The 113,001-nt window shown below is 70.1% G+C and carries 109 protein-coding genes and 2 riboswitches (2 of these 111 cut by a window edge); of the genes, 47 read left to right on the plus strand and 62 right to left on the minus strand.

The annotated features are described in order from the left end of the window. Positions 1-41, plus strand: the end of a protein-coding gene (locus AB0J16_RS13940) for a helix-turn-helix domain-containing protein (protein ID WP_358538376.1). The gene continues 562 nt to the left of window position 1, outside the view; the window shows 41 of its 603 coding nt (coding positions 563-603); its start codon lies beyond the left edge, outside the window; its stop codon occupies positions 39-41. Positions 42-84: 43 nt separating this feature from the next. Here AB0J16_RS13940 and AB0J16_RS13945 read toward each other — a convergent pair whose 3' ends face one another. Beyond that, entirely contained in the window at positions 85-2,145 is a 2,061-nt protein-coding gene (locus tag AB0J16_RS13945; protein ID WP_358538379.1) for an alpha-galactosidase, read from the minus strand. 72 nt (positions 2,146-2,217) lie between these two features. Between AB0J16_RS13945 and AB0J16_RS13950 the strand changes: the two genes are divergently transcribed. Next, entirely contained in the window at positions 2,218-3,384 is a 1,167-nt protein-coding gene (locus tag AB0J16_RS13950; RefSeq protein ID WP_358538382.1) for an ROK family transcriptional regulator, read from the plus strand. Positions 3,385-3,397: 13 nt separating this feature from the next. Next, on the plus strand, positions 3,398-5,227 hold the full coding sequence (locus AB0J16_RS13955; protein ID WP_358538385.1) for a glycoside hydrolase family 36 protein: 1,830 nt from the start codon (positions 3,398-3,400) through the stop codon (positions 5,225-5,227). 499 nt (positions 5,228-5,726) lie between these two features. Here AB0J16_RS13955 and AB0J16_RS13960 read toward each other — a convergent pair whose 3' ends face one another. From AB0J16_RS13960 to AB0J16_RS13970, 3 genes are read right to left on the minus strand one after another with little or no spacing between them, the layout of a single operon-like run. Beyond that, the gene (locus AB0J16_RS13960) at positions 5,727-6,968 is read right to left on the minus strand and encodes a hypothetical protein (protein WP_358538388.1); all 1,242 of its coding nucleotides are present in this window, start codon (positions 6,966-6,968) and stop codon (positions 5,727-5,729) included. After that, entirely contained in the window at positions 6,965-7,783 is an 819-nt protein-coding gene (locus AB0J16_RS13965) for a hypothetical protein (RefSeq protein ID WP_358538391.1), read from the minus strand. The genes AB0J16_RS13960 and AB0J16_RS13965 overlap by 4 nt, the downstream gene beginning before the upstream one ends. Then, positions 7,780-9,525, minus strand: a complete 1,746-nt coding sequence (locus AB0J16_RS13970) for a glycoside hydrolase family 97 catalytic domain-containing protein (protein ID WP_358538393.1) — start codon at positions 9,523-9,525, stop codon at positions 7,780-7,782. The genes AB0J16_RS13965 and AB0J16_RS13970 overlap by 4 nt, the downstream gene beginning before the upstream one ends. 307 nt (positions 9,526-9,832) lie before the next feature. Between AB0J16_RS13970 and AB0J16_RS13975 the strand changes: the two genes are divergently transcribed. Genes AB0J16_RS13975 through AB0J16_RS13995 form a run of 5 tightly spaced genes read left to right on the plus strand, consistent with a single transcriptional unit; the run spans position 9,833 to position 14,972 of the window. Next, complete coding sequence (locus AB0J16_RS13975; RefSeq protein WP_358538395.1) at positions 9,833-11,260, plus strand: sugar ABC transporter substrate-binding protein; 1,428 nt, start codon at positions 9,833-9,835, stop codon at positions 11,258-11,260. Beyond that, positions 11,257-12,156 (plus strand): sugar ABC transporter permease, encoded by a 900-nt coding sequence (locus AB0J16_RS13980; protein WP_358538397.1) that lies wholly within the window; start codon positions 11,257-11,259, stop codon positions 12,154-12,156. The genes AB0J16_RS13975 and AB0J16_RS13980 overlap by 4 nt, the downstream gene beginning before the upstream one ends. 9 nt (positions 12,157-12,165) lie before the next feature. Beyond that, positions 12,166-13,077 carry a carbohydrate ABC transporter permease gene (locus AB0J16_RS13985; protein WP_358538400.1) on the plus strand — a complete coding sequence of 304 codons (912 nt, stop codon included), beginning with the start codon at positions 12,166-12,168 and terminating at the stop codon, positions 13,075-13,077. Between the two features lie 5 nt (positions 13,078-13,082). Next, positions 13,083-14,066 (plus strand): aldo/keto reductase, encoded by a 984-nt coding sequence (locus AB0J16_RS13990; RefSeq protein ID WP_358538402.1) that lies wholly within the window; start codon positions 13,083-13,085, stop codon positions 14,064-14,066. A 21-nt stretch (positions 14,067-14,087) separates the two neighbouring features. Then, positions 14,088-14,972, plus strand: coding sequence for an aldo/keto reductase (locus tag AB0J16_RS13995; RefSeq protein ID WP_358538405.1), 885 nt, complete (start codon positions 14,088-14,090; stop codon positions 14,970-14,972). Here AB0J16_RS13995 and AB0J16_RS14000 read toward each other — a convergent pair. The 3 genes from AB0J16_RS14000 to AB0J16_RS14010 all read right to left on the minus strand — a co-directional run bounded on the left by AB0J16_RS14000 (position 14,965) and on the right by AB0J16_RS14010 (position 19,309). Then, the gene (locus AB0J16_RS14000; protein ID WP_358538407.1) at positions 14,965-15,561 is read right to left on the minus strand and encodes a class I SAM-dependent methyltransferase; all 597 of its coding nucleotides are present in this window, start codon (positions 15,559-15,561) and stop codon (positions 14,965-14,967) included. The genes AB0J16_RS13995 and AB0J16_RS14000 overlap by 8 nt on opposite strands. An 11-nt stretch (positions 15,562-15,572) precedes the next feature. Next, positions 15,573-17,918, minus strand: coding sequence for a penicillin acylase family protein (locus tag AB0J16_RS14005; RefSeq protein WP_358538409.1), 2,346 nt, complete (start codon positions 17,916-17,918; stop codon positions 15,573-15,575). Positions 17,919-18,058: 140 nt separating this feature from the next. After that, positions 18,059-19,309 (minus strand): alpha/beta hydrolase, encoded by a 1,251-nt coding sequence (locus tag AB0J16_RS14010; RefSeq protein WP_358538411.1) that lies wholly within the window; start codon positions 19,307-19,309, stop codon positions 18,059-18,061. Positions 19,310-19,545: 236 nt separating this feature from the next. Between AB0J16_RS14010 and AB0J16_RS14015 the strand changes: the two genes are divergently transcribed. Together AB0J16_RS14015 and AB0J16_RS14020 are read left to right on the plus strand one after the other, a co-directional pair. After that, on the plus strand, positions 19,546-20,850 hold the full coding sequence (locus tag AB0J16_RS14015; protein WP_358538413.1) for a histidine kinase: 1,305 nt from the start codon (positions 19,546-19,548) through the stop codon (positions 20,848-20,850). Next, positions 20,841-21,551 (plus strand): response regulator transcription factor, encoded by a 711-nt coding sequence (locus AB0J16_RS14020; RefSeq protein ID WP_358538416.1) that lies wholly within the window; start codon positions 20,841-20,843, stop codon positions 21,549-21,551. Before AB0J16_RS14015 ends, AB0J16_RS14020 begins: the two co-directional genes overlap by 10 nt. 127 nt (positions 21,552-21,678) lie before the next feature. Here the strand turns inward: AB0J16_RS14020 and AB0J16_RS14025 are convergent, their stop codons facing one another. Further along, entirely contained in the window at positions 21,679-22,359 is a 681-nt protein-coding gene (locus tag AB0J16_RS14025; RefSeq protein ID WP_358538419.1) for a L,D-transpeptidase family protein, read from the minus strand. A gap of 240 nt (positions 22,360-22,599) precedes the next feature. On the opposite strand from AB0J16_RS14025, the gene AB0J16_RS14030 reads away from it, so the two are divergent. The 3 genes from AB0J16_RS14030 (at position 22,600) to AB0J16_RS14040 (ending at position 24,358) form a co-directional block, all read left to right on the plus strand. Beyond that, positions 22,600-23,076: a YbaK/EbsC family protein gene (locus AB0J16_RS14030; protein WP_358538422.1), complete on the plus strand. Its 477-nt coding sequence runs from the start codon at positions 22,600-22,602 to the stop codon at positions 23,074-23,076. Positions 23,077-23,086: 10 nt separating this feature from the next. Further along, positions 23,087-23,638, plus strand: coding sequence for a GNAT family N-acetyltransferase (locus AB0J16_RS14035; protein WP_358538425.1), 552 nt, complete (start codon positions 23,087-23,089; stop codon positions 23,636-23,638). A 213-nt stretch (positions 23,639-23,851) separates the two neighbouring features. Then, on the plus strand, positions 23,852-24,358 hold the full coding sequence (locus AB0J16_RS14040; protein ID WP_358538428.1) for a hypothetical protein: 507 nt from the start codon (positions 23,852-23,854) through the stop codon (positions 24,356-24,358). Positions 24,359-24,722: 364 nt separating this feature from the next. Here the strand turns inward: AB0J16_RS14040 and metF are convergent, their stop codons facing one another. Next, positions 24,723-25,646, minus strand: coding sequence for a methylenetetrahydrofolate reductase [NAD(P)H] (gene metF / locus AB0J16_RS14045; protein WP_358538431.1), 924 nt, complete (start codon positions 25,644-25,646; stop codon positions 24,723-24,725). 104 nt (positions 25,647-25,750) lie between these two features. On the opposite strand from metF, the gene AB0J16_RS14050 reads away from it, so the two are divergent. Further along, positions 25,751-26,818, plus strand: a complete 1,068-nt coding sequence (locus tag AB0J16_RS14050; RefSeq protein ID WP_358538434.1) for a polyprenyl synthetase family protein — start codon at positions 25,751-25,753, stop codon at positions 26,816-26,818. Between the two features lie 106 nt (positions 26,819-26,924). On the opposite strand, the gene thiE is transcribed toward AB0J16_RS14050, so the two are convergent. The 3 genes from thiE to AB0J16_RS14065 are packed head-to-tail and all read right to left on the minus strand — an operon-like array spanning position 26,925 to position 29,106. Further along, positions 26,925-27,560 (minus strand): thiamine phosphate synthase, encoded by a 636-nt coding sequence (gene thiE, locus AB0J16_RS14055; RefSeq protein ID WP_358538438.1) that lies wholly within the window; start codon positions 27,558-27,560, stop codon positions 26,925-26,927. After that, on the minus strand, positions 27,538-27,912 hold the full coding sequence (locus tag AB0J16_RS14060) for an Rv2175c family DNA-binding protein (protein ID WP_225298599.1): 375 nt from the start codon (positions 27,910-27,912) through the stop codon (positions 27,538-27,540). Before AB0J16_RS14060 ends, thiE begins: the two co-directional genes overlap by 23 nt. A gap of 30 nt (positions 27,913-27,942) precedes the next feature. After that, positions 27,943-29,106, minus strand: a complete 1,164-nt coding sequence (locus AB0J16_RS14065) for an FAD-dependent oxidoreductase (RefSeq protein ID WP_358538441.1) — start codon at positions 29,104-29,106, stop codon at positions 27,943-27,945. A gap of 58 nt (positions 29,107-29,164) precedes the next feature. Continuing rightward, positions 29,165-29,281, plus strand: a riboswitch (TPP riboswitch). Between AB0J16_RS14065 and AB0J16_RS14070 the strand changes: the two genes are divergently transcribed. From AB0J16_RS14070 to pknB, 4 genes are all read left to right on the plus strand, one after another. After that, on the plus strand, positions 29,271-30,491 hold the full coding sequence (locus AB0J16_RS14070; protein WP_358538444.1) for an FAD-dependent oxidoreductase: 1,221 nt from the start codon (positions 29,271-29,273) through the stop codon (positions 30,489-30,491). Its footprint overlaps the riboswitch before it by 11 nt. Further along, positions 30,488-30,688, plus strand: a complete 201-nt coding sequence (thiS, locus tag AB0J16_RS14075) for a sulfur carrier protein ThiS (protein WP_225298594.1) — start codon at positions 30,488-30,490, stop codon at positions 30,686-30,688. Before AB0J16_RS14070 ends, thiS begins: the two co-directional genes overlap by 4 nt. Next, positions 30,681-31,436, plus strand: coding sequence for a thiazole synthase (locus AB0J16_RS14080; RefSeq protein ID WP_357945153.1), 756 nt, complete (start codon positions 30,681-30,683; stop codon positions 31,434-31,436). Before thiS ends, AB0J16_RS14080 begins: the two co-directional genes overlap by 8 nt. 226 nt (positions 31,437-31,662) lie before the next feature. Next, positions 31,663-33,594 carry a Stk1 family PASTA domain-containing Ser/Thr kinase gene (pknB, locus tag AB0J16_RS14085; protein ID WP_358538446.1) on the plus strand — a complete coding sequence of 644 codons (1,932 nt, stop codon included), beginning with the start codon at positions 31,663-31,665 and terminating at the stop codon, positions 33,592-33,594. Positions 33,595-33,652: 58 nt separating this feature from the next. Here the strand turns inward: pknB and alc are convergent, their stop codons facing one another. The 9 genes from alc to uraD form a co-directional block, all read right to left on the minus strand. Further along, a complete protein-coding gene (gene alc / locus AB0J16_RS14090) occupies positions 33,653-34,597 on the minus strand; it encodes an allantoicase (protein WP_358538449.1) in 945 nt (314 codons plus the stop codon). Beyond that, the gene (gene allB, locus AB0J16_RS14095) at positions 34,598-35,908 is read right to left on the minus strand and encodes an allantoinase AllB (protein ID WP_358538451.1); all 1,311 of its coding nucleotides are present in this window, start codon (positions 35,906-35,908) and stop codon (positions 34,598-34,600) included. 11 nt (positions 35,909-35,919) lie between these two features. Continuing rightward, the gene (locus AB0J16_RS14100) at positions 35,920-37,059 is read right to left on the minus strand and encodes a glycerate kinase (protein ID WP_358538453.1); all 1,140 of its coding nucleotides are present in this window, start codon (positions 37,057-37,059) and stop codon (positions 35,920-35,922) included. 131 nt (positions 37,060-37,190) lie between these two features. Beyond that, positions 37,191-38,600: an 8-oxoguanine deaminase gene (locus AB0J16_RS14105; protein ID WP_358538455.1), complete on the minus strand. Its 1,410-nt coding sequence runs from the start codon at positions 38,598-38,600 to the stop codon at positions 37,191-37,193. After that, the gene (locus AB0J16_RS14110; RefSeq protein WP_358538458.1) at positions 38,597-39,070 is read right to left on the minus strand and encodes a (2Fe-2S)-binding protein; all 474 of its coding nucleotides are present in this window, start codon (positions 39,068-39,070) and stop codon (positions 38,597-38,599) included. The genes AB0J16_RS14105 and AB0J16_RS14110 overlap by 4 nt, the downstream gene beginning before the upstream one ends. Next, positions 39,070-39,930, minus strand: coding sequence for a xanthine dehydrogenase family protein subunit M (locus tag AB0J16_RS14115; RefSeq protein WP_358538461.1), 861 nt, complete (start codon positions 39,928-39,930; stop codon positions 39,070-39,072). The genes AB0J16_RS14110 and AB0J16_RS14115 overlap by 1 nt, the downstream gene beginning before the upstream one ends. Before the next feature lie 4 nt (positions 39,931-39,934). Further along, positions 39,935-40,807: a factor-independent urate hydroxylase gene (gene pucL, locus AB0J16_RS14120; protein WP_358538464.1), complete on the minus strand. Its 873-nt coding sequence runs from the start codon at positions 40,805-40,807 to the stop codon at positions 39,935-39,937. 3 nt (positions 40,808-40,810) lie between these two features. Then, on the minus strand, positions 40,811-41,113 hold the full coding sequence (gene uraH / locus AB0J16_RS14125; RefSeq protein ID WP_358538853.1) for a hydroxyisourate hydrolase: 303 nt from the start codon (positions 41,111-41,113) through the stop codon (positions 40,811-40,813). After that, positions 41,110-41,595 carry a 2-oxo-4-hydroxy-4-carboxy-5-ureidoimidazoline decarboxylase gene (uraD, locus tag AB0J16_RS14130; protein ID WP_358538467.1) on the minus strand — a complete coding sequence of 162 codons (486 nt, stop codon included), beginning with the start codon at positions 41,593-41,595 and terminating at the stop codon, positions 41,110-41,112. Before uraD ends, uraH begins: the two co-directional genes overlap by 4 nt. Before the next feature lie 155 nt (positions 41,596-41,750). On the opposite strand from uraD, the gene AB0J16_RS14135 reads away from it, so the two are divergent. Further along, a complete protein-coding gene (locus tag AB0J16_RS14135) occupies positions 41,751-42,593 on the plus strand; it encodes a deoxyribonuclease IV (RefSeq protein WP_358538470.1) in 843 nt (280 codons plus the stop codon). Positions 42,594-43,208: 615 nt separating this feature from the next. On the opposite strand, the gene AB0J16_RS14140 is transcribed toward AB0J16_RS14135, so the two are convergent. The 3 genes from AB0J16_RS14140 to AB0J16_RS14150 all read right to left on the minus strand — a co-directional run bounded on the left by AB0J16_RS14140 (position 43,209) and on the right by AB0J16_RS14150 (position 45,820). Next, entirely contained in the window at positions 43,209-43,949 is a 741-nt protein-coding gene (locus AB0J16_RS14140; RefSeq protein ID WP_357946337.1) for a LytTR family DNA-binding domain-containing protein, read from the minus strand. A gap of 66 nt (positions 43,950-44,015) precedes the next feature. Further along, positions 44,016-45,179: a histidine kinase gene (locus AB0J16_RS14145; RefSeq protein WP_358538472.1), complete on the minus strand. Its 1,164-nt coding sequence runs from the start codon at positions 45,177-45,179 to the stop codon at positions 44,016-44,018. A gap of 44 nt (positions 45,180-45,223) precedes the next feature. Continuing rightward, positions 45,224-45,820 (minus strand): sulfite oxidase-like oxidoreductase, encoded by a 597-nt coding sequence (locus AB0J16_RS14150; RefSeq protein WP_358538475.1) that lies wholly within the window; start codon positions 45,818-45,820, stop codon positions 45,224-45,226. Between the two features lie 257 nt (positions 45,821-46,077). Between AB0J16_RS14150 and aroF the strand changes: the two genes are divergently transcribed. Together aroF and AB0J16_RS14160 are read left to right on the plus strand one after the other, a co-directional pair. Then, positions 46,078-47,109, plus strand: a complete 1,032-nt coding sequence (aroF, locus tag AB0J16_RS14155) for a 3-deoxy-7-phosphoheptulonate synthase (protein WP_358538477.1) — start codon at positions 46,078-46,080, stop codon at positions 47,107-47,109. A gap of 112 nt (positions 47,110-47,221) precedes the next feature. Further along, on the plus strand, positions 47,222-47,512 hold the full coding sequence (locus AB0J16_RS14160; RefSeq protein ID WP_357945114.1) for a YiaA/YiaB family inner membrane protein: 291 nt from the start codon (positions 47,222-47,224) through the stop codon (positions 47,510-47,512). 270 nt (positions 47,513-47,782) lie between these two features. Here AB0J16_RS14160 and thiI read toward each other — a convergent pair whose 3' ends face one another. The 3 genes from thiI to AB0J16_RS14175 all read right to left on the minus strand — a co-directional run bounded on the left by thiI (position 47,783) and on the right by AB0J16_RS14175 (position 50,958). Continuing rightward, complete coding sequence (gene thiI / locus AB0J16_RS14165) at positions 47,783-48,979, minus strand: tRNA uracil 4-sulfurtransferase ThiI (protein WP_358538480.1); 1,197 nt, start codon at positions 48,977-48,979, stop codon at positions 47,783-47,785. A gap of 58 nt (positions 48,980-49,037) precedes the next feature. Further along, complete coding sequence (locus AB0J16_RS14170; RefSeq protein ID WP_358538482.1) at positions 49,038-49,679, minus strand: response regulator transcription factor; 642 nt, start codon at positions 49,677-49,679, stop codon at positions 49,038-49,040. A gap of 175 nt (positions 49,680-49,854) precedes the next feature. Beyond that, entirely contained in the window at positions 49,855-50,958 is a 1,104-nt protein-coding gene (locus AB0J16_RS14175; RefSeq protein WP_358538485.1) for a DUF5931 domain-containing protein, read from the minus strand. Between the two features lie 113 nt (positions 50,959-51,071). Between AB0J16_RS14175 and AB0J16_RS14180 the strand changes: the two genes are divergently transcribed. Both AB0J16_RS14180 and AB0J16_RS14185 read left to right on the plus strand, forming a co-directional pair. Next, the gene (locus AB0J16_RS14180; RefSeq protein WP_358538488.1) at positions 51,072-52,115 is read left to right on the plus strand and encodes an MHYT domain-containing protein; all 1,044 of its coding nucleotides are present in this window, start codon (positions 51,072-51,074) and stop codon (positions 52,113-52,115) included. 62 nt (positions 52,116-52,177) lie between these two features. Continuing rightward, complete coding sequence (locus AB0J16_RS14185) at positions 52,178-53,032, plus strand: MHYT domain-containing protein (RefSeq protein ID WP_358538491.1); 855 nt, start codon at positions 52,178-52,180, stop codon at positions 53,030-53,032. Positions 53,033-53,167: 135 nt separating this feature from the next. Here the strand turns inward: AB0J16_RS14185 and AB0J16_RS14190 are convergent, their stop codons facing one another. Continuing rightward, positions 53,168-54,193 carry a 6-phosphofructokinase gene (locus AB0J16_RS14190; protein ID WP_358538494.1) on the minus strand — a complete coding sequence of 342 codons (1,026 nt, stop codon included), beginning with the start codon at positions 54,191-54,193 and terminating at the stop codon, positions 53,168-53,170. 78 nt (positions 54,194-54,271) lie between these two features. Between AB0J16_RS14190 and AB0J16_RS14195 the strand changes: the two genes are divergently transcribed. Both AB0J16_RS14195 and AB0J16_RS14200 read left to right on the plus strand, forming a co-directional pair. Further along, complete coding sequence (locus tag AB0J16_RS14195) at positions 54,272-54,874, plus strand: IS607 family transposase (RefSeq protein WP_358538496.1); 603 nt, start codon at positions 54,272-54,274, stop codon at positions 54,872-54,874. Between the two features lie 233 nt (positions 54,875-55,107). Beyond that, complete coding sequence (locus AB0J16_RS14200) at positions 55,108-55,836, plus strand: Clp protease N-terminal domain-containing protein (protein WP_358538499.1); 729 nt, start codon at positions 55,108-55,110, stop codon at positions 55,834-55,836. Here AB0J16_RS14200 and AB0J16_RS14205 read toward each other — a convergent pair. Further along, positions 55,814-57,181, minus strand: coding sequence for a N,N-dimethylformamidase beta subunit family domain-containing protein (locus AB0J16_RS14205; protein WP_358538501.1), 1,368 nt, complete (start codon positions 57,179-57,181; stop codon positions 55,814-55,816). The two genes, AB0J16_RS14200 and AB0J16_RS14205, sit on opposite strands and share 23 nt — an antisense overlap. 125 nt (positions 57,182-57,306) lie before the next feature. Beyond that, on the minus strand, positions 57,307-58,221 hold the full coding sequence (locus AB0J16_RS14210; protein ID WP_358538503.1) for a lactonase family protein: 915 nt from the start codon (positions 58,219-58,221) through the stop codon (positions 57,307-57,309). 22 nt (positions 58,222-58,243) lie between these two features. Between AB0J16_RS14210 and AB0J16_RS14215 the strand changes: the two genes are divergently transcribed. Continuing rightward, positions 58,244-59,155, plus strand: coding sequence for a helix-turn-helix domain-containing GNAT family N-acetyltransferase (locus tag AB0J16_RS14215; RefSeq protein WP_358538506.1), 912 nt, complete (start codon positions 58,244-58,246; stop codon positions 59,153-59,155). Positions 59,156-59,273: 118 nt separating this feature from the next. On the opposite strand, the gene AB0J16_RS14220 is transcribed toward AB0J16_RS14215, so the two are convergent. Both AB0J16_RS14220 and AB0J16_RS14225 read right to left on the minus strand, forming a co-directional pair. Next, a complete protein-coding gene (locus AB0J16_RS14220; RefSeq protein WP_358538507.1) occupies positions 59,274-60,296 on the minus strand; it encodes an alkaline phosphatase PhoX in 1,023 nt (340 codons plus the stop codon). Between the two features lie 147 nt (positions 60,297-60,443). Beyond that, positions 60,444-60,911 carry a DNA starvation/stationary phase protection protein gene (locus AB0J16_RS14225; RefSeq protein ID WP_358538509.1) on the minus strand — a complete coding sequence of 156 codons (468 nt, stop codon included), beginning with the start codon at positions 60,909-60,911 and terminating at the stop codon, positions 60,444-60,446. Between the two features lie 107 nt (positions 60,912-61,018). Between AB0J16_RS14225 and AB0J16_RS14230 the strand changes: the two genes are divergently transcribed. Then, positions 61,019-61,801, plus strand: coding sequence for a MerR family transcriptional regulator (locus tag AB0J16_RS14230; protein ID WP_358538511.1), 783 nt, complete (start codon positions 61,019-61,021; stop codon positions 61,799-61,801). Beyond that, on the plus strand, positions 61,798-64,200 hold the full coding sequence (locus AB0J16_RS14235) for a VIT domain-containing protein (RefSeq protein ID WP_358538513.1): 2,403 nt from the start codon (positions 61,798-61,800) through the stop codon (positions 64,198-64,200). Before AB0J16_RS14230 ends, AB0J16_RS14235 begins: the two co-directional genes overlap by 4 nt. Before the next feature lie 39 nt (positions 64,201-64,239). Here AB0J16_RS14235 and AB0J16_RS14240 read toward each other — a convergent pair whose 3' ends face one another. After that, positions 64,240-64,503: a YciI family protein gene (locus AB0J16_RS14240; protein WP_358538515.1), complete on the minus strand. Its 264-nt coding sequence runs from the start codon at positions 64,501-64,503 to the stop codon at positions 64,240-64,242. Positions 64,504-64,575: 72 nt separating this feature from the next. Here AB0J16_RS14240 and AB0J16_RS14245 point away from each other — a divergent pair, with 72 nt between their 5' ends. From AB0J16_RS14245 to mmuM, 3 genes are all read left to right on the plus strand, one after another. After that, entirely contained in the window at positions 64,576-65,280 is a 705-nt protein-coding gene (locus AB0J16_RS14245; protein WP_358538517.1) for a Crp/Fnr family transcriptional regulator, read from the plus strand. A 42-nt stretch (positions 65,281-65,322) separates the two neighbouring features. Further along, a complete protein-coding gene (gene otsB, locus AB0J16_RS14250; RefSeq protein WP_358538520.1) occupies positions 65,323-66,141 on the plus strand; it encodes a trehalose-phosphatase in 819 nt (272 codons plus the stop codon). 89 nt (positions 66,142-66,230) lie between these two features. Further along, a complete protein-coding gene (gene mmuM, locus AB0J16_RS14255) occupies positions 66,231-67,097 on the plus strand; it encodes a homocysteine S-methyltransferase (RefSeq protein ID WP_358538523.1) in 867 nt (288 codons plus the stop codon). 12 nt (positions 67,098-67,109) lie between these two features. Here the strand turns inward: mmuM and AB0J16_RS14260 are convergent, their stop codons facing one another. Further along, positions 67,110-67,541, minus strand: coding sequence for a DoxX family protein (locus tag AB0J16_RS14260; RefSeq protein WP_358538525.1), 432 nt, complete (start codon positions 67,539-67,541; stop codon positions 67,110-67,112). A gap of 84 nt (positions 67,542-67,625) precedes the next feature. On the opposite strand from AB0J16_RS14260, the gene AB0J16_RS14265 reads away from it, so the two are divergent. Next, positions 67,626-68,081, plus strand: a complete 456-nt coding sequence (locus tag AB0J16_RS14265; protein WP_358538527.1) for a MarR family transcriptional regulator — start codon at positions 67,626-67,628, stop codon at positions 68,079-68,081. A 13-nt stretch (positions 68,082-68,094) separates the two neighbouring features. Here AB0J16_RS14265 and AB0J16_RS14270 read toward each other — a convergent pair whose 3' ends face one another. Beyond that, positions 68,095-68,796 carry a lysophospholipid acyltransferase family protein gene (locus AB0J16_RS14270; RefSeq protein WP_358538529.1) on the minus strand — a complete coding sequence of 234 codons (702 nt, stop codon included), beginning with the start codon at positions 68,794-68,796 and terminating at the stop codon, positions 68,095-68,097. A gap of 147 nt (positions 68,797-68,943) precedes the next feature. Between AB0J16_RS14270 and AB0J16_RS14275 the strand changes: the two genes are divergently transcribed. Both AB0J16_RS14275 and AB0J16_RS14280 read left to right on the plus strand, forming a co-directional pair. Beyond that, complete coding sequence (locus AB0J16_RS14275; protein WP_358538531.1) at positions 68,944-69,702, plus strand: alpha/beta fold hydrolase; 759 nt, start codon at positions 68,944-68,946, stop codon at positions 69,700-69,702. A 46-nt stretch (positions 69,703-69,748) separates the two neighbouring features. Continuing rightward, a complete protein-coding gene (locus tag AB0J16_RS14280) occupies positions 69,749-70,207 on the plus strand; it encodes a hypothetical protein (RefSeq protein WP_358538533.1) in 459 nt (152 codons plus the stop codon). 28 nt (positions 70,208-70,235) lie between these two features. On the opposite strand, the gene AB0J16_RS14285 is transcribed toward AB0J16_RS14280, so the two are convergent. From AB0J16_RS14285 to AB0J16_RS14315, 7 genes are read right to left on the minus strand one after another with little or no spacing between them, the layout of a single operon-like run. Continuing rightward, positions 70,236-71,372 carry a hypothetical protein gene (locus AB0J16_RS14285; protein ID WP_358538535.1) on the minus strand — a complete coding sequence of 379 codons (1,137 nt, stop codon included), beginning with the start codon at positions 71,370-71,372 and terminating at the stop codon, positions 70,236-70,238. Positions 71,373-71,409: 37 nt separating this feature from the next. Next, positions 71,410-72,102 carry an endonuclease/exonuclease/phosphatase family protein gene (locus AB0J16_RS14290; protein WP_358538537.1) on the minus strand — a complete coding sequence of 231 codons (693 nt, stop codon included), beginning with the start codon at positions 72,100-72,102 and terminating at the stop codon, positions 71,410-71,412. Positions 72,103-72,117: 15 nt separating this feature from the next. Continuing rightward, entirely contained in the window at positions 72,118-73,050 is a 933-nt protein-coding gene (locus AB0J16_RS14295; protein ID WP_358538539.1) for an ROK family glucokinase, read from the minus strand. Between the two features lie 31 nt (positions 73,051-73,081). Then, positions 73,082-73,483 (minus strand): DUF5304 family protein, encoded by a 402-nt coding sequence (locus AB0J16_RS14300; RefSeq protein ID WP_358538541.1) that lies wholly within the window; start codon positions 73,481-73,483, stop codon positions 73,082-73,084. Then, entirely contained in the window at positions 73,476-74,633 is a 1,158-nt protein-coding gene (locus AB0J16_RS14305; RefSeq protein ID WP_358538543.1) for an ArsA family ATPase, read from the minus strand. Before AB0J16_RS14305 ends, AB0J16_RS14300 begins: the two co-directional genes overlap by 8 nt. A 1-nt stretch (position 74,634) precedes the next feature. Continuing rightward, the gene (locus AB0J16_RS14310) at positions 74,635-75,072 is read right to left on the minus strand and encodes an SRPBCC family protein (protein WP_358538545.1); all 438 of its coding nucleotides are present in this window, start codon (positions 75,070-75,072) and stop codon (positions 74,635-74,637) included. Between the two features lie 21 nt (positions 75,073-75,093). After that, positions 75,094-75,861, minus strand: a complete 768-nt coding sequence (locus AB0J16_RS14315) for a metallophosphoesterase (protein ID WP_358538547.1) — start codon at positions 75,859-75,861, stop codon at positions 75,094-75,096. 105 nt (positions 75,862-75,966) lie between these two features. Here AB0J16_RS14315 and AB0J16_RS14320 point away from each other — a divergent pair, with 105 nt between their 5' ends. Both AB0J16_RS14320 and AB0J16_RS14325 read left to right on the plus strand, forming a co-directional pair. After that, a complete protein-coding gene (locus AB0J16_RS14320) occupies positions 75,967-77,733 on the plus strand; it encodes an AMP-dependent synthetase/ligase (protein ID WP_358538549.1) in 1,767 nt (588 codons plus the stop codon). Between the two features lie 142 nt (positions 77,734-77,875). Beyond that, the gene (locus AB0J16_RS14325) at positions 77,876-78,205 is read left to right on the plus strand and encodes a hypothetical protein (RefSeq protein ID WP_358538552.1); all 330 of its coding nucleotides are present in this window, start codon (positions 77,876-77,878) and stop codon (positions 78,203-78,205) included. A gap of 48 nt (positions 78,206-78,253) precedes the next feature. Here AB0J16_RS14325 and AB0J16_RS14330 read toward each other — a convergent pair whose 3' ends face one another. The 4 genes from AB0J16_RS14330 to AB0J16_RS14345 all read right to left on the minus strand — a co-directional run bounded on the left by AB0J16_RS14330 (position 78,254) and on the right by AB0J16_RS14345 (position 82,372). Further along, entirely contained in the window at positions 78,254-79,081 is an 828-nt protein-coding gene (locus AB0J16_RS14330; RefSeq protein WP_357945026.1) for a carbohydrate ABC transporter permease, read from the minus strand. Further along, entirely contained in the window at positions 79,081-80,031 is a 951-nt protein-coding gene (locus tag AB0J16_RS14335; protein WP_358538554.1) for a sugar ABC transporter permease, read from the minus strand. The genes AB0J16_RS14330 and AB0J16_RS14335 overlap by 1 nt, the downstream gene beginning before the upstream one ends. Positions 80,032-80,108: 77 nt before the next feature. After that, entirely contained in the window at positions 80,109-81,422 is a 1,314-nt protein-coding gene (locus AB0J16_RS14340; protein ID WP_358538556.1) for an extracellular solute-binding protein, read from the minus strand. Positions 81,423-81,604: 182 nt separating this feature from the next. Continuing rightward, positions 81,605-82,372, minus strand: coding sequence for a DeoR/GlpR family DNA-binding transcription regulator (locus tag AB0J16_RS14345; protein WP_358538558.1), 768 nt, complete (start codon positions 82,370-82,372; stop codon positions 81,605-81,607). Positions 82,373-82,608: 236 nt separating this feature from the next. On the opposite strand from AB0J16_RS14345, the gene AB0J16_RS14350 reads away from it, so the two are divergent. Genes AB0J16_RS14350 through AB0J16_RS14360 form a run of 3 tightly spaced genes read left to right on the plus strand, consistent with a single transcriptional unit; the run spans position 82,609 to position 85,684 of the window. After that, entirely contained in the window at positions 82,609-83,898 is a 1,290-nt protein-coding gene (locus AB0J16_RS14350) for an ABC transporter substrate-binding protein (protein WP_358538560.1), read from the plus strand. Continuing rightward, entirely contained in the window at positions 83,898-84,770 is an 873-nt protein-coding gene (locus tag AB0J16_RS14355; protein ID WP_358538562.1) for a sugar ABC transporter permease, read from the plus strand. Before AB0J16_RS14350 ends, AB0J16_RS14355 begins: the two co-directional genes overlap by 1 nt. Beyond that, positions 84,767-85,684 (plus strand): carbohydrate ABC transporter permease, encoded by a 918-nt coding sequence (locus AB0J16_RS14360; RefSeq protein ID WP_358538565.1) that lies wholly within the window; start codon positions 84,767-84,769, stop codon positions 85,682-85,684. The genes AB0J16_RS14355 and AB0J16_RS14360 overlap by 4 nt, the downstream gene beginning before the upstream one ends. On the opposite strand, the gene AB0J16_RS14365 is transcribed toward AB0J16_RS14360, so the two are convergent. The 6 genes from AB0J16_RS14365 to AB0J16_RS14390 form a co-directional block, all read right to left on the minus strand. Beyond that, complete coding sequence (locus AB0J16_RS14365) at positions 85,681-86,766, minus strand: glycosyltransferase family 4 protein (protein WP_358538568.1); 1,086 nt, start codon at positions 86,764-86,766, stop codon at positions 85,681-85,683. The two genes, AB0J16_RS14360 and AB0J16_RS14365, sit on opposite strands and share 4 nt — an antisense overlap. Further along, the gene (locus AB0J16_RS14370; protein WP_358538570.1) at positions 86,763-88,217 is read right to left on the minus strand and encodes a M48 family metallopeptidase; all 1,455 of its coding nucleotides are present in this window, start codon (positions 88,215-88,217) and stop codon (positions 86,763-86,765) included. Before AB0J16_RS14370 ends, AB0J16_RS14365 begins: the two co-directional genes overlap by 4 nt. Positions 88,218-88,228: 11 nt before the next feature. Further along, entirely contained in the window at positions 88,229-89,224 is a 996-nt protein-coding gene (locus AB0J16_RS14375; protein ID WP_358538572.1) for a hypothetical protein, read from the minus strand. Positions 89,225-89,442: 218 nt separating this feature from the next. Further along, positions 89,443-89,958 (minus strand): C40 family peptidase, encoded by a 516-nt coding sequence (locus AB0J16_RS14380; RefSeq protein ID WP_358538574.1) that lies wholly within the window; start codon positions 89,956-89,958, stop codon positions 89,443-89,445. Positions 89,959-90,031: 73 nt separating this feature from the next. After that, positions 90,032-90,190, minus strand: a riboswitch (cyclic di-AMP (ydaO/yuaA leader). Between the two features lie 794 nt (positions 90,191-90,984). Beyond that, complete coding sequence (locus tag AB0J16_RS14385) at positions 90,985-91,959, minus strand: NlpC/P60 family protein (RefSeq protein WP_358538576.1); 975 nt, start codon at positions 91,957-91,959, stop codon at positions 90,985-90,987. 84 nt (positions 91,960-92,043) lie between these two features. Then, a complete protein-coding gene (locus tag AB0J16_RS14390) occupies positions 92,044-93,321 on the minus strand; it encodes an NYN domain-containing protein (protein ID WP_358538579.1) in 1,278 nt (425 codons plus the stop codon). Positions 93,322-93,519: 198 nt separating this feature from the next. Here AB0J16_RS14390 and AB0J16_RS14395 point away from each other — a divergent pair, with 198 nt between their 5' ends. Beyond that, positions 93,520-94,596: a phosphotransferase family protein gene (locus tag AB0J16_RS14395; protein WP_358538581.1), complete on the plus strand. Its 1,077-nt coding sequence runs from the start codon at positions 93,520-93,522 to the stop codon at positions 94,594-94,596. Here AB0J16_RS14395 and AB0J16_RS14400 read toward each other — a convergent pair. After that, positions 94,571-95,233 carry a response regulator transcription factor gene (locus tag AB0J16_RS14400; protein ID WP_358538584.1) on the minus strand — a complete coding sequence of 221 codons (663 nt, stop codon included), beginning with the start codon at positions 95,231-95,233 and terminating at the stop codon, positions 94,571-94,573. The genes AB0J16_RS14395 and AB0J16_RS14400 overlap by 26 nt on opposite strands. Beyond that, positions 95,230-96,426 (minus strand): histidine kinase, encoded by a 1,197-nt coding sequence (locus AB0J16_RS14405; protein ID WP_358538586.1) that lies wholly within the window; start codon positions 96,424-96,426, stop codon positions 95,230-95,232. The genes AB0J16_RS14400 and AB0J16_RS14405 overlap by 4 nt, the downstream gene beginning before the upstream one ends. A 110-nt stretch (positions 96,427-96,536) precedes the next feature. On the opposite strand from AB0J16_RS14405, the gene AB0J16_RS14410 reads away from it, so the two are divergent. Genes AB0J16_RS14410 through AB0J16_RS14420 form a run of 3 tightly spaced genes read left to right on the plus strand, consistent with a single transcriptional unit; the run spans position 96,537 to position 98,808 of the window. After that, complete coding sequence (locus AB0J16_RS14410; protein ID WP_358538588.1) at positions 96,537-96,764, plus strand: hypothetical protein; 228 nt, start codon at positions 96,537-96,539, stop codon at positions 96,762-96,764. Beyond that, positions 96,761-97,285, plus strand: a complete 525-nt coding sequence (locus AB0J16_RS14415) for a PH domain-containing protein (protein ID WP_358538591.1) — start codon at positions 96,761-96,763, stop codon at positions 97,283-97,285. Before AB0J16_RS14410 ends, AB0J16_RS14415 begins: the two co-directional genes overlap by 4 nt. Beyond that, on the plus strand, positions 97,282-98,808 hold the full coding sequence (locus AB0J16_RS14420) for a PH domain-containing protein (protein WP_358538594.1): 1,527 nt from the start codon (positions 97,282-97,284) through the stop codon (positions 98,806-98,808). The genes AB0J16_RS14415 and AB0J16_RS14420 overlap by 4 nt, the downstream gene beginning before the upstream one ends. A 330-nt stretch (positions 98,809-99,138) precedes the next feature. Here the strand turns inward: AB0J16_RS14420 and AB0J16_RS14425 are convergent, their stop codons facing one another. The 3 genes from AB0J16_RS14425 to AB0J16_RS14435 form a co-directional block, all read right to left on the minus strand. Beyond that, positions 99,139-100,680: a hypothetical protein gene (locus AB0J16_RS14425; RefSeq protein ID WP_358538597.1), complete on the minus strand. Its 1,542-nt coding sequence runs from the start codon at positions 100,678-100,680 to the stop codon at positions 99,139-99,141. A gap of 76 nt (positions 100,681-100,756) precedes the next feature. Continuing rightward, positions 100,757-102,226: a serine/threonine-protein kinase gene (locus AB0J16_RS14430; protein ID WP_358538599.1), complete on the minus strand. Its 1,470-nt coding sequence runs from the start codon at positions 102,224-102,226 to the stop codon at positions 100,757-100,759. Further along, entirely contained in the window at positions 102,216-103,712 is a 1,497-nt protein-coding gene (locus AB0J16_RS14435; RefSeq protein WP_358538602.1) for a serine/threonine-protein kinase, read from the minus strand. The genes AB0J16_RS14430 and AB0J16_RS14435 overlap by 11 nt, the downstream gene beginning before the upstream one ends. Before the next feature lie 86 nt (positions 103,713-103,798). Between AB0J16_RS14435 and AB0J16_RS14440 the strand changes: the two genes are divergently transcribed. Together AB0J16_RS14440 and AB0J16_RS14445 are read left to right on the plus strand one after the other, a co-directional pair. Next, the gene (locus tag AB0J16_RS14440; protein WP_358538604.1) at positions 103,799-105,499 is read left to right on the plus strand and encodes a DEDD exonuclease domain-containing protein; all 1,701 of its coding nucleotides are present in this window, start codon (positions 103,799-103,801) and stop codon (positions 105,497-105,499) included. A gap of 9 nt (positions 105,500-105,508) precedes the next feature. Next, positions 105,509-105,796: an Lrp/AsnC ligand binding domain-containing protein gene (locus tag AB0J16_RS14445; protein WP_225298448.1), complete on the plus strand. Its 288-nt coding sequence runs from the start codon at positions 105,509-105,511 to the stop codon at positions 105,794-105,796. A gap of 271 nt (positions 105,797-106,067) precedes the next feature. Here AB0J16_RS14445 and AB0J16_RS14450 read toward each other — a convergent pair whose 3' ends face one another. From AB0J16_RS14450 to AB0J16_RS14465, 4 genes are read right to left on the minus strand one after another with little or no spacing between them, the layout of a single operon-like run. After that, complete coding sequence (locus AB0J16_RS14450; RefSeq protein ID WP_358538607.1) at positions 106,068-107,726, minus strand: ubiquinol-cytochrome c reductase cytochrome b subunit; 1,659 nt, start codon at positions 107,724-107,726, stop codon at positions 106,068-106,070. Beyond that, positions 107,723-108,835, minus strand: a complete 1,113-nt coding sequence (locus AB0J16_RS14455) for a Rieske 2Fe-2S domain-containing protein (protein ID WP_358538610.1) — start codon at positions 108,833-108,835, stop codon at positions 107,723-107,725. Before AB0J16_RS14455 ends, AB0J16_RS14450 begins: the two co-directional genes overlap by 4 nt. Further along, positions 108,832-109,644, minus strand: coding sequence for a c-type cytochrome (locus AB0J16_RS14460; protein WP_358538612.1), 813 nt, complete (start codon positions 109,642-109,644; stop codon positions 108,832-108,834). Before AB0J16_RS14460 ends, AB0J16_RS14455 begins: the two co-directional genes overlap by 4 nt. Before the next feature lie 14 nt (positions 109,645-109,658). After that, positions 109,659-110,309, minus strand: a complete 651-nt coding sequence (locus AB0J16_RS14465) for a heme-copper oxidase subunit III (RefSeq protein WP_225298440.1) — start codon at positions 110,307-110,309, stop codon at positions 109,659-109,661. A 197-nt stretch (positions 110,310-110,506) separates the two neighbouring features. Between AB0J16_RS14465 and AB0J16_RS14470 the strand changes: the two genes are divergently transcribed. Together AB0J16_RS14470 and trpD are read left to right on the plus strand one after the other, a co-directional pair. Then, the gene (locus AB0J16_RS14470) at positions 110,507-110,905 is read left to right on the plus strand and encodes a hypothetical protein (protein WP_357641975.1); all 399 of its coding nucleotides are present in this window, start codon (positions 110,507-110,509) and stop codon (positions 110,903-110,905) included. Positions 110,906-110,914: 9 nt separating this feature from the next. Further along, positions 110,915-111,961 carry an anthranilate phosphoribosyltransferase gene (gene trpD, locus AB0J16_RS14475; protein WP_358538615.1) on the plus strand — a complete coding sequence of 349 codons (1,047 nt, stop codon included), beginning with the start codon at positions 110,915-110,917 and terminating at the stop codon, positions 111,959-111,961. A 210-nt stretch (positions 111,962-112,171) separates the two neighbouring features. Here trpD and AB0J16_RS14480 read toward each other — a convergent pair whose 3' ends face one another. Continuing rightward, positions 112,172-113,001: the 3' portion of an Ig-like domain-containing protein gene (locus AB0J16_RS14480; protein WP_358538619.1), read on the minus strand. It continues 454 nt past the right edge of the window; 830 of the gene's 1,284 nt are visible here — the last part of the coding sequence; its start codon lies off the right edge, out of view; the stop codon is at positions 112,172-112,174.

The raw sequence follows: 113,001 nt of genomic DNA on the forward strand, positions 1-113,001 counted from the left end.
CCGCCCAGATCGCCCTGCGCGGCCTTTCATCAATCGGATAAGCCCCCGTCGCCAATTGGATAAGTCGGATACCACCAGGGCCGACTAAACCGAGCGCAGGCGGATCAGTGCGCTGGCGTAGTCGCCCGGAGGCAGGTCCGGTCGCAGGCCCGCCGACATCAGCAAGGCTCCGTGATGCAGCTGCCCGGTGTCCTCGTCCAGGTAGCGGCCCAGCGGGTCGAGCCCGGCCAGGCGGAGCGGCACGAGCGGCGTCCCGTGCGCGACGGGCCCCCGCCAGGCGAGTACGACCGTCCGGTCGCCGTAGGTGTACTGCACGCCGTACTCGAGCCTGTCCTGCCGCCCGAGCTGGACGACGGGCCTGATGTCCTTGTAGACGGCGACCAGCGCGGCGGCCTCGGCCAGCTCGGCCGGGCTCCACTTCAGCAGGTCGCCGCCGAGGCCGAGCGCGCCGGCCATGGCGACGTGGAAGCGGAAGCTGAGCGGGGTGAGGCGGCGGGTGAGCGGGTTCGGGCTGTCGGTGACCCAGGCGGCCATCACGCGGGCCGGGTAGATCTGGCTGAAGCCGTGCTGGATGGCGATGCGGTCGTGGGCGTCGGTGTTGTCGGAGGTCCACACCTGGTCGGTGCGGGCCAGGATGCCCAGGTCGGTACGGCCGCCGCCACCCGCGCACGCCTCGATGCGCAGGTGCGGATGGTCGGCGCGCAGGCGATCCATGATCGAGTAGACGGCTCGCACGTGGTCGATCCAGAGCCGGTCCTGGTCGGCGACGCCGGGCCAGCCCGCCTCGGTGAAGGCCCGGTTGAAGTCCCATTTCAGGAAGTCCACGCCGTGTTCGCCGACCAGCCGGTGCAGCCACTTGTGCGCCCAGTCCGCGACGTCGGGCCGGGCGAAGTTGAGGACGAGCTGATTGCGCAGCAACGTACGCGGGCGGCCGGGCATGTGCAGCACCCAGTCGGGGTGGGCGCGGTAGAGGTCGCTGTCGGGATTGACCATCTCGGGCTCGACCCAGAGGCCGAACCGCATGCCCAGCCCGTGTACCTCGTCGATCAGCGGAGCCAGCCCGGAGGGGAAGCGGTCCGGGTTCGGCCACCAGTCGCCGAGCCCGGCGCTGTCGCCGGTGCGCCCGCCGAACCAGGCATCGTCCATGACGAACAGCTCCACCCCGGCGCGGGCGGCGAGCGCGGCCAGCTCCTTCTGGTTCGACTCGGCCACCTCGAACCCGACGGCCTCCCAGGCGTTGTAGACCACCGGGCGCAGCTCGTCCGGCTCGGGCAGCACGTACCCGGTGACGTGCTCGTGCCAGCGGCGGCTGGCCCCGCCGAACCCGTCGGGCGCGTACACGCCGGCGAACACCGGCGTCACCCACTCCTCCCCCGGCTCCAGCCGCCAGGTGAGGCCCTCGTGGCCGAACCCGCCCGTCCACCCCGCGCTCCCCGAGGGGTCGCGGGTGACCGTGATGCGCCAGCTGCCGCTCCAGGCCAGCGCGCAGCTCCACACCTCGCCGTGGCGCTCGCCCGCGTCGCCGCCGTCGACGGTGAGCCACGGGTTGGCGTGGTGGCTGCTCAGCCCCCGCCTGCTGGTCAGCGTCGTCTCGCCCACGGTGAGGTCGGTACGGCGCAGCCCGTGCTCGGCGCTCCACCCGCCGACGGCGTGGCTGAGCCGGTACCCGGAAAGCCGCGGAACGCTCCACGCGGCCGAGTCGCACCGCAGGATCGTCACGGGCACCTCGGAGCGCAGCGCGGTCCACCGTTCCACGACGTCGCCGCGCACCCGGTAGTGCAGGTCCACCTCGAACGGCTGGACGGCGTCCCGGAAGTGGACCGTCAGGTGTCCCCCGTCGATCGTGTGGCCGAGATGGCGCCAGTCGACGCCCCGGGCCCCGTCGGGGAAGGCGATCTGCAGCGACGGAGTGCCGAAGCGCGCGCCCGCCTCGGTGCCGAGCTCCTCGGCCGGTCCTGCGCCGTCGAAACTGCTCGCGGCGGGTGCCGCCGGGCGGGGCAGCGACGCCGCCTGCTCCTGGGTCAGAAGGGGTCCCCAGTGCAGGTGGACGGGGGTATCGTCGGCGTCGAGCCCGAGGACGTAGCTGGCGGTTGAGGTGGGCAGCAGATACGTACGGCTGGCCGCGTCGAAGGTCACCGAAGGCATGTCCCGGAGCCTAGATCGATGGGCCCTTCGAATCAATTCTTAACGAAGTTAATTAGTGTTACGATGCCCATCATGCCTGCACCGCTCACCACTCCCGCGGCGGCCACCGTGTTCACCATGGTCCTGACGCAGGGGCCGGTCTCCCGGGTGGAGATCGCCAGGCGGACGGGGCTGTCGTCCGCCGCCGTCACCAAGGCGGCACGCCCGTTCATCGAGGCGGGCTATCTGGAAGAGCTGGAGGCCACGGACCGGCCGGGGCCCGGCGCGGGCCGGCCGGCCAGCCCGCTGGCCATCAAGCCGGACCGGGAGTTCTTCACCGGTGTGAAGATCACCGACGACGAGCTCATCGGCGTCGTCACCGACCTGCGCGCCCAGGTGCTCGTCGGCGCGCACCGCCCCCTGACGGCGTCCTCGCCCGAGGACGTGGTGGCGACGCTGGCCGACCTCGTGTCCGAGCTGCTCGCCGCCGACCCGGCCTACCGGCAGCGCTGCCACGCCCTGGGCCTGGCCGTGTCGGGCGATGTGGACAAGGCGCATGGCATGGTGCGCTACTCCCCCTTCCTCAACTGGCGGCAGGTGCCGCTGGCCCGGCTGGCCGCCGAGGCGACGGGGCTGCGGGTCACCGTCGAGAACGACGTCAAGTCCCTCACCGTGGCCGAGCAGTGGTTCGGCGAGGGCATCGGCGCGTCGTCGTTCGCGGTGGTCACGGTGGGGGTGGGCATCGGCTGCGGGCTGGTGGTGAACGACCGGATCGTGGCCGGCTCGCACGGCGTCGCCGGGGAGATCGGGCACGTCCCGGTCGGCGGCGAGGAGCCCGCGTGCCACTGCGGAGGGCGCGGCTGCGTCGAGGCGATCGCCGGGACCGCGCCCATCGTGGCCGCGATCCGCGCGGCCACCGGCGACACGTCGCTGACCATCGACGCGGCCATCGACGCCGCCCACGCGGGCGACGTGGCGGCGCGCGAGGTGTTCGCCAGGGCGGGGCACGCGATCGGGCTCGCCATGGCGGCCATGGCGAACCTCATCGGGCCCGAGCGCATCATCGTGACCGGCGACGTACAGGGGCTGGCGGCCTACGACCTGTTCGAGGAGCAGATCAGCCGGTCGTTCGCGAGCCAGGCATTCGGGGCGGCGGCCGACTGCCAGATCTTCCTGCGCCCCCGGCCCTTCGAGCAGTGGGCGCGCGGCGCGGCCTCGGTCGCCATCCAGACCTTCTTCACTCTCCAGGAGCGACAGTGACTCAGGAGTGGCAGTGACCGCGACGACCGGGATCTGGCAGCCGCACGACCGCGCTCCGGGCGAGACCCGCGAGGTACGCCTCCACGCGGGCGCGACGGAGCTGACGGCGACGGCGGCGGCCGAGCTGACGTGGACCGTCACCGAGGACGCCGAGGGCGTTCACGAGGTGCGGATCACCCCGGACCGGCCCGCGGCCGTCCGCGTGGCGTGGCGGGCGCCGTGCCTGGCAGCCACGGCCTTCTGGGCGCCCGACGGCGGCGAGCACAGAGGGCTGCCGCCGTTCTGGCGCAAGCCCCGGGTGGCCGCCCTGGAGAAGAACGCCCCTGTGGGCTGCCTGGTGGGTGCCGGTGACGTGTCGCTGTGCACGTACGCCGTCGGCGAGGTGGTCCGGCCGGTGCACATCCGTACGGGGGTGGTGGAGGAGACCGGCGACTTCGGCTTCTGGGCCGAGCACGACGCCGAGCCCGGCGCCGGCCTGGTGCTGCGACTCGACCTCACCGGACGGCCCTTCGCCCGCACGCTCGCGGACGTGGCCGAGTGGTGGCGGGGCAACGTCCACGAGAACGAGTGGGCGCGGGGCGACGCCCGCGAGCCTGCGGACGCGGCCGAGGGGTGGCGCGGCCCGGCGGGAGAGGTGCCCGACGTGGCACGGATGCCCGCCTACTCGACCTGGTACGCCATGCAGCAGCACGTCGACGCCGTGAGCGTGGAGCGGCAGGCGGGCCCGGCGGCCGAGCTGGGCTGCCGGGCGATCATCGTGGACGACGGCTGGCACAGCGACGACCGCGGGCGCGGTTACGGGCACGTCGGCGAGTGGGAGCCCTCCGCCACGTCTTTTCCCGATATTTCAGGACACGTGGCGGCGGTCAAGCAGGCGGGGCTCGCCTACCTGCTCTGGTACGCCCTGCCGTTCGTCGGCCGCCACACCGCGCTCTGGGACCGCGTACAGCCCTACTCGCTGGCCTACAAGGAGCACATGAACGCGGTCATCGTCGACCCGCGTTACCCCTACATCCGCGAACTCCTCGCCGGCCACCTGACCCGCGCGGTCCAGGAGTGGGGCATGGACGGCCTGAAGATCGACTTCATCGACCAGTTCGCCGTGGAGGACCCGCCCGAGCCTGGGCCCGAGGCCGACTGCGCGACGGTCAACGAGGGCGTGCGCAGACTCCTGGCCATGCTCCCCCGCGACTGCCTGGTGGAGCTGCGCCAGCCGTACGTGAGCCCGGGGCTGTGGCCGTACGCGACGATGGTCCGCGCCTCGGACTGCCCGCTCAGCCCCGCGCACAACCGCCAGCGCACGGTGGACCTGCGCCTGATCGCCGGGCCCCTGGCCGTGCACGCCGACATGCTGATGTGGCACCCGGACGAGACCCCGGAGCGGGTCGCGGCGCAGCTGGTCAACGTGCTGTTCGCGGTCCCGCAGATCTCGGTGGACCTCACCACGCAGACGCCCGGGCAGCTGGAGGTGCTGCGGTTCTGGCTGGGCTTCGTCAAGGAGCACGCCGATGTGCTGCAGCGCGGCGCGTTCGAACCGGCCCGTCCCGATCTGGTCTACCCGCAGGTCACGGCCCGCGCAGCGGACACGATGATCACCGCCCGCTACGCGCCGCTGCCGGTAACGGTCCCGGCAGCGGGCACGTTCTGGCTGGCCAACGCCGACGACTCGGCCGACGTGCTGCTCCAGGTCGGCCACTCCGGTACGGCCCGCGCCAGGGTCCAGACCTGCCGGGGCCGTACGGTGGACGACACGACGCTGGAGCTGTCCCCCGGCATGCACGCGATCACCGTGCCCACCGGCGGGCTGCTCCGGCTGGACCTGGGTTCAGAAGCCGCCTTGTAGGCGCTGGACCCGAGCCCAGAAGCCGCACCGTGCTGTGCCCGTTGGAGACGAAGGAGTGTCGCGATTTGTAGGCGTAGCAACTGCTGAAGAGCACTTGCTGGGATTGACGCGCTCCTCGCGCTGAAGAGGCGAGGATTCCTGTGCTGCTTACGCAGCAGTCCATGCCGCGTTAGCAGCACGAGCTGTGGAACAGGATGCTTGACGCTTCACCGACCCGCCTACCGGCAAGTCTCCACGTCCTGTCACCGCCCGGCGGCCTCGTCGTACCGATGAATCCAGAAAGTGATCTCACGGCCAGCTTGGTTATCGCTTGTACGTTCGATCACGAGAACCTTACCGTACGTGATCGAGACATCGCAAGCAGTTCCGGTGCCGCGAGGGCCAGCGCGCCGCCCGCCACGAGTAAACCGCGTCTGCTGAGGTCGTGTGCCATGTGGCCTGACTCCGTCCTTAGGGGGTGCTACGGCCCACGCCCCAGCAGGGCGTGGGCCGTACGGGCTCAGCTGATGACGATCTTGTCCAGCTCGGGACCCCTGGCCGTCAGGCTGAAGAACCGGATCGTGTTGACCCCGGCCACCAGGTCCACCGGCACGGTCGTGGTCGTCACGGTGTCCTTGGTCCCGGTCATCGGCACCTGGATGGAGTCGGCCCCGTTGACGCTGACCGCGAACGTCTGCGCGCCGTCCACCAGCGCGTGCACGGTCATCCGCCGGGTGCCGGTGGTCTCCGACAGCACGCCCTTGACCACGGCGTAGTCGTAGACGTTGCCGCCGATGAGGATCACCTTCCGGCCGCCCGAGCAGACCGCGCAGTAGGCGGGCTCGGCCGCGCCCTCCCACACGTTGCCCACTCGCTCGGCCTCGTAGGCGCCCGGACTCCGGTCCGGCGCCGGGAGCTTGACCGGCGGCGTCGCCGGGCCGAGCTGCCACGCCTTGAGGTCCTTGACCAGCAGGTACGTCTCCTGCAGCCCGGCGCTCTTGATGCTGCGGTAGATGCCCCACTTGGGCCGGTTGTACTGCTCCTGGGTCCACCACAGGTCGATGTGCTCGATCTTCTGGTCGGCGATCGTCCGACGGCCGTCCGACAGGGTCCAGCGCATGTAACCGTCGTCGCTCGACTTGAACTCCAGCGTGGTGGTGACCCACTTGTTCTGGATGGGTTCCAGGTCGGCGGTGGCGAAGTCGTGCGAGGTGTTGTCCGGGAGCGTCCAGTAGCGGGCCGCGATCTTCTGCACGCCCCCGATGACCGGCAGCGAGATCTGCGCGATGGGGGTGCCGACGTCGGAGTTCTTGAGCTGCCAGATGTGGGTGAAGGAGGTGGTCGCGTCGAGCGTGTCCGGGATGTACATGCGGTAGCTGATCCGCCAGGTCTCGTCCTTGCGGATCTCCAGCGGGGCGCCCTTGCCGTCGCGCATGCCGCGTACCTCGTTGCGCATGCGGTCGGAGCCGTCGCGGTCCTCCAGGTGGGCGGTGAAGCGCCAGGCGTCCTTGTCGGTGGAGACGTGCGGCAAGCCCTCGGGATGGGAGCCGCGCCGGTCGTCCTCCAGCGCCTCGAACGCCTGGACACCGTCCTTCTTGACGCTCGGATCCCAGCGCAGTTCCCAGCGCGGCGGCCAGGCCGCCTGGGTCTGCGACGGCCCCTCCGACGGGGTGGGGGTGCGCGCCGCCACCGCGGGGGTGGCGGTCGCGATCAGGGCGAGCGTGGCGAGCGCACCCGCGAGGCGGATGCCGTACTTCTTCACGGGTTGGCTACCTCGTCGGTGTCGGCCGCGCCGGCGGTCTGCTGTTCGGCGCGCAGGTTTCTGACCAGCAGGTACGTGTTCTGCAGGCCGGAGCTGTTGATGCTGCGGTAGATGCCCCACTTGGGGCGGAGGTAGTCGGTGTCGGCGCGCCAGAGGTCGGTGTTGTCCAGGCGCTTGTCGACCAGCGTCGTCGAGCCGTCCTTGAGCGTCCAGCGCAGGTAGCCGTTGTCGGCGGCCTTGAACTCGAAGGTGGTGTCGAGCCACTTGCCCTGGATCGGGTTCAGGTTGGTGTTGCCGACCTCGTGCGTCTGCTCGTCCTCGTCCCAGTAGCGGACGTTGATCTTCGGGGTGCCGCCCGAGATGGGCAGCGACATCGTGTAGAGGGGCGCGCCGGAGCCGGGCACCTTCATCTGCGCGATGTGGGTGAAGGAGGTGGTCGCGTCGAGCGAGGTCGGGATGTACAGCTGGTAGGAGATGCGCCAGACCTGGTTCTTGAGGATCTTGATATACGAGCTGCTGCTCGTCCGCATGCCCTTGACCTCGTTGCGCTGCCGGTCGTCGCCGTCGCGGTCCTGGGTGTGCATGTCGAAGCGGTAGGCGTCGCCGGAGACGTAGATGTGGGTGACGCCGGAGTGGGAGTCGGAGCGGTCGTCCTCGATGCCCTCGAATGCCTGGGCGACTGTCTGACTGGCGGGGTTCGGGTTCCAGCGCTGCGTCCAGACGGCCGCGGCGGTGGAGGTCGAGGCGGAGGCGGGTATCGCCGATAACGAGACGAGGGTGACGGCGGCGAGGGTGCCGCTCAGGCGCTTGATCATGAGGTCTCTCTCCTCAGATGGAGGGTGAACCCGCCGTTGGGGGATACGGCGAGGTCGAGCTTGCCCCCGGCCGACACCGTCGCCGTCTCGGCGAGGATGCCGTCGTCGGGGGCGTCCCGGTAGATCTCGGCCGTCCACTCCCCTTCGTCCAGGAAGTCGAGCGGCACGGTGAGCGTGCGGGCCTCGCCCGACACGCCCGCGCCGACGTACCATTCGCCGCCGCTCCTCCTGGCCAGCAGGATGTGGTCGGCGGGGTCGCCGGACAGCAGCCGCGTGTCGTCCCATGCGGTGGGGACGCCGGACAGCAGCCGCAGCGCCTCGGGCCTGGCCTCGTAGGCCTCGATGCCGTCGGCGAAGTGCTGGACGCCCGATTCGAAGATCACGGACAGCGCGAGCTCGAATCCGGCGGAGATGGTGCGGACCGCGGTGAAGGTGCACGGGGTGAAGTCCATCGGGCCCTGCACGTTGCGGGTGAACGCGAGCGACAGGTAGTGCGCGGGCGGGTAGAGCGGCAGCTTGCCGGGCTTCGGCTTGATCCACTCGGCGCCCTTGACCGCCTCGGCGGTCATGAACTGCGGCCAGGTGCGCTCGGTGCCGCGCGGGATCGTGCCGCCGTGGAAGACGACCATGAGCTTCAGCCGGGCGGTGGCGGCCAGGATGGAGTCGAACCAGCGCATCCGGTCCTGGCCGTCGGACTCGGTGAAGTCGATCTTGACACCGACGGCGCCCCACTCCTTCCAGAGCGCGAGCTTCTCGCGGTGTTCCAGCTCGGTGTCGACGTGCTGCCAGTGCGACCAGAGCCAGACGCCGACGTTCCTGGCCGCGGCGTAGGCGATCAGCTCGGGCATCCACTGCTTGTTCCATCCGGCGTCGGCCAGCACGTACGGCCAGCCGTGCGCGGCGGCGAAGTCGACCCAGCGCTTCTGCTCGTCCAGGTCACGGGTGGAGGGGCCGTCGGACCACCACGACCAGGCCGCCGCGCCGGGCCGGATCCACGAGGTGTCGTCCACCGCCGAGGGCGCGGCCAGGCTGGTCACCAGGTCGCTGGCGACGATGGTGGCCAGCTCGCCGATGATCATCGTGCGCCACGGGGTGACGAGCGGGCTGGCCGCCGTCACGTACGGGTCGGGCAGGTCGAGGCGGAAGGCGTGGCCGTCGAAGCGCAGCCGGGTGCCCGCGTAGCCGCTGTCCAGGTTCGACTCGGTGACCAGCAGCCAGGTGTCGCCGATCTGGAAGAGCGACGGGTAGCCGTACAGGATGGGCTCGGCGTCGGCGACCTGGCCATGCCGGTGGATCTCCTCGTAGTCGCAGCGCCCGTTCTCGTACGGCAGGAGCACCGCACGGGCCTCCCCCGGCACCACATACTCCGAAATTTCATCAGTTATGGTCACCGGTCCGGTCCACGGCACCACGTACCGATACGCCACGCCGTGGCCGCCTATCCGCACCTCCAGGTAGAGCCGGTGCGCGCCCTTGGTGAACGACAGCGTCCACTCCTTGGCCGCGTACTGGTGCTCTCGCCGCTTGCCGGTGACCGTCTCATAGGACTCCGTCACCTGCCGGGACGACATCCCGTCGAAGACCAGGCCGGTGCTCAGGTCCTCGTGCGCGGCCCGCAGGCCCAGCCTGGACGGCCGCACCACCACCCGGCCGTCGCGCCGCACCTCCAGGGTCGGCTCGCCATCGGCCGAGAGCTCGATCGCGACTTCCAGGTCTTCGTCACTGAGCGTCCATTGCGACACAGGGCCTCCAAGCAGAGATAGGAGGAGTGAGCCGAACTCATCGGCAACCCACTCGGGCCCGCCGGCTCGGGCATGGCAGCCGACGCCAACCCCACTGAGCTCCTCACAACGTGCCTGAGCCTAGGTTGCAAGCGCTTGCAATTCAATTCTTGACGAAGTTAATTACCAGGTCTACGGTACGGGCCATGCCTCGCGCATCGGACGATGACGGATCCACACATCGGATCTCTCCCGCTCGGCTGGCCGAATTCCAGCGCCGGACGTGGCGATGGCAGTGATCGAGCTCTTTCTCTGAAAGGCCCACCCCATGGAGATGAACCGTCGGCAGATGCTGGCCCTGGCAGTGGCGGCCGCGGCCATGCCCGCGCTGTCGGCCTGCGGCGACAGCCGTCAGTCGAAGCAGGCCGCAGCCCCGGTCAAGTCGGGCGCGCAAGTGATCGACCCGAACCGGCCGGCCAGCGATGACTGGCCGTTCGAGGAGGCCGAGCAGCTCAACAACTCGCTGACCTGGCCGAAGACGGACGTTCCCGACCCGGCGTCCAAGGTCGTGATCACGCTGGGGTTCACCACGGACGCCGTCACCGAGGTACGCAACGCGCAGTTCGACTTCTTCTTCAAAAAGCGCCACCCGAACATCGAGATCAAGCGCGAGTCGGCGCCGTTCGACCAGTTCCTCACCAAGTACATGGCGCAGGCCGCTGGCGGCTCACTGCCTGACGTGCTCTACAACCACTACTCCTGGACGCAGAACCTCATCGCCAACAAGATCCTGCAGCCGCTGGACGACTACATCGCCAAGACGCCCGAGTTCGACATGAACGACATCCCGCAGCGCGGGCTCGGCTACTTCAAGCGGGACGGCGCGCTGTACGGGCTGCCCACCGACATGGCGCCCAAGCTGCTCTTCTACAACAAGGACCTGTTCGACAAGGCCGGGCTGGACTACCCGGACGAGAGCTGGACGTGGGACAAGCTCTTCGAGACGGCCAAGAAGATGACCAGCGGGTCGGGGGCGGAGAAGATCTACGGCGTCTCGCCGATGCCCAAACCCGCGCCGGACCTGAGCTCCGTCTACCTGATGCCGTACGGCGGGCGGTTCCTGGACGCGGCCGAGTCCAAGGTGCTCATCACCGATCCGAAGGCCAGGGACGTCATGGCCCGCTGGATGGACCTGCTGCTCAAGGACAAGGCGGTGCCCAGCCTGGCCGAGCTGCAACTGCTGGAGAAGGTCGATCCGTTCAAGTCCGGGCACGCGGCCCTGTTCCTCAACGGCGCGTGGGTCATGCTGGAACTGTCCAAGCAGAAGGCGTTCAAGTGGGGCGCCACGCAGGTGCCCAAGGGGCCGGAGGGCCGCACCACTCCGGCCGTGGGCAGCGCGCTGGTGATGGCGGCCTCGTCGCAGAACAAGGACGCCGCCTGGATCTACATGCACGAGTTCCTGTCCGCCTCCGGCTACAAGTTCCGCCGGATCGCCGCGCCGGCCCGCCAGTCCGCGTGGGAGGACACCGCCAAGGCGCTCGACATCCCGGCGGAGCAGGCGGACCTGGTCAAGAAGATCATGGCCGACTACGCCTCGGACGACGGCGTGCTGCGGCTGCCGGCCAACAAGAAGGTCGTGGACACCGCCATACCGATCTGGGAGCGGGCGCAGCTCGGCAAGATCGGCGTGGACGACGCGCTGAAGGAGATCGCCGACAAGGTCACACCGGTCCTGGCTGAGAACAAAGTCGCATGACCGCGGTGAGCGCCCGCGGCACTCTGGCCCGCAGGGAGGCGCGGCGCTTCTACCTGTTCACCTCGCCGTGGACGATCGGCTTCGTGCTCTTCAGCGTGGGCCCGATCCTGGCCGCGATAGTGCTCAGCTTCATGAAGTGGAACCTGCTCCAGTCGCCGACATGGGTGGGCCTGGCCAACTACGAGCGCATGTTCAACGACCCCGAGTTCTGGGAGTCGATCGGGAACACCGTGGAGTACGGCGTGGGCGCGGTGACGCTCGGCGTGACGTTCACGTTCCTGCTGGCGTTGCTGCTCAACCAGCCGCTGCGCTTCCAGGGCCTGTTCCGTACCGTGATGTACCTGCCCTCGGTGGTGTCGGGCCTGGCCACCGCGCTGCTGTGGCTGAACATCCTGCACCCCGACTACGGGCTGATCAACAAGGTGCTGGCCTCGATCGGCATCGAGGGGCCCGGGTGGCTGGCCTCGCAGGAGTGGGCCATCCCCGGGCTCGTGCTGATGAGCGTGTGGGGCGCGGGCAACACGATCGTCATCTACCTGGCCGGTCTGCAGGGCATCCCGAAGACGCTCTACGAGGCGGCCGAGATCGACGGCGCCGGGTGGTGGCGGCGCTTCTGGAGCGTGACGGTGCCGATGATGTCGCCGGTCATCTTCTTCAACGTGGTGACCGGGTTCATCGCCGCCCTGCAGAGCTACGTGCTCATCCTCGTCATGACCGAGGGCGGCCCCGGCAACGCCACGATGGTGCTGGGCCTCTACATCTACCGGCACGCCTTCGTCTATTTCGACATGGGCTACGCGGCCACGCTGTCGTGGGCGATGTTCGTGCTGGTCATCGCCGTGACCGCGATCCAGTTCAGCCTGGCCAGGCGCTGGGTGCACTACGAATTCAAGTGAGGTACGCCGATGCTCGTCGAGACCGCGGCGCATGATCGGGCGCCCGCGCGCACCAGGCCGGGGCCGCCCCTGTCCGTGGAGCAGGCCGAACGGATCAGGCGGATCCGGCGCACCGGCGCCTACGTCCTGCTCATCGTCAGCTCGGCGGTGTTCCTGCTGCCGTTCCTGTGGATGTTGACGACCTCGCTGAAGTCCGACGCGGACAACCTGGCCTTCCCGCCGCAGTGGCTACCTGACTCCTTCCACTTCGAGAATTACGTCAAGGGCTGGTCGGGCTCGCTGCCGTTCACGAAGTTCCTGATGAACACCATCGTGATCACCGCGCTGTCCATGGCCGGCAACCTCCTCTCCTGCGTGCTGCCCGCCTACGCCTTCGCCAGGATGCGGGCGCCGGCGGCCGGCATCATGTTCGGCGCGCTGATGGCGACCATGATGATCCCCCGCGAGATCACCCTGGTGCCGAAGTTCATCATGTTCTCCAAGCTCGGCTGGGTGGACACCTATCTGCCGCTGATCGTGCCGGAGTTCTTCGGCGTGGCGCTCTACATCTTCCTGCTGCGGCAGTTCTTCACCACGATCCCGCAGGAGCTCATCGACGCCGCCCGCATCGACGGCGCCTCGGAACTGCGCATCCTGTGGAGCGTCATGCTGCCGCTGGCCAGGCCGGCGATCGCGGCGATCTGCCTGTTCTCCTTCGTCGGGAACTGGAACCAGTATCTGGAGAACTCCATCTACCTCCGGTCGGTGGATAAGATCACCCTCGCACAAGGGCTGGGCATGTTCAGCGGCCAGTACGTTACTCAGTACAACCAGATGATGGCCGTCTCGATCATCTCCATGATGCCCATCCTTATCGTCTTTTTCCTGGCCCAGAAAACGTTCATCCGGGGCGTGACGCTGACCGGAATCGCAGGAAGGTGAGCTGTTTGAACTACGAACGCCAGCCGTACAGGAGATGTGGCCGCAGCGGTCTGCGACTGCCCGCGGTCTCGCTTGGCCTGTGGCACAACTTCGGCGGCGGCAAGCCGCTGGACAGCCAGCGGGCGATCCTGCACAAGGCGCTCGACCTTGGCATCACCCATTTCGACATCGCCGACAGATACGGTCCACCGCTCGGGGCCGCCGAGTCGACGTTCGGCACGATCTTCCGTCAGGACCTGCGCGGTCACCGCGACGAGATCGTGGTCACCACCAAGGGCAGCAACCCCATGTGGGACGGCCCTTACGGCAAGGGCAACTCGCGCAAGCACCTGCTGGCCACGCTGGACCGCTCGCTGGACCGGCTCGGCCTGGACTTCGTGGACATCTTCTACCTGCACCGCGACGACGAGGAGACGCCGCTGGAAGAGCAGGTGAGCACGCTCGACCACATGGTGCGCACCGGCCGTGTCCTCTACGCCGGGGTCTCCAACTTCTCCCCCGAGCGTACGGCGGCGGCCGCCCGGCTGATGCGCGAGCTCGGCACCCCGCTGGTGGTGCACCAGCCGGTGTACTCGATGGTCAGGCGGGGCATCGAGGAGTCGCTGCTGGGCGTGCTGGAGCAGGAGGGCATGGGCTGCGTCGTCTACTCGCCGCTGGCGCAGGGCCTGCTGACCGACCGCTATCTGAACGGCATCCCCGCGGACTCGCGGGCGGCCGAGGGCCGCTTCCTCACGGCCGACCGGGTCACGCCGGAGATGCTGGCCTTCGTCCGCGCCCTGGGCGAGCTCGCCTCGGCCCGCGGGCAGTCGGTGGCCCAGCTGGCGCTGGCCTGGGCCCTGCGGGACCCGCGTATCACGTCGGTCCTGGTGGGCGCGTCGAGCCCCGAGCAACTGGAGGCGAACGTCGCGGCCGTCGACCGGCTCGACTTCACCGGCGACGAACTGTCCCAGATCGACCGGGCCGCCAAGGAAGCGGGTGTCGATGCGTAGCAAGCTTCATCTGGCGCCGACGTGATAGCCCTCCCCAGGGTGGGCCTGGGCGGCGGACCCCTCGGGAACTACCTCCATCCCATCTCCGACGCCCAGGCCCAGGCCGTCATCGACACGGCCTGGGCGGACGGGGTCCGTTACTTCGACACGGCCCCGTTCTACGGCTTCGGCTTGGCCGAGCAGCGCCTGGGCGAGGCGCTGCGCGGCCGCCCCCGGTCGGAGTACCTCCTGTCGACCAAGGTCGGCCGCCTGGTCCGGCCCGGCGCCAACGGGTCGCCCGGGGCGGGCATCTTCGCGGTGCCCGACGATCGGCACGTCGTGTGGGACTTCACCCGCGACGGCGTCCTGCGCAGCGTCTCGGACTCCCTGGAGCGCCTCGGCCTGGACCGGATCGACATCCTGCTCATCCACGACCCCGACCACCACTGGCCGCAGGCCCTGGACGAGGCCTACCCCGCCCTGGCCGACCTGCGCGCCCAGGGTGTGGTGCGGGCGATCGGCGTTGGCATGAACCAGTCGCGGATGCTCGTCGACTTCGTCAAGCGCGCCGACCCGGACCTCCTGCTCGCCGCCAACCAGTGCACGCTGCTGCGCCGGTCGGCGTTCGAGGAGCTGTTGCCCCTGTGCCAGGAGCGCGCCATCCCCGTCGTCGCGGCCAGCCTGTTGCACCGCGGCGAGCTGGCCGGGCCATCGGCCGACGCCTCCGAGGAGGTGCGGCGGGTCGCGGCAGCCTGCCGGGAGCACGAGGTCCCGATCACGGCCGCGGCCCTGCAGTTCCCGTTCCGGCATCCCGCGGTGCACTCGATCCTGGTCGGTGCCCACGAACCAGAGCAGGTCACCGCCAACCTGGCCGCCCTGCGCCACCCCGTACCCGACGCCCTGTGGCAGGACCTGGGACCTAGCTGATCGGCTCCTTGTAGACGAGCAGGTAGCGCCAGAACAGCAGGCGACGGATCGAGGCTCCGGGCAGCAGCGCCGCCGCCTCGGCGGTGATCTCCGGCAGCGTCATCATGGCCTTGGCGACCACCGTCTCGGTGGGAGCCTCCGCCTCCTGCGGCCGGGCCGCCGAAAGAAGGCGCGCGGCCGCGTTCACCGGCACCGCGCACAGGCTGACCGCGTAGTCCGCGGGCACGCTCTCCCGATAGCAGCCCAGGATCGCGAGCACCCCGCCGGGAGCGAGCGATCCGCGTAACCGGCTGACCGTCTCGAAGGGCACATGGTGGATGCTGGCCAGGCACGAGACGAAGTCGTACTTGCCTCGCGGCAACTCGGCCACCGCGATGTCGGCGTGCTCGTACCGTACGGGACCCGGGATCGAGCGGGCCGCCTCGACGGCCTCGGCGGAGGAGTCGATCGCGTCGACCACCAGCCCCCGCGCGGCCAGCCGCCGCGCGAACAGCCCGGTCCCGCAGCCCACGTCCAGGGCGGTCCCGGCGCCCTCGGGGATCTGCTTGAGCAGAAGCGGATGATAGTGGTCATTGTGACTGAACGACATGACACGCAAAGCTACCGCTGCGGAAGCAGCTTGATCGTGCTTTCGGCGTGCCGTTCCACCTGGGCGCGGCTGTACAGGAGCGGGAAGTAGTCGCCCGTCCGCCAGCGCTCCGCCAGATCCCGGTAATGCGGGCTGCGCGGATCGCCGGACTGGCCGGGGGCGTTGACCGCGCGGGAGTCGTCCCATTTGCCGACGTCGAGCACCATCTTGAACGACGCTCCGGACGACTGCTGGTAGGTGGCGGCGTTGTAGGAGGAGGCGTCCACCGTGTACGCCGAACCGCCCCGGGGAAAGGGACCCACGTTCGCGCCGACGGGGCTGGTGAACTCCGTGTACTGCAGCGCGCCCCACTTCCACAGCCGCGGGTCGGCACCGAGCCGCCCGGCGACCTCACGGTAGGCGGCGGCCAGCGTCGTGGCCAGCAGGTCGTCCCGCACGGTCTTACCGTCGGTCCCGAACCAGCGTTCCGGGTTCTCCAGCGCGTCGATCAGCACGCGGACGTCGAGGACGGGGATGGCGTCCGCCACCGCCGGCGGCAGCACGGCGCGGCGGAAGGCGGGCACCAGGTGACGCGAGAGCCACGGCTCGAACAGGGCCGCCTCGGGCGAGTCCGCGTCCGTCGCCCCGCCCCAGGGCCGGAGCAGCGCCAGCGCCCGCTGAGTGTCCGGATCCGCGCTCGTCAGGCCGGCGAGCACGCGCACGATCCGCTGGGCGGGCTTGGACACCTTGTCGGCCTGCAGACGGATCGAGTCCTCGACCGAACTCCGTGGCCTCGCCGCGAGCACCTCGTCGATCCGCTGCTTGCGGTAGGGAGGATCCCACTCGAACCCCACCTGGATCGGGTGGTTCGCGGGCAGGTCGAACTCGTTCGCCGAAGAGATCAGCCCTCGCGGCGGATTGTAGGAGCGAGGCAGCCGGGCCCCGTCGTAGAAGCCCTTCCATTCGTAGCGGCCGTCGCCCGGCACGGGCAGCAGGCCGTCATAGCCGTTGCGCCGGGGGGTGAGACCGCCGGGCACCCAGCCGATGTTGCCGGAGGTGTCGGCGTACACCTGGTTCTCGGGCGGACCGCCCCACGTGCTCATGGCCGCGGCGAACTGCTTGAAGTCGCGGGCGCCCATGTACGTCAGGCTGCCGAAGTAAGGGGACGTGCCGGGCTCCAGCCAGGTGGTGCGCAGGGCGTACGCGAGGTTGCGCGGCTTGTCGATCTTGAGCACGGGACCGTGCCTGGTGAAGGGCAACTCCACGTCGACCGGCGAGCCGCCCGCGACCGGCACCTTCTCGGTGATCGTCGTGAAGCGCTCCCAGCCGTCGCCGTACCGGTACCTGCCCGGGTCGGCGGGATCGAGCTGGTAGACGTAGAGATCTTCCTGGTCGGTGCCGAAGATGGTCAGGCCGAAGGCGACCGTGCCGTTGTGGCCGATCGAGATCCCCGGAAGCGCGGGTTCACCGGCCCCGATGACGTCGATCCCGGGCGCCGACAGATGGGCCATGTAGCGCAGGGAGGGCGCCGTCAGCGACCGGTGCGGGTCGCTGGCCAGGATGGGACGGCCCGTCGCGGAGCGGCCCGGCGAGACCGCCCAGCTGTTGCTGCCTTCACTGGCCGCAGGGTCGGCAGGGGCCAGGCGTAGCGCGCCGTTCTGGAAGACCACGCCCCGCGTGGCCAGATCGTAGGTCCGCAGCACGTCCACGGGCACGGAGCAGGGATCGAGCCCTTTGGGCAGAGTCGTGGTGTGTTCGGGTTCCAGCTGCCACAGGGCTCCGGCGGCCTCGATTCCGCCCGCGCAGGCGATGAGCGAGCGGAGCACCTCGCTGAAGACGTTCTTGGAGATGCCGTGGCTTCTGATCCGCACCACGTCCTCCGGCCGCCAGAGCGCGGGCGTGTATCCCAGCTGCCGGAACTCGGGCGGCATGCGGTCCGGATTCCGTTCGAGCCACCGTACGTAGGCGTTGACACCCTCGGTGAAGCGGGTCGCCGCCTGCTTGGCTCCGGGGCCGTAGCTCGCCCATTCCCGGTCCATGTTCCCGCGATACAGGAACATCCTCGTCGCCTTGTCCTGCTCCACGTACGCGGAGCCGAACACCGCGGAGAGCTCTCCCAAACCGCGGCGGCGCCAGAGGTCGATCTGGAACAGCCGGTCCCTGGCGGCGTTGAACCCCTGGGCGAGGAAGAGGTCGTCGGTGTTTCGGGCGTAGATGTGCGGCACACCCCACTCGTCCACCACCAGCTCGACCGGCTGCCTGAGCCCCGGGACGACCTGCTCCGTGGCCTGCCGTGACTGCGCCACGACGGGCGGCGCCGTCAGGCTCAGCACAAGGACGGCGGCCAGCACCGCTCCGGCACGCAGGCGTCTCCGCATGGCACAGCACCTCTCGGTGGGGTCCGGGACTCCATGACAGGACGCCTGCGGTGATTTCGGCCAGGGAAGTCGGGATATTTAGGGGGCACAGCGGCGGAAAAAGCCCTCCGCCCCTCATCTGTAGGGGTTGAGTAGGGGTTCTAGGCGCATGTCTTCTGCTCGACGTCACACAGCTTGACTTCGGGGAAACGAGGTGACCGTTCGTCGAACAGCGGCTGCGGCTTCGCGCGCAGGTGAAGGTCGAAGAACGCCGCCACGTACGTGCGGGTGATCGCCATGGAACGGGCAGGGGGCAGGCCGGTGTTGCGGTAGATGCCGATCTGTTCGCCCAGCACGGCGATGTCGGTGAACGAGACGTGCTCCGCCCCCGCCACCACGAGCCAGCGCTTCCATCCCGTCAGGTTCTGCCAGAGGCCGTCCCACGAGACGTCCTTTCCGCCCGGGCTGTGTTTCGCCTGCGTGCCCAGGAAGAGGAACGGCCGCGACAACCCGCCCTTCGGAACCGGGACGAACGCGGTGCCGTCGATGTCGATCCCGGCGCGTACCCTCGGGTCCTTGAGCATGGCGCCCACGGCACTCGCGCCGCCCGCCGAGTGACCGGCCATCGCGATTCTGGACGGGTCGATCAGCGCGGCGCTCTTCCATTTGGGGTGTGCGCGTGTCAGTGCGTCCAGCACGAAGGAGACGTCAGCCGCTCTAGTCGCGCCAACCTTGTCCCAGAATGTCTGGTCCTTCTCCTTGACCTCGCAGGCCACGCAGGTGGTGATCCGGCCGCCGGGGAAACTCGTCGCGGTCTCGTACGTGTGGCCGATGGAGACCACCGCGTACCCGCTGCTCGCCAGGTCCTCGGCCAGTGCGGTGAGCGAGCTCCGTGGCTCGGTGAAGCCGGTGGAGAGCACCACCAGCGGCAGCCCGCGCCGACGACCCGCGGGTTCGGCGTCGGTGGTCGCGTTCGTCCGTGTCTTGCTGAGCAGGTCGAGCGGCAGATCGGTTATCTCCCCGTCTTTCATGAGAAGTTCGGATTCCTTGGGCGTCATGTACGGGGCCGGCTTCCGGCCGCGGGACTTCGCCGGGTACCACAGGGAGACCATGAGCTCCCTCGCCTTCACGCTGGGCACCCACGGGTCGGCGCGGGAGGTGTCCTTGAGGTACAAGGACGTGGTGCCGACCGGCTGGGACCCGGTCGGCTTGGGGAGGTACGGCGTGCCGCTCCGGACAGACGCCAGACCAGCGGAGGCGGGCCTGGCGGGGTTCGGCGACGTCGTGCGCGCGGGGCCGTCGGATCGGACCGGCCCGGCCACGGAAGCGCAGGAGGTGACGGCCGCGAAGGCGAGCAGCGCCGCGATGGCGATGACGCCTCGGCGCGGCGCCGGATTCATCACGTGACCCATGAACTGTTGTCCTTCCGGATGGGAGCGGCAGCCGCGATGGAGTCTCCACGGGCGGCCGATGGCAGCAAGCAAGCTATGCGCGCGGGAGATCCGCCCGCGTCGTCTGTCATGCCGATATCGGCCACTACTTGGGGATGACTCCCAGCCGTGTCATCCCTGCGATGTACTCCTGGAGGATGTCGGGCCCGGTCACCGAGGCTGACGCGGACGTACCTCGCAGTCGGGACAATGCATCAGTGACAGTGAGCGAACGACGTGGATGGTGGCAGCTCGGGCTGGATGTGCTGCGTCCTGAGCAGAAACCCGCCCGGCCCTCGCGCCGGTCACTCCTCGCCGACCTGCTGCTCGCGATCCTCCTGACCGTTGTCGCGGTGGCCGCGACGGCCAGCACGACCGACGGTGATCTCCACCGCGTCGACGTGCGGCAACACTCCCTGATGGAGCCCTTGCGACTGCGGCCCGCTCCTCCGCCACGAAGCGGCGATGTCCGGCCCGACACTCTGGTACGGCCCGCCGATGACCGGTCGGGCCCGCTTCCCCTCCTGGTGGTTCTGACGGCGTTGCCGCTGGCGATACGGCGGCTGTATCCGCTGACCACCTTCGGGGTGGTGCTGGTCGCGGCATTGGCCACGGCCGACGACGCGACCTGGATCACCGTGCTGACGTTCGCCATCGCCGCCTATGGCGCCGTGGCCCACAGTCGTTACCGGGTGCCGGCGATGGGCGGCATCGTCCTCGCGACCGTCCTGGCCGGCGCGGCCTTCAAGGACTCCGTACCGCCGTTGCCGAGCTGGCTGGGCCCGTTCGTGGTACTGCTCAGCGCCGGAGTCGCCGCGAGTTTCGGCCGGTTCTGGAGGCGGCGGATCGACGCACTGCGGCAGGCTCAGGAGGAGGACACGCGCCGGGCCGTCGAGGTGGAGCGCTCCCGGATCGCCGGCGAACTCCACGACGTCGTCACCCACAATGTGAACGTGATGGTCATCCAGGCCGGAGCGGCGCGCAAGGTCATGGACACCGCCCCGGATCGGTCGAAGCAGGCCATGCTGGCGGTCGAAGCCGGCGGCCGGGCCGCCATGGCCGAACTCCGCCACGTCATGGGCCTGCTCGCCGGTCCGGAAAACGCGCGGGCGGTGAGCGGCGGCGACGGGCTCGAACCACAACCGGGACTCGACCAGCTGGACTCCTTGATCAAACGGGTCCGCGAAGCCGGGATACCGGTCAGCGTCGAGGTCTCTCCACCGCCCGGCCCGCTGCCGCCGGGGGTGGAGCTGGCCGCGTACCGCGTCGTACAGGAGGCCTTGACCAACACCATCAAGCACGCGGCCGGCGCCGCGGCGTCCGTCACGATCGGCCACAACGGCGACTGGCTGGAGATCGAGGTCACCGACACCGGCGGCAGGCAGGCGACACGCGCCACGGACGGCCAGGGCAGGGGCCTGATCGGGCTACGCGAACGGCTCGCGCTCTACGACGGCGCCCTGGAGGCCGGACCAAGGAGTGGCGGCGGCTACCAGATCAAGGCGAGGCTTCCATGGACGTGACCAAGCCTCTGCGCGTGGTCATCGCCGACGACCAGGCACTGGTACGCAGCGGATTCGGAATGATTCTCGCCGCCGACGGCATCGAGGTGGCGGCCGAGGCGGCCAACGGCGCCGAAGCCGTCGCCGCGGTCCGGCGCACCCGACCCGACGTCGTGCTGATGGACATCCGGATGCCGGAGATGGACGGCCTCGAAGCCACCCGGCAGATCATGGCAGGCGCCGCGGACGAGACCCGCGTCCTCATCCTGACGACCTACGACCTCGATCACTATGTCTACGCGGCGCTCACCATGGGGGCCAGCGCGTTCCTGCTCAAGGACGTCACACCCGAGCACCTGGTGGCCGCGGTGCGCCTGGTCCGCGCGGGTGACGCCCTGCTCGCCCCGTCGATCACCCGCCGCCTGGTCGAACGCTTCGCCCGCCGTGACGAGGCCAGGGCGGCCGTTCACCGCGACCTGTCGGAGCTGACGCCCCGGGAACTGGAGGTGCTGCGCCTGCTCGCCACCGGGCTGAGCAACGCCGAACTCGCCGACCGGCTGAGCCTCAGCCCGACGACGGTGAAGACCCACGTGGCGCGCATCCTGTCCAAGCTCGGCCTCAGGGACCGGGTCCAGGCGGTCGTGCTCGCGTACGAGACGGGGCTGATCACCCCCGGCTCCCCCGCCGACGGGCCGCCAGGGAGCGCGCGGGGGCCGTCGTAAGCGCCGGACCCGGTCCTCTCACGCCGAGACCGTCCTACAACGATCATCCGCAGGGCCCGGGATGCCGAAAGGTCCGCGAACTTCGGGCGAGAACTTCCCGAAGCTCACGGACCTGTCACCGGCGAGGCTAGCGGCGCACGTGCACCGGCACGCCCTTGCCCAGCAGTCCGGGCAGCTCGACGGCCACGTTCATCGGCATCCGCACGCACCCGTGCGACGCCGGGTAGAGCGGCACCGACAGCGCGCCGTGGAAGGCGATGCCGCCGTTGAAGAAGATCGGGTTGTACAGCTGCCCCAGGTACGACCTGTGCCAGCCCTTGGCCCGCCACGTCGTCTTGAAGTCACCCGTGGGCGTCCTGGCCGAGCCGCAGAAGCGCTGGCTCTTGCCCTGCCACTTCGCCGTCTCGCAGTACGGGACGCCGCTGCCGGAGGAGATGTGAGTGATCAGCTTCACCTGGCCGTCGACGTACAGGACCATGATCTGCTTGGTCAGGTTGACCTCGGCGCGGGTCGGCTTGCCGTTCTTGACCAGGACCTTGGGGGTCCTGGGGTTCTCCAGCGCGGTCCACGTGCGCTTGGCGATCGTACTGGTGGGCCGGATGCCGTTCACCTTCTGGAAGGCCCACACGGCGGTCATCGTGGACCCGCCGTAGCTGCCGTCGGCCCGGCCCGGCCGGTAGCCGAGCTCTTTGAGGCGCGTCTGCAGCCAGGTGACCGCTTTGCCCTTGGCGCCCAGCTTGAGGGTCTTCTTGGGCGCGGCGACGGTCGTGGTGGGCCCGGCCTCGGAGGCCGCCAGAGTCGGCGGCACCGCTGTGGGTGTCGCCGCTGTGGGTGTCGTTGTGATGGAAACGATCGCGGGCGCGGCCGCCGACCGCGCATGGGTGACGGTCGTACCGCACCCCGTCAGGACTAGGGCGCCAGCCGTCAAGAGAGCAGCCACGCCGGGCAGCCGTCGGTCCCCCACCCGTACCACCTCTCAAACCATGAACATTCTGATCAAAGGACCATGTCAGGTTAATGCAATGGTCAACCTGTTTAGAGTGTGCCCATGCCTGAGAAGTTGCCTGCCAACGCCGTTCTGGTGGAATCCGCCCTCCGCGCGCTAGGCGCTGAGGGAGAAATCATCGTATTGCCGGAAAAAGCGCCCACTGCGGCCACCGCCGCCGCGCAGGTCGGCTGTGAGGTCGGCGCCATCGCCAACAGCCTCATCTTCGACGCGGACGGTGCGCCGCTCCTCGTGATGACCAGCGGCGCACACCGCGTCGACGTCGAGCTGATCGCCCGCACGGCGGGGGTCGAGAAGGTACGGCGGGCGACACCGGAGTTCGTCAGGGCGGCGACGGGCCAGCCGATCGGCGGCGTCGCGCCCGTCGGGCATCCGGCCCCGGTGCGGACCCTGGTGGACAACTGGCTGAGCAAGCACGAGGTCGTGTGGGCCGCCGGCGGGCATCCGCTCACGGTCTTTCCCACCACATTCGATGAGCTGGTGCGGATCACCGGTGGTACCCCCGTCGACGTCGAGTAGTGTGCGACGCGTGATCGAGTTTCGTGGGGCGGGACAAGCGGAGTTCACCGAGCACCTGGACACGGTGATCGGCATCTACGCCGCCGCCATGCGCCCGCCCGCGGACCAGATCACCGGCCGCAAGGCCATCATGCGGAATCACGGGACATACCCATATTTCCAGTGCTATTTCGCTGAATTGCGTGGGGAGTCGGACTCGAAGATCGTCGGCTTCGCCTACGGCTTCCGGGGCGCGCCGGGCCAGTGGTGGCACGACGTCGTGTTCCGCGCGCTGGAGAACCAGGCGGGCAGGGAGGTCGCCGACGCCTGGCTGGGCAACGCGTTCGAACTGGCCGAGATCCACATGCACCCCGACTACCAGGGCAAGGGCATCGGCCGCGCCATGATCTCCACTCTGTGCGCGGGCCGCCGCGAGCGTTCGGCGGTCCTGTCCACCCACGACCGCCCCACCACGGCTCGCCACCTGTACGCCAGCATGGGCTTCACCGACCTGCTGAGCCCGTTCCTCTTCCCGGGCGGCTACGAGCAGTACGCGATCGTGGGCAGACCTCTCCCCTTGTGACCACGACGGCTTTTGACCACAACGGCTTTTGACCCCAGCGCGGCCCTGACCCGGTTCGTTCCAGGTTCGTACCAGCGCGGCTCCGCCCTGTTCGCCACGCCACCGACATAATAAAGACGATCAACCTGGCGCCCCCATCCGCGTCAATCCCGGGCACCTCCCCCTGCACCGACGCCCACGTCACACCACCCGGACGTCCGGCAGGAGGAACCTATGCGTCTCGTCACACGAATCGGAGTGGCCGCCACTCTCCTGGTGAGCCAGGGCACCCCACCCGAGCCGACCCCCACCCCCACCCCCACACCCACGTCGACCGCGAGCAGCAGCAAGAAGAGCTCCAAGACCGCCATCCCCCCGGAGCTGAAGAACGTCCCGTCGCTCCGCGTCCTCCCCTGGGATCCCCGCCAGGCCAGCCACGTCCGGATCTTCGTGCACTGCCCGCCGAAGGCGAATCACGCGCTCATCGGCTCCACCGCGTTCGCCCTGAAGGGTTCGAGGCGCCTCTATCGGGAGGTGGGGCTGGGACTCTCCGACCGTGGCCTGGCGCACCGCGCCGTGTCCATCTCCTACTCCGCCCTGCCTGGGTTCCATGGCGCGCACCTGAAGTGCGTGAAGGTCAAGATGAGCCAGAAGACCCGCATCAGGCGCATCCGAGTGCTCGGCCGGGATGCCACGCCTCTCTACGTGCGTAGGTTCAGCATCTGGCAGTTCTTCGACTAGGCCGGAGAACGAACCGGCGTGTCGTTGGCCGTCTCGTGACTTGTGGTTTGCCACCCGTCACTCTGGGCAATCTTCACTACGTAGGGCAACCGGCCATCCGCCCGATCCCCCTGCGGGCGGAGCACCGGCACGGACCGCGACAGTCGTGTGACGAACCACCCGGGAACCATTGTGGTCACACCAAAGGACCTGGATGGCCAAGGGACGAGTCGTGACGGCGGCAAGCCGGGGAACCTCGTAAGCGTATCCCTGGACAGACCTCAGCCCCGGTCGGCGGTTGGCGGCCCACCGGGCCGGCCGTACAAAAGACCGCTTGTCACCCGCACGAACGGCCAGATCAAGAAAAACCCCGGGATGCGCCGGGTTACGCGGTCAGTGCCTCGACCGGAGCGAGCCGCTCGAACACCTCTCGCGTCGCGCTGGAGCGGTTGAAGGTGATGAAGTGGATGCCTGGGGCGCCCTCATCGAGCAGCCGCTGGCAGAGCTCCACCCCGTGGTCGATGCCCAGCCGCCGCACGGCCGCCGGGTCGTCGGCCACCGCCTCGAAGCGGGCCGCCAGGTCCGCCGGGAACGGCGCCCCCGACAGCTGCTCCGACCTGGCGATCGTGCTCATCTGCGTGACCGGCATGATGCACGGGATGATCGGCGTGTCACACCCCTGCTCCGCCACGCGGTCGCGCAGCCGCAGGTAGTCGTCGGCCTGGAAGAACATCTGGGTGATCGCGTAGTCGGCGCCGGCCCGGCACTTCTGTACGAAGAAGTCGGTGTCGGACTCGATCGACGGCGAACGCGGGTGTTTGTACGGGAACGCCGCCACGCCCACGCAGAAGTCGCCCACCTGCCGGATCAGCCGCACGAGCTCCTCGGCGTACAGGACGCCTTCCGGGTGCTGGACCCACTCGCCCGTCGGGTCACCGGGAGGGTCACCACGCACGGCGAGGATGTTGCGCACCCCCGCGTCCGCGAAGCGGCCGATCAGGTGGCGCAGCTCGCGCATCGAGTGGTTGACCGCGGTGAAATGCGCCACAGGGGTGAGCGTGGTGTCGTGGGCCAGCCGTTCGACGATGTCGACGGTGCGGTCACGGCTGGAGCCGCCCGCGCCGTAGGTCACGGACACGAACGTCGGCCGCAGCGACTCGAGCTCTCTGATCGCCCGCCACAGCTGCCGTTCCCCCTCGTCCGTCTTCGGCGGGAAGAATTCGAAGGAGAACGACCGGCCACCGGACGCGAGAAGCTCACGGACGGTGGGAACACGATCGGGCAGGATGGAGGGTCGACCAAGCGCCATGTGACCCAGGCTACCGCCACAAGCCCCGTCCCTGGAGATCCGGCCTGGTGGCCAAGTCGTCCCTGGAGATCCGGCTCGGCCTCCCGGCCACTAGTCTCAGATGCATGACCACTGACGCCGCGAGCCTGGACGCCCTGCGTGCCAAGGTGGACGCCGCGCTGCGGACGTTCGTCCGACGGCAGTTGCCCGTCCCCGGCGACACCGAGCTCGAGCCGCTCCGCTCGGCCGCCGAAGACCTGCTGTCCGGCGGCAAGCGGCTGCGCCCGGCCTTCTGCTACTGGGGATGGCGGGGCGCGGGCGGCACCGACGTGCCCGGGATCTTCACCGCCGCCGCCTCGCTGGAGCTGCTCCAGGCCAGCGCGCTGGTGCACGACGACGTGATGGACAAGAGCGACCTGCGCAGGGGCATGCCGTCCGCGCACCGCCGCTTCGAGGCCATCCACGAGAAGTCGGGCTGGCACGGCTCGGCGGAACAGTTCGGCGAGGGCGCGGCGATCCTGCTGGGCAACCTGCTGCTGATCTGGTCCGGCGAGATGTGGCGCAGCAGCGGCCTGCCGCCCGAGTCCCTGTCGGCGGCCCAGCCGGTGCACGACCACATGCGCACCGAGCTGATGTGTGGCCAATATCTCGACCTGCTGGAGCAGGCGCACGGCGAGAACACCTTCGAGTCCGCCCTGCGTGTCGCTCTCTACAAGAGCGGCAAATACTCCGTCGAACAACCGCTCCGCCTCGGCCTGGTGCTCGCCGCCGGCCGCCTGGAGCCGTGGATGGACGAGCTCTGCATGGAGTACGGTCGGCGGGTCGGCATCGCCTTCCAGCTGCGCGACGACATCCTGGGCGTGTTCGGCGACCCGGCGCAGACCGGCAAACCGGCGGGCGACGACCTGCGCGAGGGCAAGCGGACAATGCTCGTCGCCCGGACGCTGGCCGCGGCCGCACCCGGCGACGCCGAGACCGTGCGCGCCCTGCTCGGCGACCCCGGACTCGACGAGGACGGGGTGGCCGTGCTGCGGGGCATCATCGAGGGCACCGGGGCGCTGCGCCAGTGCGAGGACATGATCGGCGACTACCTCGGCGAGGCGCTGACGTTCCTCGGCAAGGCGCCCATCACACCGGAGGCCCGCGCGGCCCTGTCCGACCTGGCCGTGGCCGCCACCTCACGCACGACCTGAGTCACCACACTGCCCCTCAGGCACGCCTGAGAGGCCGCGCGTACGCACCGCCGCCTCACGCATGAGCTGAGTGCGGCGGGCGCCAGGCGGCGCCCGCGCGCGTCTGTCAGCCGGCCAGGCGCTTGGCGAACTCCGCTGCCGCGGCGCCCGGATCGTCGGCCTCCGTGATGGCGCGTACCACCACAACCCGTTCGACCCCGTACGACCGGACCTGGTCGAGATTGCCCAGGTCGATGCCGCCGATGCCGAACCACGGCCGCCCGGTGCCGAGCGAGGCCGCGTGCCGGAGCAGCGATGGCCCCGGCGCATGGCGGCCCGGCTTGGTCGGCGTCGGCCAGACGGGACCGCAGCAGAAGTAGTCGACGCCCTCCTCCACAGCCGCGGCGGACGCCTCGGCGATGGAGTGGGTGGACCGTCCGATGAAGACGTCGTCGCCGAGTATCTCTCGCGCGACCTTCACCGGAAGATCGTCCTGCCCCAGGTGGAGCACGTCGGGCCGGGCGGCGTAGGCGATGTCGGCCCGGTCGTTGACCGCCAGCAGCCGGCCGTGCCGGTCGCAGGCGTCGCGGAAGACCTCAAGGAGCGCGAGCTCTTCGCGCGCCTCCAGGCCCTTCTCCCGCAACTGGACGATGTCCACGCCCGCGGCCAGCACCGCGTCGAGGAATTCGGCCAGGTCACCGCGTTCGCGACGGCCGTCCGTGCAGAGGTAGAGACGGGCGTCAGAAAGCGAGAGCTTGGGCACGCCGCTTGACCTCGGTATGGCGACCGGCCCTGATGGCGTCGACGGGCGAGCCGGGCAGGGAGTCGTCGGGAGTGAAGAGCCAGCGCAGCGACTCGATGTCGTCGTAACCGGAGTCGCGCAGCACGGAGAGTGTGCCGGGCAGACCCTTCATCACGTCCTTTCCGTCAAGGAACACCGCGGGCACTTGTGGCCCACCACCACCCCGGCGCACACCGAGCAGTTTCCGATCCTTGAGGAGTTGCTTGGCCCGCCCTATCGAAAGGTCTAGGCGCGCGGCCACTTCGGGGAGAGTGAGCCACTCGGCGACGAGTTGGTCGGTCTCCCGGTCGATCTGCGCAACAGAAAGCGTCACGAAACCACAACTACCACATGGCGTGCTTGCTCAAACAACACAGTCCCGTAGGGAGAGGTCGGGATCTACCAGGCGTTCGGCGTCTACGCGGTGTCCGGCTTCGATGATTCTGCGGCCCTGGACGAGGTCTCGGGGCCGGTCCACGGCGAGCACCGCGGCCAGGGTGTCGTCCGAGGTGAGCCAGCAGGCCGACCATTTTCCGCCGAGTTCGCCTCGGTAGAGGAGACGATCTCCGGCCGGGTGGTGGCCCGCGTACTGGACCATGTGGCCGAACTGCTCGGACCAGAAATAGGGCACCGGGTCGTAGGCGGCCTCGACACCCAGCAGCGTGGCGGCGGCCACCTCGGGCGAGTTGAGCGCGGCGTCCCAGTGCTCGACCCTCAGCCTGGTCTCGAACCGGCGCGACCACCAGGCGGCGCAGTCGCCCACGGCCACGACGTTCGGCAGGGAGGTGCGCAGGTGTTCGTCGGCGACGACGCCGTTGTCCAGGTCGACGCCGGAGCCCGCGAGCCAGCCGACGGTCGGGCGCACTCCGACGCCGGTGACGACCACGTGCGCCTCGATGAGGCTTCCGTCCGCGAGTGTGACGCCGCCGTCGTCCACGGAGCCGACCAGGGTGTTCAGCCGCAGGTCGATGCCCTCGTACCAGCCCTGGGTGCGGGCGCCGATCTCAGGGCCGACCGCCTGGGCGAGCGGGGCGGGGCCCGCCTCGATCACGGTCACCTCGCAGCCGGCTCGGCGGGCGGCGGTGGCCACCTCGGCGCCGATCCAACCGGCGCCGATGATCACCACGTGGGCGCCCTTGACGAGCCGGGCGCGCAGCTCAAGCGCGTCGTCGAGGGTGCGCAGCACATGCTGACGGCCGTCGCCGGGCAGCGTGATCGGCTCGGCGCCGGTGGCGATCACCAGGCCGTCGTAGCCGAGCTCGCCCTCGGTGGTCTCCACGACGCCGGGACGCAGCGCCTTGGCCGAGACGCCCGGCCAGAAGTCCACCTCCAGCACGGCGAGGTCGGCGTCGACGAAGCTGGAGTCGCTGCTGCCGGACAGGACCGCCTTCGACAAGGGTGGCCGGTCGTACGGCCGGTGCCGCTCTTGCCCGATCAGCGTGATCCTGCCGTCGAACCCTTTCGCGCGCAGCGCCTCGACACTCCGTACACCGGCCAGACCGGCGCCTGCCACCACCACATGATTCACGTTCAAGACCATAACGGGGCCCGTGCCGGGACGTCGCGCCGAGGCCGTAGGGTGGAGACGTAAGACGCGCGGGAGTCCGGCCGTTACCGGGCTGAGAGGAAGGCTGCACCGGGCCTTCGACCGCAAGACACCTGATCCGGATCATGCCGGCGAAGGGAGCGGACGTGGACATCGTCGTAGGCGGCGGGATCATCGGGCTGTCCATCGCCTGGCGCCTGTCCCGCTCGGGGCGGCCGGTCACCGTGGTCGATCCGGCTCCGGCCACTGGGGCCTCGCACGCGGCGGCGGGCATGCTGGCGCCGGTGAGCGAGGTCACCTACACGGAGGAGCCGCTGCTCCGACTGGGCCTCGCCGCACTGCGCCGCTGGCCGTCCTTCGCCTCCGAACTCGCCACCGACGCCGGCCTCGACGCCGGTACGAAACCCGCCGCCAACCGCCTTGACGAGGCCGGGGCGTCTGAAGCGGTCGTGAGCGGGCTCAGTGAGGCCGCGCGGGCCGGGCTGGACTTCCGGGTCGACGGGACGCTGGCCGTGGCGTTCGGGGCCGACGATCTGGCGGCGCTCGGTGAGCTGGCCGCGTTCATGGAGAAGCTGGGGCTACCGGTCGAGCGGCTGACCGGGCGCGAGTGCCGTCGGCTGGAGCCCATGCTGGCGCCGTCCGTACGCGGTGGGCTGCTGGCCCGTGGAGACGCCTGGGTGGACCCGCGCCGGGTCACCGCCGCGCTCCTGGCCGCACTCGACCGCCTGGGCGTCCCCCTCGTCCGGGCTCGCGTCAGCGAACTGCTCCAGGACGGCGACGTCCAGGACGATGACAAGGTGGTGGGCGTACGCCTCGCACCCCCGGACCAGAGCCGCCCGCAGGCGGACATTCCCGATGAGATCCGGGGCGAGCGGGTCGTGCTGGCGGCCGGGGCGTGGAGTGCCGGGCTGGTCGATGTCCCGGTACGGCCGGTCAAGGGGCAGATCATGCGGCTGCGTTCCCCCCAGCCCCTGCTCGGCAGGTGCGTACGCGGGACGGTCCACGGGAAATCCGTGTACCTGGTGCCGAGGGGTGACGGTGAGCTGGTGGTCGGGGCGACCCAGGAGGAGCTGGGGTTCGACACGAGGGTGACGGCGGGCGGACTGTACGAGCTGCTGCGGGACGCCCACGAGCTGGTGCCGGGCGTCACCGAGCTGGAGATCGTCGACGTGGTGGCGGGGCTGCGGCCGGGCACACCGGACAACGTCCCGCTCATCGGGCCCAGCGGGACGCCAGGGCTGGTGCTGGCCACTGGGCATCATCGGGGCGGGGTGCTGCTGGCTCCGCTCACGGCGGCCATTCTGCTGGGCGAGGAGAGCGAGCTCGCGGAGCTGTGCTCGCCGCTGAGGTATCGGGATATTTCATGAATGTGACCATCAATGGGGCCCCGCACGAGGTGCCCGACGGCACCACCGTGGCGCAGGCCGTACTCACGCTCACCACGGCCACGACCGGCGTGGCCGTGGCCGTGAACGACGAGGTGGTGACGCGGAGCGCCTGGGAGACGACGGCGCTCGGCGACAGCGACCGGATGGAAGTGCTGACGGCGGTGCAAGGTGGATGATCTCCTCATAGCCGGAGAGAAGTTCTCCTCCCGGCTCATCATGGGCACCGGTGGCGCCCCGTCGCTGGAGGTGCTCGACCAGGCGCTGGTCGCGTCCGGCACCGAGCTGACGACCGTCGCCATGCGGCGGCTCGACCCCAGTGCGCCCGGCTCGGTGCTCGACGTGCTGCGCGAACGCGGCATCAAGGTCCTGCCCAACACCGCCGGTTGTTTCACCGCGGGCGACGCCGTGCTGACCGCCCGGCTGGCCAGGGAGGCGCTCGGCACGAACTGGGTCAAGCTCGAGGTCATAGCCGACGAGCGGACGCTGCTGCCGGACCCGATCGAGACGTTCGACGCGGCCGAACGGCTGGTGGCCGACGGGTTCGTGGTGCTGCCGTACATCGGGGACGACCCGGCGCTGGCGCGTCGCCTGGAGCTGGCCGGATGTGCCGCGGTGATGCCGCTCGGCGCGCCGATCGGCTCGGGCCTCGGCATCCGCAACCCGCACAACATCGAGCTCATCGTGGAGGCGGCCTCGGTGCCGGTCATCCTCGACGCGGGCATCGGTACGGCCAGCGACGCCGCCCTGGCGATGGAGCTGGGCTGCGACGCCGTACTCCTGGCCACGGCCGTCACCAGGGCGCAGCGGCCGGAGCTGATGGCGACGGCCATGAGAGCGGCCGTCCAGGCGGGCCGGCTCGCCCACCAGGCGGGCCGCATCCCCCGCCGCCGCTACGCGGAGGCATCCTCCCCGACGGGCCCATAGCCACGCGAAAACCCCGGACGGGTCCGTAGCCACGCGGAGACCCCCGACGGGTCCGTAGCCACGCGGGGGCCCCGGACAGACCCGTAGTCACCGACACCACGCGGAACCGGCGAAACAGGATATGTCCGGTTATGTTCCAGATAGGCGCGTTCCAACGAGCACGGCTCGGCATCGGTTTCGGATGGTCAGGCCTTGCCAGTGGCAAAACGCCCGTAAACTCAGCGGGGTGGACACGACGACAGCGGACCCTCTCGTCGGACGGCTGCTCGATGGGCGTTATCGCATCGAGTCCCGGATCGCGCGGGGCGGTATGGCGACCGTCTACCTGGCGCTCGACGTCCGGCTTGACCGCACGGTCGCGCTGAAGGTCATGCATCGCTCGCTCGCCGAGGACCCGGCGTTCGTGCGGCGGTTCATCGGCGAGGCCAAGTCTGTGGCCAGCCTCTCGCACCCCAACGTGGTGCACGTCTTCGACCAGGGCACCGACGGTGACGTGGTCTATCTGTCGATGGAGTACGTCCCCGGCAAGACGCTCCGCGACACCCTGCGCGACCGGGGCAGGCTGCCCGCCCGCGAGGCGCTGGAGATCATGATACCGGTGCTCGCGGCCTTGGGCGCGGCCCATCAGGCCGGCATGGTGCACCGCGACGTCAAGCCCGAGAACGTCCTGCTCACCGACGACGGCCGGGTCAAGGTGGTGGACTTCGGCCTGGCCCGAGCGATCGAGGCGACCAACCAGACCCGCACCGGCGTGATGATCGGCACGATCGGCTACATGTCGCCCGAGCAGGTCATGACCGGCGGCGCCGACGTGCGCAGCGACGTCTACGCGGCGGGCATCATGCTGTTCGAGCTGGTGACCGGCGAGCAGCCCTACGACGGCGAGACGCCGATGTCGGTGGCCTACCGCCACGTCCATGACACCGTGCCGCCGCCGTCCTCCGTGGTGCCGGAGGTGCCACCGCTGATCGACACGCTGGTGACGCACGCCACGGCCCGCTCCCCCGACGACCGTCCCGCCGACGCGACCGCGATGCTGGTGGCGGCCGTCGACGCGCACCGCATGCTGCCCCGTACGACGACGCCGCCCACGCACGCGGGGGCGTCCGGCGTGCGCTCCATGCCCCACTCGATGCCGAGCGCCGGCCCCGCCACCGCGCCGCACGCGATGACGCAGGTGGTGCCGAACCACACGATGATCCAGCCGCGCGAGGAGCTGCCCGCGCGGCGCGCCGGTTTCAAGCCCAACTGGTTCCTGGTCGCGCTCGCCGCGGTCATGGTGGTGGCGGTGGCGCTGACGGGCTGGTACTTCTCGCAGACCACGTATGTGCCGGTGCCCGACCTGGTCGGCAGTGACCTGGCGGTTGCCCAGAAGGCCGCCTCCGCCCAGGGCTTCCAGGTGAAGACGGCGCCCGGCCAGCATGACGAGAAGGTGGCCGAGGGCCTCGTACTGAGGACCGACCCGGGACGCAACGTCGAGGTCGAACGGGGCGCGGCCCTCACGCTGGTGCCCTCGCTGGGCCCGAAGCGGGTGCTGGTGCCCAACGTCGAGGGCATGACCGAGCCCGAGGCCCGCACCGCGATCGGCAAGGCCGGGCTCGACGTCAACCGCGTCAGCCGGCAGGCCAACCAGGAGATCGACCGCGGCAAGGTGATCCGCACCTCGCCCGACGTGGGCGAGAAGGTCAAGGAGAACTCGAAGGTCAACCTCTACGTCAGCGCGGGGCTCGTGATGCCCGACGTCAGCGGCATGCCCAAGGACGAGGCGGCCAGCTACCTCGGCACCCAGGGCTTCCAGGTGCAGGTCAACGAGGTCGACGACCGGGCCGAGCCGTGCACGGTGATCGCGCAGGCGCCCAAGGCCAAGGCCGAGGTCAACAAGGGCGCGCAGGCCATGATCACGGTGGCCCGGTGCCAGACCGACTTCTGGGACTGGTTCGGCGGTGACAACGAGGACAACGAGGCGCGTGACGACCAGGAGTTCCAGCTCGTCCCGTCGGTGGTGGGCAAGAACGTCAACGACGCCAGGAACGAGTTACAGGGGCTCGGCTTCAAGGTGCAGATCCGCAAGCTCACGAAGGATGGAGTCGTACGGTTCCAGCGCCCGGCGGGCAACAGCGAGCGGCCGCCCGGCGCGGTGGTCGTCCTCTGGCAGTAACCCGGCAATCGTCCTCTGGCAGTGACCCGACGGCCGGGCGGCGGCCAGGCGAGGGCCGTCAGGCGAGGTTGCCGTGCAGCCGGACCCTTGCCAGCCCCCCGTCGGGATAGATGTCGACGCGCACCCGCGTGACCGGCCCGGCGTGCTCCAGACGGAACCGGTGCGGGGTGTCGGGCTGCAGCCGCGTCCTGGCCAGCAGCTCGACCTCACGGTCACCGTCGTAGCCGGTCAGTGACACCCAGCCGGGCGCGTTGAACAGCAGGTTCGTGGTGTCGATCTCGGCCAGCCGGATGACGCCGCGCGCGGCGAGCCGGATGACCAGCCATTCGTTCCCGGCCTCGCGCCGCCGCGCGGTCTCCCAGCCCTCCGCCTGGTGGCGGGCCAGGCCGGGGGCCAGGACGTTGTCGGGCGCCGAGTAGAACTCGTTGGAGCAGGCGATGACCCGCCCCCCGTTCGCCAGGGCGGCCAGGTCGAGGCTGAGCCCGTCGTAGAGGGACAGGTCCGGCCGTACCTCGCCGTGCACGCGCAGCCGGGCGATCCCGCCGTCGGGATACATGTTCAGCCGGACGTGCGTGTAACGGGAGTCGTCGGTCACCTCGAAAGCGTGCTCGGCGTCCCCCTTGAGGTCGCTCCTCGGCACGATCTCCACCCAGTCAGCTTCGGCGAGCTCGGCGGGCGACGGGTAGCCGTCCACGGCTACGGCCTCGACCGAGGCGTGGGGCGGGTAGTTGCCCTTGAACCAGGCCGTGTCGATCACCACGCCGCGGACGACCCCCGGCAGGCCGAGCCGGACGATCGCCCAGTCGTGGCCGGGCTCGCGCCGGCGCCGGGTCTCCCAGCCGTCGTAGACCTGGCCCTTGCTGCCGAACGTCTCCGCCTGGAAGCCGGGGCGTCCCGGCCGGATCAGGCTCTCCTTCTCGGCGAAGGACTCGTCGCTGGCGGCGACCACCGAGCCGCCGAGGCTGCGCAGGGCGAGGTCGGGCAGGTCGGTGAAGCCGGGCATCTACTGCTCTCCCAACAGGAAGGCTCCGTGCGGAACGCCGTCGGTGGGCCGACCGCGGAGCCAGGTGGTAAGGACGGCGCCCTTGAGGAGGTGGCCGTGGTAGGGCGTCACCGGGTTCTTGTGGTGGAGCCGGGCCGCGTCGACCGGGTTGACGGCCGTGGCATCGAAAGCCACCAGATCAGCATCGTTGCCCACCGTTATCGCGCCTTTCCCAGAAATATGGGCCATAGCGGCTGGTTGGGTGGACATCCAGCGCACCACGTCGGCCAGCCCGTGACCGCGGCGCGACGCCTCGGTCCACACGGCCGGCAGGCCGAGCTGGAGCGAGGCGATGCCGCCCCAGGCCGCCGCGAACGAGGGCACCTTGAGGTCGGCCGGTGCGGGCGAGTGGTCGGAGACGACGCAGCTCAGCACGCCGCTCGCCAGCCCGTCCCAGAGCCGGTCGCGGTTGGCGGCGGAGCGGATCGGCGGGCAGCACTTGTAGGCGGTCTCGCCCTCGGGCACCTGTTCGGCGGCCAGGGTCAGGTAGTGGGGACAGGTCTCGGCGGTGACGCGTACCCCCTCGGCCTGGGCGGCGGCCAGCGGCTCCAGGCAGTCGGCGCTGGAGACGTGCAGGATATGCGCCCGGGCGCCGGTCTCCCTGGCCAGCCGGATCACCTGCTCGACCGCGCTGCGCTCGGCCGCGCCCGGCCGGGAGTCCACGAACTCGCGGTACGTCGGGCCCGCCGGCTCGGCCAGCAACGCCGGGTCCTCGGCGTGTACGACCATGAGGCCGTCGAACCCGGCGAGCTCCGTGAGCGCCTGGCGTACCTCCGAAGGGCTGAGCGGCGGGAACTCCTCCACGCCCGACGGCGACAGGAAGCACTTGAAACCGTGGACCCCGCGGTCGTGCAGGGGGCGCAGGTCCTTGACGTTGCCGGGGATCGCGCCGCCCCAGAAGCCGACGTCCACGTGACACTGCCCGTCGGCGGCGCGCAGCTTGGCGTCGAGCGCGTCCACGGTGACGGTGGGCGGGAGCGAGTTGAGCGGCATGTCCACGATCGTGGTGACCCCGCCGGCGGCGGCCGCCCTGGTGGCCGAGGCGAACCCCTCCCAGTGCGTACGGCCCGGCTCGTTGACGTGCACGTGGGTGTCGACCAGGCCGGGCAGCAGCGCGAGGTCACGCAGGTCGATGTCCTCGGCCGCCTCGATGGCCTCACCGTACGAGCCGACCGCGGCGATCCGGCCGTCACGGACGGCCACCGAGGCGGCCCGCTCACCGTCGGGCGTGACGGTCCTGCGCGATCGAACCACGAGGTCATAGCCGCTCATATCAACTCCGGTCAGAGGCGGTCGGCGGCGAGCTTGGCGGCCAGGCGTTCGAGGAGCGCGGCGGCGTCGGCCATGCAGCGGGCCGGGTCGGGCTCCAGGTCGGTGAGGGCGTAGGCGGCCTCGATGCCGGCCGCCCGGAGCTCGGCGTCGGACAGGGTACGGCGACCGCACACGGCGACCACCGGCACGCCCGCCCGGGCGGCCGCCTGGGCGACGCCGACAGGGGCCTTGCCGCGCAGCGACTGCTCATCCAGCGAGCCCTCGCCGGTGATCACCAGACGGGCTCCCTTGACGTGCTCACCGAACCCGAGCAGGTCGAGCAGGTAGTCGATGCCCGGCTGAACCTCGGCGTGCAGGAACGCCAGCGCCGCGAACCCCACGCCACCCGCGGCCCCCGCGCCCGGAGCCCCGGCGACGCCCATCGGGCGGGGCATGTCGTCGTGCTCGACGGCGCCCGCGAGACCGTGTGTACGAGTGGCGACGGCGGCGAGGCGGCCGAGCGCCCGGTCCAGGACCGGCACGTCCTCCAGGGTCGCGCCCTTCTGCGGACCGTAGACCGCCGCGGCGCCGTGCGGACCGAGGAGCGGGTTGTCGACGTCGCTGGCCACCACTACCTCAATGCCCGACATATCCGTGAAACCGGAGATGTCGATGCGGTCGAGCCTGCCCAGGGCGGCTCCGCCGTACTCGAGCTCGTCGCCCTGAGCGTCGAGGAAGCGGGCGCCGAGCGCCTGCGCCATGCCCGCGCCCCCGTCGGTGCAGGCGCTGCCGCCCAGGCCCAGCACGACGCGCTTGGCGCCCTGGCGGATCGCGTCGGCGATGAGCTCGCCGGTGCCGTAGCTCGTGGCGGTGAGCGGCTCGAGCCCGCCGGGAAGGCGGCGCAGGCCGGACGCCTCGGCGAGCTCGACGACGGCGGTGTCTCCGCGCCGCGCGTACGAAGCCTGGACGGGCTCGCCCGTGGGCCCGGTGACCTGGCGGGAGACGCGCGTGAAGCCACAGGCCACGACCGCGTCCACGGTGCCGTCTCCCCCGTCGGCCACCGGCAGCTCTATCGCCGGAACGCCCAGCCCCGCCGACACATGGGCCGCCACCTCGGCGGCGGTCAGCGACCCCTTGAACTTGTCGGGGGCAACGAGCACATGCTCAACCACTACGAACTCCCACACGGTGACGAACGGCGAACGGCCCCGCCTCCGGGGAGACGCGACGATTCATCATCACATCCCGGCGGATGACGCCTCGAACTGGCGTCCGGTGCGTGATTCTCGACAGACGGGCATGGTCACCGGTGGATCTCCTTGGCGGCGGTGATGCCATGCTTCTCGGCCAGCCTGATCAGGCGGCGGTGGGCCTCAACCCCCGCGCGGCCGACGGCGTCATGGGCGACTGTCCTGAGCTCGTCGTCCTCGACGACCGTCTCGCCGCCGACCAGCAGCCGGGCCAGCGGCGGCTGGCGGGTGGCGAAGACCAGGCGGCAGACCGGGTCGGTCACCGCCGAGGCGAACGGCCCGTCCACCCGCCACAGCGCGATGTCCGCGAGCTTGCCCGCCTCCAGCGTGCCCAGTTCGCCCTCACGGCCGAGGTTGCGGGCTCCGCCGAGCGTGGCGAGTTCGAGGGCCTGCCGGGCGGTCAGTGCGCCCGAACCGTACACGGCTCGCTGGAACAGCAGTGCCTGCCGCATCTCGCCGGACAGCGTGGTCAGCTCCGAGGAGGCGCTGCCGTCCACGCCGAGGCCGACGTTCGCGCCGCGGCGGAGCATCTCCGAGACCCTGGCGATCCCGGCGCCGAGCCGGCCGTTCGAGGAGGGGCAGTGCGCGGAGCCGGTGCCGGTGGCGGCGAGCTTGCCGATGTCGGAGTCGCTGAGGTGCACCGCGTGCGCGAACCAGACGTCGGGGCCGAGCCAGCCGAGCTTGTCCATGTACTCGACGGGCCGCATGCCGAACTGCGCGCGGCAGTGCTCCTCCTCGTCCAGCGTCTCGGCCAGGTGGGTGTGCAGGCGGACTCCCCGGTCGCGGGCGAGGGCGGCGGCCTCGGTCATCAGCTCACCGCTCACCGAGAACGGCGAGCAGGGCGCCACCGCGATCCGCAGCTTCGAGGAGAACGACGGGTCGTGGTAGACGTCGACGGCCTCGGCGGTGGCGGCGAGGATCTCGTCGAGCCGCTCGACGACGACGTCCGGGGGCAGGCCGCCCTGCGACTCGCCCCTGTCCATGGAGCCGCGTGCCGGGTGGAAGCGGATGCCCAGCTCGCGCGCCGCCTCGATCTCGGCGGCGAGCAGGTCGCCGCGGCCCTTGGGGAAGACGTAGTGGTGGTCGCTGGAGGTGGTGCAGCCGGACAGGGCCAGGTGGCCGAGCCCCGCCCCGGCCGCGCCCCTGACGACCTCGGCGTCCATGGCGGCCCACACGGGGTAGAGGGTCACCAGCCACTCGAACAGGGTCGCGTCCTGGGCCAGGCCCTGCGAGGCCCACTGGTAGAGGTGGTGGTGGGTGTTGACCAGGCCGGGCGTGGCCAGGCAGCCGGTGCCGTCGATCCGGGTGGCCGGCGGGGTGGCGGGCGCATCGGCCATGGGGCCGAGGCCGGTGATCAGATCACCCTCGATACGGATATATCCGGACTCGACCTCCGGCCCGGCAACAGGCGCGATGTAGACGTTGTCGATCTGCACAGAGCCGGGCTGCGTCGGAGAGGTCACCTGGTCACCGCCTTTCGCTCCGCCGCCAGCCGTACCGCGTCCAGGATCTTCTCGTAGCCGGTGCAGCGGCACAGGTTCCCCGCGAGGGCCTCGCGGATCTCCGCGTCGGACGGCCGGTCGACGCGCTCGAGCAGGTCGTGCGTCTGCACGATCAGACCGGGCGTGCAGAAGCCGCACTGTACGGCGCCGCTCTCGACGAACGCCTCCTGCACGGGATCGAGGCGGTCGCCGTCGGCCAGGCCCTCGACGGTACGCACCTGGCGGCCCTCGGCCTGCCCGGCGGCGACCAGGCAGGCGCAGACCGGCGTACCGTCGAGGTAGACCGTGCACGATCCGCATTCGCCCTGCTCGCAGGCGTTCTTGGAGCCGGGCAGGCCGACCCGTTCGCGCAGCACGTACAGGAGGCTCTCGCCCTCCCACACGTCGTCGGCGCACTCCTCGCGGCCGTTGACAGTGAAGGTGACGCGCATCAGGCGGCCCTCCTTCCTCGGTAGTCGTTCCAGGCCCAGGTCAGCGTGCGGCGGGCCATCACGCCGATGGCGTGCCTGCGGTAGTCGGCGGTGCCGCGCACGTCGTCGATCGGCGAGGCGGCCTGAGCGCACAGCTCGCCGAACCGCTTCAGCACGGCGGGGTCGAGCCGGGCGTTCCAGTCGAGCTCGCGGCGCAGGAACTCCTCGGCCTCCAGCGCCCTGCGCGGCGTGGGCGCGGCCGATCCGAGGCCGGTGCCGACCCGCCTCTCCCCGGGATGCAGCGCGACCGCGAACGAGCACACCGCGATGACCATGGCGTTGCGGGTGCCGACCTTGGAGAAGTATTGGGGGCCGGTGGCGGGTTCGAGGTGGACGGCCCTGATCAGCTCGTCCGGCCGCAGCGCGGACCGCTTGACGCCAAGGTAGAACTCGTGCGCGGGGATCATCCTGACGCCGCCGTCGCGCGACTCCACCTCGATCACCGCCCCGGCGGCCAGCAGCGGCGGGTGGCTGTCCCCGGCGGGCGAGGCCGCGCCGAGGTTCCCGCCGACCGAGCCGCGGTTGCGGATCTGCGGCGAGCCGACCGTCCGCGACGCCTGCGCCAGTCCCGGCAGCGGGCCGCCGAGCTCCTCGATGATCGTGGTGTACGGCACGGCGGCCCCCACCCGGTAGCGGCCGTCCTCCAGGGACCAGGTACGCAACTCGGGCACGCGGGTCAGGTCCAGCAGCGCCTCCGGCCGTCGCGCGTCGAAGTTGATCTCGACCATCACGTCGGTGCCACCCTGGATGGGCACGGCCCCGGGCCGGTCCGCCTTGGCGGCCAGCGCCTCGTCCCATGTCGTGGGGCGCAGGAATTCCATCGTTCTACTCCCAGGCGAATGCGGCGTCAGGGGCGTCCTCGCGCAGTACGCCGCCCTCGATCAGGCCATAGGGGCGGTCGGCCGCGAAGTAGACCTCGTTGTCGTTGTCCAGGCCGAACGGCGAGAGATCCACCAGGAAGTGGTGCTTGTTCGGCATCGCGAACCTGATCTCGCAGACCTCGCCTCGGGTGTCCAGTACCCGTTTTCCCATCGCGTACAGCGTCTGCTGCAGCGACAGGCTGTGCGTGTCGGCGAACGTCTCAAGCAGGCAGCGCCGGACCTCCTCGTACGACTTGCCGTACGCGGACCCTTCTGAAGCGTGGCGCCACCGGGCGGCGACGGCGGTGGCGAGGACGCGGTCGGTGGTCGGCGGCAGCGTGGTGTACTCGTCCTGGATGTAGCCGTGGAACTCCGAGCCCGTCGAGTTGAGCACGACCAGGTCCTTCAGGCCGGAGACCACGGTGGTGCGGCCGTCCCGGTCATGGTGGACGACACAGGTGCGCACCTCGCCGCCCTTGCGCGCGAACGAGTGCGGCCGGTCGCCGCCGATCCGCTCCCAGGCATACTCCTCGATCTCCACCCTGGCGTGGTCGATCGACGGCTGCGACGCGACGTAGTGCCTGGCCAGCAGCAGCGCGAAGTCCTCGATCTGGTCGACGCCGTGCTTCTTGGCGAAGGCGTAGACGGTGTTCTTCTGCGAGTCGGTCGGCAGCACGGTGGCGTTGTCGCCGGTCAGGTGGACTGCCGTCATGTCGCCGGAGAGTGAGGAGCTGACGCTCAGGTCCTTGAGGTGGTGGACGTCGCCCTCCCGGACGACACGGACGAGCCTGGTCTCCGCCTTGCCGTAGCGGTTGGGCCCCAGGATGACGTCGGGCACGTTCTAGCTCCCTCGGTAGGTGGAGTAGGCGAACGGGCTGAGCAGCAGCGGCACGTGATAGTGCGCGGCCGGGTCCGTCACGGTGAAGGTGATGACGACCTCGGGGTAGAACGTGTCGGCCAGGTAGGCGCCGGTGTCGAAGACCACCCGGTGGACGCCGGCGCCGGGGTTCCAGCCCTTGATCCGGCCGTCGGCGTCGGTGCGGCCGTCGGCCACGACCTGGCCCTCGTACTCCAGCCGTACGGCCACTCCCGCCGCGGGGCGGCCGGTGACGGCGTTCAGGACGTGCGTGGAGAAGCTCATCAGGACCCCTCCAGCAGCTTGACCAGCCGCAGCCTGGTGATCTTGGCCAGCTCGTCGCGAACGGTGGCGCGTTCGGTCTCCTCGTCGTGGAGCAGGCGTTCGCGCAGCCTGGCCAGCATCTCCGCGCCCGTCAGGCCGGTGGCGCAGATCAGGTAGACGTGGCCGAAACGGTCCTCGTAGGCCCGGTTGCCCTCGGCCAGCTCGGCGCGCGTGTCGTCCTCCACGCCCGACTGCTCCTGCCTGGACCAGGCGCTCTCGGCGCGCTCCCCGATCCTGGGGTGGGCGCTGAGCGCTTCGAGTACGTCGGGCCAGGCCAGGTCGCGTACGGCCGCGTCCGCGGCGGCGGCGAGGCGGTCCGGGTCACTGTAGGGGCGCCGGGTCGCGACGGACCTGGCGAAGGCGCGGGAGGCGCAGCAGGCGAGCAGCTCCGCCTCGATGTCCTCCCGGGCGTTGAACCCGGCCAGACCGGTGAGCGTGTTGGGCATAGCAGCAGTACACACACCCGCCTGGTGCCCGGTCCATCCGCAAGAACTCTCAAGTGGCCCAGCGGTTGGCTAGGACTTTTCGTGTCATGCTCCAAGCTCGCCGCATATCCCGTCCGGCCGGCCCGCTCCGCCGCCCGCCTAAACTGTTAGGCATCATGACCCCAACCTCTCTCATCGGCGGGCACGTCTCCGTCGCGGGCGGCCTGGCGACGGGCGGTCTCGCGTACATGGCCGAGATCGGCGCCGAGATGATCCAGGTGTTCGTCACCAACCCGCGCGCCTGGGCGCTCACGCCGGGCAAGCCCGAAGAGGACGCCGCGCTGGCCGCCTCGGGTGTCGATACCTTCGTGCATGTGCCCTACCTGGCCAACTTCGGCTCCCCCAACCCCGAGACGGTGGCCGGCACCATCGCGCTCGTCCGCTACACGCTGCGCCGCGGCGCCGAGGTCGGCGCCAAGGGAGTCGTGGTGCACACGGGCTCGGCGGTGACGCAGCCGCGCGACGACGCGATGCGCCAGCTGCGCGAGCACCTGTTGCCGCTGCTCGACGAGATCCCCGAGGGCGGCCCCGACCTGCTGCTGGAGCCGATGGCGGGCCAGGGGGCGATGCTCTGCGCCACGATGCAGGATCTGGAGCCCTACCTGGCGGCGCTCGACTGGCACCCGCGGGCCGGCATCTGCCTCGACACCTGCCACGCGTTCTCGGCCGGGCACGACCTGGTCGCGGCGAGCGGGGTCAAGGAGACGTTCGACGCGCTGCACGCGATCGCGCCGGGGCGGCTGAAGCTGATCCACGCCAACGACTCCAAGGACGTGTGCGGCTCGAAGAAGGACCGCCACGAGAACATCGGCGCGGGGCACATCGGCGCCCAGCCGTTCGCCGACCTGATGCGGCACCCAGCCGTGGCGGGCGTACCGATCTGCATCGAGACGCCGGGGAAGGCCGACAAGCACCGCGAGGACATCGCCACCCTCAAGAAGCTCCGCGACGAGCCGTAGCTCTGCGCCAGGCCCAGCTGAGCGTTGGTGCACGTGAGTCGGCCCTGTTGGGCCTTGGCGCACGTGTCGGGACGCCCGCTCTCGCGATCCGGCCACCCCCGTAAGCCGGATCGCGGTCCTTTCCGCGGCCACAGCGGGCGTCCCACACGTGCTCGGCAGGCGGGCCCTGCCCCCCGGTAGAGGGCCCGACAGCCGTGGTGACCTGCGCGGTCACCGGAGGATCCGACGCATCAGACTAATCAGCGAGCCTTTCGGCTCGTCCCCCCCGATGCGCCGGGTGGCTTCCGATGCGCAAACACTACGGTCGCGATCTTGCGGGCGAACCCCCGTTTACGGACAGCTCGTCGAACGGTCTGTAGTCATCGCCATACGGAGCGTGCTGGTACGACGAACGGCGGTTCCGGCACGACGAACGGTCACTTCCGCGGCCCCGCGATCCCGGACACGACGGCCGTCCGGACGCCACAGAGCCACGCGACCCGGTGTGACCAGGGAACTCGCCACCATCACGGAGAAATCGCCCGGCGCGGCGAACCGCGCGGGCGGCCGTTCACACTCCCCGCGTTCACGCCCACCCCACCCGGGAAACGGGCGGCACAACGGGTCGGTGACGGGCTAGGAAATGGCGCCGCGATGCTGGCGTACCAGCTGCTCGCGCACCTGGCGGCTGTGCCGCCTGCTCACCTGGAGCGTCTGGGTGCCGACGGTCAGCATCACCCTGCCGCCCTCGAACCTGAGCTCGCTCACGTGCCTGGCGGAGACGAGGGTGCTGCGGTGCACCCGGATGAACCCCGCGTCGGCCCAGCGCCGCTCCAGCGCCGCCAGGGACATGCGGACGAGGTAGCTGCCGTCGACCGTGTGCAGGCGTACGTAGTCGCCCTTCGCCTCGGCGTACCAGACCGCCTGCTGCGGGACGAACCTGGTGATCCCGCTCAGCTCAACCGGGATCACGTCGTCGAGGGCCGGCTCGGCGGGCGGCGCCACGGCCACCTCCAGCCTGCGCACCGCCTCGGCCAGCCGCTCGGCCCGGACCGGTTTCAGCAGGTAGTCGACGGCCTCCAGCTCGAACGCCCGCACCGCGCAATCCTCGTGCGCCGTGACGAACACCAGCCTGGGCGGGCTGGGGAATCCGCCGACGAGCTTGGCCAGGTCGAGCCCGTCGATGCCGGGCATCCGGATGTCGAGGAACACCCCGTCGAGCCGCTCGCCGGTCCCGATCATCTGGACCATCTCCTGCAGGGCCGCGACGCCGTCGCTCGCGGTCGTGACCCGTTCCACTCTGGCGTCCTTGCGCAGCAAGTAGGCCAGTTCTTCCAAAGCGGGCACCTCATCGTCGACGGCCAGCACACGCAGCATGACCACCACGCTGCCTTAATAACGCTGAGGTCACAACCCACTTGCGCACGCAGCGCGAATAATTGACTACAGAGAGCTGAGGCGCGACTTGGGCACGCGGAGCCGCACGGTGGTGCCCGAGCCCAGCGCCGTCTCCACCACCAGCCCGTAGCCGTCGCCGTAGATCTGGCGCATCCGCACGTCCACGTTGGCCAGGCCGATGCCGTTGCCCTCGCGCCTCGGGTCGTCGTCGAGCACCCGCCTGACGTGCTCCGGATCCATGCCGGTGCCGTCGTCCTCGACAGTGATGTGCGCCTCCGGCCCGGCGTCGCGAGCCACCACGCGGACCTGCCCGACACCGCCGCGGCTGCCCATGCCGTGCTTGATCGCGTTCTCCACCAGCGGTTGCAGGCACAGGAACGGCACCGGCACCGGCAGCACCTCCGGCGCCACCTGCACGCTGAAGCGCAGCCGGTCGCCGAAACGCGCCCGCTCCAGCAGCAGGTAGCGGTCGACGCAGGTCAGCTCGTCGGCCAGGGTGGTGAAGTCATGCGCCCGGCGCAGCGCGTAACGGGCGAAGTCGGCGAAGTCCAGCAGCAGCTCCCGGGCCCGCGCCGGATCGGTGCGGACGAACGAGGCGATCGTGGTCAGCGCGTTGTAGATGAAGTGCGGCGAGATCTGCGCCCGCAGGGCGCGCATCTCCGCCTCCAGCGCGCGCCGCCGCGAGGTGTCGAGCTCGGCCAGCTCCAGCTGGCCCGACACCCACCGGCCGACCTCGGTGACAGTGCGCACCAGCGCCGCGCTCACCTCCTGGTCGAAGGCCGCCAGCGTGCCGACGAGCTTGCCGTCGACGAGCAGCGGCACCACGACCGCGCCGTACGGCTCCCCGGCGAACACCTGCGGCCGCCCGGACGCCAGCGCGGTGCGCGCGTAGGTGAGCACCTCGTCGGTGCACGGGCCGTCCCAGGCCAGCGCCGCCTCGGTCGAAGTGATCGCGACGGCGTAGGTGCCGAGCAGGGCGTGCAGATGGCGTACCGCCTTGCGAGCCGAGTCGCGGTTCAGCCCGGCGCGCAGCGAGGGTGCCGCCAGGGCCGCGATGTGCAGCGCCGTGTAGGTCGCCTCGTCCCTCCAGTCACCCGCGGGAGGCCCGGACGGCTCGCGCGGCTCCCGGCGTCCCCGCGGCACCAGGGCGACGACGTAGCCGAGGACGAAGGTCAGGCAGGACAGCACCACGCACGCGGTGGTCGACATGCGGGCAACCGTAGCCAACAACGGACCGTGTTCGGGCGGAAACCCTACGGAGGGCCCTCCCCGGGTTCTTCCTGGTAGGAGTAGCGTTGCTCGCGCCAGGGATCGGCCACGTTGTGGTAGCCGCGTTCCTCCCAGAAGCCTCGGCGATCTTCGAGGAGATACTCGATGGCCCGCACCCATTTGACGCTTTTCCAGGCGTACAGATGGGGCACGACGGCGCGTACGGGGAAGCCCCGGTCGGCGCTGATCGGCTTGTCGTCCAGCTCCATGGCGAACAGCGTGTCCGAGGCGATGAAGTCGGACATCCGGAGATTGGCGCTGTAGCCGTACTCGGCCCAGATCATCACGTGCCGCACGCCCGGGTCGGGCGGGGCCGCCGCGACGATCGTCGCCGGGCTGACGCCCCGCCACTCGTTGCCCATGATCGAGAACTTGGTGACGCAGTGGAAATCCGCGATGACGCCGGTGCGGGGCAGGCTCTCGAACTCCGGCCAGGTGAAGCGGTGTTCCTCGCCCGAGGCGGTGGCTCCGAAGACACGGAAGTCCCAGCTCTCGGGCCGGAACTGCGGCACCCTGCCGTAGTGGATCACCGGCCGGCCGCGCGGGACGTACTGGCCCGGAGGCAGCCGCGATTCCTCCACGTACACTCCCCTCGCCGGTTTCCGTGGTCTTGGGCCATCCTGCCATCGGCCTGTGTCTGCCTTGCGCGCGGGTGCGGTGCGCTACGATGGCGACTATGCGTAAAGCGTTCGTGTTTTGGTATGGCGACGGACCCGTGTCCGTTCGCCACCTGACGCTGCGCTAGCAGACAGGCGAACGAAAGGCCCCGGGTCCACATGGACCCGGGGCCTTTCGGCGTTTCCAGGGCTTTTTCCGCGCTTGATCAAAGGAGCAGCAGATGGTGATCGTGATGGGCCAGGAGGCAACCGGGGATGACATCGCGTCGATCGTCGCGGTCGTCCAGGCGGCCGGGGTAGAGGCGTTCGTGAGCAGGGGTGTACGGCGCACGATCGTCGGGCTGGTGGGCGATGTGACCCAGCTCGACGAGGCGAGCCTGCGGGGCATGCCGGGGGTGCGCGAGGTGATGCGGGTGAGCACTCCGTACAAGCTGGTGAGCAGGGAGAACCATCCCGAACGCTCCACGGTCCACGTGGGCGGCGTGCCGATCGGCCCCGGCACCGTGACGCTGATCGCGGGGCCGTGCGCGGTGGAGACGCCCCAGCAGACGCTGGAGGCGGCCAGGATGGCCATGGCGGCGGGCGCGACCCTGCTGCGCGGCGGCGCCTTCAAGCCCCGCACCTCGCCGTACGCCTTCCAGGGGCTGGGCGAGCAGGGCCTGCGCATCCTCGCTGACGTGCGCGAGGAGACGGGGTTGCCGATCGTCACCGAGGTGGTCGACGCGCAGGACGTCGCCCTGGTCGCCTCGTACGCGGACATGCTGCAGGTCGGCACCCGCAACGCGCAGAACTTCGCGCTGCTGCAGGCGGTCGGCGCCGCGGGCCGGCCGGTCATGCTCAAGCGCGGCATGAGCTCGACGATCGAGGAGTGGCTGATGGCCGCCGAGTACATCGCGCGGCGCGGCAACCTCGACATCGTGCTGTGTGAGCGCGGTATCCGGACGTTCGAGACCGCCACGCGCAACACCCTCGACGTCTCGGCGGTGCCGGTGGCGCAGCGGCTGTCGCACCTGCCGGTGATCGTCGACCCGTCGCACTCGGGCGGCCAGCGTGGCCTGGTGCTGCCGCTGACGCGGGCGGCGATCGCCGTGGGCGCCGACGGCGTCATCATCGACGTGCACCCGCATCCCGAGCAGGCGATCGTCGACGGTCCGCAGGCGCTGGTCGACACCGATCTGGGCGAGCTGGCCCAGGTCATGCGGGACTTCCCGCCGCTGCTCGGCAAGAGCGCCGCCGCCGCGCTGACGGTCTGATCCGCCTGGGATGAGTACGGCCGGCACCACGCGCCCGGTCGGCCGTACTCATGAGTAACTTGAGTACGTAACCCCATGTGCCGACATGTCGCCCAGTCTGATGATGGTCGACATGACGAAGCCCATCCAACCCACCCAGACCACCGCCTACTACGTCCAGGCCATCCTGTCGTTCGGGGTCTCCGTGTCGTCCGTGGTGCTCGCCCTGGTCTACCTCCCGGCCTCCGGGTGGATCAGGGCCTTCCTCGCCCTGGGCGTCCTGTACGTCATCACCTCGACCATCACCCTCAGCAAGGTCGTACGCGACCGTCAGGAGCTGTCGGGGGTCAGCACCCGCGTCGACCAAGCCCGCCTGGACAAGCTGCTCGCCGAGCACGACCCGTTCAGGGTGGACGCGTCCTGACCGTGCTTATTTGCCGCACTCCGTGCGGCGGGCTCGGTCGCCCAATGCCGCCGCCTTCCCCCGTCGCTCTGGTCGCTACGCTCCGTGCTTATTTGCCTCACTCCGTGAGGCGGCTCGGTCGCCAAACGCCGCCGCCTTCCCCCGTCGCTCTGGTCGCTACGCTCCCGGCGCTCCTCCTCCAGACGACGGCACTCCCTCGCGGGCTCCTCCTCCAGACGACGGCACTCCCTCGCGGGCTCCTCCTCCAGACGACGGCACTCCCTCGCCGGCTCAGAGCTTGTATTCCTGGATCGAGTCGGCGAGCTGGACGGCCAGCTCTTCGGCGTCCAGCCGCTTCTCGATCTGCTTGAGGTCCTCGATCTTCGCGCGCGTCTCGGCCCGCTTGGGGGCCAGCAGCGTGCAGCAGTCCTCGTCGGGCAGCTCGGAGATCTCCAGCGTGCCGATGCGCCGGGCCTCGGCCATGATCTCCGTCTTGTCCCAGCCCACCAGCGGGCGCAGGATCGGCAGCTCGACCGCGTGGTCCTGGGCCGTGATGTTGGTCAGCGTCTGGGAGGAGACCTGGCCCAGGGCATCACCGGTGATCAGGGCGGCGGCGCGGATGCGGTGCGCGACCTCCTCGGCCGTCTTGAGCATGAGCCGGCGCTGGGCGATCACCGCGAGCCGGTCCTGGCCGGACGTGCGGATCGACTGCTGGGCCTTGCCGAACGGCACCACCCACAGCCGCGACCGGCCCTGGAACCGGTCGAGCTTCCTGACCAGCGCGTACGCCTTGTAGATCGACTCGGACGTGGTGAACGGGATGCCCGAGAAGTGCAGGAAGTCGACGTGCAGGCCGCGGCGCATCATCCGGTAGGCGGCCACCGGCGAGTCGATGCCGCCCGACATGAGCACCAGCGCCCGGCCGCTGCTGCCGACCGGCAGGCCGCCCTGGCCGGGGATGCCGCCGGTGAAGACGAACACCTCGTCCTTGTCGACCTCGATGGAGATCGTCAGCTCCGGGTTCTTCAGGTTGACGGGCAGGCCGTACTCGTCGTTGATGGCGCCGCCGACCAGCCGGTCGAGCTCGTTGGAGCGCAGCGGGAAGCGCTTGTCGCGGCGGCGCGAGCGCACCGCGAACGTCGCTCCGCGCTTGACCTCCTCGCGCTCGGACACCAGCTCCAGGCTCGCCTTGAGCACGGCGTCGGGGTCCTTGGCGACCCGCCAGGCCGAGTGGATCCAGACCAGGCCGGGCACGTCGGCGACGCGCTTGGCCACGGTCTCCGACTGTTCGGCCGTGGCACCGTCGGGCAGGAAGATCGCGATGACGCCGTGCCGCTTGCGCACGTCGAGCTTGAGGCCGAGCTCCTTGACGGCTTCGCGGATGTTGTCGACCAGGCGGCGTTCGAAAATGTCGCGGTTCTTACCTTTGAGGACGATCTCGCCCAGCTTGAGCAGAACGCACGGCTCGCCCAGGGCGGACATCGACATGGCAGAACCTCCGGGAGTGATGGGGACGCGCCGAGGCCAACGCCTCGACCCACCGAGTTTAGTCCGCGTCGAGCCCCTGCTCGATCGCATATCGCACCAGTTCTACCCGGTTGTGGAGCTGGAGCTTCTGGAGCGTGTTCTGGACGTGGTTCTGGACGGTCCGGTGCGAGAGCACGAGCCGGTCGGCGATCTGCCGGTAGGACAGGCCCTTGGCGACCAGCCGCAGCACCTCGGTCTCTCGCTCGGTCAGCCGAGGTCCCTCGGCCGGCGCGGACTGGGCGGCGAGCCGCCGGTACTCCCCCAGTACGAGCCCGGCCAGGCCGGGCGTGAACACCGCGTCGCCGTCCGCGGTCCGCCGTACGGCGTCGAGGAACTCCTCCCGGCTCGCCGACTTCACCAGATATCCGGAAGCGCCCGCCTTGACCGCGTCCAGCACGTCGTCCTGCTCGGCACTGGCCGACAACACCAGCACCCTCGGCGGCACCGCCATCCCGGCCAGCCCTTCGGCCACCTCGGCCCCCGACATGTCGGGCAGCCGCAGATCGAGCACCACCACCTCGGGCAGCACCGCCCCGGCCACGCGTAGCGCCTGACGCCCCTCACCCACGGCGGCGACCACCTCGTAGCCCGCCTCGGCCAGATCCCTGGCAACCCCGTCGCGCCACATCGGATGGTCATCCACCACCATCACCCGCACCATGGCCGCCACTCTAGGGTCGCGACGACGACCCGTCTCCTTCCGCTCCCCGACGTCCCTCCCTGAGGACCCACCGTCCTCTCCCGCTCCCCCCGGGGGGGTATCCCCCAAAAGGATCCCAGCCACCACGAACCGTCACAGGGGCCCGAGGCAGTCGCGTGACGAACCACCCAGGGTCCTAGGCGGGGACCGTCAGCTCGATCTCTGTGCCCTCCCCCGGAACGCTGGTGATCGAGACCTTCCCGCCAAGCCCCTCGATGCGCCCGCGGATGGACTGGGAGACACCCAGGCGACCGGCCGCCGCGGCCTCCTCTAAACGGCCGACCGGAATCCCCGGTCCCTCGTCGCGGACGCTGACCGTAACCGTGCCGTCCCCCGACTCGGCGAACACCCACGCCCGCGCCGTGGCCCCACAGTGCGCCCGGACGTTGTCCAGGGCCGCCCCGACGGCCGCCGCCGTCTGCTCCGCCACCGGCCCCGGCAACGCCAGTGCCCTCGCCGGGGTCGAGACCGTCACGTACGCCGAGCCGTACCGCATGAGCAGCGCCCGCAGATCCGCCACCCCAGCGGGCCGGGAGGCGGGCCGGATGAACAGCGAGCGCAGGGCCGATTCCTGCTCCCCGGCGAGCCGGCCCAGCTCCGCCGCCTCGCCGCCCAGCTCCTGGCCGCGGCGCCGGACCAGCGCCAGGACCTGCAGGACCGAGTCGTGCACGTCCCGCGCCAGCCGATCGCGTTCGCGCTGCGCCGCCTCCATCTCGACGGCCCGTTGCATCCGCTCCTCCGCCCGCTTGGCCAGCCGCGCCACGTGCCCGACCACCACGCCCGTCATGAACAGCAGCACCGCGCCGTTGATCAGGACGGGCGCGTCGGGCCCGTGGATCCGCAGCCACAGGTCCGCCGCCGCCACGACGGCCGCGGCCACCGTGCCGAGCCGCCGGCCGCCGTGCACCGCCCAGGCCAGCACCGGGCCCGCGATCCAGGTGGCCGGGACCGGCATGGTGCCCTCACCGGGCTGCTGGAGGGCGCCCTGTACGTACGGCGAAGCCATCAGGCAGGCCACGGCCACCAGCAGGTCGAGCACGAGCAGCGGCCACCGGCGCAGCGCCTCGACGGAGTACGCGAAGATCGCCGCGGCCGTCCACAGCCCCATGACGCCGATCACCAGCCACCCCGTGAGCGGCTCCGCGTAGCCGCGGTGCTGCGCCATCAACACCGCCGCGTAGAGCAGCGAGGCGACCCGGAAGACCGCTATCGCGCGCCAGAACGGCCTCTCGATCCCCATGAGCCCTTCTCACGTTCCGACATTACAGGTTGACAGATAGTCGAGATATCTATGTGAATCGGACAGGCCAGCTGGCACAATCCGGTGACCCCTAATGCAAGGAAACTGACTTAATGTCCGCTGTTAACCATTTCACCCACGGCCCGCTCACGCCGCTCCTCGCGTACGTGATGTCGTGCATCGGGTCGATGCTCGGACTGCGGCTGACCGCCCAGGCGCACGCCTCGCGAGGCGCCTCGCGGATTCGGTGGCTCATCGGGGCGGCCATCTCCATCGGCGGCACCGGCATCTGGGTCATGCACTTCATCGGCATGATGGGCTTCGAGGTCGAGGGCACCCAGATCAAGTACGACGTGCCGTTGACCGTCGCCTCCGCCGTGGTGGCCATCGTGGTCGTCGGCACCGGCCTGTTCCTGGTCTCCTACGGCGGCGGCCGGCTGCTCGCCCTGCTCGGCGGCGGCCTGCTGACCGGCCTCGGTGTGGCCAGCATGCACTACCTCGGTATGTACGCGATGAACATGTCGGCGCACGTCTCCTATGACCGAAAAGTGGTGGCCGCCTCCGTCGCGATCGCCGTGATCGCCGCGACCGTGGCCCTGTGGTTCACGATGCGGGTCAAGCGCCCTGTCTGGATCGCCGGCGCGGCGCTGGTCATGGGCGTGGCCGTCTCGGGCATGCACTACACCGGCATGTACGCGATGCTCGTCACGGTCGACGCCGAGCCCAGCGTCGTGCCGGGCGCCGACGCCCTCGACTTCCTCGTGCCGCTCATGACCGTGATCAGCCTGATCACGCTGACCATGCTGCTCATGGTCATCCTGTCGCCGTCGGAGGAGGAACTGCACGAGGACGCCGAGCTGGTCGCCCGGCTGGAGCTGCGCCGGCGTGCCAGCCAGCAGCCGCAGCCCTACCCCGCGCCCATTCCCCTTCACCCGCGGCCCGTCCAACAGCAACCCGCCCAGCGGCAACCCGTCCAACAGCAACACAGCCGGCAGCAGCCCGCCCAGCAACGGCCCGTTCAGCCGCAACCCACTCGGCCGCAACCCGTCTTCGGCGCCCCCGTCCCCGAGCCGCAACCGATCTTGGGTGCGCCTACATCCCCGCACCAGCAAGGGTTCCCGGAAAATTCGCCACGTTCCAAACCTCGCCGAAGGTAGTTGCAAAATCACCTGAGCCCTGCTCATACTCCCTTATTCACCTCTGAGGGACGTGTGTGCGTATGTCGCCGATTGACCACTTCTCCTATGGGCCCCTGACCCTCCTTGTCGCCTACGGCATGTCCAGCATCGGGTCCATGCTCGGCCTGCTGCTGACCTCGCGGGCCCGGCTGGTCAGCGCCAGGGAGGCCCGATATTGGCTGGCGGGCGCGGCGGTGGCCATCGGCGGCACCGGCATCTGGACGATGCACTTCATCGCCATGCTGGGCTTCTCGGTGCGGGGCACGGTGATCCGCTACGACATGCCGCTCACCGCGGCCTCGGCGCTGCTCGCGGTGGTGGTGGTCGGCGCCGGGCTGTTCGTGGTCTGGCGCGGCGGCGAGCGCGCCTCGTACCTGCTCGGCGGCGGCGTCCTGACGGGAATCGGCGTGGCCGGCATGCACTACCTGGGCATGTACGCGATGAACATGGCGGGGGACGTCACCTACGACCCGCTGTTCGTGGCGCTGTCGGTGGTCATCGCGATCGTCGCGGCCACCGTCGCGCTCTGGTTCACCCTGCGGGTCCGCGGCGCGCTCAAGATCGGCGGCGCGGCGCTGGTCATGGGCGTCGCGGTGACCGGCATGCACTACACGGGGATGTACGGGATGTCGGTGCACGCTCACAGCCCGGCGGGGCCGGTGACCGGCGCGAAGGCCATCGACTTCCTGCTGCCGCTGATCGTGGGGCTCAGCGTGATCACCATGGGGCTGCTGCTCACCGTCATGCTCTCGCCCTCGGAGAAGGAACTGCACCGGGAGGCGGAGTTCCGTGCCCGGCTGGAGGGACGCACCCCGCCGCAGCCACAGGGCGGTGCCCAGGTGGCACAAAACGGGGGCGCGCCGGATGTGGATCTCTTCGGCACGCCCCGCTCTTGAGCTATGTCATAGGTACGGCTTGCGGCGCGTGGTGGGCCGCCGACTCGCCGCGGCGCAAGCCGTACCCTGAGGGGGTTGTAGCGGTAACCCCGCTGATACAGAAGCTACGGCCGCCCGCTTGCAACCCGCTTTCAATCAGCCGAAGAACACCTCGGCCTCCGCGTAGCGCGACACCGGCACCGTCTTGAGCTCGGCCGTCGCCTCGTCGAGCCCGACGCGGACGATGTCGGTGCCGCGCAGCGCCACCATCTTGCCGTAGTCGCCCTCGTGCGCCGCGTCGATCGCCTGCAGCCCGAACCTGGTGGCCAGGACCCGGTCGTAGGCCGTCGGGGTGCCGCCGCGCTGGATGTGGCCGAGCACGGTGGTGCGGGCCTCCTTGCCGGTGCGCTTCTCGATCTCCTTGGCCAGCACCTCGCCGATGCCGCCGAGCCGTACGTGGCCGAACGCGTCGAGCTCGCCGGCCTGCAGCGCGATCTGGCCCTCGATCGGGTGCGCGCCCTCGGCGACCACGAGGATCGGCGAGTAGCGGGTGCGGAAGCGCGACTCGACGTACTCGCAGACGCGGTCGATGTCGAACGGCCGCTCGGGGATCAGGATGACGTTGGCGCCCCCCGCCATGCCCGCGTGCAGCGCGATCCAGCCCGCGTGCCGGCCCATGACCTCGCAGATGAGCGCCCGGTGGTGGGACTCGGCGGTGGTGTGCAGGCGGTCGATGGCCTCCGTCGCGATGTTGACGGCGGTGTCGAAGCCGAAGGTGTAGTCGGTGCCCGACAGGTCGTTGTCGATCGTCTTGGGCACGCCGACGACCTTGACGTCGCGCTCGAACAGCTGCCTGGCGACGCCGAGGGTGTCCTCGCCGCCGATGGCGATCAGCGCGTCGACGCCGGTGGCCGCCAGGTTCTCCTTGATGCGGTCGACGCCTCCCTCGATCTTGATGGGGTTGGTACGCGAGGAGCCGAGAATCGTGCCACCCCGCGGAAGGATGCCCCGTACGGCCTGGATGTCCAACGGCATCGTGTCGCCTTCGAGCGGGCCGCGCCAGCCGTCACGGAACCCGACGAACTCGTGACCGTAGACGCTCACCCCCTTCCGCACGACCGCCCTGATCACCGCGTTGAGTCCGGGACAGTCGCCGCCCCCGGTGAGCACTCCGATTCGCATGACGGGTTCCTCCTATGGGTTTCTTGCCGTTAGTGAAAACATCAGCTCTTCTCAGTCTTCGTCTGAGATTGTCGATATGTGAAGCTCTCGGAGTGGGCGCGGCGGAACGGCGTGCATTACCAGACCGCCTGGCAGTGGGCGCGAGACGGGAAGATGCCCGTCCCGGTGGTCAAGACCGCCACCGGTAGGTACATGGTCCTCGATCGGACCGCCGAGGTCACGGGCCGGACGGTGGCGTACTGCAGGGTGTCCGGCACCGACCAGCTGGCCGAGCTCGATCGGCAGGCGGCCCGCGTGGTCCGTGCGGCCACCGCGATGGGCCTGACCGTCACCGAGGTCGTCGGCGAGGTCGGCTCGGGCATGGACGGCGACCGGCCGAAGCTGGCCCGCCTGCTGCGCGACGCGTCCGTGGGCGTGATCGTGGTCGAGCGCCGCGACCGGCTCGCCCGGTTCGGGCTGGAGCAGCTGTCGGCCGCGCTGGAGGCCACCGGCCGCCGGATCGTGGTCACCGACGAAACGGAGGCCGGCGAGTCGGGCGCCGTCCCCGGCGCCCGGGTCGACGACGAGCTGTTGCGTGACATGGCGGAGGTCCTCACCTCGCTCTGCGCCCGGTTGTACGGCCGGCGCTCGGCCGCCCGCAGGGCCAGGGCCGCGCTCCGGGCCGCCTTCGAGGCAGCGTGAGGCGGCGCATGTCCCCGGCGAGCGAGGCGCATGCCGATGGAGCCGGCACGAGGATCACTAAGATTCTCCGAACGGTTTCACGATGACGGTAATTCTGCCCGTCCACGCGGCCAGTGGTCTAGACCAAACGCGAGCGTAGTGACCGGAACCCCTTTCAGGGAGGCGACTTCGTGGGGATCCTGCATCGTCAACCATGGGTTGACGGCCCTACATCGTCAACCTATGGTTGACTCATGGATCAGACCGTACGTCTCGACGACCTCATCAACGCGATCAAGAGCCGTCACCCCGACGGCGATCTCCTCGGCCAGCTCTCCGACGCCGTGACGTTGGGCGAGCACCTGGGCGAGGTGGCCGACCACCTCATCGGCCACTTCGTCGACCGGGCCCGGCACTCAGGCGCCTCCTGGACCGAGATCGGCCGCAGTATGGGTGTGACCAAGCAGGCCGCCCAGAAGCGGTTCGTCCCCAAGGAGGGAGGGCTGGCCGAAGAGCTCCGCGCCTACGCCCGCTACACCGACCGGGCGCGCTCGGTCATCGTGCGGTCCGAGCAGGCGGCCATCAGGGCGGGCAGCGAGTACATCGAGCCGGAGCACCTCGTGCTCGGGCTGCTGAGCGAGCCGGAAGCGCTGGCGGCCAAGGCCATGGTGACGCTCGGCGCGCCGCTGGAGCGGGTCGAGGAGGTCATGACGGCCATGCTCGCCCCGCCGAGCGAGAACGCGCCCGACAAGCCGCCCTACGCCCCGCAGAGCAAGAAGGCCCTGGAGCTGACGCTGCGCGAGGCCCTGCGGCTCGGCCACAACTTCATCGGCACCGAGCACATCCTGCTCGGTGTGCTGTCGCTCGGCGAGGGGACGGCCGTGGCCGCGCTCGACGGGCTCGGCGTGACCAAGGAGGGTGCCGAGCCCGAGATCCAGCGGATGCTGGCCGAGATTCTGCTCAGGCGCCAGGGGAAGGCTTAGGGCGCCCCGCCGGGCCCTGGGCGAACCTGGTCAGGATGTTGCGCGTCGCGCGGCGGGTGAAGGGGGCGGCGGCCTTGGTGACCCCGTGGCCGCACCGCCTTCCCCGCATCCCGCACACCCAGCGCATCGTCCCTGAGGCGAACACCCCGGCCCCTCCCGGTGCGGTGTAGTAGGTGCTGTCGGAGGAGGTCGCCCGGCCGCCGCAGTCGACCGGCGAATGGGCCAGCACCTTGATGTTCTCGGGCGAGCCGTCGGACACCTTGTCGGTCTCGACGCCGGCCAGGCCGGGGAAGCGCCTGCCCCGGGTGCCCTCGAAGATCCAGTGGCCGGGTCTGCGCAGCACGTAGGCGGCCTCGGCGGGGAAGCAGTCGTACTCCTGCCCGACCAGCGCGCTCTCCGGCGCGGACGCGCGCCAGAGCGGGCACTGGCTCTCCTTGTCGCACGCGATCATCCGGCCGTACAGCCCGATGCGCCAGTAGACGGCGTTGGCGCCGAGGAAGGCCAGGTTCGTGCCGGCGTCGCGGGCCTGGGTGACGGCGGCGCGCATGCCGGGCGACCAGTACTCGTCATGCCCCAGGGACACCACGGCCCTGGCTCCGTCGAGGACACCGGGCCGCAGGTCCAGGCTGGTCAGGTAGGCCAGCGGCACGCCGCTCCGCTCGGCCAGCTCGATCGCGGACAGCTCGAAGTCGAGGAAGAGCCGCGCGCCCGAGGTGTCGTAGGGCCGGTCGAAGGTCACCTTGCGCGAGCGGTCGTCGAACCCGCCCGGACCCTGGTAGAGGCTGCGGCCGCCCCACAGGTTGTACGCCTGCCAGGTGGTCACCGCGTTGACCAGCACCACCCGCCCCTGTGTCGAGGCCGAGCGTACGGTGATCGGGACGTAGCGCTGGCCGCCGCTGGAGGCGTCCAGGCGTACCAGGTAGGCGCCCTCCCGCCAGCCGGTCGTGTCGACGGTGAGCGAGGGCTTCCAGTGGGCGGCCGTGACCATGCCCTCCACCGTCTGGGGCGGCGCCTGACGTACCCCGGGAAGCGGGCCTGAGTGCCAGACCTCCGCCGGATGGGCACCCACGCGGAAGGCGTGCGCGGTGAAGCGCGGCGCGGTCGTGGAGACGCGCATCCGGAACCGCTCGCCGGGCAGCACGCTGACGCGGTCGGCGTATCCCTCGATCTCGTGCTCCGCCCCGCGCTCGGTGATGCGCCAGCGCACCGTCCGGGCGGCCGGCACCTCAGCGGGGGCGGGCGCGGCGGCTTCGGGCGCCGGAGCGGGCGGGTGGGCCGGGGCGGCGGGGGTGGTGCTGCCGCACGCGGACGCCAGCAGGATCAGGACGATCAAGGACTTGCGCACAGCGCACCATGGTCACGACCGCCCGCCCACCGGGCCGGCGACTTGGGGAAGTCCTTACGCCCGCAGCACGCAAGCGGGCCCAGGACGCGTAAGGACCTTTACATCGGTGGCACCCAGGAGGCTCTTTACGCCGGCAGCACGCAAGAAGGGCTGTCGACCTCCAGCACCTCACCCGTCGGCTCGGGTACGCCGTCCTTCAGCGCGAACTCGGTGACCACTCCCGAGTGCTGGTTGGCAACGTACAGGCGGTCGCCGGCGATGGCGAAGTGCCGGGGCCATTCGCCACCCGACGGCACCTCGGCCACCAGTGTCAGGTCCTCGGCCCGCAGTACGGTGATCGTGTTGGGGCCGCGGTTGGCCACGTACAGGAAGTCGCCGTCCAGGTCGAGGTGGGAGGGCTGGTTGACGCCCTCGGCGCGCGAGGCGAGGGTGCCCGCCGTCTTCTCGCCGTCGATGAGGGTGACGATGCCGTCGAGCTCGCCCACGACGTACAGGCGCGAGCCGGCGAAGACCATGTGGCGCGGCCCGGTGCCCGGGGTCAGGCGCAGCGGCTCCAGCGCCTCGCCCTCAGGGGTGTAGCGGCGGATCTGGTCGGTGCCCAGGTCGGAGACGTACAGCAGGCCGTCGTGGAAGACCGTCTGGTGGGCGTGCGGGCCCTGCTGGCGCTCGGGGTGCGGCCCGGAGCCCTCATGGCGCAGCACGATCGGGCGGCCCTCGAACGCGCCGCGGGAGTCGAGGTGATGCAGGCTGACCGTGCCGTCGCCGTAGTTGGCGACGGCGAGCAGATCGCCCTCCGAATCGACCGCCACGTGGCAGGGGCTGTCACCCATGCTGGGCCGCTCGTCCAGCGGGGCGAGCGCGGCCGCTTCCGTGCTGAACGCGCTCAGCCAGCCCTGGGCCAGCTCGCCCACCGCGTACAGCACTGGCAGCTTCGGATGCGCGGCCAGGAACGAGGACGAGGTGAGGCGGGTCAGCTCTCCGCCGGGGGTGACGATGCCGGGCCCATATCCGCCTATATACAGGTGCTTCACAGAAGGCATCCTCTCATGCTTGACTAAAGCAATGAGTTCGTTGACAAAGGCAAGGGTCGCCGAGATCAGGGCCTTCAACCGCTTCTATACGAAGGTCATCGGCGTCCTTCAGGCCGGAATGCTCGACTCTCCCTATTCGCTGGCCGAGTGCAGAGTGCTGTTCGAGCTCGGGCACGCGAGCCGGCTGGAGACGGGCGAGCTGCGCGCCCTCATCGGTCTCGACGCGGGCTACCTGAGCAGGATCCTGACCCGCTTCGAGGGCGACGGGCTGATCTCGAAGGAGCGCGCGGCCACCGACGCCCGCAAGCAGGTCGTCCGGCTCACCGCGGCGGGCGTCGAGTCGTACGGGCTGCTGGACACGCGGTCGGCCGAGGAGGCCGAGCGGCTGCTGGCCACGCTGCCCGAGCCGGGGCAGGAACGCCTGGTCGCGAGCATGGCCACGATCAGGACGCTGCTGGAGGGCACCGGCGAGCGCGAGCCGTACGTGATCCGGCCCCTGCGCACGGGCGACCTGAGCTGGGTCGTCTACCGGCACGGCGTCCTTTACAGCCGGGAGTACGGCTGGGGCATGGACTTCGAGCGGCTGGTGGCCAGGATCATCGGCGCCTACGACCCGTCGCGCGACATGGGGTGGATCGCCGAGGTCGGCGGGCAGCCCGCCGGGTGCGTGTTCTGCGTACGGGAGGACGACACCACCGCGCGGCTCCGGCTCCTGCTGGTCGAGCCGTCGGCCCGCGGGCTGGGGCTGGGCGGACGGCTCGTGAGCGAGTGCCTGCGCCACGCCAAGGCCGAGGGCTACAAGCGGATCACGCTGATGACCCGCGACTGCCTGGACAGCGCGCGGCGCATCTACCAGGGGGCCGGGTTCGAGCTGGAGTCGGAGCACACGGAGTCAGAGAACGGGATCGAGGTCACCGAGCAGGAGTGGAGCCGCGACCTCTAGGCCACCGGTCGCTCAGAGCCTTTCGGTGAGCGTGCGAGCCGCCTCCGTGACCAGCTTGCCGTACTCGGGCCGGAGGGCATTTCCCCGCGATCCGGCGGAGCCGACGTGCGCGACCGGGCTAGGCGCGGAAGGGGCCGGCCACCTCGAAGGTGCGGCCGTCGTCGCGGCCCCGTCTGGCCGAGAAGTAGAGCCGCCCGCCGTCGGGCGCGAACGCCAGCCCCGTGAGCTCGGCCCCGCTGAGGCCACCGAGCTTGAGGAACGGCGTGACCGCCCGGTCGGGGGTGATGACGTCGATCTCCGTCGACTGCCTGGCGACGTAGAGGTCGCCCGAGGGGGCGGCGGTGATCGCGCGTACGCCGTCGCAGATCCGGTCGAGCGTGGAGGTCTCGGCGTCGTAGGCCCACAGGCCGCTGTCGCCCTCGGTGGTGAAGTAGCAGACCCCGCCGGCGTAGTGGCAGCCCTCGCCGCCGTCGAAGTGGCGGGCGTCGTCCATCTGGTGGCGCGTGGCCTTGAGCAGGGCGGCGGGCGACGGCACGGGCTTCCAGTCACCGGCGAGGCAGAGCACCTCCAGGGTGCCCTCAGTGAGATCGCCCCAATCGCCGGGCCTGAACCGGTAGAAGCACCCGTCGGGCTCCCCCTCCGTCAGGTAGACGACCTGCCGGTCGGGGTCGCAGGCGGCGGCCTCGTGCTTGAACCGGCCCATGGCCAGGCGGGGGCGCCCGGCCCGCATGCCGTACGGATCGCACTCGAACACCTGGCCGCGGTCACCGAGCTCGCAGGAGAGCCAGCTGTGCCACGGCGTCGCGCCGCCCGCGCGGTTGCGGTCGGTGCCGGACAGGATGCGGTAGGCGTCGGCGATCGAACCGTCGGCGCGGAACCGGAGCGCGGACGCGCCGCCGAGCAGCGGCAGCTCGGAGTTGGACACGTAGATCCAGCCGGTGCCGTCAGGGAAGCACGCACCGCCGTCGGGTGCCGCGTGCCACGTCAGCCCGGCCACCTTCTGGCCCGAGCGGGCCACGACCCGGCCGCTGAACCCCCCGGGCAGCGCCACATCGTCGCCGCCTGGCGGCTCCAGCGGGCCGTAAGGGCTCATCCCGCCCTGCCAGAGCGGGCCCGTGCGGAGGAGAGTCTTGCTGGACATCGTGAGGCCTCCCTCTAGGTGCCACGCTAGTCGACCCCGCCGACATGAATGACAGGGAGGCCCGAGATCAAACTCTGCGCGAAATCTCTGGCCGTCAGGTGAGCGCGACGATGCGCCGGCCGCCCGGGAGCGCGGGCAGTGGCGGTGTCAGCGCTGGGCCTGGAACATCCAGTGCTGCTTGTCGATGTCCTGAGCCACCGCGATGAGCAGGTCCTGGCTGACCGGGTCGGGCTCGTCGGTCGCGGCGACACGCTCACGCATTCGCTTGCCGACGGCCTCCAGGATGTCGGTCATCGTCGCCACGACCTTGCCGTCCTCGATCCAGCCGTTCTCCGGTTGCGAGAGCTTGGTGGACTTGGCGATGGTGGCCGCGCGGCCGTCCGGGTTGATGCTCAGGGCGACGGCGCGTTCGGCGATGGTGTCCGCGTGCTCACGGGCCAGGGCGGTGACCTCGTCGAGTTGGAGGTGGATCTGCCGGAAGTGCGGGCCGGTCAGGTTCCAGTGCATCTGCTTGGCGAGCAGCGAAAGATCGAGGAGATCGACCAGAGCTCCTTGAAGGGCCGTCGCGACCGTCTTCTTCGCCTCGCCCGAGAGCGGACCGGTGATCGTAGCCATGATGTGTTCCTCCCCGTGGTTCGACATCAGGGTCTCTTTGCGACCCACCCCCTTTGCCCGCTTTCCCTCGGTTGACACTGCAATAGTGACAGTGTAATTGTGAAGGTATGAGCGAGACCTGGACCATCCGTGAGCTGGCGGAGCGCGCCGCCGACGCGTTGCGCGCGCACGCCCAGCCGCACGCGCAGCCGCTCAACGGCCGGGTCCGCGACGTGCCCGGCGAACGGTTGATCAGGTGGTACACCACGATCGGCCTCGTCGACCCGCCACTGACCAGGCGCGGCCGGATCGCCCAGTACGGCCGGCGGCATCTGCTGCAGCTCGTGGCCATCAAGCGGCTGCAGGCGGCCGGGCGCTCGATCGCGGAGATCCAGACCGCCCTGACCGGCGCCACGGACACGACCTTGGAGCGGACGGCCCACCCCGGATGGTCGCCCCTGGACGAGGATGTCGCGGCGACGGCGGCCGTTCTGGACGCCACGACGCCCGCGCCCCAGGGTGAGGCGGCTCACGATGCCGCAGACCTTCCGGAGGGCGAGACGCCTGAGCCGCCGGCCCTCCCCGACGGCTCGGCGGCTCGGTCCGGGAGCCCGCGCGGACGGTTCTGGGCCGCGCACCCCGCCGATGCGACCGGTCCCGCCCTTCCGCATCCCCCGCCCATCGGCGTTCCGCGACCGGCCGATCCTCCCCCGTCCGACGGTGCGGGCCGGCCCGGGCCCCTCCCCCGGCCGACGAGGCACGGGGCGCTGGTGCGCGGGATCAGGCTGGCCGACGGAGTGACGCTCGTGCTCGACGGTGCCGGCCGTACCCCGGCTGAAGACGACATCCAGGCGGTACTCACCGCGGCGGCACCGCTGCTGGCGCTGCTCGAAGAGAGGAAGCTAGCATGAAGATCACTTCGCTCGAGCCCACCCGGTGCCTGCCGGTGCCGGACGCCGGGTTCGGCGCGCTGCGGACCGCGCGCGGGAACCTGCCTCTGGAGAGCGTCGACGTGTCCGCCGACATCTCCGGCCTGATGGCCGAGGTCGAGGTGACGCAGGGCTTCCGCAACCCGTACGACGTCACGCTGGAGGCCACCTACGTCTTCCCGCTGCCCGACAGGGCGGCGGTGACGGGGTTCAGGATGGAGGCCGACGATCGGGTGATCGACGGCGTGCTCAAGGAGCGCGGCCAGGCCAGGGCCGACTACGACCGGGCGCTGCGCGAGGGGAAGCGGGCCGCGATCGCCGAGGAGGACCGGCCCGACGTGTTCACGATCACGGTGGGCAACCTGCTGCCGGGCGAGCGGGTGACGGTCCGGCTCACGCTGAGCCAGCCGCTGCCGTACGAGGACGGCGCGGCCACGTTCCGCTTCCCGCTGGTCGTCGCCCCCCGCTACATTCCGGGCACGCCGCTCGACGGCCCCGGCGCCGGCGACGGCACCGCGCCCGACACCGACGCGGTGCCCGACGCCTCGCGCATCACGCCGCCGGTGCTCCTGCCCGGCTTCCCCGACCCGGTACGCCTGTCGCTGACGGCGACGATCGACCCCGCCGGGCTGGACCTGCGGGAGCTGTCCTCCAGCCTGCACGTGGTCGAGGAGGAGGGTCATACCGTACGGCTGCGGCCGGGCGAGCGGCTGGACCGCGACTTCATCCTGCGGCTGTCGTTCGAGGCCTCGACCGCGCTGCAGCTCGACGGCCGGGGCGCGTTCTCGCTGACCGTGCTACCCCCTGCGCTGGAGTCGCCGCGCACGCCACGTGACCTCGTACTGCTGCTGGACAGGTCGGGCAGTATGGGCGGCTGGAAGATGGTCGCCGCGCGCCGGGCCGCGGCGCGGATCGTCGACACGCTGACGGAGCAGGACCGCTTCGCGGTGCTGACGTTCGACTCGGTGGTGGAGGAGGCGTTCGAGGGGCTCGTGACGGCCTCGGACCGCAACCGCTACCGCGCGGTCGAACATCTCGCGCGCGTGGAGGCCCGCGGCGGCACCGAACTGCTGGAGCCGCTGCGCCGGGCGATTTCCCTGCTCCGCGACCAGGACGGGCGCGAACGCGTCCTGGTGCTGGTCACCGACGGACAGGTGGGCCACGAGGACCAGATCCTGGAGCAGACCGGCGGCGCGCTGTCGGCCATGCGGGTGCACACCGTCGGCATCGACCGGGCGGTGAACGCCGGGTTCCTGGGCCGGCTGGCCGGTCTGGGCGCGGGCCGCTGCGAGCTGGTCGAGTCGGAGGACCGCCTGGACGCCGCCATGGAGCAGATCCACCGCCGCATCGGCGCGCCCCTCGTGACCGACCTGTCCCTCAAGGGCCTCGACGTGGAGCCCGGCACGGTCACCCACCTGGGCTCCATCTTCCCGGGCGTCCCGCTGCGCGTGCACGGCCGCTACCGGGACGGCTCGTCGGTGACCGTACGCGGGCTGGCGTCGGGCGCCCCGTGGGAGCAGCAGGTGACGGGCACCGTGGTGGACAACCCGGCGATCCGCGCCGTCTGGGCCCGCGCGCACCTGCGCGAGCTGGAGGACCGGTACGCCATGGGCGAGCACGAGCTGGAGGCGGAGATCGTCCGGGTCTCGCTGGAGAACGGCGTCCTGTGCCGCTTCACCGCCTACGTGGCGATCGACACCAGAAAGGTGGCGGAAGGGGAGCCGGAGCACCGCGTCATCCAGCCGGTGGAGCCGCCGAGCGGCTGGGATATGCCGCAGAACCCGCCGATGATGCCCTTCATGGCCCAGGCCGCGGTGATGGCCGCGCCATCCCGCCCCATGTCGATCCCCGACCCGGGCTTCGCCCCCGGCCAGAGTCACGGCCTCATGGGCACCCAGGAGACCGGCGACCCAGACGCGACCCGCCGCACCAGGGGGCCCGGCGGGGCCGCGCCCCGCAGCCCTGGTGGAGGCTCAGCCGGTGGTTTCGGCGGTAGCTCGGCCGGTGGGCGGATGAGCCCGTCGCCGCGGTTCGCGCCGCCCGCCGCTCCCCGGCCGGGCGGGCCCGGCCTGGAGTCCGTCAGGACGCAGCTGGTCGTCGAGCTCGACCGGCTCCGGGCGCTGCTCGGCGCTCCCGACCCGCTCTACCTGGCGGATCTGGGCTCCCGGCTGTCGGCGCTGGCCGCCTTCCTGGGCGGGCATCCGGAGCTGGCCGCCCTGGGCCGCGAGCTGCAGACGGCGGAGCAACCGGGCATCGACGCCGAAGCGCTGCGGGCGCACGCCATCGAGGTGCTCACCGTTCTCACGAGCGGATCACCCTCGGCCCCGACCGGATCGTCCGCGCCGGGTACGCCCCGCCGCCCGTTCTGGAAGCGCACCTGACGGCAGCGCCCGCGTGACCTGTGGGTATGGGGTGATCTGCTAAAGAATCGGCGTCCACTCCTTGAGCAGCACCACCTCATACCCGTTCACCGCCGTATACGGATCGCTCCGGAGGATGTCCCGCACCTCCCCCTCATCGGCCGCCTCGTACACATGCAACGCCCCACTGTCGTCCGCCCACGGCCCCGCCGTCACCAGCCGCCCCTGGTCATGGAGCCCGCGCAGATGGTCCCGATGTGCCGGCCGGACGGCCAGCCGCCGGGGATCGCCGTCGAACGCCAGCTGCACCACAAATCTCGCCATACCCGCACGCTAGGCCCGCGAGCTGGACGGTCGCCGCAACACCGGGCACGGCCGTGGTGTATCACCTGATACATGACGCACACGCTGGCCGCCCTCCCGATGTTCCGTGAGCTGGGCAAAGAAGGGCTGCGCAGGCTGGAGTCCGTCGCGCGGCAGCGGCGCTACCCGGCGGGGCAGGTGCTCTGCACCGAGGGCGACCCGGCCGACCAGCTGATCGTGCTGCTCGACGGCCGGGTCAAGGCCGGGCGGGTGAGCGTCGACGGCCGCGAGGTGGTGCTGTCGGTGGACGCCGCACCCGTGGCGTTCGACAAGACGACCCTCCTGGTGGAGGGCACGCACCGGGCCACGCTGACGGCCCTCACGCCGGTGGAGGTGGCCTACCTGCCAAGCGTGGCGGTGCTCGAGGTGATCGCCACCGAGCCGTCGGTGGCGGCCCGGCTCATGCGTACACTCGCCCAGACCGTACGCGACCTCGATGAGCGGCTCACGGACGCGGTCGTGCTAGACGTCTCCGCGCGGGTGGCCAAGTGGCTGGTACGACGCGGCGAAGGCGGCCGGGTCCAGCTGCACGCCGGACAGGCGGGCCTGGGGGCCGAGATCGGCGCGACCAGGGTGAGCGTCAACCGGGCCCTGCGGTCCTTCGAGCGCCGCGAGCTCGTCGAGATCGGCGACGGCGAGGTGACGGTAAAGGACGCCGAAGCGCTCGCCCGCATCGCGAAGACCACTCCAACCGGCGGCGGAACGAACTCCGGCCAGGTCCACCCGAAATACGAATAGGCGTCTATCGAAGTCCGGCGGCCTGTTCTATCGTCACCGTACATGGCGACCTCTCGCGCACCGCTGCGCTTCGCCGAGGCGATCTCCGCCACCGTTTCCGCGGCCCGGGAATCGGGTTTCTTCTTCGATTTCGACGGCACTGTCGCGCCCATCATGAATGATCCCGACGCGGTGCTCCCCGTCCCCGGGGCGGTGGAGCGGCTGGGCGCGCTGGCGGAGCTGTTCGCCCGCGTCGCCGTCGTCTCCGCGCGCCCCGCCGCGTTCCTGCGCGACCGCTTCTCCGGCGCCCCCGGCGTGCGGCTCTTCGGTCTGTACGGCCTGCAGACGGTGGTCGACGGCGAGATCAGGAACGCCGGTGAGGCGGAGCCATGGGCGCCGGTCATCCGCCGCCTGGTCGCCGAGGCCGCCCGCGATCTGCCGGGCAAGGTGCTGGTGGAGGACAAGGCGCTGATGGTCGCGCTGCACTACAGAGCGGATCCGGCGCTGCGTGGCGCGGTGGAGAGATGGTCGTCGGCGAAGGCCGCCGAGCTGGGCCTGGCCGAGCAGCTGGGCCGCATGGTGGTCGAGCTCAAGCCGCCGGTGCACGGCGACAAGGGCACCGTCGTCGAAGCGGAGAGCGCCGCCCTGGCCAGGGCCTGGTACTTCGGCGACGACCTGTCCGACGCCCGCGCCTTCGAGGCCCTGCGTACGCGCGAGGAAGGCGACCCGGAGTTCGTCGGGGTCAAAGTGGCGGTGGCGAACAGCGAAACCGGCGACGAACTGGCCCGCCAGGCGGATTTCACCGTGGCCGGCCCGGCCGACGTGCCGGCCATGCTGGACGAGATAATCCGTGCTTTCCATGACAACCGGCAAACGCAATAGCCCCGGCCGGAAATTCACCCGCCTTATTAGAGCGGTTCACCCGAGCCGGAAAGTGCTGTCGAGTACGCGGGGCACCATACTCTGGACGGGTGAGCACCCTTGTCCTGGACGGTGGCCTGGCCACCCGCCTCGAAATGCTCGGCGCCGACCTGAGCGACGAGCTGTGGTCGGCGCGGCTGCTGGTGGAGGATCCGGCGCTGATCCGGCGCGTGCACGCCGACTACTTCGCCGCCGGCGCCGACGTGGCCACGACCGCGAGCTACCAAGCGTCGATCCCGGGGTTCGTCCGGCGCGGACTCGACGAGGCGCAGGCCGAGCGGCTGATCAGGCTCTCGGTCGAGCTGGCCGGCCAGGCTCGTGACGAGGCCGGGGGCGGGCTGGTGGCCGCCTCGATCGGCCCCTACGGCGCTTACCTGGCCAACGGCGCCGAATACACCGGCGACTACGACCTCGACGAGCTGGGCCTGCTCTCGTGGCACCGGCCACGCTGGGAGATCCTCGCCTCGAGCGGGCCCGACCTGCTCGCCTGCGAGACCATCCCGTCCTACCCGGAGGCGCGGGCGCTGGCCAGGCTGCTCGCCGAGACGCCGTCGGTCAAGGCGTGGGTGAGCTTCTCCTGCCGCGACGCCACGCACCTCAACGACGGCACCCCGATCGCCGAGGCCGCCGCGTTGTTCGCCGGCAGCTCGCAGGTGGTGGCCGTCGGCGTCAACTGCACCGCGCCGCGGCACATCCCCGGCCTCATCGCCACGCTGGCCGGCGGCCTGCCGGTAGTCGTCTACCCGAACTCCGGCGAATACTGGGACGCCGAGCAGGGCCGGTGGCGCGGCACCGCCGAGCCCGTGGAGTACGGCCAGGCGGCCGAGGAGTGGCAACGGGCCGGCGCCTCGCTCATCGGCGGCTGCTGCCGTACCACTCCCGAGCACATCAAGCAGATCCGCGCCCACCTGTCCTGAGCCACGTCAAGCTCAGGCTGCGACGTTCTCCGGGGTGCGGCGGCGGGAGGACAGCACGCGGTCGAGGGCGAGCGCGCCACCTCCGCTGAAGCCGACGGCCAGCGCGCCCGCCGCCAGCGACAGGACGAACTCGAAGCCGCCCTTGTCCACCGCGAACCCGTTGGCCCCATGGACGAACAGGATCGCGCCCGCCATGTCCAGCGCCAGCAACGTCCCCACGACGGGCAGCGCCACACCGAGGATCAGCGCCAGGCCGCCCACGACCTCCAGCACCGCCACCGCCGGAGCGGCGGCCGCGGCCAGCGGGATCCCGGCCGACTCGAAGAACTTGGTGGTCCCGGCGATCCCCATCATGGCGAACTTCTGGTAGCCGTGCACCAGGAAGATCACGCCGACGGCCACTCGGGCGACCAGGATGGCTACGGAACGTGACTGGTCAAGCATGCGCTCTCCAAAAGGCAGTAGTTCAGATTTGAACCAGCACTCTACCCGGAAGTTCAAATCTGAACAACAAGTACACTGGACGCCGTGACGGACACCGCGTGGCTCGACGAGACGGAGATGGCGGCTTGGCGCGCCTTCCTGTCGACCTCCCACCTGCTGGAGCGACGCATCGAAGAGCAGCTCAAGGCCGCGGCCGGGCTGACCCACCCGCAGTACGAGGTGCTGGCGCGCCTGGCCGACGCCCCCGGCCGTCAGATGCGCATGACGGAGCTGGCCAGGGGCGTCGTGGTGTCGAAGTCCGCGCTGACCTACCAGATCGGGCAGCTGGAGAAGGCGGGCCTGGTCGAGCGGACCACCTGCCCGTCAGACGAGCGCGGCGTGCTGGCGGTGCTGACCGAGGCGGGCGTCCGCTGCCTGGAGCGGGTCGCCCCCGGCCACGTGGAGGTCGTCCGGGCCTACCTCATCGACCGGATGACCCGCGGCGAGCTGGAGACGATGACCACCGCGATGCGCAAGACCGAGCAGGCACTACGGCAGTAGTGAACGGTGGTGGTCAGCCCTTGGCGGCCCGGGCCGCGCGCTCCATCTCGACCTTGGCGCTGGCGGCGTACTTGTCGACGTACTCCTGCTCCGACAGCTCCATGAGCGCGTACATGATCTCGTCGGTCACCGCGCGCAGCACCAGCCGGTCCTCCTCCATCCCGTAATAGCGGGAGAAGTCGAGCGGCTTGCCGAATCGCACCCCGGGCCGGATCCCGAGCTTGGGCAGCGGGTGGCCGGGGGGCATCATCTCGAAGGTGTGGACCATGGCCCACGGGATCACCGGCACCCGCGACATGAGGGCCAGGCGGGCGACGCCCGTCTTGCCCTTGTACAGGCGGCCGTCGGGTGAGCGGGTGCCCTCCGGGTAGATGCCCAGGACGTGGCCCTCGCGCAGCACCCGCATGCCGGTGCGCAGCGCGGCCTCGCTGGCCTTGCCGCCCGACCGGTCGATCGGCACGGTGCCGACGCCGCTGAAGAACAGCCGGGTGAAGAAGCCCTTGACGCCACGCCCGGTGAAGTAGTCGGACTTGCCGAGCGAGATGACCTTGCGGCGCAGATGCAGTGGCCCGAAGAAGTGGTCGGCGAACGACAGGTGGTTTCCGGCCAGAATGACCGGCCCCTGCCTGGGCACGTTCTCCACACCCTCCGCCCATGGGCGGAAGGCGACGCGGAGGATAGGCCCCAAGATGGCCTTGACCACCCAGTAGAACACCCGGCCACCTCTTCCCCACAGCGCGATCTGTAAGCAAAGTCATCTTCGCATCTCAGAACCGATGCTCCTACCTCACCTCTCGCACAATCCACCTCGATCGTGCGACGATCGGGCAATTCCGGGATGAAATCCCACCGAGGAGCTGTTATGCCGCTCATGCCAGGCGCGGAGCCCTATCACCACGAAGCAGGCCAGGTCGGCGTACTGCTGTGCCATGGCTTCACCGGCACCCCGCAGTCGCTACGGCCTTGGGGCGAGTATCTCGCCGGGCAGGGGGTGAGCGTCTCCCTCCCCCGCCAGCCCGGACATGGCACCACCTGGCAGGAGATGAACCGCACCCGCTGGGACGACTGGTACGCCGAGGTGGAGAAGGCGTTCGAGGACCTCCAGGGCCGCTGCGCCAACGTGTTCGTGGCGGGGCTGTCCCTGGGCGGCTGCCTGGCGCTGCGGCTGGCCGAGGTGCACGGGGACGCGATCAGCGGCGTCATCGTGGTCAACCCGTCGATCGTACGCGATGTGCCGCTGCTGATGCTGGCCCCGGTGCTCAAGTGGTTCCTGCCGTCGGTGCCGGGGGTTGCCAACGATGTCAAGAAGCCGGGCGTGACCGAGCTGGCCTACGCGCGCACGCCGGTGAAGGCGGCCGCCTCGCTGCCCGGCCTGTGGTCGCTGGTCCAGGCCGACCTGGCGAAGGTGACGCAGCCGCTGCTGGTCTTCCACAGCACCGAGGACCATGTGGTGAAACCGAGGAGCGTGGAGATCATTCGCCAGAAAGTACCGCAGGCCACGATCGAGGAGCTTACCGATAGCTACCATGTTGCGACGCTGGACAACGATGCCGACAAGATCTTTGCCGGGAGCCTCGACTTCATCCGGACACATGCCTCGGTACCCTTGCAGAGGGACTGATCGCACCCAGGGGGAAGTCGCGATCGCTGCGGAGAGGCCGATCTAGGTGACGCCCCAGAGTGACGAGGACGAGGTCTGGCGCCAGATCGTCGCGTCCTTCAACGACACAGCCGAGCGCGACTCGGCCGACCAGCCATGGCCGGACAGCGAGAACGTACCGGTCGAGCCCGTCGCCCGGGTGGTCAAACCCGCGGTCGACGAGGACGCCGACGTGGAGGCGGAGCAGGGCGAGGAGGACCTCGACGAGGATGAGGACGGCGAGGAGCGCTTCGTGCCGCCGCCCCCGCCGCCGCTGCCCAAGCTCGACCTGCCGACCAAGCTGGCCTGGGTGGCGCTGTTCGGCGGCCCCGCCTACCTGCTGATCGCCGCGATGGCCAACTGGCAGATGGAGGGCTGGGCGCTCTTCACCGCCGTGGCCGCGTTCATCGGCGGTTTCGTGGCGCTGGTGGTGCGGATGGGCGACGGCCCGCCCAACGACGGCTGGGACGACGGCGCCGTGCTCTGAGACCGGCTGGGACTCCTTCAGCGACCGGCTAGGAGTCCTTCAGCGAAGGCTCTCTGGGCCCGAACAGCTCCACCACGTCCGTGTAGCGCTCGCGGGCGTCCACGGCGTGACCGACCGCCCAGACGTCGCCCTTGCCCGCGAGGTAGGTGACCGCCTGCAACCGCACGCTGTCCTTGCCCTTCGCGGCGCCGCCCCGGATGATCTCGCAGTCGCTCTTCTCGCAGCGCATCATGAACGGCTCGGCGGCCCGCGACGGGTCGAAGCCGGAGATCCAGAACCGGCCCTTGCCGTCGCCGGTGACCCCGTAGAGCCGCGACTCGGTCTCGGGCAGCCGCTCGCGCTTCCAGCGCTTGCCGTTCCACGACAGGACGAGCGGGTCGACCTCGCCGTCACTGCCGTAGACCCCGCCCACGGCCAGCGCCCGCTTGGGGCCGTCGACCTGGATGTCGCGCAGGTAGCCGCCGGGAATGTCGGGCACGCGCATGGGCTTCCAGGTGGCGCCCGACAGGTGCATGATCAGCGGTGCCCGGCCGGTGTCGCCGACGGCGAACCCGTTGGACACGCCATAGAGCGCGCCCGGCTCCAGGACCTTTCCGTCGTCGTCCCTGGGGGACTCCTGGGTGGTCCACTCGCCGCCCTGGCCGGTGAGGATGAGCCAGGAGTTGTCGCGGCTGCCGACGGCCACGACGCGTCCCGGACGGGCGTCGATGCCGCCGAGCCAGTCGCCCCCGCGCATCCCCTGCGCCCTGACCCGGTCGAAGCCGCCGGTGTCTCCGTGGGCGAGGTAGGGCAGGCCGTCGTGGCCGTCGCCCACGGCCCACACGTCGGACGGTGAGGTGGCGGCCACGCCGCGCAGGTTGCCGGCCCCGGTGGCGTCGCGCAGGGTCACCTCGGACCAGTTGGAGCCGTTCCAGTGGCGGACCGTGCCGCGGTTCTTCCAGACGTCCCAGATCTCCTGCTGGCCGACGGCCCAGACATCGCCTGACGAGAGCGCGGTAACGTCGGAAAGCGAGCCGTCGGCGTCCAGGCGGACGCTCGTCGACTGCTGCCACGCCTCAATGGTGGCGGGGTGGGGATCGGCATGCGCGGCGGGCGTGACCTGCGACAAGGCCACGGACGTCGCCAAGATCAGGGTGAGCGCACGCCGCTGATAGCGACGGGTCATGAGCAAATGCTACGGGTTCGCGGACCTCCCCGCCCCGTTAGGGCCTGACTAGCAGTTCGGCGAGTACCGGCAGGTGGTCGGTCGCGGCCGCCAGATCGGCCTCGGCGGCGTCCACGCCACCGCAGGAGAGCACCGTCAGCTCGCGCCCGGCGAACACCGCGTCGATGCGCTCGCGCGGCTGCCGGGCGGGGAAGGTCAGCCCCTCGCCCCGGGGCGCGGCCGGCCGGCAGTCGGTGAGCCGACCGGCCAGATAGCGCCAGGTGGGCTCGGTCTCCTGCTCGTTGAGGTCGCCGCCGAGCATGATGGCGGCGCCGTACGCGGCCGCCGTACGCTCCATCAGCGTCATGGCCTCGTACGCGTGCCGCAGCCGGGCCGCGCCGTGGAGATCGAGATGGATCGAGCCGACGGCCAGCGGCACCCCCTCGACGCGCAGGACCGCGACGGCCAGCCCGCGGATCTCCAGGCCGACGAACACCTTCAGCCGGTGGTGCTCGGCCGCCAGCACCTCGATCCCGGGGCGGGCGAGCACCGCGACGCCGCCGAGCCTGCCCCCGGCCACCACCCGCAGGCCGCACGCCTCGGCCAGCTCGCGCCGCCGGCGGCGCCAGTTGAGGAAGCGCGGGACCTCCTGGAGGCACAGGATGTCGGTCCGCATCGACTCGATCACCCGGACCAGCGCGGGCACGCTGTCACGCAGCCCGCGAACGTTGTACGTGGCCACGCGCGCCATCGCGAGCGAACCCGGTCAGCGCATCCTGGCGAGGTCGGCCGCGCCGACGACTCCGGCGGCGGCGCCCAGCTCGGCCAGCCGGATCTCGGCCAGCGGCCGGTGCCCCTTGCCGGTGAGCTGGCGGGCGAAGGTCTCGCGGGCCCGGTCGAGGAAGAGATCGGCCGCGCGGGAGACGCCGCCGCCCACGATGAAGCAGCCCGGGTCGAGGATCGCGGCCAGGTCGGCCATGCCCTGGCCGAGCCAGTCGGCGAGGCTGGCGAAGGCGGCGAGGGAGGCCTCGTCACCCAGCTTGGCCGCCTCGGTGACCTCCTCGCCCTCGATCTTGCCACCGGCCAGGCCGAGCAGGATCTGGGCCCGCTCCGGCTGGGCGGTGGAGATCTGCCTGGCCTCGATGACCAGGGCGTTGCCGCTGGCGTACTGCTCCCAGCAGCCGAGCTGGCCGCACCCGCACAGCCGGCCCTCGGGCACCACCTGCATGTGGCCGAGCTCGGCCCCCATGCCCCAGTGGCCCCTGAACAGCTTGCCGTCGAAGACCAGGCCGCCGCCGATGCCGGTGCCGACCGTGATGCAGACGACGTGGGACTGACCGCGCCCCGCGCCGAACTTGGTCTCGCCCCAGGCCATGGCGTTGGCGTCGTTCTCGATGACGACCGGCAGCCCGATCAGTCCGCTGATCTTCTTCTGCAGGGGCTCCTCGCGCCAGGCCAGGTTGGGCGCGAACCGCACGACCGACCGGGTCTCGTCGACGAACCCGGCCGCGCCGACGCCGACGGCCTCGATCTCCCTGCCTTGGGCGAGCTCGCGCACGACCTCGGCCACCGTGGCGGCGACCTGCTCGGGCTGGTCGGCCGGGGTGGGCTTGAGCGTGTGGGCGATGATCTCGCCGTCGTCGTTGACCACGCCCGCGGCGACCTTGGTGCCGCCGATGTCCACACCGATCGTGAGCATGCCCCTGTATCTCCTCTATCCCAAACCTGGACTAACCCAGATCAATATGTTCAACGTTGTCGCGACCGCGCTCGCCGCTCTGATCGTCGCGTGGCCTGCGAGGGGCCGGCCTGCTCAGCGCGTCGATCGTCTGGCGGAACGCGGCGAACAGCTCGCCGCCGGCCGCCACCAGGTGCCCGGCCACGTCGTTGCCGGACTCCCGCTGTGCCGCGATGGCCCGGCAGACCGGGCAGGCGCGGCAGATGTACTCATCGTGGGGCTCGGACACCGCCTCGCTCCACACGTCCTTGTCCCTCTGCCCGCCGCCGCCCCCGGTGAACGAGTTGAGCACGGTCCTGCCGACCTGGCGGGTGGCCCGCCCCTGGATGGTGTCGAAGAGCTTGCGCGCCTCGTCCGTGACGGTGCCGATCGGGTCTCTGTTGCTCTCAGTCATCTGGCCCTCCTGCTGTGAACCGTACCCGGAGCAGGCCGTCGCGGAGCGCCGCGCCGCTGATCCGTCTGCGGGCCAGCGCCGCCGGCAGTGCCAGGATCCTCCGGTAGGGGCCGGCGGTGATGATCAGCTCGTCGCCCTTGCGGGCCAGGTCCACCTCGGCCCGGTCGGCGCCCGGCAGGGCCAGGGTCAACTCGTCGGCGGACAGCCGCAGCGGCGGCTCCACCTGCGGGGCGGCGAACGGGTCCACCGCGCCGTAGATCGCCCCGCCCACCTGGGCCAGCGCGTCCTTGCCGACCGGCTCGGCCGGAAGGTAGGGCACGACGTGGATGGGCAGCGGCGCGAACGACTCCTCGGCCTCGGCCAGGAGCTTGGACTGGGCCGCCACCCACTGGGCGCGCCACTCGTCGGCGCCCTCGGCGGGGAAGACCCGGTTGGCGATCACCGCGTCGACGCGGTAGCCGTACAGGTTAAGCGAGGTGAGAGTGCGTCTGGCCTCGGCGAGCACCACGGCCTCCGGCGTGAACACCAAGCGCACGGAGGCGCTGTCGCCGGTGAGCAGCTCGCGCACCTCCAGCAGGCCCCGGTGGAAGCGCTCCCCCGCGCTCATGACCTCTTCGCCGGGCGCGCTGATGCGGGCGACGCCGCGCACGAACGGCGAGACGATCTTCATGATCTTGCGGCCGACCGGCATCAGCCTGGTCATGTGCCAGTCGAGCGCCTCGGGCAGGGCCAGCAGGCGCAGGGTCTCGGCGGTGGGGGCGCAGTCGACGACGATGACGTCCCATCGCCCTTCGCGGGCGTGCTCGCGCAGCTCCAGGAGGGCGATGATCTCCTCGGCGCCGGGCAGGATGGTGATCTCCTCGGAGGTGATCTCGTCCAGGCCCAGCTCGGTGAGCAGCCCTCTGGCGTAGTCCTGCAGCTCGCCCCAGTGGCGCTCCAGCGTCTTCTGGGTGTCGACCTGGTGCAGGTGCAGCCCCGGAGCGACCTCGCCCGGCTCGACGCCGAGCGCGTCGGCCAGCGAGTGGGCGGTGTCGGTGGAGACGATCAGCGTCTTCAGGCCGCGCTTGGCGGCGAGCGTGGCGGTCGAAGCGGCGGCGGTGGTCTTGCCCACACCGCCCTTGCCGGTGAAGAGCAGAACTCGCGGGCTCACCTCAGTGCCCTTCGACGCGCTTCTTGAGGCCCTTGAGCGCGGTGTCCACGATGACCTTCTCCGCCTTGCGCTTGATCATGCCGATCATGGGGACCTTGAGGTCGGCCGAGAGCTCGTACGTCACCTCGGTGCCAGTGCCCGTCTCGGTCAGCTGGTAACTCCCCGCGAGCTCGGCGAGCATCTTGCCCGGCTCGACGACCTGCCAGCGGACGCTCTCGTCGTCCTGCCAGGTGTAGCCGAGGGTGTAGGCGTCGCTGATCACTCCGGCGTCCAGGACGAACCGCACCGTCTCCGGCCTGCCGTCGGCACCGGTGCTGAGGATCTCCGCCTCCTTCACCTGACCCGCCCATTCGGGATAGGCCGCGAAGTCGGCGATGACGGCCATCACGGCGGCCCGGTCGGCGCCGACGATGATGCTCGAAGTGGTGCGATCAGCCATGCGACCACCGTACCGGTCGGGTCACCATTCGAGGATGAACGGAACCCCCTTTCCCCGGAAATGACCCACGTTCACGCACTCGGTGCGCCCGATACGGGTGCGCCGGTGAAGTGGCTGGTGCACGTGCCCGAACAGGGCGTAGCGCGGCTGCGTCCGCCTGATCGCCGCCAGCGTCGCCTCGCTGCCCCGCTCGAAGCGCCTGGCCACCACGTCGTACAGCAGCTCGGGCACCGCGGGCGGGATGTGACAGCACAGCACGTCGACCTCGCCGACCGCCTCGACCTTGGCGGCGAACTCCTCGTCACTGATCTCGTACGGCGTGCGGTAGGTGGTCTTGAGCCCGCCGCCGACGAAGCCGAACCGCCAGCCGCCGATCTCCACGCTCTGGCCGTCGAGCACCTGGTGGCCGTCCTGGAGGTAGTCGGACCACAGGCGCGGGATGTCGACGTTGCCGTAGGTGAGGTAGGCAGGCGCGGGCATGGCCGCGAAGAGCTCTTCGTACTGGGCGCGTACGTTGCGCTCGACGTGCTCGCGCGGGTCGCCGTCGAGGGTGGACCACAGTCGCGCCGACATGGCTCTGGCCTCGTCGAAGCGCTTGGCCGTGCGCAGCGCGATGAACTCCGCGGCCCGCTCGGCGCCGAACAGGTCGGGGAAGATGCCCTGCGCGTGGTCGTCGTAGTCGATGAAGAGGATCAGGTCCCCCAGGCAGATCAGCGCGTCGGCGCCCGCGCCCGCGCGGGCGAGCGCGTCGGCCCTGCCGTGCACGTCGCTGATGACATGGACCCTCATGCGGGAAATCCTATGAGAGCGGCTGCTAGCGTGAGAATGACCCCTACCCGTGGGTAATTCAACGCGATAGCGTCCAGGCGGTCCCCCCGAACAGGAGTTGATTCCGTGCGCGAGTACAGCGTCCCGGTGCTGGTCGACGTACCTGCCTCCGCGAGCCTGCCCGACACGGTCTTCAGGCGGGCCGAACAGGAGCCCGGCGCGGTCGTCATGCGGCGCAAGCAGGACGGCGGCTGGCCCGCCGTCACCGCCTCCGAGTTCCGCGACCAGGTGGTCGAGCTGGCCAAGGCGCTGATCGCGGCGGGCATCGAGCACGGTGACCGGGTCGCGCTCATGTCGCGTACCCGCTACGAGTGGACGCTGATCGACTACGCGATCTGGTCGATCGGCGCGGTCACCGTGCCGATCTACGAGACGTCGGCGGTCGAGCAGGTCAAGTGGATCCTGTCCGACAGCGCGGCCAAGGCGGTGTTCGTCGAGCTCGACGGGCACGAGGAGACCGTGCGCGAGGCCGCGCCGGACCTGAAGCCGATCTGGCGCGTCGACGAGACCCTTGACGGCTCCGAGGTGACGGACGCCGTCTTCGAGGAGCGGCGCGCCGGGGTCGGCTCGGCCGACCTGGCCACGGTCGTCTACACCTCCGGCACCACCGGCCGGCCCAAGGGCTGCCGGATCACGCACGACAACCTGCTGTTCACCGCCCGCAACGTGGTGGCGGGCCCTCTGGAGGCGCTCTTCGTCGGCAAGTCGCCGGCGGCGCTGCTGTTTCTGCCGCTCGCGCACATCTTCGCCCGCATGATCCAGGTCGCCATCATCGAGGCGGGCGCGATCCTGGCCCACACCCCGAACATGAAGAACGTGGCCCCGGACCTGGCCGAGTTCCAGCCGACGTTCCTGCTCGGCGTGCCCCGCGTGTTCGAGAAGGTCTACAACGGCGCCGAGCAGCGGGCCATCGCCGGCGGCAAGGGCGCGATCTTCGCCCGCGCCGCCGACACCGCCGTCGCGTGGAGCAAGGCCGAGAGCTCCGGCGGCGCGGGCCTGGGCCTGCGCCTGCGGCACGCCCTGTTCGACCGGCTGGTGTACGGCAAGCTGCGCACGGCCACGGGCGGCCGGTTGACGGCGGCGGTGTGCGGCGGCTCGGCCCTCGGCGACCGGCTCGGCCACTTCTTCAGGGGCGTCGGCATCGAGGTGTTCGAGGGCTACGGCCTGACCGAGACCTCGGCCCCCTGCTCGGTCAACATGCCGGGCGCCAACAAGATCGGCACGGTCGGCAAGCCGCTGCCCGGCGTGTCGATCCGCATCGCCGACGACGGCGAGATCCTGGCCAAGGGCCGCCACGTCTTCCACGGCTACTGGCACAACGACCAGGCGACGGCCGAGGCGATCGACGCCGACGGCTGGTACCACACGGGCGACGTGGGCGAGCTCGACGCCGACGGCTACCTGCGCATCACGGGACGCAAGAAGGAGATCCTGGTGACGGCGGCGGGCAAGAACGTCGCCCCCGGCCCGCTGGAGGACGCGCTCCGAGCGCACCCGCTGATCTCCCAGGCCATGATCGTCGGCGACGGGCGGCCCTTCGTGGCGACGCTGATCACCCTGGACCCGGAGGCGCTGGACCACTGGAAGTCGGTCAACGGCCTGCCGACGGCTACGCTGAGTGAGCTTTGCACGGATCCGCGGGTGCTGGCGGAGGTCCAGAAGGCCGTCGACACGGCCAATCTGACGGTGTCGAAGCCGGAGCAGATCAAGAAGTTCGTCATCCTGGATGTGGACATCACCGAGGACAGCGGGCACCTGACGCCGACTCTGAAGATCAAGCGCAGCGTGGTGATGCGGGACTTCGCCAAGGATGTGGACGCACTGTACAAATGACTACGCTGGGTATAGAAATCACTACTCGTTGTCCCAGGTTCTCTGGACGCTCTTGACGCCACCCCGCTAGCCTGAGACAGCAATCGGGACCGGAGATCTGATACATCCCCGGTCCCTACCTTCAAAGGTAGGGGAGATAACGGTGAGCATCAAGGAAGCGGGGATGCAGTTCATCGGCAGCATCGAGAACGAATTCGTCCGGATAGGGGCCGACCAGATGGAGATGGGCCAGCAGCTCACCGAACGCATCAACGGCGTCGCGGACCGGGTCAAGACACTGGACGGCAAGGTCACCGTTCTGGACGGCAAGGTCGCCGTCCTGGACGCCAAGGTCACCGCTCTGGACACCAAGGTCACCTCCATGCAGGCGTCAATAGACGAGCTCCAGGCCGGACAGGCGTCGATGCAGCAGACCCAGACGGAGATGATGCACATCCTCATCGCCATCCAGCGCAAGCTCGACGTCAACTAACCAGCCACGCGAACGGCCCCCGGCACCACGCCGGGGGCCGTTCGCGTGTCAGCCCTTCGTCGCTCCCCCCGTGAGCCCCTTGACGAACTGCTTCTGCAGCAACAGGTAGAACACCAGGATCGGCAGCGTGGCCAGGAACATGAGCGCGAACATCCCGCCGAAGTCCGCCGCGTACTGCCCGAGCGACTTGTAGATGCCCGTCATGATCGTCGTACCCTCGCGCGGCCCATAGATGATCAGCGGATTGAGGAAGTCGTTCCAGATCCACACCCCGAGGAAGATCAGCACGCTGGCCGTCGCCGGGCGCAGCAACGGGAAGACGATCTTCCAGAACGTCTGCCACCGCGTGGCCCCGTCGATGGCCGCGGCCTCCTCCAGCTCCCGCGGCACGCCCTTCATGAAGCCGGAGAAGACGAAGACCCCGAACGGCACGTAGTAGCCGACGTTGAAGAGCACGAGGCCCTGCAGCGTCGACATCAGCCCGAGCGCCTTGAGCACCTGTGTGATCGGGATCAGGATCACCTGCGGCGGGATCATCAGCCCGCACAGCAGCAGGACCATGATCACTCGGGACCACCAGGTGTTCTGCCTGGCCAGGTAGTGGCCGAGCATGGCCGACAGCACCGTCAGGATGATGATCGACAGTGAGGTGACCAGGACACTGGTCCGCAGCGACGACCAGAAGAGGCTGTCCGGGCTGGTCAGCACCCGGATCAGGTTGTCGAAGGTGGGCGGGATCGGCAGTGACATGGCGCCACTGGCGACCTGCCGGCTCTCCTTGAAGACGTTGATCAGCGCGATGTACAGAGGGATGAAGAACACCCCGCCGACGACCAGCGCGACCAGCGGGCGCAGCCACGGCACGGTGGATCGCATCAGAGCTGCACCTCCCTGCGCCCCAGCACGCGTAGCGTGATCACCGACAGCAGCGCGATGACGATCAGCATGACGACGGCCTCCGCCGAGGCGTAGCCGGTGCGGTTCTCCACGAACCCCTCCTGCAGGATGACGAGCGCCACGCTCGCGGTCGTCCCCGTGCCGGGACCGCCGTTGGTGATCACCTTCACGTGGTCGAAGATCTTGAACGCGGAGATCAGCAGGACGACCGTGTTGATGGTGAGCGCGGGCGCCAGCAGCGGCCAGGTGACGCTCCAGAACCTGCGCACCGGACCCGCGCCGTCGATCGCCGCCGCCTCGGCCAGCTCCTGGGGTACGCCCTGCAGCCCGGCGAGATAGACGACCACGCAGAATCCGAGCATCTGCCAGCAGACGATCGACGACAGCGAATAGAGCGCGATGTCCGGGTCGGACAGCCAGCCCGGCGGCTCACTGACGCCCAGCGCCCTGAGCGCCTGGTTGATCGGCCCGTCGTCGGCGAGGATGCGTGTCCAGATGACGCTGATGACCACGGAGCTGATCACCATCGGGGTGAAGAAGACGCTGCGCAGCGCGTTGTACAGCCAGCCGCGGCGGTCGAGGAGCACCGCGATGGCGACGCCCAGGACGTTCGGCACGATGACGACGATCAGCGTGAGGATCGTGGTCACCCGCAGCGACTGCAGGAACGTCTCGTCCTGCAGGAGCAACTGGTAGTTGCGCAGTCCGACGAAGTGCGTCTTGGGCCGCAGCAATGCCTGGTCGGTCAGGCTGTAGCCGAAGCTGAGCGTGATCGGCAGCACGACGAGGCAGAGGTAGATGAGCGTGCCGGGCGCGGCGAAGGACAGGAAATGCCACAGCCCGGCCCCTTTGCCGCCCGGCCGTCGCCGGCGTACTCGGGCCTGCGCGTGGCCGGGCTTGTGATGGTGGATGGTGGTGCCAGCGGCCATCAGGCCAGACCCCTCCTGGTCGGAATCGGATCCCGGTCAGATCGAGGGGCGGGCGCTCGGCGGCCCGCCCCGCCGGATCAGCCGGATTTCTCCCACTCGGTGTCGAGGAAGGCCAGTGCCTGGTCGACCGTCTTCTTGCCGCTGACCAGGTCCTGCGCCGTGGACCAGAACTTGCCCTGCATGCCCGGCAGCATCGCCGTGTCTCCGGCCTCCCAGCTGAACGCGGGGACGGTCGCCTTCTCGTTCAGCGCCTTCTGCCACAGGTCGTAGACGGCCTTGAACACCGGGCCCGTGTCCGACGGCGGCGTGTAGCCCTTGATCGCCGGGAAGAGCGCGTCGGCCTTGACCGAGGCGTCCAGGTTCTCCTTGGTGAGCTGGAAGGCCAGCGCGAACTTCTTGGCCGCGGCCATGTTCTTGGCCGTCGCGCTGACGGACAGCCCGCCGCCGGTGAAGGTCGGCATGTGCAGGGCGCCGTCGTCGCCGGGCCAGGCGAAGACCCCGATGTCGTCCTTCATGGGCGAGGCGTCGGCCGCGGCGGCGAACCAGCTGCCCATCGGATACATCGCGCCCTTGCCGCCGAGGAAGGCCTCCTGCGTCTTGGGGTAGTCCTGCCCGATCTGCCGCTTGTCGAGGTAGCCCTTGGCGGCCAGGTCGGTGAACTTCTGCGCGGCGGCCTTCATGGCCGGGTCGGTGGCGAACTTCACCTCACCGTTGCGCCGCTTGGTCATCCAGTCGGGCGTCTTGGCGTACAGGTCCGTGGCCAGGATGGCGGTCCACGGCTGGGAGGTGACGAACACGCCGCCCGACACGAACGGGGTGATGCCCTCGGCCTTCAGCTTCTCGGCGTCGGCCAGCAGGTCGGCGTAGGTCTTCGGCGGCTCGGCGATGCCGGCCTTCTGGAACAGCTTCTTGCTGTAGTAGACGTTCGGGATCGTCTGCGTGTTGGTCGGCAACTGGAGGATCTTCCCGTTGACCGCGCCGCAGGTCGGGCAGAGGAAGTCCTTGAGCTCCTCCGGCGTCCACGTGGCCAGGCTGGGCTCCAGGGCGATCAGGTCCTGCATGCCGATCTGTACGTCAGGCAGCTGCCCAGAAGCGGCCAGTTGCTTGGCGTAGTCGTTGCGCTCGGACTCCGAAGGCGCGGCGACCAGCTCCACCTCCAGGTCAGGGTTGGCCTTGGTCACCAGATCGACCTGAGCCTTCCAGTACGACTCCGGCAAGTTCGGCGAGGGGAACACCAGGAAGGAGACCTTCTGTTTGCCGCCAGAAGCGGGCGCCGAAGACTGGTCCCCACTGGGCGAATTGCTTGAGCAGGCACTAAGCGCGAGCGCGACGGCGAGTGTCATCGCCCCAGCCGCGAACAGCTTGTTCACTGTGCCACCCTTCTCACTCATCCGATCATTCGATGGGAGCACGAAATGATGCGCGTGAATAGGTAGGATCATTACTAGGGGTAACAGCTAAGCACTGCCAACATAAGGGTTGATCCCACAGAAAGGTAGGATCACTCCGGCTCGGCGCATGCCATGTGATCGGATTGGTATGCGGAGACCGCCAATGCCCGACCCGGTCAAGATCAAACGATGACCAGCTCGCCCGCCTGCTCGGACAGCGCGGTCCTGGCCGTCTCGGGCAGCCCGCCGTCGGAGATCACCACGTCGGCCTCGCTGAGCCGGGCGATCGTGCTGATGCCCACGGTCCCCCACTTGGTGTGATCGGCCAGCACGACCAGGCTGCTCGCGGCCTCGACCAGGGCGCGGTCGGTCTCGGCCTCCATCATGTTCGGCGTGGTGAACCCGGCCCGCGTGGTCATCCCGTGCACGCCCAGGAACAGCACGTCCACGTTGAGCAGCCGGATCGCGGCCACCGCCACCGGGCCGACAAGGGCGTCCGAGGGGGTACGCACGCCGCCCGTCAGCACCACCGTCTGGTCCGGCCGCCCTCCGTGCTGGAAGACGTCGGCGATCCGCACCGAGTTGGTCACCACGGTCAGGCCGGGCGTGTTCACCAACTGGTGGGCGAGCGTCCAGGTCGTGGTCCCGGCCGAGAGCGCCACGGCGGTGCCCGGGGACACCATCTCGGCGGCGCGGCGGGCGATGACCAGCTTCTCGTCCTCCTGCTGGACCGACTTGGCGGCGAAGCCGGGCTCGTCGGTCGAGCCGGCGCCGATGACGGTCGCACCGCCGTGCACCTTGGCCAGCAGCCCCCGCTCGGCCAGCAGTTCGAGGTCGCGGCGGATCGTGATGTCCGAGACGCCGAACTCGCGCACCAGGTCGACCACCTTGACGGCGCCGTTCAGCCGTACGAGCTCCAGAATCGTCTGCTGTCGCTGGACGGCGAGCATCGCATCACCCAGTTCCCAACAGTTTCCCGACATTTCCAGACATGCCATTCGGACGCATCATGACACGCCACCTGCGGATTTCAAGGCCCGTGCTCGGTTGTGGTGGTTCGTGACGGCGTTCGACGTTAAGGAAATGACATCAAATCGTGCGTTGACAGCTGGTTGAGTGTGCTCTTCTCTGAAGGAAATCGAGCGAATTCGGGGGAATGTGAGGGTCCTGGCAAGGAGGAACCACCATGGTCCAACGTCTGCCGATCTCCCGTCGCAACCTGCTGCTCGGCGCGGCCGCCACCTTCGGCGTCCCGGCCGTCCTGGCCGGCTGCGGCTCCAGCCAGCCCGCCGCGCCCCCGGGTGGTAAGTCGTCCGGAAACCTGGGCACGGTCACGTTCGGCTCCAACGCTTCGGACGAAATCCCCAAGAAGTCCCTCGAAACCGTGTTAAAGGGCTTCACCCAGGCCCAGGTGAAGATCAATACCGTGGACCACAACACGTTCCAGGAGAACATCAACCGCTACCTCAAAGGCACGCCTGACGATGTCTTCACCTGGTTCGCCGGATATCGCATGCAGTTCTTCGCCGAGCAGGGACTCGCGACGGACATTTCGGACGTGTGGCAGGAAATCGGGAGCGACTACACACCCGCCTTCAAGGCCGCCTCGACGGGCACCGACGGCAAGCAGTACTTCGTGCCGTTCACGTACTATCCGTGGGCCGTCTTCTATCGCAAGAGCGTGTGGCAGGAGAAGGGCTACGAGCCGCCCAAGACGCTGGACGAGTTCACCGCGCTGGCCAAGAAGATGAAGGCCGACGGGCTGATCCCGATCGGGTTCGCCGACAAGGACGGCTGGCCCGCGATGGGCACGTTCGACATCATCAACATGCGGACGAACGGCTACGACTTCCACATCTCGCTCATGGGCGGCAAGGAGTCGTGGACCGACCCCAGGGTCAAGCAGGTCTTCGACACCTGGCGCGGACTGATGGAGTATCACCAGCCCGCCGCGCTGGGCCGTACCTGGCAGGAGGCCGGGCAGGCGCTGCAGCAGAAGAAGACCGGCATGTACCTGCTCGGCATGTTCGTCGCCCAGCAGTTCCCGGAGAACGAGCGCGACGACATCGACTTCTTCACCTTCCCCGAGATCAATCCGACCTACGGCACCGACTCCATCGACGCGCCGATCGACGGCTACATGATCTCGGGCAAGGCCAAGAACGTCGACGGAGCCAAGGCCGTGCTCAAGCACCTGGCCCAAGGCAGCTCGCAGAACATCGCCACCAAGCTGGACCCGGGCACCCTGGCAGCCAGCTCCAAGGCCGACACCAGCGGTTACAGCACGCTGCAGAAGCGCGGCGCCGAACTGGTGTCCAAGGCGACGCACCTGGCCCAGTTCCTCGACCGTGACACCCGGCCCGACTTCGCCTCGACCGTGATGATCCCGTCGCTGCAGTCGTTCGTCGGCAAGCCGAACGAGATCGACTCCTTGCTGGCGAGCATCGAGAAGCAGAAGACCAACATCTTCCGCTGATGACCACCAAGACCCGTCGCTACTCCGCCCGCGACGTGACCATCCTGGTCATCGGGCTGGGGGTGGCCATCATCGTCAACGTGGGCCTCATCTGGGGGCCCACGCTGGCCTCCATCGGGCTGTCGGGCACCGACTGGAACGGCATCAAGCCGATGGAGTGGGTGGGCGGCCGGAACTACACCGACCTGGTCAACGACTATCCGCCGTTCTGGTCGGCCATCCGCAACAACGTGCTCTGGCTGGGCTTCCTCGGCCTGGTCGCCACGCCGTTCGGATTGTTCTGCGCGGTGCTGCTGGACCGGCGGCTGCGGCTGTCGCGCGTGTACCAGAGCGCGCTGTACACGCCGGTCGTGCTGTCGCTGGCCGTCGTGGGGTTCATCGCGCAGCTCGTCTACTCCTCCGACTACGGCGTGCTGAACGCGGTGACCGGGCTGACCGTGGACTGGCTGGGCGACCGGTCGATCAACATCTGGGTGGTCATGGTGGCGGCCGGCTGGCGGCACGTCGGGTACGTGATGATCATCTACCTGGCCGGGCTGAAAGCTGTCGATCCCGCGCTCAAGGAGGCGGCCGCGATCGACGGGGCCAACGAGGCGCAGGCGTTCTTCCGGGTGGTGTTCCCGACGCTGCGCCCGGTCAACGTGATCGTGCTGGTGATCACGGTCATCGAGGCACTGCGCGCCTTCGACATCGTCTACGCCATCAACAAGGGCAGGAACGGGCTGGAGCTGCTGTCGGTGCTGGTCACCGAGAACATCGTGGGCGAGGCGAGCCGCATCGGGTTCGGCTCGGCCATCGCGGTGATCCTGCTGGTGATCACGCTCGGGTTCATCGTCACCTACCTGTCGCAGCTGTTCAGGGAGGAACGATGACGCTCACCGCGCCCACCACCACGCCCCCGGTCCAGGACCACCGGGAGCCGGTACGCCGCCGGGCGCGTCCGCTGCGGATCCTGCTGCACGTCTTCCTCGGCCTGGTGGCGCTGGGCTGGGTCCTGCCGCTCGCGCTGGCGCTCTACGCCTCGCTGCGCCCGTACGACGAGACCGCGCGGCTGGGGTACTTCTCACTGCCCGAGCACCTGACGCTGGACTACTACGGGCAGGCGTGGAGCCAGGCCGACCTGCCCCGCTACTACCTCAACACGCTGATCATCGTGATCCCCGGCGTGCTGATCACGCTGTTCATGGCGTCGTTCACCGCGTTCGCGATCGCGCGGCTGCGCATTCCGGGGCGCAAAGCGCTGCTGATCACGTTCACGGCGGGCAACCTGCTGCCACCGCAGGTGCTCATCACCCCGCTCTACACCCTCTACACGCTCGTGCCGCTGCCCACGTGGCTGTCGGACTCGCAGTCGCTGTACGACTCCTACCTCGGGCTGATCCTGGTGCACGTGGCGTTCCAGTTCGGCTTCTGCGTGTTCGTCATGTCGAACTTCATGCGCACGATCCCGGAGGAGATCACCGAGGCGGCGCTGGTCGACGGAGCGAGCGTGTGGCGCCGTTACTGGCAGCTCACGCTGCCGCTGTGCCGCCCGGTGCTGGCGGCGCTGGCCACGCTGGAGTTCACCTTCATGTACAACGACTTCCTGTGGGCGCTGGTGCTGATGTCGTCGGGCGACAAACTGCCCGTCACCTCGGCCCTGAACAACCTGCGTGGCCAGTTCTTCACCGACTACAACCTGCTGGCGGCCGGCTCGATGCTGGTCGCGCTGCCGACGCTGATCGTCTTCCAGATGCTGCACAAGCAGTTCGTCGCCGGACTCACCCTGGGGGCCACCAAGGGCTAGAGAAGCGCGTGGAAGCGGGCGGCGACCAGGTCCCAGGTCCACTCGCCGGCGATCCAGTCACGGCCCCGGGCACCCATCTTCCGGGCCCGCTCGGGGTCGCCGAGCAGCTCGATCAGGGCCGCGGCGACCTCCGCCACGTCGGTGCCGTCGACGACGAGGCCGGTCTCGCCGTGCCGTACCGCGTCCGGGGCGCCGCCGGACGCGCCCGCGACGACCGGCAGGCCGGTCGCCGACGCCTCCAGGAACACGATCCCCAGCCCCTCGACGTCGACGCCGCCCAGCCGGGTACGGCACGGCATCGCGAACACATCGGCGGCGGCGTAGTAGCCGGCCAGGCTCCCCGCCGGGACCGTGCCGGTGAAGCGGACGGACTCCTGCCCCCGCGCCAGCTTCTCCAGCCTCTTGCGGTACGGCCCGCCGCCCACGAACAGCAGCACCGACTCCGGCACCGCCCGCAGCACCCGGGGCCAGGCCCTGATGAGCTGGTCCTGGCCCTTGCGCGGCACCAGCCTCGACACGCAGATCACCACCGGCCGTCCGGCCAGCCCGAGCTCGGCCTTGGCCGCGTCCGGGTGGAACTGGCCGGTGTCCACGCCCGGCGCCAGCCGTACCAGCTTGGCCGGCGAGATCGCCGCGGCCAGCCGGGCGCGCGTGTACTCGCCGAGGTAGGTCACCACGTCGGCGTGCGCGCCGATCCTGCGCAGCGCCCCGCGGAACAGCGGCGCGCTCGCCCACGACGCCTCGTGGCCGTGGGTGAGCATCACCACGCGCCGCGCGCCGGCCGCCCGTAACCCCGGCGCGAGCAGGCCCAGCGGGGCCGCCGAGCCGAACACCACGGTGTCCGCCCGCTGCTCGGCCAGCAGCCGGGTCGCCCGGCGGGCGACCGCCGGGGTCGGCAGCATGAGCGAGGTGGGGTGCCGGACGATCCGGTACGGCTGGCGGCGGTCGAACTCCGCGCACCCCTCCCAGGCCGGAGCGTAGACAGCCACACCTGGGGTGCGCAGGGCCAGCCCGTGCACGAACGACTGGATGCCGCCCGGCCGGGGCGGGAAGTCGTTCGTGACGATGAGCACGCCGGTCACGGCTGTTGCTGGCCGTTCAGCGCGGCCCACTCTCGGGCCATGGCGATGCGTTGGGGGCCGGTGGGGTGTGATGCGTAGAGGACGTACTCCACCGGATCCGGCGACAAGTCGGAAATATTGGTGATTGCCAGGCGTTTCTGCATGGAGATGAAGGTGGCCGGGTCCTTCGTGAGGTTCAGGGCGTGGAGGTCGGCGCGGGCCTCGATGTGGCGGCTGACCACGTTCTGGGCCGGTCCTGAGATGACCGTTGCCAGGCTCATCAAGCCCATGATCACTCCCACCGCCCGTGGATCGGCCGCCGAGGCGATGCCCGTGCGCCGCCGCAGCATGCCCAGCAGCAGGAACAGCAGGATCGCGCCGAACGCGGCGCCCAGCCCGCCCACCAGCGTGCCGACCAGCACGTCCCCGTACTTGGCGTGGCCCAGCTCGTGCGCCACGACCAGCTCGACCTCGGACTGCGGGGCCCGCAGCAGCGTGTCGTACACGACGATCCGGCGCGTGGCGCCGAAGCCCGAGACGTAGGCGTTGAGCGCGTTCGTCCGGCGGGAGGCGTCGGCGATCAGCACGTCCTCGACCGGGACATGGGCGCGCTCGGCCAGCATCATCAGGTTCGCCCTGAGCGCGCCCCCCGGCATCGGGCGGAAGTCGTTGAACAGCGGCTCGAACACGACCGGATAGACGAACGAGGCCACCAAGGTGAACGCGAACGCGCCCGCGGCGGCCGGGATCCACCAGCGCCGCAGCCACCTGGCCAGCGCCACCACGACCAGCACCATGATGGACTGCAGCACCACGCTCACGGCCAGGCTCTTGAGCCGGTCGCCGGTCCAGCCGGCCCAGTCCTGCGTGGACAGGCCGTAGTCGCGCAACTGCACCTCGTACCAGATGCCCAGGGGCCACCTGATCGCCTCGACGATCGCGGTCAGCACCACCACCCCGAGCACAACCCGCACCCACCACGGCCCGCGCAACTTACCCAGCACCTTGGCCCCAAATGGCGTGAGCACGAGCAGCCCCGCGAACAGCACTGTCAGCCCGAGCGACAGGTATCCGGGCAGGCTCGTGGCCGCGTCGAAGGCGGCGGCCCTGGCGACCTCGGCGGCACTGAAGTCGCGCGCCGGGTCCGGCGTCACCGTGGGGGCGCCCGAGGGCATCACCCGCCAGGGCGTCGTGAACGCCACCACGGCCAGGATCACCGCACCGAGCACGACCAGCGCCCAACCGGCACCGGCCCGGCCGAACCCGACGTCCCCACCGTCCGCGACCCAGCCGCTGGACACGGCGCGGTCACTTGGCGCGGCACGGTCGTCTGCCGCGGCATGGCCGTCCGGCGCGGCATGGCCGTCCGGCGCGGCATGGCCGTCCGGCGCGGCGCCCTCGCCTGAGGTGGCGGACTCGCTTGATGCGTCGTCGTCAGGCGGCATGTCGTCGGTGCCCTGCAGATCGTCCATCCGCGTTCCCCTTACGCAAGCTGGTCCCGCACGTAGTCGCGCCACCGTGCCGTCAGCGTCCCTGCCGAGAGCCCGAGCCTGGTGAGCCCCCGGTCGATGCCACCCGTCTGGGCATCACGGTAGAGCCTCACCAGAGTTCCCTCACCGAACCGCGCGGCGATGAAGCGACACGCCAGCCACGCCTCCTGGTAGGCCCGTGCCAGGCGTGCGGGCTCCCGGCTGGATGGTGCGAATGCCGCAGGCCCTGGCAATTCGCCCGGCAAGTGCCCGGCCCGCACCTCGGCGGCCAACTCGGCGGCGGCCACCCGGACCGGCAACCCCGCGTCCCGGTAGCCCACGTAGTCGGCGAACCCCTCATAGAGCCACACCGGCAACCGCTTCGTCCCGGCCGCGACGTGGGTGAGCTCGTGAGTGAGCACGACGTCCCGCCCGGTGGGGGTCAGCCGGGCGAAGTTCTCGGGCACCACGACCACTCTCCCGCCATCGGCCACCGCCGCCAGCCCGTCGACACTCCCCACCCCGGCCACCCGAGCAGCCTCGGCCGCCGAACCGGGCACGAGCACCACGGCTTGAACGGGGCGTCCGAGCACGGCGGAGACCCGCGACCCGGCGGCATCGGCCCGGCGCGCCAGATCACGAAGCGACTCGGGTGCCGCGCGCTGACCGACGACGACCGAACGCACACCTCGTACGACCTCGGAGCCGTCCTCCCAGAGCCTCCGCGCCTCCGCCGGAAGCTCGCGATCACCGGCCGCCGGGTTGTGGCCGGTCGCGGACTGATCGGGGCTGCCGAAGGGAAGATCGCGATCCGTCGCGGGCCGATCGGGCCCACCGGACGGCCGGCCGCGATCCGTCGCAGACTGATCGGGCCCACCGGTCGACAGGTCGCGAACCGCTGCCGAGGGGCCGTCCGTCCCCGGAGACCGGTGCGGGGCGGCGCTGGCCGAGGCGAGGGCCAGGAGCAGCACCCCCACCCCCAAGACTCGGCGGCTCACCTGCACGGACACGTTCCCCGATCGTAGTCGCCCCGCGCTGCGGACCGGCCGTCGCGCAGAGACCCGGGACGTCGTCGTCGAGAGACCCCGCTCCTCGTCGCGGAGAGACCCGGCTCCTCGTCGCGGAAAGCGCCGGCCCGTCGTCGCGGAAAGGCCCGGAACGCGCGAAGGTCCCGTCCCAGCTGGGACGGGACCTTCGTGACGGTCTTGCAGGCCAGATCAGGCCGGACTTACAGGCCGGGACGCACCGCGCCCACGAACGACGCCTTGCGCCATTTGTTGAGCTTCTCGACGCGCACCGTCGAACCCGTCCTCGGCGAATGGACCATCTTGCCGTTGCCGACATACATGCCCACATGGCCGAGCCCATAGAAGAACATCAGGTCACCTGGCTTCAGATTCTTCCAGGAGACCTTCTTCTTGATGCGGGCGAACTGGCTGTTCGTCACGCGCGGGATCTTGACGCCGGCCTTCTTCCAGGCGTACTGGACGAGACCGGAGCAGTCGAAGGAACCAGGTCCTGTGGCCCCGTAACTGTACGGGTCACCGATCTGGTCCTTGGCCACGGCGACGGCCGTACGGGCCTTCACCTTTTGCCGAGCGACCGCTGTCTGTTGCGCGACCTTCTTCACGGACCTGACGGCTTTCGCCGCTGTATTGGTCCCGGAAACTTCGGCCGCATCTCGCGTTGTCGCCGCCTGCGCTGTCGGGGCAGGGAGGACCAAACCTCCGGCCGTCACGGTCATCGTGAGCGCTGCGCCACTCAGGGCAATGCGGGACAGACGGGGGTTACTGGGGGAGGTAGACAGGATTTCTCCTTGGAGCTTCCACGAACGCCTACCGGGTTAGCTGACGGATTCGGGCCTGGAAGTCGCCCTACGGCGCAATACGCGCCGATTCACCCCTGATCCCTGGGGCGGGATCGCTGGGTCCCCGGCTCCGTGCCTCCTGGCTGCACGGACTCGGCAGGCCACCGCCACGTAATGACAATGTGGAAAGGCGGTGACCTAACGGATTTCTTATCTGTCCACATCGGGGACCCGATGGAGAGTCGCGACGCCATGGCTTGTTCGCCGCGACGCCAGAAGCTACGCCCTTGAGTAACGAGCTGGCAAAGCCGTCATGGGGTTGTCAGGATCACTCAGAGGTGTCAGTAAAGTCCCCAACCGCAGCTGGAGCGCCGGGTTATGTTATTCAAATGTGACCCTTCTCACACTTGACGACACAGTGATCTGTCAGGTCCCATTTGTCACTCTTGTCACACTGGTCCCGCCGACAACGCGCAAGGCAGTGAATGGTGCCGGCCAATGCGCGGAAGTGGGCAACGCGAGGATCGCCGACGGGCCGAGACCAATGATCGTCCTCACCCGCCGAAGGCGTTCGAGCAGCGTTCAGCCGACCCGGCGCCAGCGGCATCGGCCTGCGCGCCGAGGTCGGGTGACCAGCAAATCGGGGCCAGTTGAACGGCCGGTCGGGTTCCGCTGAACAAGCGACCGGAGCCCGCTGAACAGCCGGTCGAAGCCCGCTGGCCACCGGGCCGAGTTCGTTGACCACCAAGCCGGGGAGCCCCGCGTGGACCGCCAAGCGTCCATCGGCGGACCATCCGGTCCATGGCCACCTGAAGCCACGGACCGGGTCAAGAGGACGCACGTCACGGCGCCCAGCGCGCCCCACCGGAGGAGCGTGTCCCTGGACAGAGCCCAGCCACGGACGGCGCATGGGGCTCACCGTGCTTGCCGTACAGAAAATCAGCGCTTTCCCCCCAGAACAACCTACGGGCGGATAGCTCCGACCAGGGTGCCGCCGTAGGAGGAGAGGGTGACCACCTTGACCACGTCGCCGGTTTGGGGGGCGTGCACGATCTGCCCGTTGCCCGCATAAATGCTGACGTGCCCAAGACCCGAGCTGAAGATCAGGTCGCCCGGCTGCAGGTCCTTCAGATCCACCTTGCGGGCCGACCCCCAGGCCCACTGCTGCCACGTGGTCCGGGGCAGAGACACGCCCCCAGCGCGCCACGACGCCTGCGTGAGGCCCGAGCAGTCCCAGCCGCGCGGTCCCGTGCCGCCGAACACGTACGGCTTGCCCACCTGCGCGTAGGCGAACCTGAGCACCGCGGCCGCGTTGCCGGAGGCCGAGCCGGTGTACTTGATGCCGGTGCTGTTGGGGTCACCGGTCTTGTAGGCGCCGAGCTTGTCCAGCAGCTTCTTCTGCTTCGCGATCAGCTTGCGGACCTCCGAGCGCTCATTCTCGACCCCGTCGCGCTCCTTGTCGGCCGCCCGCAGGGCCGCCTCGGCCTTGTCGCGTTCGTCCTTGAGCCCGCGGTTCTCGCGATCGAAGGCCGCCAGCCGCGCCACCTTCTCCTCCGAGAGCTGCCCCGCGAGCGCCATGCTGCCCAGCAGGCCCGTGGGATCCGGCTGGCCGATCATCGTGGGCCAGGAGGTGGAGTCGGGGCCGCGCGTGTAGGTGTCGACGGCCATGTCGATGACCTGGGCGCGCAGCGTGGCGACCGTCTCAAGCTTGCGCTTGTAGCTGGCGTTCAGCTTTCCGTACTCGCCTTGGGCCGCCTTGTACTTCTCGGTCGCCGTGTTGTAGCGGTCGACGACCTTGTCGGCCTGGTCGTTCAGCTTCTTGAGCTTGGCTTTCGCCTGTTTGATCGTGGGCTTCGGCGCGGCCAGTGCCTCGCTTGTGGGGAAAAGCAGCAGCCCGATCGCGAGTCCCGCGGCCAGTGGCGCCCGGCCAAACCTCACAGTGTCGCCTCCAGGGGAATATATCTGGGGCGAAATGGTACAGAAGTGGCGGGTGTGCTTTCACCCTAACAACCGATTCGTAATCTACGCGCGGCCCAGCCTGCGCAGCAGCAGAGCCGACGGAACCGGTCTGGCTCCCATGCGCCGGACGGACTCGGCCACCTCGCGGTCGGAGGAGACCACCGCCATGGCCCGGCCGGGCGGCTCGGCGCGGACGAGCTGGCGGATCAGGTCGTCGGCGATCTCGCCGGGCGCGCTGAAGAGCACCCGCACGCCGCGCGGCGCCACCACCTGGACGGGTGCGTTGAGCTCGGCGCCGTCGAAGACCACGGTCACCTCGACCCTGGTCTGCGCGACCAGCCCGCCGAGGCCGGTCATCAGCCGGTTGCGCTGGTCGGCCAGGGTCAGCGTGCCGTAGCCGGTCTTGGTCACGTTGTAGCCGTCGATGATCAGGTGCACCTGCGGCAGCGCGAGCAGCTGGTCGAGCAGCTGCGGGTCGTCGTCGGCCAGCGCGCGGGCGGGCACGCCCCTGACACCGGGGCGCTCGCCCGTGAGCGCGGCCACCGAGTCGGCGGGCCTGCTGATCATGGTGGGCAGGGCCAGCTCCCTGCGCAGCCCGGCGGAGGCGTCCTGGAGCGCGTCGAGCAGCACCCTGACGCGGGCGTCCTCGATGCTCCTGCCCTCACGCGCGGCCCGGCGCGAGGCTTCGAGCTGCTTCTCCACATCGGCCAGCCGCTCGCGGAGCCGGCGCAGCTCGGACTCGCCCGCGCTGCCCGCGGCCGTGGCGGCGGACTTGGCGTCGTCGGCCGCGTGCTCCATCTCCTCGGCGCGGCGCACGGCCGCCTTGCTCCGCTCGCGGGCCTCGTGGAGCTTGCGGCGCAGGTCGGAGTTCTCGGCGCGGGCCGCCCTGAGCTGCTCGCGAAGCCGGTCGGACTCGTCCTTGGCGGCGCTCTTCTGGGCGGCGAGCTGCTCGCGCAGCCGGGTCACCACCTCTTCGCGCTCGGTCCCCTCGGCCGCGACCGCCGACTGCTCGAGATCGACCCGGGCGGCCTCGACCATCTCCGCCCAGCCGACGGGTCGCGTCAGATAGGCCGCGGCGGCCACCAGCACGGGGTCGGCGGCGGGTGGCACGTTGCCCTCGATCAGCGAGGCGACGAGCTCGGGCCATCCGGCGGCCACCGACTCGGCGACCACCTCGCGGAACTCTTTGTCGTTCTCCAGCTGGGCGGCGATGGGCGCGCTGCCCAGTTTGGCGCGCTTGCGCGGGTCGAACTTGGCGATGCCGCGCAGCGGCGGCGGAATCGTGGCAGCGGGCATGGACCCGAGGACCTGCGCCGCCAGATCGACGACGTTGAGTCTCACCTGCTCGGGAAGCGGGCGAGACAGACCTTCACCCGCTGAACTCATCCCACGGTCCCTTCGTGACATGCCCTTTCAGACAAGGGTACGGCTGTCGTGTACCTGTCCGTAACGGCAGGTCGGATATGGACAAGCGCTTGTTAGGGGTATACGACTGGGCCGGGAACCGCGTTCACCCGGTGTTCATCCAGGAGGCCCACCGTGACGGACGAGATGCGCACCTCCACCCGTGACCTGGAGGAACTGCACGATCGGCTGGGAATCTGGCTCAGCGGGCGAGTTGACCGGCCGGTGACGGTGTCCGAGCTGTCGAGGCCGATGGAGAACGGCATGTCCAGCGAAACGCTCTTCTTCACCGCGTCCTGGCCCGGAGAGCGCGTCCGGTGCGTGGCCAGGATGGCGCCCGCCCAGGAAGCGGTGCCCGTCTTCCCTTCCTACGATCTGCGGGCCCAGTTCGAGATCATGCGCTCGGCCAGGGAGAAAGCTGGAATTCCAGCACCCAGGGCCCTCTGGTTCGAGCCAGACCCCGACCCACTGGGCACTCCCTTTTTCATCATGGAACGGGAGGATGGCGACGTACCGCCCGACGTCCTGCCGTACACATTCGAAGGCTGGATGCTCGACGCGGCGCCGGACGATCGGCGCCGGCTGCAGGACGCGACAGTGGCGATCGTGGCCGCGCTGCACGACGCCCCGTTCACCGAGCGGGACCTGGCCGTACTCCCGGAGGGCGGGCTGCGCCGCCACGTGGACGGGCAGCGCGCCTATTACGAGTGGGCGCACGGCGGGACGCGGATCCCGCTGCTGGAGCGGGGCTTCGACTGGCTGGAGGCGCACTGGCCGCGCGACCCCGGGCCCGACGTGCTCTGCTGGGGCGACGCCCGCATCGGGAACGTGATGTATCGCGACTTCATGCCGGTGGCGGTGTTCGACTGGGAGATGGCCGCGGTGGGGCCGCGCGAGCTCGATCTGGCATGGATGATCTTCCTGCACCGTTTCTTCCAGGACATTACCGAGGCCATCGGCATGCCCGGAATTCCCGACTTCATGCGACGCGACGACGTTTGCGGGAAATATCGAGAGCTGACGGGTTATCAGGTGCGGGACATGGAGTTCTACGAGATGTACGCGGCGCTGCGGCACGGGGCCATCATGGCCAGGGTGTGGCAGCGCCGGATCCACTTCGGCGAGCAGCCCATGCCGGACGACCCCGACGACCTGGTGCTGCACCGGGCCACGATCGAGCGGATGCTCAAAGGCTGGCGTCGTACACCGTGAGCGCGATCTGCACCCGGTTGTTGAGGTTCAGCTTGGTGAGGATCCGCGAGACGTGCGCCTTGACCGTGGCCACGCTCATGTAGAGCTCGCGGCCGATGGCGGCGTTCGACTTCCCCTGGCCGACGGCCAGCGCCACGTCGCGCTCGCGCTCACTGAGCTTGGCCAGCAGGTCGCGGGCCCTGTCCGTACGCCGGCCCGTGCCGCCGCCGTCCTCGGAGACGTGCGTGATGAGCTGGCGGGTCACGGCGGGCGACAGGATCGGCTCGCCGGCCGCCACCTTCCGGATCGCCTCGACCAGCTCGCGCGGCGGGATGTCCTTCAGCAGGAACCCCGCCGCCCCCGCGCGCAGCGCCCGCACCACCTGGGCGTCGGCATGGAAGGTGGTCAGCACCACCACCTCGGGCGGCGACTCGGCGGCGCGCAGGGCCTCCGTCGCGGTGAGCCCGTCAACGTCGGGCATCCGGATGTCCATCAGCACCACGTCGGGCCGGTGCGCGGCGATCAGCGGCGGCACCTCCGAGCCGTCGCCCGCCTCGGCCACGATCTCGATGTCGCCCGTCCCGCCGAGGATCATCGACAGTCCGGCTCGCACCAGGGCGTCGTCGTCGACGATCAGCACGCGGATCGGCGCGGTCATGCGTCCTCCTGGGAAGTCTCCACCGGCCAAGGTAACCAGGCGCGCACCAGGAAGTCGCCTTCGCGGGTCGCGCCGTGTTCGAGTCGCCCGCCCGCGAGCTGGGCCCGCTCGGTCAGGCCGATGAGCCCGGCGCCGGCTCCGGGGATGCGCGTGCTCTGGCGTGCCCGAAGCGGGTTGCGGACCTCGGCCGTCAGGCCCGCCCCCGGACCGCCGGCGACGGTGACCGTCACGGGAGCGCCGCTCGCGTGCTTGCGCGCATTCGTGAGCGCCTCCTGGACGATGCGGTAGACGTTGCGGCCCAGCCCCTCCGGCGCGTCACCGGCGTCGAGCGCGAGGTCCACCTCCATGCCCGCCTCATGGCACTCCTCGATCAGCGGGGGCAGGTCGGCCAGCGTGGGCTGCGGGCGGTCGGGGACGGGGTTACCGGACGCGGGCGCCGAGTGGCGCAGCACGCCGATCACCTCGCGCAGGTCCTGCAGCGCGTGGTGGGCGCTGTTCCTGATCGCCCCGGCGGCCCTGGCGATCTCCTCGGCGGGCGCGTCCGGCCGGAACTCCAGCGCGCCCGCGTGCAGGCTGAGCATGGAGATGCGGTGCGCGAGCACGTCGTGCATCTCCCTGGCGATCCGCTCGCGTTCGAGCCGCTTGGCCTCCTCCGCCGCGCTGTCGGCGCGCTGCCTGAGCGACCAGACGAGCTGCCGCCTGGCCCGGACCACGATGCCCCAGGCGAACACGGTCAGCACGATGGTCGCCCCGAAGACGTTCTGCCCCAGCAGGCCCAGCTCCTTGTCGGGCCTGAGCATGGAGAACGGAATCAGCGTCAGGATGCCGAGCAGCACGATCGGCCCGGAGATCTTGAACGGCCGGTGCACCGCCACCGTGAACAGGGCGACGACCGCGGGCCCGCCCACCAGCGACAGATAGATCGACAGCACCGTGGTCACCAGCGCCAGCCCGACCGGCCACCTGCGGCGCAACCACACCGCCGCGCAGGCCAGCGCGCCGACCACCTGCTCGATCGCCACCACGGGCGTCGGCTGCCCCTCCAGGTCCGGCATGCTCAGCAGAGCCAGCCCGCAGGCGGCCAGGAACATCAGGACGTCGACGATCCAATCGCGGGTCGAGCGCCGCACCGGACGCCGCTCGACGCCGTCCCCCAGCAGGACCGAGGGCAGCAGCCACCGGTATTCCGTCACGTTCCACGAGGTTAGAGCCTGCCCGGGCCCAAGGACAGCGACCAAAGTCGATGGTCGCCGAGACCTACGGCCGACGCGGCGGGCATCGCGGGCGCGGAACGCTGGATGGCATGAAGGTGATATTGGACCTGTTGGGCTGGTTGCTGGTGGCGCAGGGCGTCGGCGGCGTGGTCAACACCCTGCTGGGCTGGTGGCGGTGGGCCCACGACCTGCTGCTGGTCAACATCCTGCCGTTCCTCCACGGCCGCGAGATCTTCGCCGCCATCGTGATCGGCGTGCTCGGGCTGGTGCTGCTCTCGGCCTCGGCGTCGATGCGCAAGACGGAGAACCGGACGTGAGCACCGCCGCGCGACCAGGCGAGCCGGACGTGAGCACGACGACGCTGCGTCCGCCGCGCAACCAGGCCGACAGGCGGGCGATCTCCTGGTGGACGGTCCAGGCGATGATCCTGGCCGTGCCGGTGGCCGCCGCCGCGGTCGCGGCCTACTGGCTGTTCACCGACCGGTCCGGCTGGCTGGGGATCGTGACGGCCGTCTTCGCGGCGGGCTGCCTGCTGCTGGCGGTGGCCGCGCCACGCGCGTACTACCGGGTGGAGCGCTGGGAGGTCACCGGCGAGGCCGTCTACACGCGCAAGGGCTGGCTGACCCACACCTGGCGGGTCGCGCCGATGTCGCGCATCCAGACCGTCGACACCGCGCGGGGGCCGGTGCAGCGATTGTTCGGGCTGGCGGACGTCACGGTGACCACGGGCTCGGCGGCGGGCGCGATCAAGATCGAGGCGCTGGACCACGAGCTGGCGGCCGAGCTGGCACGGCGGCTCACGGCGATCACCCAGGCGACGCCGGGAGACGCGACGTGAGCTGGCGGAAACTGTCCTCACGGAGCCTGGGCGCGTCGGCGGTGCTGTCGCTGGCGATCGTGGTGCCCGCGGTGACCGTCCTGGTGCGCGCGCTGATCGGGCTCGACTGGTCACTGGGCGCCACGGTCGCGGCGGGCGCGGGCGCGGCGGCGCTGATCGTGGCCGGGGTCCTGGTGTACGACGGGGCGCGGCTCCGCTCGACCCGGTGGCGGCTCACCACGGAGCGCCTGGAACTGCGCTCGGGCATCGCCGTACGGCAGCACCGCTCCATCCCGCGCGACCGCGTGCGCAGTGTCGACCTCACGGCGGATCCGGTACGGCGGGTGTTCGGGCTGACCGTCGTCAAGGTCGGCACCGGAGAGCACCCGGGCGAGGGGACCGAGCTCACCCTTGACCCGCTGTCCAGGTGGGAGGCCGAGGAGCTGCGCCGTACCCTGCTGCGGACCGGCGAGGTCCCGCTCGGGGACGACCGCGCGGTGGCGGAGCTGCGGTGGGCCTGGATCAGGTACGCGCCGCTGTCGGTGTGGTCGTTCGCGGGCGGCGCGCTGGTGCTGGGAGCCCTGTACAAGCTGCTCGACGCGTTCGGCGTGAACCTGTTCACCACCGGGACGGCGACGGGCGCCTGGGACTGGGTCACGGGGCAGCCGTGGCTGGCGGTGCCGCTGCTCGTGGCGGCCAACGTGGTGGTCGGGGTGGCGGGCGCGCTGCTGCTGTTCGCCGAGTCGTGGGGGCGCTACCGGCTGGAGCGCGAGCCGGGGCGGCTGCGGCTGCGGCGCGGGCTGTTGACCAGCCGGTCGCTGACGCTGGAGGAGCGGCGACTGCGCGGCGTGGAGATCAGCGAACCGCTGCTGCTGCGGCTGGGCGGCGGAGCGCGGGTCAAGGCCGTCGCCACCGGGCTGCGCAAGGCGGCCGAGAACGAGACGGAAGACGTGGCCGCGCTCACCCCGCCACTCCCCCGCGCACTGGCCGAACAGATCGCCGAACGCGTCGCGGGCCCGTGGCGGGCCGGGCTGGTGGCGCATCCTGCGGCGGCCAGACGCAGGCGCCTCGTCCGCGCGGTCGTCACCGTCGTGGTGCTGGCCGCGTTGGCCGCTGTACCGTCACTTCTCTGGGCGTGGCAGGGCGGCTGGATCTGGCCCGTGGCCGTGCTGGTCATCGGGCTCCCGACCGGCCTGTGGCTGGCCGCCGACGCCTACCGGGGGCTCGGCCACGCGCTCGGCCCGCACCACCTGATCACCAGGAAGGGCTCGGCCGCACGGCGTACGGTCGCGCTCGACCGGAGCGGCATCGTCGGCTGGACGGTCGAGCAGTCGTTCTTCCAGCGCCGCGCCGGTCTGCTCACGCTCTCGGCGACGACGGCTGCGGGAGACGGGCACTACGACGTCGTCGACGTCGGCACGGGCGAGGGGCTCGACCTGGCGGCACGCGCCGTACCCGGCCTGCTGGAGCCCTTCCTCGCCGGCAAAAGCAGCGAGCCGCGGATCTCCCCCGGCTTGCCCATGCCCCTGTATTGGACAAGCTAGATCACGCGGCTCATTTGCTTTGCGGGGCCCACGCTATTTGCCGCACTTGCAACGCACTTGCAGAGCTGTAACCGTCGCCGTCAAGCTCCGGCCGGGTGGACGATCCGCGACGGGACGCGGCGGGAGGATTCGCGGCGGCTCGAAGGGCGGGCTCACCTGCCGAGCCCGCGCCACGCGACCCGCCTGCGGGCGGCCGCGTGCCTCTGCGGGGAGCTGAGCGGCCCCCAGAGGTCCGGCGCGACGCCGGTCATGCCTGTGACCGTGAGCGAGCTCGCGATGCGCGACAGTGGCCGCTGGACGGCCTGAAGCACCCTGCCAGGCCGACGGCGGTCAGCTGCCGATCGGCTTCTTGGCCAGTTCGGCCAGGTACGCCTTGGCCAGGGACAGCGCCCCGTCGCGCGCTTCCTTGTCGGGCATCAGCTTGACCTTGGGCGAGTTGACGGGCTCGTCCTTGGGCCGCTCGGCACCCGAGTAGTCCACCACGATCACCGTCGCCCCCTGCCGCAGCAGCACCGTGCCCGTGGAGGCGAACGTCTCGCCGTGCATGATCCGCACGTACTGGCTGAAGGCCGCCTCTCCCAGGCCCTTGACCTCGGACAGCCCGCTCCACGAGATGCCGCCGATGGTGGAGCCCGCGTTGGTGCCGCGGCTGCCGCGCTGCCCCGTGTAGTAGGCGCGCGCGGCCGGCGCGTCCTCGACGCCGGCGCGGTTGGTGAAGCGGTGCGTGGTGATCAGCGCGCTGCGGATCCGCTTGACGTCGGCGCCCACGGGGATGTCCAGGTTCAGCCACCGGCACTCGGTCTGCGCGTCGTTGCCCACCTCGGTGCCACGGGCGCGCGGCGTGGGAGTGGGGACCAGCCGGCTGACCGGGTCTTTCATGGCCTGGCAGGCGGCCGGGAAGATGGCGAGGTTGGTGGGCGAGGGCGTCCCCTCGGGCTTGGGCGTGCTGGTGACGGCGGCCTTGTCCGGCTGGGCCAGCACGTTGGGGTGCTGCGCCTTCCAGGCCGCCACGCCCTTGGCGATGTGCCCGAGTACGGTGCTGGCCTCGCGGATCCCGTTGGCCTCGGTGACCGACTGGGTGGTCGCGTTGCTGAGGATCTGCGCGTCCTTGCGCTGCTGGTCGGCTTGGTACTTGACCCTGATCGTCATGTCGTCGACGCGGGCGTGGGCCTCGCCGAAGGAGTACCACAGCAGCTTGCCGGAACGGCGCCAGGTGTATTGGGCGAACGCGGCGTCACCGATGCCGGGCACGTCCTTGACCGGGGAGACGTACTCCTTCTCCCCCTTCTTCGGCGTGGGCTTGGCCGTCTCGGCGTACTTGCCGCCGCCGTAGTCGATGTCGTAGGAGTTCTGGGCCATGGTCCGGCCGGTCTTGGCTCCGTCGCCGCGGTGCTGCTCGACACGGACGTCGATCTCCCGGCTGCGCCAGTATTCGCCGAACGAGATGCGGCGGTTGACCCAGTTGCAGGTGAAGCTGAGCGTGTAGTCGGAGTCGTTGGAGCCCTTGGCCACCGTCGCCTGGGGCACGAGGCGTTCGGTCTCGCTCTCGGGCAGCATCGAGCACACGTCGAACGCCGGCGCCGCCGCCGAGACGGGCGACTTGACCGGCTTGGCGCCGGTCGAGGGTGTAGAGCGGGCGACCTTTCCGTACACGATGTACGCGCCCGCGCCGCCCCCGATCAGCACGACCACGGCGACGGCCACCACGGGCAGGATCCACGACCGCCTGCGCGGCGGAGGCGGGGGCGGGGGCGGCCCCCAGGGCGATCCGGGCGGTCCGGGTGGTCCGGGTGGCATGGTCGGCTGCTCGAACTGCCTGCCCTGGATCGGATAGGGGTTGGTCGGCGGCTCGAACGCGCTACCGGGATTCACGAGGGACTCCTGAGGTTGCCCTGACTTGCGGGGAAACATGCTAGTCACACCACTTGCAAGATGCTTGCGAAGGGCTTCAGTTGCGCAGCGCCGCGGAGACCACGCGGGCGGACTCGATCGCCGTCTTCCTGTCGGCCGGAGAGCTCGGCGGAACGTCCTCGCGGCGCAGGATGACCTCGCCCACGAGGTTACTCGTACGGAAGAGCAGCGTGCTGTCCGATCGGCCGGACTTGGTGCTGTTCATGTAGAGCTCGTAGGCGTCCTGGACGAACGCCGCCTCGCCCACGCCCGGCACATCGGCCAGGGGGCCGACGGTCTTGCGGAAGACCGTGCCCTTCGCCGCCGCGCGGCTACCGCGCTCGCTGTCGAACCGCAGCCGGGCCACGGCGGGGCCGCTGTAGTCGCCGTCGGGCTGCTCGGCCCTGGTCCGCACGGTGATCGAGCGGACGACCCGGGAGCCGTCGCGCACCTGCCACACGCACTCGCCCGCCCTGGTGCGCTGCCGCTGCACCGGCATCTTCCCGGGGCCGTTCAGCAACTGCCCGGCCTGTGCGTCACCGATCAGCCCGCACGGGTCGGGCGCCGCCGCGTAGCTGCCCGTCTCCTTCGGCCCGTTCAGTACGCTCACGCCGTACCAGCCGCCCACCCCCACCACGGCGACGGCGGCCAGCACGGCGGGCACGAGCCACCATCGGCGCCGACGAGCACCGGAAGCGGACACGAAGCGAGCGCCGGAAGCGGGCACGCCGCTCAACCGCTCGCCGATCTGCTCGGCCGAGGGCCGGGTCGCGGGGTCCTTGGCCAGCATGGCCATCAGCAGCCCGCCGAGCTCACGCCCCGCCCTGGCCGGGAACGGCGGGTCGTGCAGCAGCACCGCGGCGGCCACCGCGGCCGGCAGGGCGCGCTCGAACGGCGGCCGGCCCTCAACCGCGGTGTAGAGGCTCGCGCCGAGCGACCACAGGTCGGAGGCGGGGCCGGCGGCATGCTCGTTCAGCCGCTCGGGGGCCATGTAGCCGGGCGAGCCCGCGGTGCCCCGCCGATCGCCCCGGCCGCCCATCGGGGTCGCGATGCCGAAGTCGGTGAGCATGGCCGAGCCGTCGGCGTCGAGCATGATGTTGCCCGGCTTGACGTCCTGATGCAGGATGCCGTGCGCGTGCGCCACCCGCAGCGCCGACAGCACCTGTGCCCCGATGCGGGCCACGGCCTGCGGCGGCAGCGGGCCGCGCGCCACGATGACCTTGTCCAGCGAGCGCCCGGCGACCAGGTCCATGACGATCCACGGCTGGTCACCGTCGAGCACCACGTCGTGGACGAGCACGATGGCGGGATCGCGCAGCCGCCCCGCGGACCTGGCCTCATGGATCGCCCGATCGGCGAACTCGGCCCGCTGGCGCGGCGTCAGCCCGGCCGGCACCCGCACCTGCTTGACCGCGACCTGCCGGTCGAGCGTCTGGTCGAGCGCCCGCCACACGGTGCCCGCGCCGCCTTCGCCGAGCCGCTCCACCAGGCGGTAACGGCCGGCCAGGAGGTAGAAGTCAGCCTGCACTGCGCAACGCCCGCTCGCTGGCCCGCGCGGCCTTCAGCGCCGACTGCCTGATGTCCTCGTCGGTGGGCTTGGTGGCGAGCGTGGTGTACTCGACGCTCACCACCAGGTTGGCCAGCCGGTAGTAGACGTGGGCGGAGTGCACCCGCCCCGACGGCCCGGTGAGCTCGAAGGCGAAGCCCTCCTCCCCGAGGCCGGTGAGGGCGTGGACCGGAGTGCGCTTGGCCTTGAGTGAGTTCTTCACCCCGATCTCCGGCCAGGTCCAGTCGACCTGGTCGTACTTGGCCCAGTAGCGCTGCTGGTTGCCCAGCAGCGTGTGTGCCGTCACCGGAGTCATCGACCAGGGGTCGGCGGTGTCGGAGTCCTTCTGGAGCTGCAGCCCCACGCCGCTGCCCTGGACCGGCCAGCCGCACTTGGGGCCGACCTCGTCGGAGCCGGGCTGTGGCTTGGGCGGCTGCCGGGTGTTCAGCAGTTCGCCGATCTCGGCCTGGGCGAGGAGCGAGCACACGTTCATGGGGACGCTGAAGGCTTCCGGCACCTTGTCCTGATTTTTCGCCACAAAGTAGGTGACGCCGACGGCGATCAGCAGCACCGCCACGGCGGCGGCGATCCAGACGATCGCCTTACCGCGGCGCTTCACCCGGCCGGGCGCGGTGAGATCGTGCTGCGTCGCGAGCCGGACCGTCCGCCCGGCCGCGACCTCCCCGAGCGCGTGAACGGCGGCCCGCGCGTCAAGGCGGGCGGCGGGATGGCGTGCCATCATGGCGGCGAGGACCGGCCCGATCGGGCCGGGCACGACCGGCGGCGGCAGCGTCAGCGTCGCCCTGATCCGCTCGGCCGGCGAGCCGCCGTAGGCCGGCCCGCCCGCGGCGGCCGTGAAAAGCGTGGCGCCGAGCGACCAGATGTCGCTGGCCGAGCCGCCCGGCTCACCCTCCAGCCGCTCGGGCGCGATGAAGCCGGGCGAGCCGATCATCAGCCCCTGCTCCGTCAGCGTCGCCTGCCCCTCCTGCCGGGCGATGCCGAAGTCGGTGAGCACAACCCGGCCGCCGTCGGTGAGGAAGACATTGCCCGGTTTGACGTCGCGATGCTGCAACCCCTGCGCGTGCGCGGTGGACAGCGCGTCCAGGACGCGTGCCCCGATGTCGGCTACCTGCTCCTGCGGCATCGCCCCGCGCTCCCGGACCGCTTCCGCGAGAGTACGGCCCCGCAGCAGCTCCATGACCAGCCACGGCCGCTCGTGCTCGACGATGACGTCGTGCAGCGCCACGATGCCCGGATGCCGCAGCCGCGCGGTCGCCTGGGCCTCGCGTACGGCCCGGGTCACGAGGTCGCCGCGCTCCTTGGCGGACAGGCCCTCGGGCAGCGTGACCTCCTTGACCGCCACCTCGCGGTCAAGCATCTCGTCCCTGGCCAGCCACACCCTGCCCATGCCGCCGCTACCGAGCGGCCGCAGCAGTGAGTAGCGGCTGGCGAGTCTTCCCCCGGACATAAACGGAAGGGTAACTAAGGATCAAGCCAGACAGTTATTCGTTCGAAACTGATAACTGTCGGTCTACCTCTCTATGGTCTTGGTTCGTGGATCCGGTTCAAGGCACTCTCGACGAGCTCGGCACTCCGCTGAGCGACGTCACGTTCGTCGTGTTCGACCTCGAGACGACCGGGGGTTCCCCGGCCGATCACATGATCACCGAGATCGGCGCGGTCAAGGTGCGGGCGGGCGAGGTGCTCGGGGAGTTCTCCACGCTGGTCGATCCCGGCGGGCCGATCCCGCCGTTCATCTCCGTGCTGACCGGCATCACCGACGCCATGGTGGTGGCCGCACCGCGCATCGAGTCGGTGCTGCCGGCCTTCCTCGAGTTCATCCGCGGCACGACCCTGGTCGCCCACAACGCGAGCTTCGACACCCGTTTCGTCAAGGCGGCCTGCGCGGCCCACGGCTATCCCCCACCGGCCAATCCGGTCGTCGACACCGTCGACCTGGCCCGCCGGGTGCTGACTCGTGACGAGACGCCCAACGCCAAGCTCGCCACGCTGGCCAGGTTCTTCCGCAGCCCGACCGACCCCTGCCACCGCGCTCTGGAGGACGCCAAGGCCACCGTCCACGTGCTTCACGGGCTGATCGAGCGGGCCGGCTCCTTCCAGGTCCACACGCTCGAAGAGCTCAAGTCCTTCGTCCGCGCCCCCACTCCCGAACAGCAGCGCAAGCGCCACCTGGCCGAGTCGGTGCCCCACTCCCCCGGCGTCTACCTCTTCGAGGACGAACGCGGCGAGGTCCTCTACATCGGCAAGAGCACCAACCTGCGCAACCGCGTCCGCTCCTACTTCACCGCCAGCGAGACCCGCCCGCGCATCCGCGAGATGATCGGCATCGCCGAACGGGTCCGCCACATCGTCTGCACCACCGCCCTCGAAGCCGAAGTACGCGAGCTGCGCCTGATCGGCGGCGCCAAACCCCGCTACAACCGCAGGTCGCGCTTCCCGGAGAAGGTCGTCTGGCTCAAGCTGACCGACGAGCCGTTCCCCCGGCTGTCGATCGTGCGCGAGCTCAAGGACGACGGCGCCGCCTACCTCGGCCCCTTCTCCAGCAGCCGCTCGGCCGACGACGCCCGCATCGCCCTGCACGAGGCGGTGCCGCTGCGCCAGTGCACCCAGCCGATCAGCCTGCGCACCCACCGAGCGGCCTGCGTCCTCTACGAGATGGGCCGCTGCGGGGCGCCGTGCGAGGGCAGGGAGAGCCAGACCGACTACGCGCTGCACGCCCAGGCCGCCCGCCGGGCCATGACCCTCGACGCCTCGTCCGTCTTCTCCGCGGTGTCGGCCCGCATGGAGCGCCTCTCGGTCGAGCAGCGCTACGAGGAGGCCTCCGTCGACCGTGACCGCCTCGCGGCCTTCGTCCGCGCTGCGGCCCGCATGCAGCGCCTCACGGCCATCACCCGCATCCCCCAGCTGGTCGCCGCCAGCCCGGCCTTCGACGGCGGCTGGGACATCCACGTCATCCGCTACGGCCGGCTCAGCGCGGCCGGCGTCATGCCACGCGGCGCCCACCCCGTCCCCTACGTCGAGTCCCTCGTGGCCATGGCCGAGAGCGTCATCCCCGGCCCCGGGCCCGTCCACGCGGCCAGCGCCGAGGAGACCGAGTGCATTCTGCGGTGGCTGGAGTCACCGGGGATCCGCCTGGTGGAAGTCGACGGCGAGTGGAGCCTGCCCGCCCACGGCGCCGCCCGCCACAAGGCCCGCATCGACCTCGCCTACCGCGGCCTCGATCAGGGCCGCTAGAGTTGGCCCATGGTCACGGCTATCGTCCACATCAACGCCGAGGTAGACCGGATCCCGGAGGTCGCTCAGACGATCGCCGAGATCGAGGGGGTCAGCGAGGTCTACTCCATCACCGGCGAATACGACCTGCTGGCGATGGTCCGGGTGGCCGCCTACGAGCAGATCGCCGAGGTGATCCCGGGGCGCCTCAACAAGGTGGCCGGCGTGCTCCACACCGAGACCCACATCGCCTTCCGCACCTACTCCAAGCACGATCTCGACGCGGCGTTCTCGATCGGCTTCGGCGAAAGCGACTAGCTCCACGTAGGGATTAGCCGCGTTACGACCGGCACGGGCTGAGCGCCGCCCATAGCGCGGGAAATCAGGCTTTTTTACGGCCGGCATGGTGAGCCCCCATGCGCGTGCGGGGCTGGGCCCTGTCCAGGGATACGGTCCTGAGGTGTGCGGGGTTGGGCGCCGTGACGAGACGGTGAGACCGTGGCTTCTGACGACCCCTCACCGCACCGGCCCTGACGGCAAACGAACGGGCCCGGACGGATGATCCGTCCGGGCCCGAACCGAAGAGAAACTACCGTGTCACGGAGTGGTCGTCGCCGGCTCCGATCGCCGCGTGCTCCTCCTCATGCTCATGCCCATGCCCATGCCCGTCGTCGAGAGGGATCTTCTCCCCTCCGTACGCCTTGGACATCAGGGCGCGCAGCTTGCCGATCGGGCCGCGCATCCCCTTCGGCGGGATCCCCGCGCTGTCGGGGGCGGCCGGCAGCATCAGCACCGGCTCCTTGCCCTGGACGTGCGCGGCGATGTCGTCGTCCGCCGGCGTGTGCAGCTCGATGTACTCGCCGTGCGGCAACCGCTTGATCACACCGGACTCGACGCCGTGCGAGACGACACCCGCGTCGTAGCGCTGCAGGCCGAGGCAGATGCGATAGGTGATCAGGTACGCCAGCGCGGGCAGTACGAAGATCAGCACCCGCCCCACGTACGTGGTCACGTTCAGGCTGATGTGGAAGTTGGCCGAGATCTCGTCGTTGGCGCCGAGCAGCCAGAGCACACCGTAGAACACGATGGCCGTCATGCCGATCGACGTGCGGTGCGGGTTGTTGCGCGGGCGGTCGGCGATGTGGTGCTCGCGATTGTCGCCCGTGACCCAGCGTTCCAGGAACGGATAGAGCGCCAGGCCCGTCATGATGATGCCCATGGGCACCAGCGCCGGGATGATGACACTGAGCGGCAGTGTCCCCGCATGGGACGCGCCGAACAGGTTGATCTCCCACGGCACCATGATGCGCAGCGCGCCTTCGAGGAAGCCCATGTAGAAGTCGGGCTGCGAACCGGCCGAAATGTCGGCGGGCGTGTAGGGCCCGAACAGCCAGATCGGGTTGATCTGGGCGAACGTCGCCAACCCCGCCACCACCGCGAACGTGAACAGGAAGTACGCGCCCGCCTTGGCCATGAAGGCCGGGTAGAAGGGCGCTCCCACCACGTTGTGGTTGTTACGGTTCTTGCCGGGCATCTGGGTGTGCTTCTGCGTCCACATGAGCACCATGTGGGCGGAGACGAGCGCCAGGATGATGCCCGGGATGAGCAGGATGTGCAGTGAGTAGAACCGGGAGATGACATCCTCACCCGGATATTCCCCGCCGAACAGGAAGAACGTGACGTACGTGCCGACCAGCGGCAGCGAGATCGCCACACCCTCGGTGATCCGCAGACCGGCGCCCGACAGCAGGTCGTCAGGCAGGGAGTAGCCGGTCAGGCCCTCGGCGAGCGCCAGCGTCAGCAGCCCGACGCCGATCAGCCAGTTGAGCTCGCGCGGCTTGCGGTAGGCGCCGGTGAAGAACACCCGCAGCGCGTGCACCATCATGCCGGCCACGAACATCAGGGCCGCCCAGTGGTGCATCTGCCGCATGAGCAGACCACCCCGGACGTCGAAGCTGAGCTCCAGCGACGACGCGTAGGCCTGGGACATCTCGACGCCCTTGAGCGGGGCGTACGACCCGTCGTAGGCGATCTCCGCCATGCTCGGCTTGAACCAGAACGTCAGGAACGTACCGGTCAGCAGCAGGATGACGAAGGAGTAGAGCGCGATCTCGCCCAGCAGGAACGACCAGTGGTCGGGGAAGACCTTGCGAAAGTTGCGCTTGAGGAAGTTGCCCGCGCCGAGGCGCTCGTCGAGGAAGTTCGACGGGCCGGCGATGGCCTTGGGTACGGTGGTCAGCTCGCTCATGCCTGGCCTCCCTTGGACCTGGCCTCGGCTTCGGCGTCGCCGCGCTCCCAGTAGCTGGGACCGGGCGGCACGTTGAAGTCCCCCTTGGCGACGAGGAAACCCTCACCGTCGACCGTGATCGGCAGCTGCGGCAGCGGCCGGGCGGCCGGGCCGAAGATGACCTTCGCTCCGTCGGCGGCGTCGAAGGTCGACTGGTGGCAGGGGCAGAGGATGTGGTGGGTGGTCTGCTCGTAGAGGGCCGCGGGGCAGCCCACGTGCGTGCAGATCTTGGAGTAGGCGACGATGCCGTCGTGCGTCCAGTTCTGGTTGGTCCCGGACTTGATCTCTTCGGGCCGGAACTTGATCAGGATCAGCGTCGCCTTGGCCAGGGCGTTCAGGTCGTGCTGGTAGCCATCGGGCACCACCGACAGGATGCCGCCCGGCGAGTTGAAGTCGGCCGCGCGGATCGGCTGGCCGGTGCCCTCGACGACGAGCCTGCGCGGCTTGCCGTCCTTGGTCTTCTCACCCCAGACCGTGTGCCGCAGCAGCTTGTTGAAGGAGGCGCCGGGCATCTTGGAGTTGTCGAGGTCGCGCAGCAGCACCACCGGGAGCAGGCCCAGCGGCGCGGCCGCGAGCAGCAGCGTGCGGCGCAGCAGCTTCCGCTTGACGAACCCGCTCTCGTTGGCGCCCTGTACGAAGGTCTCGGCGACGACATCCCGGGTCTCCTCGGCGGAGACCATGGGGTGGCGCTCCTGGACCAGGGAGTATTTCGGCATGATCATGCGGACCCAGATCACGATGCCGACGGCCAACCCCAGCAGCGCGATCGTCAGCGTGCTGCCGAGCGCCAGGTTGGACACGCCGGTGCTCTCCGGGCTGCCGACCTGGAAGTAGACGTACGAGATGATGAACGCGATGGCCGCGACGAACGTGACCGTGAAGCAGAGCGCCACGATCTTCTCGGCCTTGCGCGCCTTCTGCTCGTCCTGCAGCGTGACGCCCGGGATCTCTACCTCGACGTCCTCGCGTTCGGGGGCGCCGAGCATCGAGGTGCCCGGTGCGGGGGTGCCGATGACGCGCCGTGGGACGCGTTCGTCCGGCTGCTCGATCTCGTGCTCGTTGTCTGTCATGACTTCTGTCGCTTCTTCGCGGTGATCCAGATGGCGGCGAGGGCGAGGGCGCTGAGGCCCGCTATCCAAGCTACGAGACCTTCGGTGACCGGGCCAATACGCCCGAGGCCAAAACCTCCCGGGTCCTGCTGCTCGCGAACACTGGTGATGTAGGCGATCATGCTGCGCTTCTCTTCAGGCGTGATCGTCGAGTCGTTGAAGACCGGCATCGCCTGCGGCCCGGTGATCATGGCCTCGTAGATCTGCGTGGGAGACGCCTGGTTCAGGTTGGGGGCGTATTTACCCTGCGTCAGCGCGCCGCCCGCGCCGGCCCAGTTGTGGCACTGGATGCAGTTTGCGCGGAACAGCTCACCGCCCTTGCCCGCGTCGCCGAGCTTGGCGTCGACCTGCTCCTTGCCGGGCACCTGCGGACCGCCGCCGAGCGACTGCACGTAGGCGCCGAGCTTGCGGATCGAGTCCGGGTTGACCCAGCTGTGCTCCGGCTTGCGCGGCGCCTGGGCGCCGGAGTCGGCCGCGGGCATGCGGCCGGTGCTCACCTGGAAGTCGACGGCCGCGGCCCCGACGCCGATGAGCGTGGGAGCCTTCCCGCTGATGCCCTGCGCGTTGAGCCCGTGGCAGCTGGAGCAGTGCAGCTCGAACAGGGCCTTGCCCTCGGCCACGTCGTCGACCCTGCCTGACGCGAGGGCCGCGTCAGCAGGCTTACCCACCTGTACAAAGGCGGTGTATGCCATCCCGACCAGCGCCAACGCGAAAATCAGGACGGCGTATCTCGCGAGGGGATGCCGCCGCCAAGCGGTGATCCTAGTCACAGAGATCCCGTTCCTTAACGAATAATGTAGATGGTCGCGAAAAGACCGATCCAGACGACGTCGACGAAGTGCCAGTAGTAGGACACGACGATGGCGCTGGTGGCCTGCTCATGCGTGAAGCGCTTCGCGGCGTACGTCCGTCCCAGCATGAAGAGGAACGCGATCAGGCCACCCGTGACGTGCAGGCCGTGGAAGCCCGTCGTCAGGTAGAACACCGAGGTGAAGGCGTTCGCGGAAAGGGTCGCGCCCTCCTTCGCCAGCTCGCCGTACTCGTACAGCTGACCGGCGACGAAGACCGCGCCCATCAGGAAGCTCACGAGATACCAGAAGCGGAGCTTGCCGACCTGCCCCTTCTCCGCGGCCCATACGCCCAGCTGGCACGTCACACTCGACAGGACCAGGATGATCGTGTTGACCGTCGCGAACGGGATGTTCAGGTGAGCGCCTTCGGCTTCCACGCCCTTCTGCAGGAGCGCGGGGCCCCACTCGAGGCCGTTGCCCTCGCTCACCGACCGGATGGTGAAGTACATCGCGAACAGCGCCGCGAAGAACATGAGCTCAGAGGACAGCCAGACGATCGTACCGACGCTGACCAGATTGGGTCTGCGGTACGGCTGTGCTGTCGTCGTCGAAGTTATTGCGGATGCTGTCGCCACGGGCAGCATTATTGCGGCTTCTGTGGGCGGTCCCGCGCACGACCCCCCCGTAAGCAGGAACAAACATGCCCGTAACCTCAAAAAATGAGGACAAAACGCCCGCCAGAGACGGCGGCCTGGGATTGCGGGCCGGGGCACCGGTACGATCCCAGGTGACCATACAGCTACGACCGATAGTGAGCGCGACCGTGAGCACCGACGACACGATGAGGGTCCTCGTCTACAGCGACGACGCCGCCACCCGTGAAGAGGTTCGGCTGGCGATCGGCCGGCGACCCGCCGCCGATGTCCCCCTCGTGGAGATCGTGGAGTGCGCCACCGAGCCCAAGGTTCACCAGTGGCTGGGCTCCGGCGAGATCGACGTGGCCATCCTCGACGGCGAGACCCAGCCCGCCGGCGGCATGGGCGTCTCGCGCCAGGCCAAGGACGAGGTCTACGACTGCCCGCCCGTCTGCCTGATCATCGCCCGGCGCGACGACCGCTGGCTGGCCGACTGGTCCAAGGCCGACGCCGTGGTCCCGCAGCCGCTGGAGCCCATGGTCCTGGCCGACACCGTCGCCGACCTGATGCGCCGCCGCGCCTCGACCCGACTCAACGCAAAGTAGGTGCCTGCCGTGGATGCCCGGACGACCTGGCCCGCCCTGCTCTCGGCTCTCCTGTCGGGTGAGCATCTGACCGCCGATGAGACCTCCTGGGCGATGCGGGAGATCATGTCCGGCTCCGCGACGTCGGCCCAGATCGCCGGGTTCGCGGTCGCGCTGCGGGCCAAGGGCGAGACGGTGGCCGAGGTGGTGGGCCTGGCCCGCACCATGCTGGAGCTGGCCACCCCGCTCGACGTCGAGGGCCCGGTCGTCGACGTCGTCGGCACCGGCGGCGACCGCGCTCACACGGTCAACGTCTCGACAATGGCCGCCATCGTGGCCGCCGGCGCGGGCGCCCGCGTGGTCAAGCACGGCAACCGCGCCGCCTCCTCCTCGTGCGGCGCCGCCGACGTGCTGGAGCACCTGGGCATCCGCCTTGACCTGACGCCCGAGCAGACGGCCCTCGTCGCCCGCGAGGCGGGCATCGCCTTCTGCTTCGCCCCGGTCTACCACCCCGCGCTGCGCTTCGCCGGGCCGCCGCGCAAGGAGATCGGCGTCCCGACCGTCTTCAACTTCCTCGGCCCGCTCACCAACCCGGCCCGCCCCGCGGCCCAGGCCATCGGCGTCTTCGACAAGAACATGCTGCCGGTCCTCGCGGGCGTCTTCGCCGAGCGCGGCGTCTCCGCCCTGGTCTTCCGCGGCGACGACGGCCTCGACGAGCTCACGATCGCCACGACCTCCACGGTCTGGATCGTCAAGGAGGGCGTCGCCACCCAGACCGTCTTCGACCCCTCCGTCCTCGGCATCCCCCGGGCCGACGCGGGCGCCCTCAAGGGCGGCGACGTCGACTTCAACGCCCAGGCGGTCCACGACCTCCTGCGGGGCAAGACGGGCCCGGTGCGTGACGCCGTGCTGCTCAACGCGGCGGCGGCCCTGGTGGCGCTGGACGGCCCCGGCGACGACCTCGACGCGGCGATGATCGACGGCTACGCGCGCGCCGTCCAGGCCGTCGACTCCGGCCGCGCCGCCGCCACGCTGGACCGCTGGATAGAGACCAGCCGCTCCCTCCGCCCGGCCTGACCCCTTCCAGACCGGTACCGACCGCCGAACCCTCAAGAGGGCCGCAACGAGGGCTACAGGGACGTACAGAGGGTCTCAGCGGGAGAGCCCTCCACGAGTGGAGCTCTCAGCGAAAGAGCCTTCAGAGCGATAAAGCTCTCAGCGGTGGAGGAGCGTTCAGCGGTAAAGGAGCGTTCGGCGGTTATGGAGCGTTCAGCGGTAAAGGAGCGTTCAGCGGTTAAGGAGCATGGTGGGGGCGGCCTTCAGCGAGCTCCACTTGAGCCACTCCCGCCAGCTCTCCTGCCAGTGCCCCCACCCGTTGGTCGGCTCCAGCACCCGGGGCGAGCCCGTGATGATGATCGGGTCCCCGATCAGCGTGTTCTTGATGAACCAGGCCGCGTTCTCCGGGCTGACGTTCACGCACCCGTGGCTCACGTTCGCGTAGCCCTGCGAGCCGACCGACCACGGCGCGCTGTGGACGTACTCGCCGCTGTTGGAGATGCGCACGGTGTTGTAGACGGTCATCTGGTAGTAGCCCGCCGAGCCGGGCCCGATGCCGGGCGAGGTCATGACGGTCACCGGCTCCCTGGACATGGCCAGATGGATGCCGGAGGTCGTGTAGTACTTCCAGTCCCCGCCCTGGCCGGCGCTCATCGGCATGGTACGGATCGTCTTGCCGTCGCGGCGGACCGTCAGCACGTGGACGTCGGTGCTGCCCTTGGTGATCTGCGAACGGCCGATCTTGAAGTCGAAGGCGAAGTCGCGCTTGCCGTACACGCCTTCGGCCCCGCGCACCCCGGCCAGGTGGGCCTCCATGCGGACGTTGGTGTGGGCCGGCCAGTAGTGCAGCGGCCGGAAGTCCACGTGCCGGTCGTCGAACCAGTGCCAGGCGCCCTCGACCGGCTTCGAGCTGTGGATGACGAGATTGCGCTCGACCGCCACCCGGTCGGTGATCGGCTGGTCGAAGGTGATCATGACCGGCATGCCGACGCCGACCGTCAGGCCGGTGTCGTAGCGGTTCGGCGTCACCGTCTCGATGTCGAAGGTCTTGGTCGCCTTGA

Origin of the sequence: Nonomuraea sp. NPDC049750 (genome assembly GCF_040659625.1) — a bacterium.
GTDB lineage: Bacteria > Actinomycetota > Actinomycetes > Streptosporangiales > Streptosporangiaceae > Nonomuraea.

Bases quoted from the DNA above. Each gene is read 5' to 3' on its own strand.
- AB0J16_RS14470 (WP_357641975.1), top strand. From the start codon at position 110,507: ATGAGGGTCCTCGTCTACAGCGACGACGCCGCCACCCGTGAAGAGGTT.
- AB0J16_RS13980 (WP_358538397.1), top strand. From the start codon at position 11,257: ATGACCGCGGTGAGCGCCCGCGGCACTCTGGCCCGCAGGGAGGCGCGG.
- AB0J16_RS14290 (WP_358538537.1), bottom strand. From the start codon at position 72,102: ATGGCGCGCGTGGCCACGTACAACGTTCGCGGGCTGCGTGACAGCGTG.
- AB0J16_RS14350 (WP_358538560.1), top strand. From the start codon at position 82,609: ATGGTCCAACGTCTGCCGATCTCCCGTCGCAACCTGCTGCTCGGCGCG.
- AB0J16_RS14225 (WP_358538509.1), bottom strand. From the start codon at position 60,911: ATGGCTACGATCACCGGTCCGCTCTCGGGCGAGGCGAAGAAGACGGTC.
- AB0J16_RS14345 (WP_358538558.1), bottom strand. From the start codon at position 82,372: ATGCTCGCCGTCCAGCGACAGCAGACGATTCTGGAGCTCGTACGGCTG.
- AB0J16_RS14215 (WP_358538506.1), top strand. From the start codon at position 58,244: ATGAGTTCGTTGACAAAGGCAAGGGTCGCCGAGATCAGGGCCTTCAAC.
- AB0J16_RS13945 (WP_358538379.1), bottom strand. From the start codon at position 2,145: ATGCCTTCGGTGACCTTCGACGCGGCCAGCCGTACGTATCTGCTGCCC.
- AB0J16_RS14465 (WP_225298440.1), bottom strand. From the start codon at position 110,309: ATGCTGCCCGTGGCGACAGCATCCGCAATAACTTCGACGACGACAGCA.
- thiI (WP_358538480.1), bottom strand. From the start codon at position 48,979: ATGTCGATGTCCGCCCTGGGCGAGCCGTGCGTTCTGCTCAAGCTGGGC.
- AB0J16_RS14295 (WP_358538539.1), bottom strand. From the start codon at position 73,050: ATGCTCACGATCGGTGTGGACATCGGCGGCACCAAGGTCGCCGCGGGC.
- AB0J16_RS14380 (WP_358538574.1), bottom strand. From the start codon at position 89,958: ATGACCGTGACGGCCGGAGGTTTGGTCCTCCCTGCCCCGACAGCGCAG.
- AB0J16_RS14175 (WP_358538485.1), bottom strand. From the start codon at position 50,958: ATGGGGATCGAGAGGCCGTTCTGGCGCGCGATAGCGGTCTTCCGGGTC.
- AB0J16_RS14335 (WP_358538554.1), bottom strand. From the start codon at position 80,031: ATGGCCGCTGGCACCACCATCCACCATCACAAGCCCGGCCACGCGCAG.
- AB0J16_RS14355 (WP_358538562.1), top strand. From the start codon at position 83,898: ATGACCACCAAGACCCGTCGCTACTCCGCCCGCGACGTGACCATCCTG.
- AB0J16_RS14200 (WP_358538499.1), top strand. From the start codon at position 55,108: ATGGATCAGACCGTACGTCTCGACGACCTCATCAACGCGATCAAGAGC.
- AB0J16_RS14260 (WP_358538525.1), bottom strand. From the start codon at position 67,541: ATGCTTGACCAGTCACGTTCCGTAGCCATCCTGGTCGCCCGAGTGGCC.
- otsB (WP_358538520.1), top strand. From the start codon at position 65,323: ATGGCGACCTCTCGCGCACCGCTGCGCTTCGCCGAGGCGATCTCCGCC.
- AB0J16_RS14040 (WP_358538428.1), top strand. From the start codon at position 23,852: ATGCGTCTCGTCACACGAATCGGAGTGGCCGCCACTCTCCTGGTGAGC.
- AB0J16_RS14410 (WP_358538588.1), top strand. From the start codon at position 96,537: ATGAAGGTGATATTGGACCTGTTGGGCTGGTTGCTGGTGGCGCAGGGC.
- AB0J16_RS14020 (WP_358538416.1), top strand. From the start codon at position 20,841: ATGGACGTGACCAAGCCTCTGCGCGTGGTCATCGCCGACGACCAGGCA.
- AB0J16_RS14160 (WP_357945114.1), top strand. From the start codon at position 47,222: ATGACGAAGCCCATCCAACCCACCCAGACCACCGCCTACTACGTCCAG.
- AB0J16_RS13985 (WP_358538400.1), top strand. From the start codon at position 12,166: ATGCTCGTCGAGACCGCGGCGCATGATCGGGCGCCCGCGCGCACCAGG.
- AB0J16_RS14005 (WP_358538409.1), bottom strand. From the start codon at position 17,918: ATGCGGAGACGCCTGCGTGCCGGAGCGGTGCTGGCCGCCGTCCTTGTG.
- AB0J16_RS14360 (WP_358538565.1), top strand. From the start codon at position 84,767: ATGACGCTCACCGCGCCCACCACCACGCCCCCGGTCCAGGACCACCGG.
- AB0J16_RS13975 (WP_358538395.1), top strand. From the start codon at position 9,833: ATGGAGATGAACCGTCGGCAGATGCTGGCCCTGGCAGTGGCGGCCGCG.
- AB0J16_RS14455 (WP_358538610.1), bottom strand. From the start codon at position 108,835: ATGACAGACAACGAGCACGAGATCGAGCAGCCGGACGAACGCGTCCCA.
- AB0J16_RS14140 (WP_357946337.1), bottom strand. From the start codon at position 43,949: ATGCTGCGTGTGCTGGCCGTCGACGATGAGGTGCCCGCTTTGGAAGAA.
- uraD (WP_358538467.1), bottom strand. From the start codon at position 41,595: ATGCCCAACACGCTCACCGGTCTGGCCGGGTTCAACGCCCGGGAGGAC.
- AB0J16_RS13950 (WP_358538382.1), top strand. From the start codon at position 2,218: ATGCCTGCACCGCTCACCACTCCCGCGGCGGCCACCGTGTTCACCATG.
- AB0J16_RS14340 (WP_358538556.1), bottom strand. From the start codon at position 81,422: ATGAGTGAGAAGGGTGGCACAGTGAACAAGCTGTTCGCGGCTGGGGCG.
- AB0J16_RS14230 (WP_358538511.1), top strand. From the start codon at position 61,019: ATGAGCGAGACCTGGACCATCCGTGAGCTGGCGGAGCGCGCCGCCGAC.
- AB0J16_RS14435 (WP_358538602.1), bottom strand. From the start codon at position 103,712: ATGTCCGGGGGAAGACTCGCCAGCCGCTACTCACTGCTGCGGCCGCTC.
- AB0J16_RS14030 (WP_358538422.1), top strand. From the start codon at position 22,600: ATGCCTGAGAAGTTGCCTGCCAACGCCGTTCTGGTGGAATCCGCCCTC.
- AB0J16_RS14190 (WP_358538494.1), bottom strand. From the start codon at position 54,193: ATGCGAATCGGAGTGCTCACCGGGGGCGGCGACTGTCCCGGACTCAAC.
- allB (WP_358538451.1), bottom strand. From the start codon at position 35,908: ATGAGCGGCTATGACCTCGTGGTTCGATCGCGCAGGACCGTCACGCCC.
- AB0J16_RS14400 (WP_358538584.1), bottom strand. From the start codon at position 95,233: ATGACCGCGCCGATCCGCGTGCTGATCGTCGACGACGACGCCCTGGTG.
- AB0J16_RS14300 (WP_358538541.1), bottom strand. From the start codon at position 73,483: ATGACTGAGAGCAACAGAGACCCGATCGGCACCGTCACGGACGAGGCG.
- AB0J16_RS14110 (WP_358538458.1), bottom strand. From the start codon at position 39,070: ATGCGCGTCACCTTCACTGTCAACGGCCGCGAGGAGTGCGCCGACGAC.
- AB0J16_RS14285 (WP_358538535.1), bottom strand. From the start codon at position 71,372: ATGACCCGTCGCTATCAGCGGCGTGCGCTCACCCTGATCTTGGCGACG.
- AB0J16_RS14210 (WP_358538503.1), bottom strand. From the start codon at position 58,221: ATGCCTTCTGTGAAGCACCTGTATATAGGCGGATATGGGCCCGGCATC.
- AB0J16_RS14245 (WP_358538517.1), top strand. From the start codon at position 64,576: ATGACGCACACGCTGGCCGCCCTCCCGATGTTCCGTGAGCTGGGCAAA.
- AB0J16_RS14220 (WP_358538507.1), bottom strand. From the start codon at position 60,296: ATGTCCAGCAAGACTCTCCTCCGCACGGGCCCGCTCTGGCAGGGCGGG.
- AB0J16_RS14170 (WP_358538482.1), bottom strand. From the start codon at position 49,679: ATGGTGCGGGTGATGGTGGTGGATGACCATCCGATGTGGCGCGACGGG.
- AB0J16_RS14310 (WP_358538545.1), bottom strand. From the start codon at position 75,072: ATGGCTGATCGCACCACTTCGAGCATCATCGTCGGCGCCGACCGGGCC.
- AB0J16_RS14050 (WP_358538434.1), top strand. From the start codon at position 25,751: ATGACCACTGACGCCGCGAGCCTGGACGCCCTGCGTGCCAAGGTGGAC.
- AB0J16_RS14330 (WP_357945026.1), bottom strand. From the start codon at position 79,081: ATGCGATCCACCGTGCCGTGGCTGCGCCCGCTGGTCGCGCTGGTCGTC.
- AB0J16_RS14115 (WP_358538461.1), bottom strand. From the start codon at position 39,930: ATGGAATTCCTGCGCCCCACGACATGGGACGAGGCGCTGGCCGCCAAG.
- AB0J16_RS14010 (WP_358538411.1), bottom strand. From the start codon at position 19,309: ATGGGTCACGTGATGAATCCGGCGCCGCGCCGAGGCGTCATCGCCATC.
- AB0J16_RS14145 (WP_358538472.1), bottom strand. From the start codon at position 45,179: ATGTCGACCACCGCGTGCGTGGTGCTGTCCTGCCTGACCTTCGTCCTC.
- AB0J16_RS14370 (WP_358538570.1), bottom strand. From the start codon at position 88,217: ATGGACGATCTGCAGGGCACCGACGACATGCCGCCTGACGACGACGCA.
- AB0J16_RS14450 (WP_358538607.1), bottom strand. From the start codon at position 107,726: ATGAGCGAGCTGACCACCGTACCCAAGGCCATCGCCGGCCCGTCGAAC.
- AB0J16_RS13965 (WP_358538391.1), bottom strand. From the start codon at position 7,783: ATGATCAAGCGCCTGAGCGGCACCCTCGCCGCCGTCACCCTCGTCTCG.
- AB0J16_RS14315 (WP_358538547.1), bottom strand. From the start codon at position 75,861: ATGAGGGTCCATGTCATCAGCGACGTGCACGGCAGGGCCGACGCGCTC.
- AB0J16_RS14000 (WP_358538407.1), bottom strand. From the start codon at position 15,561: ATGTCGTTCAGTCACAATGACCACTATCATCCGCTTCTGCTCAAGCAG.
- AB0J16_RS14240 (WP_358538515.1), bottom strand. From the start codon at position 64,503: ATGGCGAGATTTGTGGTGCAGCTGGCGTTCGACGGCGATCCCCGGCGG.
- AB0J16_RS14275 (WP_358538531.1), top strand. From the start codon at position 68,944: ATGCCGCTCATGCCAGGCGCGGAGCCCTATCACCACGAAGCAGGCCAG.
- metF (WP_358538431.1), bottom strand. From the start codon at position 25,646: ATGGCGCTTGGTCGACCCTCCATCCTGCCCGATCGTGTTCCCACCGTC.
- aroF (WP_358538477.1), top strand. From the start codon at position 46,078: ATGGTGATCGTGATGGGCCAGGAGGCAACCGGGGATGACATCGCGTCG.
- AB0J16_RS14135 (WP_358538470.1), top strand. From the start codon at position 41,751: ATGACCCCAACCTCTCTCATCGGCGGGCACGTCTCCGTCGCGGGCGGC.
- AB0J16_RS14235 (WP_358538513.1), top strand. From the start codon at position 61,798: ATGAAGATCACTTCGCTCGAGCCCACCCGGTGCCTGCCGGTGCCGGAC.
- alc (WP_358538449.1), bottom strand. From the start codon at position 34,597: ATGCCCGGCTTCACCGACCTGCCCGACCTCGCCCTGCGCAGCCTCGGC.
- AB0J16_RS14185 (WP_358538491.1), top strand. From the start codon at position 52,178: ATGTCGCCGATTGACCACTTCTCCTATGGGCCCCTGACCCTCCTTGTC.
- AB0J16_RS14445 (WP_225298448.1), top strand. From the start codon at position 105,509: ATGGTCACGGCTATCGTCCACATCAACGCCGAGGTAGACCGGATCCCG.
- thiS (WP_225298594.1), top strand. From the start codon at position 30,488: ATGAATGTGACCATCAATGGGGCCCCGCACGAGGTGCCCGACGGCACC.
- AB0J16_RS14180 (WP_358538488.1), top strand. From the start codon at position 51,072: ATGTCCGCTGTTAACCATTTCACCCACGGCCCGCTCACGCCGCTCCTC.